We start from the raw sequence: 115,343 nt of genomic DNA, 5'->3' as shown, positions 1-115,343 counted from the left end.
AAATTCTGGTTAAATATTTTGTCAATTCTTCCGCCATACGTTTAGTCAATGTGGTGACTAAAGTTCGTTCATCTTTTTCAACGCGATTTTGAATTTCTTCAATTAAATCATCAATCTGATTTAAACTCGGACGTACTTCAATAATAGGATCTAATAATCCTGTTGGACGAATGACTTGCTCTACATAAACACCATCCGTTTTTTGCATTTCGTAATCAGCAGGAGTTGCAGAGACGTATATGACCTGATTTTGAAGAGCTTCAAATTCCTCAAATTTTAACGGTCTATTATCCATGGCTGCTGGTAATCGGAAACCATAATCAACTAAATTGACTTTTCTACTTCGGTCACCTCCATACATGGCATGGACTTGAGAAATGGTCACGTGACTTTCATCAACCACCATTAAAAAATCATCCGGAAAATAATCTAATAAACAAAATGGGCGCGTTCCTGGAGATCTACCGTCTAAATATCTTGAATAGTTCTCAATACCAGAACAATACCCCAATTCTCGAATCATTTCCAAATCGAATTCGGTACGTTCCTTTAATCGTTTGGCTTCAAGGTGTTTACCTATTTCTTTGAAATAATCAAATTGCTTTACTAAATCATCTTGTATGTCTTTTATGGCACCATTCAACACATCCGGCGATGTTACAAACATGTTTGCAGGATAGATATTTAACCGGTCATAGCGCTCTATAATCTCATTAGACCTGGCATCAAAAGCTTCAATTTCTTCAATTTCATCACCAAAAAAGTGAATTCTAAACGCATGATCGGCATAACCAGGAAACACATCTACGGTGTCACCTTTTATTCTAAAGTTTCCGTTTTTAAATTCAGACTCTGTTCTAGAATATAAACTTTGAACCAATTGATGTAATAGTTTAGTACGCGAAATAACCTGATCACGTTCTATAGAGATAACGTTTTTTTGAAATTCCACAGGATTCCCAATACCATATAGACAAGATACCGAAGCAATCACAATTACATCACGACGACCAGAAAGAAGAGAAGAGGTAGTGCTTAAGCGCATTTTTTCTATTTCCTCGTTGATAGATAAATCTTTCTCAATATAAACTCCTGAAACCGGAATATAGGCTTCGGGTTGGTAGTAGTCATAGTAGGATACAAAATACTCAACAGCATTTTCAGGAAAAAACTGTTTAAATTCTGAGTAGAGTTGCGCGGCCAAAGTTTTATTATGAGCTAAAACTAAAGTTGGTCGTTGCACTTCTTCAATAACATTAGCAACTGTAAAGGTTTTACCAGAACCTGTCACACCCAACAGCGTTTGGTATTTCTCGTTGTCAGTAATGCCTTTTGCTAGTTTTTTTATAGCTTGTGGCTGATCACCAGTAGGTTTAAATTCAGATTCAATTTTAAATCGCATAATGCAAAGTTACAATAAAGCACTTATAATTTAATTGTGAACTGCGTTACAATTGCGTTAAAATAAAACGGACTTCAAGCTTTGTGCCTTGAAGTCCATTATATAGATTATTTGATATAGATATTCTTTATTTGCTAAAAGTATTTATTGCACTAATTAATGTTTTAAAGCAAAATGGCCTCTAAGTTCTTCTCCTGTTTTTAAAGTAATTAAATACCAGAAATCATTTGACTCTAGCATTTTTCCATTATAATAGCCGTCCCATGAATAATTTGAAGGAATCAACTGCTTAATAAGCTTACCATATCTATTGAAAATAAGTATCTCTTTTACAATACGATTTCGATCAATAACGGTCCACGTATCATGAGCATTATCGTTATTTGGAGTGAAGAATACTGGGATAAAAAGATCTACTTCAATTTCAAAATTGAGCGTTTTTAAAATACAACCGTTACTGTCTTGAACATATAATTGATGTAGACCTCGTCCAAGATTATTGAATACATTAGAAGTTTGGAAATTGGATTCATCTATAGCAAATATGTAATCTATAGAGGCATCCGTCATGGTCACAGTAAGTGTGCCATCAGTTATAACAATATTAAATTCATCTAAAGTAAAATCGATAGCCTCATTAATCGTAATGTTAAAATTGCTTTCATTAGAACAGGTGTTTGGTGCTGTTCCTATTTCGTTATAAATGTATAGGGTTTGAGAATTTGTAATAACACTTCCTGCATTTAATTGTGTTCCTGTGCCATTGGTTGCAGTAAAATAATTGCCATTGGTTAATGTAGGTAATGTGTATTCTGAACAAACAGTTTGGTTACTAAGTGTATCTACATTTGGTATGCCGGTTATTGCAACATCAAAACTACTTTCGTTGGTGCATGCGTTTGGTGCTGTGCCTATTTCATCATAGATAAAAATAGTTTGCGACGTCGTTATACTATCACCTGCATTAAGTGCTGTACCTGTACCATTTGTGCCTGTAAAATAATTTCCATTGGTAAGTGTTGGTAATGTGTACGATGTACATTCCGCTTGGTCCGAAAGCGTATCTACATTTGGAGTGCCACTTACTGTAACCTCAAAACTGCTTTCGTTTGAACAACTATTTGGAGCTGTTCCTATTTCATTATAAATGTAGATGGTTTGTGTTGTTGAAATAATGTCGCCAGCATTGAGTTGTGTTCCTGTACCGTTCGTACTTGTAAAATAATTACCATCTGTTAAGGTAGGCAAAGTATAGCTTGAACAAACAGCTTGATTAGAAATTGCATCGACATTTGGGGCACCCGTTATTGTAACCTCAAAACTACTTTCATTTGTACATGTGTCTGGAGCTGTGCCAATTTCAACATAAATATAAATGGTTTGTGTAGTCAAAACACTATAACCAGCATTAAGTGGTGTTCCTGTACCGTTTGTACCTGTAAAATAATTACCGTCTATAAGAGTTGGTAAACTATAGGATCCACATTCCGTTTGGTCAGAAAGTGTATCTACATTAGGAGTGCCACTCACGGTAACTTCAAAATTACTTTCGTTTGAACATGTGTCAGGAGCTGTTCCTATTTCGTTATAAATGTAGATGGTTTGTGTTGTTGAAATAATTTCACCTGCATTGAGCTGTGATCCACTACCATTAGCACTTGTAAAATAATTACCATCTGTTAGTGCAGGCAAGGTATAATCTGAACACACATCTTGGTCCGCAATAGTATCCACGTTCGGTGCACCTGTAATGGTGACATCGAAGCTACTTTCATTAGAGCACGTATTAGGAGCTGTTCCTATTTCGTTATAAATATAAATGGTCTGTGTTGTCGAAATAACAGCACCAGCGTTGAGTAGTGTGCCACTGGCATTAGTTGCGGTATAATAGTCTCCGTCAGTTAAAGCCGGTAAGGTGTAGTCCGAGCATACGCTTTGATTTGAAAAAACATCTACAGTTGGGTTAAAAACTTGAAGTTGAACTGCATTTGATACTAAATCACAATCGGTAGAGGTTATAATACAATGGTATTGATACCCATTGAAACTAGAGGGTGCGTTAGAAATCGTTAAAGTATTAGATGATGCACCAGCGTAATTACTGTTGTTAGTGACATTTACCCAATTTCCAGAACTATTAAGGATCATCCATTGGTAAGTGTATGAGCCCATATCTACTGAAACTGAAAAAGAAGTATTCCCATTTTCACATATGTCTTGCGAAAGTGGATGGGTAATGTTAGGCGAGGTGCTTGATGTATTTACGGTATGAGACCCAATATCGCTGCAGTCTTCACTACCATCATTATACCAATCGTTGGTTTCAAAAGTACTTGAAGGTGCAACAGCATCTGCATTTCTAATTATAGTATAACCTCTCTCATCAATGGCTTGAACATTGTCTATAACAATGCCATTTTTTTTAAGCTTAAATTCATCATTATCATTAAATCCAGCGTCTAAAGTAAAATCTATAGAGAATCCAGTGCACGGATCAGGACCATCACTTTGAATAATAAAAGTGCTTAGTGGCGAGATTGAGCCTGTTAAAGATATAATGGTGGCTGTAGCATCAGGTTCACCAATATTTCCATATCTGAAAATTTCATAAACTCCATCTAAGTTTACAGTTGTATTTGTTGGATTGTAAAGTTCAATAATTCCAAATGCACCACTCTGTGCATCATATAGTTCAGAAAAATAAATTTCACTAACACTACATGACGATTCTAACACGGTAAAATCAGTGGACGAACTTCCTGTACAGCCACCATTACTTACAATCGAAATGCTAGAAGTATCAATTGCACCAGCAGGTATAAGTGCTGTGATTTGAGAATCACTTATTATGGTGAAGCTGGTATTAATTCCATCAACGGATACAGAAGCAGCATCATTAAAGTTACTCCCGTTGATCGTAATTAATGTGTTTTCTGGACCATTAGCAGGTGTAAAGGCATTAATTATTGGAGCAGGACAAAAACTATTACCCTCTATAATATCGGTATTTACTGTGGCATAAGCATTCGTAATAATGATTAAACTTAAGAGGTAGGTAAAGTGAATTAATAAATTAATGCGTTTCATTGCTTCAAAATTAACGGTGAAAAAAATAATTGGTTTTATTTATTAAGATAAACCCAACCCGTAAAAGGTTTAGAATCTGTGTTAGGTTCATTTAAATATAAAACATAAAAGTAAGTTCCTACTGGTAACACTTTATCCGTGTACATTAAGCCTTTATTTGCTATTCCGAACCATTTATTACTATTGTTTCCTTCAAAAATTAAAGTTCCGTAGCGGTTATAGATTTCTAATTTATGATTAGTGTAAACATCATATAAACCTTGAATGTTAAACCAATCGTTCTTAGTATCATTATTCGGTGAAAACCCATTTGGTATAATTAACTCAATGGTTGACGTTGTGGTTTCAAAATCGATAGATTTAATAATACAACCATTAGCATCTTGTACATACAAGGTATGTGTACCTTCAGAAATATTTGTAAACGTATTTTCACTTTGAAAACTAGTCCCATCAATAGCATATTCGTAATCGATAGAAGTATCGGTCATTGTTATCGTTGCAGAACTTCCATTGATTGCAATGTTTGAATCTGATAGTATGAAATCTGTAGAAGGGTAGATGGCAATATCAAAGCTACTTTCGTTACTACAAGTATCTGGATTTGTACCAATTTCATTATAAATAAAGATGGTTTGCGATGTTGAAATACTAGCGCCAGCATTAAGTTGCGTTCCTGCTCCGTTGGTTTCTGTAAAATAATTGCCATCCGTAAGGTTAGGTAAAATAAACTCTGAACAAATTGAAACGTCAGAAAGTATATCCACATTTGGAGTTCCAGTTACACTTACATCAAAACTACTTTCGTTGGTACAAATATTAGGAGCTGTTCCGGCTTCATTATAAATGTAAATCGTTTGTGAGGCAGATATAACATCTCCTGCATTTAAAGGTGAACCACTTCCATTTGCACCTGTAAAATAATTTCCATTAGTGATACTTGGTAACACATATTCAGAACAAACAGTTTGATTGGCTATGACACTTACAAGTGGATTTCCACTAATAGAAATGCTAAAGCTAGATTCATTTTGGCAAGTGTTTGGCGCGGTACCAGAAACATTATAAATATAGATTGTTTGAGACGATGTAATAACATCTCCAGCGTTAAGTTGAGTACCAGTTCCGTTAGTTCCTGTATAATAATCCCCGTTAGTTAAAGCAGGTAAGGTGTAGTTAGAACACACCGTTTGGTTGGATAAGGTATCAACTTCAGGATTTGAAACTTCAAGTTGAGCAGCGTTCGAAACCAGATTACAACCGGCAGATGATATCATACAGTAGTATTGAAAATCATTAAAACTCGCAGGTGTATTTGTAATGGTTAATGTATTTGTTGTCGCTCCAGAATAATTACTGTCGTTAGTGACGTTAACCCAGTTTCCAGCACTATTAAGAACAAGCCATTGGTAAGTATATGATCCGTTATCTACAGACACAGAAAAAGTAGCTGTACCGTTTTCACAAATATCTTGACTGTTAGGATGTGTAATATTTGGAGTAGAACTACCACCATTAGCCGTATGAGCTCCTAAATTAGAGCAATCTTCATCTTCTAACAATAACCACTCGTTAAGGTTAAATGCTGTACTCGGTGCAGATGAATCTGCGTTTCTAATAAAACTGTAACCAATTTCATTATCTGTAAACATTACATCGATGACAACCCCATTTTTCACTAATTTAATTTCATCATCTTCGTTAATACCAGCATTAATCGATACACCAGCCGTTAAGCCACTACAAGTATTACCTGTGTTACCCATTTCAATAATATAGGTGCTAAGAGGCGCAATAGTGCCTTCTAATAGAATCGTAGCGCTTGGGGCAGCATTACCGATATCTCCAAAACGTTGCACTTCGTAAACTGTATCTAAGTTTATAGTAGCATTAGTTGGATTATAGATTTCTATTACACCATAACTTCCTCCATCAGAGTCATAAACTTCTGAGATGTAAATCTCATCTGCAGAATTACAATCAGAATTTAGTAAGGAGAAACTCGAGGGCGTTGTGGTATCACAGCCACCAGAAGTTGTGAGTGTTATGTTAGATGTTGAAGCAATTCCAGAAGGAACATTAATAGCAATTTCAGTATCACTTAGAATTGTAAATACCGCATTAATACCGTTAAAATCGACTGTGGCCAAGGTATTGAAATTACTTCCATTAACTGTAATTTCTGTATTTTCAGGTCCGCTTAAAGGATTAAATGTGTTTATTATCGGCGCCGGACAAGCAATGTTCTCAGTATTATAAGATGCGTAATTGGGAGTGTTAATTAAAAAAAAACTGTTTAAAATTAAGACGAGGGGTAACAGTAAAAGCGAATAATTCTTCATGTAGTTGATGTAAAAATAGTGGGCAAAAATATGTAATATATTACTTCCATTTGTTAAGTAATAGTTACGTTAATTCTTGCTCAAATAAAGGTTGAGTTAGTTATCACAAAAATAGAAGATTAAGTGATAACTCAAAATGTGAAGGATATTATTTCTAGTACAAAAGGAAGCAGATGTTTAACGATTTACACCCAAATTTAGTAGCTCGGTTTATGGTTTTTAATTTTAAGTATGATTTTTATTATCTATAAGTATCTAAAAAATAAGGTATGAACTTAGAGTTAGTAGTAATGGTGTCGTTATAAATCTATAATTATAACTTTTATAAGTCTACCGAAAAAATTAGGGTAAAATAATAAGCTTATGTTTACGCCAATAAGAAAAGGTATTATCTGTAATAAGGTGGGATTTAAAAAAGAGAAGGTTAACAATGATTTACCTACGCAAAGCAAAATGACCAGCATAAGTTTTGCCATCATAGAAATTAGCGATAAACCAATAATCATCACTTGGAAGTAGTTTTCCTTTTAACATGCCATTCCAACTACGATTTGAATTTGTAAGTAGCGTTATCAATTTACCATAACGGTTAAAAATCTGAATAGATTCTATTTGATTGAATTGAGCTGCAGTACCAATAACTTGCCAAGTAGGATTATCGTTATCTCCATTGGGAGTAAAAAACTTTGGGAAACCTAAAACCGAAATTATTTCTTCTTGATTACCACAACCATTTTTATCTCTTATATAAACCGTATGAAAGCCTTTTGAAACATTTGTGAAAACGAAATCATCTTGATAAAATCCATCGATATCATCTATCGCGATTTCATAATTCCCGTCACCTGAAAGTGTAATAGTTACCACATTATTAGGAGCAACACCTACAACGCTAACATTATCTATAGTGGCTAATTCTGAGGCTAAAACTGTAATTGTTCTGCTCGCAGAACAACCATTAGGGTCCGTAACAATCACCGTATAAACCCCAGGTTCTGTAACCTCATAAAACAAAGTGGTGTTTGATGTCGCAATCCCATTAAATTGCCATTCGTAATAATAATTATTCGGTAAATCATTTAGCACACCACCATATATTGTGAGTGGTTCCGGAAAAGTATTTAGACAATATAATACCGTTTCATCAGGTTTTAAAAGCGGAGTATAAAGGACATCGAGGTTAACTGTAGAAATACCATAACACTGATTGTTATTTGTGATTTTTACAAAAATAGTTTGGGTATATGCTTCAGTGTTTTCAAAATTAATAGACAGTTGATTAGTGTTATTCAAAGCATCTTCTTCCGTTTCAAAATAACGAACAACTGCATTTGTCGGAATTTGATTTTGAATAGAGTTCTGAATCTCAGACAAATTAAAAGTAGTGAAGCCGTCTATAAGCTCTCCATCACAACCTTTTAAATTAGGAATGGATATGGTGTTATTTGAGGTTTGTAATTCTAACTCAGCAATCTCTAAACAATCCGCTCTGTTTATGATTCTTACATAAACCGTTTGAAATGGTGTTGTGTTTAGAAACGCATCAGGATTTGTAATTGGATTTATATTTGCTAAAGCCTCAGCTTCTGAGAAGAAAAACTGATCAATATATGAGTCTTGGTTGGCACTGGTTAAATCCGAAGTAGCATCGGATAAATCATAAAGTGTTAACCCATCTTGGTTACTGTCACATTCAATTAAAACAGAATTAGTGGCTATAGGTAAGAGGGCATATTCAATTATAACTTCCCCATAAGAAATACAACCATTAGCTAAGGTAACTTCAACTATATAGGTGCCAGCCTCTGTAACGGTGTAAGTTTCACAAATTGTACAGCCAGAGGCACTTTGAACTAGAACACCATCTTTAAACCATTCATAAGTGTTTTGCTCCTCTTGCAATGCATTAAGTTCTAGTGTTTCACCTTCACAAAGTGCATTGTTTGTTGCGAGAAGTAAGTCTGGTCCTATATTTGTAGAGAGTTCAAAACTACTAGCCTCTAAAAAAACTGCAGAGTCGTATCTGAAATTCTGTTCATCAGCAATAACCAATTTAACATGGTAAGTTGTGTTTGGTATAACGTTAGCTGTAGCGGTTAAAATAGCAGTCTGCCCATTAAAATTTATAGGTGCATTACTAGCGTTATAACTTCCAAAATAGGTTTCGTTTTCTGGTGGACAACTACCTTGAACTCCTGGCATTACCGTAGTCACTTTAACAGGTGTGTCTGTATTTGGTACTAACGCTATATTTTCATAAGCTTGTTGTCCGATTGTAGGTCTAATTAAAAAACCGAATAAATCAGAATACCTACAGGTATTCGAATTATTTTCTTGGTACTCTTCTGAAGCAAAAAGGTATCTAAAACTAATCTGCGATGCAACTGAGGTAAATTCAAATTCTAAAATAGTAGCGTTTATTGTACCAGATTCGTTTAAAGCATTTTCCAGATCACCATCTCCAATCCAATTAGGAGCGTTATCATCACTTAAAGTGTTATTTGGTCCAGGTACATTATTTAATCGTCCTGTGCTTAAAACAACACCACTTTCAAAAGGAAAACTAGTACCTGTAGCGTCAAAATATCCATAGCTTTGATCCGAACCTCCAAAATCACCACCAACAACATTGGTTACTGTAACGTTGTCTATACAGTCACTATCAATTAAAACATTTTCTATAAGTTGTTGAGCCGTATATGTCTGACTATCTACTGAAATATTTTGAGCATAATTCAATAGAGAAAAAAAAAGGGCAATAGCAAGTAGTATTTGCTTCATTTTTGTTTTAAGGGACTGCAAAGATACACTACAAAGAATTATCTAAATTCAAATAAGATGTTAAAAAAGATGATATGTTTTTATTAACGATGAAGCGTAAAGTGACCTTTCGCTTCAGAACCATGAGAACCTTGTTTAATTTCTGCTAAAAACTAATAGTCCTCGGTAGGCAAATTATTGTATATATGATTACTGTTTTATATTAGAGCGTTTTAATTTAATAATGTGTGTAGTTTTCTATAAGAATGAAAAGCCTATTTTTAAATATAAAATATCCCTTTACTAAGACGTGAGGGGATATTTTAAAATTAAGATTGGAAGTTATATTTATTAATGTTTTAAGGTAAAATGACCTTTAACTTCAAAAGCAATAGCACCACGTTTTATTTCAGCTGTAAACCAAAAGTCACTTGTTGGTAGTATTTTACCATTGTAATAACCATCCCAACCCGGAGAGCTAGATGTTAATTGTTTAATGCGTTTGCCATAGCGGTCAAAAATATTAATAACAGTTCCTGGTAATGTCTCAATACCTATAATATGCCATGTGTCAAAATCACCATCATTATTTGGTGTAAAGAACTTAGGAATATCCACAACTAAAACTTCTTTAGTAACATTCGCACAACCATTTAAGTCTACTATTGTCACTGTATGGTAACCCATTGCGACATTCTGAAACACATTAGATTCTTGAGGATCAAAATCATCTAATTGATAAAGGTAATTACCAATGCCACTTATTGTCACTGTGATATTGTTTGGATCTGAGAAATCTACAACTTCTGTGGTTTCTATCGTTGCCGATTCCGATTCCGTGACACCAAAATAATTTGTGTTTTCACAACCAAATTGAGACGTTACAGTTACCCAATAATTACCAACTTCAGTCACCTCTATCTCTGGAGTAGTTTCTCCTGTAGACCATAAATAAGAATCGCTAGCATAATTAGTATTGGCGGATACAAGCAAAGGTGTATTGTTTAAACAAATAACCTGATCTCCTATATCAACTACAGGAATAGGGTTTACAATAGCAGAGAATGACGTTATACTATAACATCCTGTGTTGCTGTTTTCTAAACGAGCATAAATAATTTCACCATCAAAAGCCATATAATCCGTTTCTAAAGCTGAATTATTTTCTTGCGCTTTAAGTTCTGAATCATGATACGTTAGCGTAAATAAATTAGAATTTTGTCCTCCTAATATACTAGCGTTTTGTTGTGCTAAGTCAAATTCTAAAATGCCATCAAAGTCATCATCACACGCTTCTAAATCATTTGGTTGGTTAGCTATTGGTAAGGCATCTACTTTTAAATTAAATTCGTAATATGTAGAACAATGTGTGGTGCTATACTCTGTTCTCAAAAACAACGTATCATAATTACTCTGGTACGTGTAATTAGTGTCTAGCGCATTAATATTTGCTATAGCATCAGCTTCGTTAGAGAAGTAACTATATAAAACGTTATAACTATTATCCGTAGCAATTTCATTAATATCAGTTAAGTCTACAGTGTTGGTATCATTCTCACATATCGAATACTCTTCAAAATCATGAATAACAGGAGGTTGGTTTACTATCAATTCTATTGGAAGCGAGGCGTAGCAATTAGAAATTGTATTGGTCACTTTCATATAAACCGTTTGAGGGTTTGATATATTTGTATAGTTTTCAGGGTTTGAAATTGGATTCATTTCTGCTTCAGAATCTTCAAAAGTGGCATAATATTCAATAAGAATATTTTCTTGTCTAACATCCGTAATGTTCGATTCTGCACCAGTTAAATCAAATTCAAGTGTGCCATCTGTATCATCATCACATTCTATCATTGGTGCTGCAAACGTTACGTCTGGTACTTTAATGACATTAATTACAAATGATGTAATAGACTGGCAGATTGTTCCATTATCAATCTGCACAAAAATCTGTTGTGGATTTACGGTGTTTTCATATTGAAGCGGGATTTCATTTATATTATTTATAGCATCATTTTCTGTAGTAAAGAATTTTACCGATTGAATATCTGGAATACCAGCAGCTACTTCTTCAGCTATACTTGAAAAATCAAAAAGCTCAGAACCATCATTTGAAATATCATCACAAACAAACCAATTTGTCGGTTCGTTGTAGGTTGGGTTGGTACCAACCTCAATTGTAAATGAAGAGGTAGTGTAGCAAGACTCGTCTGTAGTATTGTCAACTCTCACATAGATTTGTTGTGGATTGCTAATGTTTTCATAAGTACTTGTCTTATCAATAGGATTAGTTTTGTTGTCGGCGTCAGTTGAAGTACGGTAATAGCTTACCACTTTACCAGTTTGTCCGTCTAAAGCTTCGCTGTCTTTGTTTTCAAAAATAAACTGACCAATACCATCAGATACATCTTCACAAAAGGTATAGTGTTCTACGTAGTTAGATAAATCACCAACATACGGTAAGGCATTTACAATAATGTCTAATTCTTCAATAGCATAACAGCCTGTAGTGCTATTTTCTACACGCATGTAAACAATTTCTGTTTGTGCGGAATAGTTTGTTAAACCTTGAATTTCATTTTCATCAGAACGCGCATCAGCTAAACTATTATGAAAGCTTACACTTCTGTTAGGAGTTGCTAAAATAGAATTAGGTATGCTATTATTTAAATTTATTAAGGAGAAGCCGTCTCTATCAGCATCGCAAATTATGATATCTAAAGGTTTTTCGCTTTCTGGTGCTGGTAAAACTGTAACTTCAAAAGAGTTGTAATCAAAACAACCGGTTTCAGAAAATGTAATTCTAGGATATAATGTAAATGGGTTACTTACATTTTCATAATTATTAGGTAATACATTAGTATTATCAATAGCATCTTGTTCTGTAGGGAAGTAGGTGACTTCAAAACCTTCTTCGCCATTGGTAATATCACCGTTTAATGCCGATAAGTTTGTCGTGGTAAAACCATCTTGATCTTCATCACAAACTGTTAAACTAACAACAGAATCAAATTGAATAATAGGGTACAATATCAAATCAAATTCTGCAACTTCAGTACAAGTTAGACTTTCTAAAGAAATGTAAATGGTTTGTGGGTTGCTCTGTGAATTATAAGATACAGCAGTATTAATGGCATTATTTCCATTGTCTCTATCTATTTCCGATTCATAAAATACGACTTCAACATCTGGTAATTCATTGATAATACCAACAGCAATATTTTCAAAATCAAACCCTTCTGTGTCATCATCACCAACATCACATGCCGAAATATCTCTAATATTTGTTGCTGTTAATAATAGGTTAGTATGAAGTTCTATAGGTGTTGTTGAGGCACAGCCAGAACCTATGTTTTCCACTCTGATGTATACTAGTTGTTCTTCAGAATTAATATTTGCATAATTCGTTTCGTCTGCAATTGGGTTTGATCCGGAAAGTGCATCATCTGGAGAGGTGTGAAATGTTACTGTTACACCATTTAAGCCTTCTAAAACTTCAGGGATAATTGTAGTTAAATCAAAATTAGCATAACCATCTAAATCCGTATCACAGGCATCAATATAATGCGTTTCCGTGTTGATAGTAGGACTGTCTATGATGTTAACGTTTAAAATTGTTGTACTAATACAGCCAGTTTCTGTGTTTTTAACACTTACATATAAAACTTCTGCAGAGTTTGTGTTGGTATAAGGCATCGGGTAAGCATTGATGCCAGAAGCTGCATCTGATGCAGAACCATGATAACTGACGACAAGGTTTGGTTGCGAAAGTGTTATTTCAGAATCTTTATAGGCATTGATATCCATGGCTACTCTTCCGTTAGCAGAGCCATCATCACAAACCTCTAAAAGAGTTGGGTTAGAAATTACTGGTAAAGAATTTACAACTAAATTGAAGGTTGAAAATGCTAAACAGCCATTCACGGTGTCCTCAATTCTTACGTGAATCGGTTGTGGACTCGATGTATTTTGAATAGGACTTGTAATAGGGTTATTATTATTAATAGCATCTGTATTATTATAGTGGTAAGAAATTGTATATGTTGAAGAAGGAACAGAGGCTATTACTTCGGCATCTTTAGTCGATAAGTCAAATATCTCTAAACCATCACCAATTAGGTCATCACAAAGTGAAAAATCGGTTATAGGATCGGAGGTTTGTGTAGAACTTAAAGTCACGTCAATAGCATCTTCTATTACGCAAGAATTTCCTGCAAGAGGCAATTGTACTTCTACACGGTAGTTACCCGATTGTAATGCTATTAAATTTGATTGATTAGCAGAAGGAATTTGTGTATCATTGAAAAACCAAGAATAGACGGCATTAGGATTGTTTATGTTTCCATCTAACGCAACGCTACTAGCACATGTAGAGAAATCTTCTCCTAAATCTACAGAGGCATTAAAGCTATTTCCTTCAATAAAGACCGCAGAGTCATAATTTTGATCATTTTGATCTGCAATAACAAGTTTTATTTGATATTGCACATTTGGTTGAATCGCGGCAGTAGCAGAAAGAACAGTAGTCCTTCCATTATAATTAGTATCTCCAAGATTATAACCTTCAAAGTATTCTCCGTTTGAAGCTGGACAAAATCCTACAATTTCATCATGAACCGTATTAGTGTTCACCGGAGTTGTGGTTCCAGGTATTAAAGCAATATTGGTATATGAGTCCGTGGTGCCAGCTTCTCTAATTAAAAAAGCAAAACCATCAGAATAATTACACGGGAAATTACCAAAATATTCTTCTGATGCTAAGATGTAATTAAATTGTATCTGATTTGAAATGGATATAAAATCAAATTCTATAGATGTTGCGTTCACCGTACCAGATATACCTAAGGCAGATTCAAGATCGCTATCTGTTAACCATGTTGCATCTCCGTCGTTTAAGATTGCATTGTTTAGATCATTACCAGCAGAAGATGCATTTCCTGTGGTTAAAACAATTCCATTTTCGAAAGGGAAGTTTGAACTAGAACGCTCAAAATAACCAAAACTGCCAATGCCAATTGAAGATCCATTTGAGAGAGAGTTAATGTTTGAAACTTCTACACAACCCTGGATTAATGTGTTTTGAATTAAGTCTTGAGGTGAAACTGAATTATCTACGGTTACTTGTTGTGAAAAGGATATACTAGAAATTAATCCAATAAATAAGCAGAGGGAGCGGTTTAAATAAGTCATTAGTTTCGGTTAAGGTTTACTATATTAGTGTAAGGTAGATTTGGAGTCAACGCACACACATTATTTAATAAGGTCGAAAAGTATATTAAAATAAGATGAAATACAAAAAAATACGTCGAACTACACTAAATGTTAACGTTTAGAGCCGAAAAATGGCCTTTTGAGCTGATAAATTCAGCGAAAAGAGATTATTCTTACACCTATGATTTTTAATAATTCTAACAATTATGTAAGAAATATCTTAATCTGAGTGTCAGTTATTTAGTTTCTTTATAGCTCTAGTCTAAAATATACTTATAGACAGTAATTAGCTATTAAAAGTTTTTGAGGGATTTAATAAAATTGAGGAGGGAATTAGCAAATAAATTTCACTAACAGGTATAAAATTAAAGGAACTAATGCATAATTGCAAAAAAATAAGACGAATGGGCTAAAACTTTAACAATTCGAAAAAATTAAGACATATTTTAATAGTTTATGTATACCCAACCTACAAAGGGTTCATAATTTGGGTCATTTAAATTTAAAATATAATAGTACGTACCCACAGGGGCTTTATTGCCTTTATTGTTAAGTCCTCTGTTTATTTTACCCAACCATGGCATTTCATTATGGCCAATAAAAATCAGCTCTCCATAGCGGTTGTAAATATGTAATTCGTGTTCTGTAAATACATCATATAATCCTTGAATATTGAACCAATCATTTTTTGTGTCATCATTAGGGGAGAATCCTTGAGGAATATAAGGTGGACAGTTTTCAACGGTTAAATCAAATTGAAATATCTCATAACAAGGATCTTGTCTTAATTTAACAAATATGGTTTCAGGATTATGGGTGTTATTATAGTCTGATGGTATAATAATCGCATTATCATCCGTTTTTAAGTCATCTAATGCGTAGTAAAATGTAATATCTTCCTCATTATAATTTATTGAGTTAAGAGCTTCGAATAAGTTAAAACTCGAAATTTCTAAACCCTCATTACAGCCAATTAGGTTAGGGAGTGGTGTAATTTCGGAAACCGTTAGTAATTCAATAGTTTTAAATGCGCTATTATTGTTTTCGTTAGATTCTGTAACTACACCTGTCATAGTGCCATTATCATCTACTATGGCTACAATAGTAATATTAGGGTCTGTACTATTTGGTAATGTGAGGTAAATTGAATTTTCTTCACTGGCGTTTATAGCAATATCATTAACCGTTGCACCAGCATCAATAAAAATACCATCACTATAAAATGCAATTGGTGTATTGGCAGGTAAAACATCGGTGCTATTTAAATTATACACGGTATAAAATAATTGAATGCTAGTATCTCCGCAGCTTACAGTATCATTGTCAACAGTTATGGTGGCATCTGGTAGTTGACTATTTAAAACGGTAATAATATTATTTATCATTACAAAATCTTGGCCAGAGGTAAGTGAGATCGTAGCTGAGGTATCTCCAATATTGATGTTATTCTGAATGCTATAAACATCAATATCCATATTGTATAGATTAAAATCACCAGTAAAAGAATTAGTACCATTAAAGGCATTATTTGCAGGATTTAAGGGTGGGTTGCTAATAACACTTCCGTTAATAGTGAGTTGCTCATTAACGGCTAAAGATTTGTCACCTTCCCAAGCAATAAAACCAATTTTCGCATTTTCATTATCTAATACGTTTAAATTATCGAGTGTAATATCTAGGAAATCAGGGACACTTTGTAAACCATCATAAACATTAAGTTGGTTAAGAGGTAGGTTATTATCTTCATAAATAATAGTTATTGCCCAGCCACCAAAATTGGTGCCTGTAGAACAGTATGGACCAATATCAGTGGTAAGATCAAAATTAGAGACGGTGTAATTAGTGCTGCCTTGATCTAAAATTATTGACGTCACATCCGCAAATGCAGCAAAGAAAACACGGTTAGCATCTAAAGCATCGCTAAATGTACGTTCAGCCGTGATATCTATAGTGTTTAATGAAATATTGAAATCTCCAGTATGCGAACCTGCCCAGTATAAATAAGCAGCAACTACATTTTGATCGCTATTTAACGATAAGTTGGCTGATGATGAGGTTAAAATAGTACAAGGGCCAAAACTACCATTTTCAGTAATATTCATAGTATTACCAATAGCAGTATAATCATATCTGCCATTAAATTGTTGGTATAATGAAACATCTTGAGCAAAAAAAGGTTGAACTATGCTAAATAGGAAGAAACATAATATGTAATGAGGATTTTTCAAATTACGAGATTGGTCAAACGAAAGTACAATTTTTAAAATTACCGTTTTAAGGTAAAATGATTGGTAAATGTTCGTCCATCTTGAAGTTTAACTTTAAACCAATAATCACTATTTGGCATTAGCTCTCCATTAAATGTTCCATCCCAACCCACGCTAAGCGGATCGAGTTCTTTTATTAGTTTTCCATAACGGTCAAATATCAATACGGAAGAATTGGATTGAAAAAGAGAAGAAATCCCCTTTACTTGCCAATAATCATTTTTGTCATCGGCATTTGGCGTAAAGAATTTAGGGAAACCAATCACAGATACTAAGGCGTCTGTGACTCCACAATTATTTTTATCTCTAATGTAAACAGTGTAAAGTCCTGGCGCTACATCTTCAAAAGTCGTAGCATTTTGGTAAGGACCATTAATTTCATCTAGCGCATATTCATAATCTCCTTCGCCACTTACAAAAACAGTGATGGTATTATTTTGAGTGGCATCTACAACTTCAATATTGGTTACTGTAGCAATATTTGACGCAAGAACCGTTACAGATCTATCTTTAAAACATCCATTTGTATTTGTGACTCTTACGTTGTAGGTTCCTGGAGCATTAACTTCAATAGTAGAAGTGTCCTCACCAGTTGACCATTCGTAATAGTAATTGTTTGGGATATCATCGATGAGTCCGCCATTAATGGTTATTGTTTCTGGGAAAAAGTTCAGACAATATTGTGTTTCAAATGTGGTTTCAATATTTGGTAATTTAAAAACAGTAAGTTCTATTTCGCTAATACCATAACATGCGTTAGCGTTTTCTAAACGTCCATATATGGTTTGATTATAGGCGACAGTATTTGTAAATAAGTCTGAAAGTGCATTGCTTTCTAGTAAGGCATCTTCATAAGTTTCATAATACGTTAAAATAAAATCATCAATAGAATTAGGGAAAATAGTGTCATCTACAGTGCTAAGATTAAACTCCATAATACCATCTTCTATGCCATCTGTATCGCATAACTGAATACTAGCATTGTTAGTTGCTGTTGTGCTAACTTCTAGAGAAATTTCACTAAAGTTAATACAGTTACTACTTGTATTAGTGACTCTGGTATATATAATTTGTGGATTGAAAAAATTATCAAAAGAATTACCATCAATAGCATTTTCTTGATTCTCTGCATCAATCTGAGATAGGTAATACTCTATAGTCGAGTTCGGATTTCCTTCTGTAATTTCGTCAGATGCTTGAGTGATGTTGAATGTTGTAAAACCTTCCGGAATACCATCTTCATCACATTGTAAAAGTGCTACATTATTAGCTACTGGTATAGGATCCACATTTATATTAAACGATGTAAAACCAATACATCCTGAATCTAAATCTTCAATCCTAACAAATATTTCATTTGGTGTAGGTGCCGCATTTCTATAGTTTAAAGGTAATGAAGAAGTGGATGTTTCGGCGTCTGCTTGATTTAAGTAATAGCTAATATCATAATTGGTACCTGCAATTCCGTCGATAATTTCTTGTGACTTCACATTAAAATCAAAAGTTGAAATACCGTTTTGATCATCCCCATCTAAATCATCATCGCAAATATTATAATCTGTCGCAGTATTAAAATTGGTAAGTGTCGAGACATTAATTTCAAAATTATTCAAAATATAACAGCCCGATGTTAAGTTTTCTACTCTAACATATATAATTTCATTAGCCGTTGCGTTATTAAAAATATTACCTAAGGCGTTTACATTAATGTTTGCATCACTTTCAGAGTTGTGATAGGTAACCATAACATCTGATTCACCATTGATTATATCTTGAGTTAAAGTGTTGAGGTCAAATTCTGTGATATTATCATCATAAGGGGCAATAGAATCACAAACCTCAATATTAGGTAAACTGATTGATGTTGTGTCATTGATCAAAGGATTTGATGGTGCTTCAGGAAAAGTAGCTGTGCCAGTCCATTCTAATGAAAACGGACTGTTACCAATAGGTCTATCAATAACTATATAATAACTTTCGCCAGCTAAGACATCTATGGCGCTTACAAAACTATCACCGCTGGCACCAGGGCCATCAGCTGTTTCTGTTGACGAGGAGTTTAATCCTGTTCTATTATTTCCTTGATTAGCAGCTGCAGGATTTGTCGTGGAGCATCTAATGGCTTGTCCAATATTACCGCAGCTTACATTAGGTCCAAAAATGAAGAAGTCATAATCTTCACTAATATTATTACTGCTTGGAGTTAGGGTAAATGCGAGTGTTCCGTCGGTAGCTATGTTAACTTCTAACCAAATACTATTGTTTTCTTGGCTTCCACAGGTATTAGAATTATTTAGCTCTTGCGTACCAACACCACTGACATCTAAACTAAAATCGGAATTACCACAAACCGTTACGGCGAATTGGCAATCATTAGGTTGTTGAGCATAAATTAAAGTACTACAAAAAAAGCAACCAATTAATATTAGAGCTTTTTTTATAAAATTAGGGGAATTCGTCATCGTTTTAAGGTAAAGTGATTTGTAAATGTACGTCCGTCTTCTAAGGTAACTTTAAACCAATAGTCGCTTGTTGGCATTTTTTTGCCATTAAAGGTGCCATCCCAACCTGGACTTAAAGGGTCGAGTTCTTTTAAAAGTTTACCATATCTATCAAAAATAAATATAGAAGCATTTGCTTGAAAATTATTAGTAATACCATAAACTTGCCAAAAATCGTTTTTGGTATCATTGTTTGGTGTGAAAAATTTAGGGAAGCCTATGACAGAAACTGAATCTTCTGCAATACCACAATTATTTTTATCACGAACATAAACGGTATAAAATCCTGGTTGAATAGGGTTGAAGGTTTGACTATCTTGGTAAGGACCATCGATATCATCGATAGCATATTCGTAAATTCCTTCGCCATCAACCATTATCGAAATAGAATTGTTTTGAGATGCATCTATCACCTCAATCTGCGTAATGGATGCTATATTAGATGCCAATACAGTAATCGTTCTATCTTTAAAACAGCCATTTGTGTTCGTAACTCTAACACTGTAAGTTCCTGGTGTATTTATTTCAATTGCAGATGTGTTTTCTCCTGTAGACCAACTGTAATAGTAGTTACTGGCAGAGTCATTTACAACACCTCCATCTAGCATAATTGGTTCTGGGAAGAAATTCAAACAATAGAATGTTTCAAATTCAGTTTCAATATGTGGTAATTTTAAAACAGTTAAGGATATTTGACTTATACCATAACAAGCACTGGCATTTTCTACTCGTGCATAAATAGTGTGTTGGTAAGGTATGGTATTGGTATATGTTGTACTGATAGCATTAGTTTCTAATAAGGCATCATCATAGGTTTCATAATACACTACATCTAATCCTACAGGAGAGTTGGCTAAAACTGTAGCGTTAGCATCGGTAAGATTAAATGTCATAAATCCATCTTCGCTACCATCTATATCGCATAACGATAAACTTGCGTTGTTTGAAGAGGTGGTACTAATTTCTAAAGTAATTTCACTAATGTTGGCACAGTCAGAACTTGAGTTTGTGACTCTTGCATATACGGTTTGAGGGCTGAAGTAATTGTAAAAGGCATCCGCATTAATCGAGTTTTCTTCATTTTCAGCATCAGTTCGAGAGGTGTAAAAATCAATACTTGTATTTAAGGCGTTATCTGTAATCTCGCCGATACTTTCTTTCAAATTAAAAATAGTGAAACCTTCAGGGATACCATCTTCATCACATTGAATAATTGTAATATCATTGGCCACAGGGATAGGATTAATTACCACATTAAAAGAAGCTGTATTAAAGCAATCAGTGTTTAACGTGTTTTCAGCTCTAACAAAAATAGTGTCGTTAATTGCGTTTGTGTTCGTGTAATTAAGTGGCAATGCGCTGGTGTTTGTATCTGCATCATCTTGTGAACCATGGAATGTGATATTAAGATCTGTTTCCGGTTGAGCGTCCCTAAGCGTTGGAATGATATCTCCAAGTGCTATTGTGGCAATACCGTCCATAACATTACCGAGATTATCACAAAACTCAATTGTGTTTAATATTGGAATTTGAGGAGTGTTAAATACTTCAATATCAAAAGAATTGACAGCAAAACAATTGGTGTTGCTTGCGTTATCTACACGGACAAATATGGTTTGTGGATTAGACATATTGGTGTAAGGAAATGTTAATTGATTGTCCCCAGAATTGGCATCTTCTAGTGTGTCATAATAACTTACATTGTACTCTAAAGTATTTTGAGTTAATAACGCTTCAGAATTTTTAGTCGTAAAATCGAAGCTTGTAAATCCATCGTTATCCCCAATATCACAAACGTTAACATCTAAAAGAGGATGTGCTACGGGGATTTCAAAAACACCAACAACGGCATTACCAGTTATGGGGCATTCTCCATTATTCTGTTCAATATAAACTTCATAAAAACCAGGAGTGTCTACGCTTAATTGAGATGAAGTTTCAGTTAAAGGTACTCCATCAAAAGACCACACGTAATCTGCACCAATGATATCATCTGCTTGTAATGTGTAGGTGTCGTTAGTACATAATTTTAATTCGGTGGTACTAATACCATTTCTAATAATGTCAGTTTCAGAATTAAATAACGATTGAATAAAAGGCGGTAATCCAATTGTACTAGTATTTTGATTCGAACCATTAACATCCAGTAATATACCGCGCTCGTTATAGTTGGCTGCCGATCCATCAGCTTCAGGATTATTAATGATACCTAAATATTTTGAAATTGTGGGGTTGCCATTATAACTTAGATTTGCTCTATAAATACGTCGATCGATACCTAATTGCAATGCACCAGCAGAGACATCGTTAGAGGAATGGATTATTTGAATTGAATTTGGAATATCACTACTTTCTAGGTCCCATTGTAATATATGGCTAGTGCCATTTCCAGATCCGCCTTCGCTCATCGTAGCGTATACTTTTCTACTTTCAGCAGAGAATTCTACGCCATATGGACTATTTCCGTTTTGCGAGCTGTAAAGTTCTAAAGGGTTGGTTAACGTTCCGGTTTCATTATTAAAATCGTATAAAAAAATGTTGCCAGGTGCATTGCCGCCTGTTATTGTAGCTTCGCCATAGTTGGCGGCAACTAGTTTAGAACCATCCGGGGAGGATTTAATATAACCTAAAGAATTACGCCTGTAGCCTTCGATAGGAATATAAGGACCAATTTCTGAGATAATAGGGGTAGATTGTACACCATCGACACCAATTCTAAAGGAGTAAAATTTATTGCCCAAATGTGTAATTACCCAAAACGAAGTACAGTCTTCAGCACGTACAGCCGTAATTTTTTCTGAACTCTTATATTGTATTTCTAATGGACTAGATGCATCATAGGTTACTAAATGGATGTTTTTTTCTTCGGAATCGACATCGCCTAACCCCGCATTTAAAGTCATATCTATTAATGAATAGTTAAAACCATTATTAAAACCGTCATCTTGGTATGGAACTGATCCACCACCTTCATAAGTTTCTGTATATGGGTTAGGGTATGTACTGGCGTTATTATGATGAGGTTCATCAACAGTAAAAAGATAATACTTGTCTGGATCTTCAGGTTTAGGAACAATAAGGCCAGAGGAAGTGCTAGATGGATCTCCTAAAAGCCCTGTGCCTGCAAAGTAATTTCCATTAGCCATAATTTGGTGATTTCTATTCCAAACGGTTCTTCCGTCGGAATAAAACAATAAATTCCCATCAGAATCAGCAATTGAAGTACAGCCTTCTAAAGTATTTATCTGACCATTGGTTATGGCGGTAACAGCTCCTGTTTCAGCATTAAATTGCAGTCCTGAGTTTTGCCCAAAATACCAAAATGAAGCTTCATTTTGTGCATAAAAATGGGTGCTGGTTAATACTATTAATAAAGTTAAAAAGACTCTTTTCATGGAAGCTTAATGTGGTAAATCACATTAGGCATACAAGATAATAACTAGAACGTAAAAAATCCTAACTTTTAACATTGTATGATTGTAAAGCAATTTTTACAAATCTATTATAAATCTCTCTTTTTTAATAATTGATAAGATAAAAAGACAAATAATGCCGTCCAACCTAAAACGATAGCAATTTCGTACCAATGTACTGCGTAATCGTACATGATATCGGTTTTATCAGGGAATTTAGTCATTATAATCCGTTGCATCGGTTGATTGATAAGGTTGTACATGGATTCTAGAGGTAAAAAACCTTTGACCTTAAATGCTGTTTCTACAGTTCCGGATACATAGACTGTTGCCCAAAATATTAACCACTCCACGATGTAAAGAACCACCAAGAACGCTAAAGCAAATGCAGAACGTTTTACCAACACTCCAAAAAGTAGACATAGACTAAAGAAACCGATAAGTTTTACAAAGTAGGCGAGTAAAAATTCAACTTCTCTGAAAATAATTGTAGTATCAGTATAACTTGAATAGTACATTCCTATTACAAATGTTGCAATTCCAATTAGTAAAGTAGCACATAATGAGAAAAATACAATCGTATAGAATTTAGAAAGCACAAATTCCTTCTTGCTCAAACCATCAATAAGGTTTTGTTTTAGGGTTTTATTGCTGTATTCATTACCGATCATACTAACGACAACAATAGCAAAAAAGAACTTAAAATAGGATGCGAAAAACGTGGTAATATGCCAAATGATTGGGAAGTTAAATATACCTAATTCACTCAATTCGAGTGTAAAAAAGCCGAAGAAATTTATTTTAATGGATGATAAAATAAGTACTGTAAAAGGTAATATAAAGGATATAAATATTAAAACTAAACTTACTTTATTCAGCCACAGTTTTTGAAATTCTATTTTTACAAGACGTAACATATTTGATTGGTTTTGCGCACTCTCAAATGATGAGAATTATGCTGTTTTTTTGATTGATTTATTGGTTGTCTGTTAGTTGCAAGAATTGCTCTTCTAGGCTTTCTTTACGTTTTACCAAGTGTGATAGCAAAATACCTTTTTCAAACATTAATTTATTAAAATCGGAAGCTGACATTGGTTCGTTTAAGAAGGCGGTGATCAATTCTCCTTCAACTTTTATTTTACCAATATTGGAATGTAACTCTAATAGGCCAATAAGTTCTTGATGCTTTTCGGATTTTAATTCGAAAAAACCATAACTATTAATCATCTCATCTACACGACCTGCATATAGTTTTTCTCCTTTACGTAGTACAACCACATGCGAACATACTTTTTCGACTTCATCTAAAAGGTGAGACGCCAAAAGAATAGTGGTACCATTCGCGGCAATATCTTTTATTATTTGTCGTATTTGATGGATGCCTTGTGGATCTAAGCCGTTCGTAGGTTCATCTAGTATTAAAATTTCTGGATCATTAAGTAGGGCAGAAGCGATAGCCAAACGTTGTTTCATCCCTAAAGAATAGGTTCTAAACTTGTGGTCTTTTCTATCGAGCAATCCGACGATAGTAAGCTTTTCGTTAATTTTATTGTGATCCACTCCTTTTATGCGGCAAACTAATTTTAAATTTTGCTCAGCCGTCATATATGGATAAAAGTTTGGGCGCTCAATGATTGCCCCAACTTTTTTTAGGGCATCATGCGTTGTGATGTTACCATCAAACCAATGAAAATCGCCTTGAGTTTTATTCACCACATTTAATACGATACCTAAAGTTGTAGATTTACCACTTCCATTAGGACCTAAAATACCGTAGACATTGCCTTTATTGATTGTAAAGCTTAAGTTTTTAACGGCTGTGAGATAACCGAATTTCTTTGTAAGATTATTGATAGTAAGGATTGGCTCCAAAATGATTGATTTTTGAGATGCTGACACAAGTTCAACAAAAGTTGGTTATATATAAGACGACTGATACGTTTTTTTGTTACACGGATTTTTATTTATAATAAATAAGGAATTAAAATAATTGATTTAATGCGTTTCTAAAACTTTGAAAGATAATTTAATCAAATTTAAAAGTAACTTTTATTTTTCATATTAAAACCCTTAAATTTAGCACATGAGTGAGGATTTAAAAATATCAAAACGAAAACCAACATATCCTATTTCTGAAAAATTAGATACATATTTGTCTAAATATAGAAGAAATATAGACTTACCTATTTTCTATTCTGATTTATTGCGCTTTCAGGGGTCTGTTGTTGTTTATGACAAAGATGATGTGGATACGCTTTGGGTACGTGTATATTATAATGAGTTTGAGCGCGAAGAAATTGATATAAGTTTAAAACAAGTGTACTCAAGTTTAATTTCAGATGGGGGCACAAGCATCTTAAAATACCTAAGTGTAGATGCCATTGATTTCTGTACGTTCGGAAACTCTAAACCTTTCAGAATAAAAGTGAGAAACGTTCTTAATGATAATTTTACGCATTTTTACGTTAAAACAGCTGATGCCTCAAGAGTCTACGGATTAGAATTAGAGCAGATGCTATCCCCATATCAAATAAATTTTTTAATATGTAAAGATACGTTGATTGAAGAGCATATTGCTGGTATTCCTGGCGATGAATTTATAAAGAATATGTTACCAGATTGTAGTTCTTCAGAAAAATCGCAAATAGCTAAAGAGTTTGTGAAATTTAATGAACGCTGTTTAATAAGACTTTTGGGTGATATGCGTTCTTATAATTATGTCATTGTTCCCACGCACGATTTTGATCATGTTGTTTTTAAAATTAGAGCGATTGACTTTGATCAACAATCTTATGAAGGCAATCTAAAGATTTATAGACCGCAGTTTTTTAAAGAAAACTTTAAAATGGTAGAATTGGTACGTGAAAAAATTCAACACGAATCGATAGATCAATATAAAATTGAAGAACGCTCCATTGTTGCTAAACGAATGATTAGTTATCGCTCGCGTTTAAGGGCCTTATTAACTTGTATGGAAGCGGATGAAATATCTACACCTAAACATATTGAAATACTTAAGGAAGATATTTACAACTACACCCATGATATTAACTTTAAGAAAAGTAAAAATATGGGTGAAGTGTTAAAGAATGCGCTCGATTTTGTAAAGCGTAATTACGAGGATGTTAATTTAAAGCGATTTAGTTAATTCCAGTTTTCATCGAAATCTAAATCACTGTAATCATCAATATCTAAGTCGTCTTCAAACTCATTGTAGTCATCATCGTCTTCCTCTGCTTCAAATGTTTTTTCTGGAGCTTCATCAGGAATTTGACCATGGACAAACATTAGGTTTGGATAATCCGTGCCTTCTGCTTCTTCAACGATTTCACCTAGTTCGACATAAAATGTCCACATGTTCATAAAATCATAAAGATAGATGAGACGTGTAGATGCTTCATGAATAATAGAGTTGATAACCGTTTCGTTCATCATCTTTACTTCATTGCCAGCTTCGCTCATGTCCATCATAGCGATTTCTTCACCTTGATTCCACTGTTCATCGCTTATATAAAATGAAGCCATTTCCATACCATCAAACCCAAAAGACTGCGTGATAGTATTGTGTAAATCTTCCATAGTGTCGCTTTCGCGTATTTCTATATCGCGGAACACATCATCTTCGGTGTCGTTATCAAGGATAATTCTAAATCTATAAATCATGCTGCAAAGTTAAATCTTTTTTAATTATTTCGTAAAGCGATGTAAGGTAAATGTCATAGCACTTAACAAAATAAATGCGCCTACCTGATGCAATACACCTAACCATACCGGAACTGCTAATAGCAACGTAAAAACTCCTAATAAAAATTGAACACCGACCATTGCTAATAAGGTGTTAATTCCTTTTTTCTGAAAAATGGTAAGTGTCATTCTGTTAGCCTTATACCAAATGGAGAGTATAAAAATCACCACAATATAAGCTAGAGTTCTGTGCACAAATTGAACTCCACTTTTACCTTCTAAAAAATTTAGGTAGATGGGATTCTTTTCGATATAAACAGTTTCGTGAATCCATTTGCCTTCACTCATTAGTGGCCAATGGTTATGAATCCATCCAGCATCTAAGCCAGCTACAAAAGCTCCATATATAATTTGAAGGATAAGAATGGCTAGTCCAATTCTAATAAAATTTCTGAACTTTTTATCAATGACTTTTTTGTCTGGAAACATTAAATCTAAAGCGACCCAAAAGGTGTAAGCAAAGGTTAGAAAAGCCGTGGTTAAATGTGCTGCTAATCTAAAATGACTCACATTAGGCTCATCCACTAAGCCAGATTTTACCATGTACCAACCTAAAAACCCTTGAAAACCTCCTAAAACAAGTAGCACTACTGATTTTTTTATAATCGATGCAGAAAGGCGTTTTCTGATTAAAAAGTAGATGAAAGGAATTATAAAAACCAAACCAATAAATCGGCCAATAACTCTATGAATCCATTCCCAAAAATAGATGTCTTTAAATTCTTCTAAACCAAAGTGATTATGAAGTTTTTGATACTCAGGATATTGTTTGTAAAGTTCGAACGCTTCAGTCCATTCTACCTCATTCATAGGTGGAATTGTTCCTGAAATTAATTTGTAGTTTGAAATCGATAAGCCAGAATGTGTCAGTCTAGTGATACCACCAACGATGACCATTATAAAAATTAAAGCGCAACCTGTAAGTAGCCAATAGATGACTGCTTTATTTTCTTTTGTTTGATGAGCCATAAATACAAAAATTAAAATTATTTTACTGCTTACTGCTTACTGCTTACTGCTTACTGCTTACTGCTTACTGCTTACTGCTTACTGCTTACTGCTTACTGCTTCAAGTCCTAGTTTTTTGCCTTTCTCCAACATCAACTTAAACGCTGCTTCGTAATCGTTAGGAATTTCACCTTCTAGAATCGCTTCTTTAATTGCTTCCTTTATTATTCCGATTTCTCTTGAAGGTTTTAAGTTGAAAGTTTCCATAATTTCCTCTCCAGAAACTGGCGGTTGAAAATTCCGAACTTGGTCTCGTTCTTCAACTTCAACAATTTTATCTCTTACTTTCTGAAAGTTATTATGATATTTTTTAAACTTTTTTGGATTCTTAGTAGTGATATCGGCTTCACAAAGGGTCATTAAATCTTCAACATAATCGCCAGCATCAAACACCAAACGTCTCACTGCAGCATCTGTAACTTCTGTTGCCAAAACAATTGGTCGTGAACTCATAAAAACCATTTTCTGAACAAATTTCATTTTGTCATTCAATGGCATTTTTAAACGTTTAAAAAGTTTATAAACCATTTTAGAGCCTACAAATTCGTGCGCATGGAAGGTCCACCCAATTTTTTTATGAAATTTTTTAGTGGGTGCTTTACCGATATCATGTAATAATGCGGCCCAACGTAACCAAAGGTTATCAGTAGTTTTGGCAATATTATCAACGACTTCTAAAGTGTGATAAAAATTATCTTTATGGCGTTGACCTTCAATTTCGTCAATACCCTTTAAGGCTGTTAATTCTGGTAAAATATAATCTAACAGTCCTGTTTTTTCTAAATGTATGAACCCGATAGATGGTGTTTTGCTCTCTAAAATTTTGTTGAGTTCAACAACGATGCGCTCTTTAGTAATAATCGTTATACGCTCTTTATTATCTGTAATAGCTTTTAAAGATGCTTCTTCAATGTTAAAATTTAATTGGGTTGCAAAACGAATCGCTCGCATCATGCGCAACGGATCATCACTATACGTAATATTAGGATCTAGAGGAGTACGAATAATCTCTTGGTCTAAATCACTAAGGCCATTAAATGGATCTAAAAGCTCACCGAAATTACTTTTATTCAAGCTTAACGCTAAGGCGTTAATGGTAAAATCGCGACGGTTTTGATCGTCTTCTAATGTACCGTTTTCAACCACCGGATTTCTACTGTCTTCATTGTAGCTTTCTTTTCGAGCACCAACAAATTCAATTTCAATATCATTATATTGCAGCATGGCAGTTCCGTAAGTTTTGAAAACTTGAACTTTAGGCTGGTTTGGTAAGTTTTTTGCCACTTGTTTTGCTAATTCAATACCACTTCCAACAGCAACTACATCAATATCTTTTGCATTTCCGCGTTCTAAAAAATAGTCACGTACAAAGCCGCCAATAACGTAACTTTCTACTTGCAGTTCTTCAGCAGATTGAGTGATATATTTAAAAATAGAGTGTTTTAATCCTTGTTTGTGATTCATAAGATAATTGAAACTACAGATGCTCTATAAATGAATTAAAAAGTAACTGTATTTTTAGCTGTGCAAAGATACGACACGCGACTAATCTTTTAAAATGAATATTGCCCTTTTTAGGGTATAGAAATTAATTTAAGTTTTAGAGACGAAATAGGGTTTCAGAAAAAAGTAATGAACTAAAACTTTAAATGTTTAATGTCTTGTTGTGCTTTTTCAAAATCTTCAGGTTTTCCAATGTCTAACCAATAATTTAAAATAGGGTAATTGACAATTTTTTTCCGCTTAGCCAATAAGATTTCAATTAAATCTGTGGCATCAAAAAAGTTGTTTTCGGGAATAAACTCGAAACATTCCTTTTTAAAGATATAAATACCAGCATTAGAATAATAAGTGTAAGACGGTTTTTCTTTTAAATCGGTAACAAAACCGGCTTTCGTTTCAACAACTCCATGTGGAATATTGACTTTAGAAGGTATTGTTGCAATTAAAGCATCACCTTTTTTTGAAATAAAATCATTAAAAATGGATTCGAAATTTACATTAGTGAGTAAATCTGCATTCATCACTAATATATAATCATTGTTAAAGTGCTCTATAAGTTTTAAAGCACCAATAGTCCCTAAAGACTTTGATTCTTTAATGAAATTAAAATCAATTTGATGCTCGTTGTTTTCTTCAAAATAGGAGACAATTTGATGACTTAAATAATTGGTAGAAATGTTTATATGTTTTATTCCGTAAGATGCTAAACGATCTGTGCTGTATTCAATTATTGGTTTGTTACCTATTTTTAAAAGGGGTTTTGGAGTGTTTTTGGTTAATGGCATTAAGCGTTCACCTTTCCCACCAGCCATGATTACAACATCTATTTTGTTATGCATCAATTACATTTTATGATCTAAATATTTACCAGTCTCTTTGTGGTTAAAGTTCGGTAATATTTTATGAAATAATTGGGTTATATCTGCCTTTGTCCAAGATTTATTTGCTTTAAGTTTATTTAGAGACTCAGAAAAAAGTTTGAGTTTATAGCCACTATCAATGTTTAATTCATTTTTAATTATACCAAGCGTCTTAAAACGATTAAGGTCTAAAGTTTCATGTGCTGTATAGAATTCTTCAGATTCTTTTTCTCCTGTCGTATCACTTTTAGTCAATAAATACGGCCATTTTCCAGATTGAGGAAGGGTTTTTGCTAATTGCCTTGCTTCATTTTCGTTGTCACACAAATAAGGTTCGTAACCAAGTGCTGTAATGTATTTTATAGCAACTTCAGCGAAACTGGTTGAATGTAACTGTTCATTCAGTTGTGGGAAAAATATATCATTATTCTCGCCAAAAACACAGGACATTAAACAGAGTTCTCCAGATTCTTTTGGTGTTATAAAATATCTTTTAATATCGTTTGGAGCCGCAATAGGTTGTTGTTTTTTCATTCGTTGCTCAAAACCATATAATAAAGACCCATCGGAAAATGCTACGTTAGCAAAGCGCGCTGTAGAAATAGTGATGTCTTTACTTTTTTGCATTAAAAAAAGTTCCATAATGCGCTTAGAAGCTCCCATCATATTCACAGGGTCTGCAGCCTTATCTGTAGACACGCAAAAATATTTTTTGACACCATTATCTATAGATTGTTGAATGGTTTTGTTAGTATTAAAAATATTGACATCAATCATTCGCATTAATGTAAAAGCGTCTTCTTCACTTCGTACGTGTTTTAATGCTGAAAGATTTAGTACATAATCATAATTACCGTCTGAAGCAATAAACGCATCATATGCCATAGAGCCAATATCTAAAGCAAACGTTTTAAAATCACCAGCGATATATCCAAAAGAGCTTCTGATATCTCTCACTAATTCGACTAAGTTATTTTCACTTATATCAACGACATGCAGTTTTTTAGGATGACGTTTAAAAATTTCTTTAGTTACGGCTTGGCCAATTGTGCCTGCTCCACCTAAAATTAGAAATCTTGAAGACGCCACGATAGTGTTAAGTTCACCATGATGTGTCTTTAAATCGCGTTCAAACAATTCGTTTTCTCTACCAATGAGATTTAATATATTTTGTTTGTCCATTTTTTTGTGGTTCATAGTGTAATTAGTGCTACTAATGTTCTATCATTCTAAATAAAAAACACGATTCTTAGCTCTGTAAATATAGGGTTTAGCAATTATGTTTTAAAATTGTTGCATTTATTTCTTTACTTTTATTATGATAAAAATATTCACACCAAAGATTATTAAAAATTGTAATTTTGCTAAATGAAAACGTTTAGAATTAGAACTGAATACAAGGATTCGCAAGAGAAATTGGATTATTTTATTCAAAATTTTGAAACTGAAGGCACACCTTTTGGTAATCAAAAGCGGAATTCTCTGAGACTCTTTAAGTTGAAGGATTTTCAGGTGAATATAAAATCGTTCAAGGTTCCTAACGTTGTTAATCAAATAGCATATTCGTTTTTTAGAAAAAGTAAGGCGCAGCGTTCCTATGAATACGGGTTAGAGCTTATTAAACGAGGGATTGGTACACCACAACCGATTGCTTATTACGAGTTTAAATCATTTTTTTTATTTAAAAAAAGCTACTATTTATCAGAACAGGTCGATTGCGATTTGACTTATAGAGAACTTACTCACGATTTTAATTACCCAGATTATGAGGCTATTTTAAGAGCCTTTACACGATTTACATTTCAATTGCATGAGAAAGGAATTAAATTCTTAGATCACTCTCCAGGAAACACTTTAATAAAAAAGGTAGATGATGGTTATGAGTTCTTTTTAGTGGATTTGAATCGTATGGAATTTAAACACATGAACTTTGAAGATCGTATAAAAAACTTCGACAGATTAACCATTCATAAATCTATGGTAGATGTTATGAGTGATGAGTATGCGAAAGTTTCGGGAGAAGATTATGATAAAATTGTAAATTTAATGTGGGAGGCAACAGAAGCTTTTCAGGCTAAGCATCATAAAAAACAACGTTTAAAAAAGAAATTGAGATTTTGGAGAACGTAATTAAGGTCTATTGATTTTTTCTAGTTCTCTTAATTTCGAATATTTTAAAAACGTAATATTTGCCGTTTGTACACAAATTACAAAGCCATTAAGCCCATCTAAAAATCCAAATCTTAAAAAATAGGATTTAAAAAAGGCCCATGTAGGGTTCCAAATAATTTTCAATAGAGAACTTTTTTTTCCCGAATCGAAATACGCTTTTGCCGCAATAGTTGAAAAATATTCTGTCTTTTGATTAAACTCAGAATAGGTTTGGTAGGTTTTATGTAAGATATCACCTTTTAAATGTCCAAACTTTGCTTTAGCATCGTGTAATTGCACATTATCGTGTGGATTAATACCTTTCCATTCTGCACATCGTCTATCAAAAATGCGTAATTTCTTATTTGGATACCAATCGGAATGTTTAATCCATTGCCCACAAAAGTTATTGAAACGATTGGCATAATACCCATCAAATTTCCAATTCGATTTTAGATTGATTATGGATTGCTGCAGGGTTTCAGATAAAGCCTCATCGCCATCTAATGAAACAATATGGTTAAAGCTTGCTTGTGATAATGCAAAATTCTTTTGTTCTATATAACCTAAGAATTCTTGCTCAATAAATGTGACGTTAAATGCTTTACAGATGGCTTTTGTGTTGTCTGTAGAAAAGGAATCTACAACAATAATTTCGTCTACCACATCAACTAAAGATTTCAAACATTGTTCAATGTTGCGTTCTTCATTAAAAGTGATAATGACTCCAGACAGTTTTATCATGTTGTTGATTTCAATGCTGTAAAAATAGTATTTTTGCTAAATGCAATCTAATCTACAAGCAACAATAATTGTAAGCACCTATAATAAATCCGAATGGCTTAAACTGGTGTTGCTCAGTTTTGATATCCAAACCACCAGAGATTTTGAAATTATTATTGCAGATGATGGTTCTGACGAAAAAACCAAAGCTGTTATAGATCAATTTTCTGAGCATTCAGATTTGAAAGTGATACACGTTTGGCAAGAAGATGATGGTTTTCAGAAAACAAAAATTTTAAACAAAGCCATTTTGGCTTCAAACGCTGACTATTTAATATTTACAGATGGAGATTGTATTGCGCGTAATGATTTTGTTGAAACGCATTTAAAATTAAGACGATTACAACATGCGCTTTCTGGAGGATACTTTAAACTAACAGACGAAGTTTCAAATAAAATGAATGCTCAAGTTATCAGTGCACAAAAATGCTTTGAAAAGGATTGGCTTATTGCTGAAGGTCAGCCAAAAACTTTTAAAATGAATAAGCTGACAAAATCAGATGCAAAAGCTAAGTTTTTGAATTTTGTAACACCAACAAAAGCCACTTTTGACGGCATGAATGTATCGTGTTGGAAAAGTGATATTCTAGCCGTTAATGGTTTTGATCAGCGTATGAAATATGGAGGAGAGGATAGGGAAGTAGGTGAGCGAATGATGTATAACGGTGTTGCGTTTTTACAGATTCGTTATAGTGCCATTTGTGTTCATTTGCATCATGAACGACCGTATAAAAACGAGGATATCTTGAAACAAAATAAACAGATTAGACAACATACGAAGCAACAGAAATCCACTTATACCCAGTTCGGTATTAAAAAGGATGAAACTATTTCTTAATAGTAAAAGGCTTAGAGTAACTCTTCAATGTAAAATAGCCCAAACGTTTTCTGATTTTATATTTGCGAATTAAATTGAGAGGTTTATTTTTTAAATGACTTTTGTCTTCGTGTAAATAAGATATAGCTAAATCTACAATACGCTTACTTGATTGACCATCATCATATGGGTGTAACTCATTAATGAAAGGTCCTATTTTTTTAATTAACTCTTCTGGATAAGTTAGAGCATAATCAAAACGTTCTTCAATGTTAGCAGCTTCGTTTACATGAATTAAATAATCATGATTAAATGTATGCTTAAAACTAACTACAGGTTTCTTTTGTAATAAAAACTCTTGAATAGCAGAAGTGGTGTCTGCGAATAAAATATCAGAATGTTGGAATATAGGAATTAGGTTGGTTGTATCATGATACGTGAAATTCTCATTCTCCAGTGATTTCCAATTGTTTATAATGCTATCAGGTATTTTAGGGTGTAATACCAGATCGAATTCGTATTTACCTGTTTGAGATAATTTTTTAATTTCATTAAACACGGTATCATCAAAAGCGAGGCTCAGCCTTTCTGTAAACGTAGAAGCTATTAATATTTTTGGTTTGTTATTTGATTGGTGATTTTTTATTGGGAAAAGAGGATCAACCTTACTCCAGCCTGTTTCAACAACTTTAAAGTGTTTATGCTTTTTCTCTAATTGCTTGAAAATAGATGTGGTACTTGGGCCTTGAGTACAATATAAATCAAAGAAACCGCGAATTCTGAATTCGCTAAAAATATGTTTTTTTGATGGTCTTTTTTGAGCTAAAAAACCATGAAATATTTGGACTTTTAGTCCCGTAATAAAGTCTGGAACATCATTGGTTGCTGTTAAAACAATATCTGGTTTAAAGTCTACAACATCTTGTATAGTGTCTAAAACATTAGTTTTATCTTCTAGCGCTACTTTACCATCGTTAAGATCACTAAACCACATCACAATATCTCCTCTACTTGAGATTTCTTTTTCCAAAGGATTGCCTATAGGTAAAGCATAGCTGTAAGAAATGTATATTAAGAATTTATATGGCATGCTTGAGACTAATTAAATATTTAATTTTATGAGGTTCGTTTTTCTAACCAACCTAAAATATAATCTAAAATGTGTGGCGGACTACGATCTAAACTTTGAAGTCCTAAGAATAATTTTCCTTTTGACTTTATGTTTAATTTGAATCGATACCAATATAACGGTTTTTTATAGGATCTAAAATACATCAGCTGAAGATCATCTTTAAAATGGCACGTTTTATTCTTTATTTCTAGATGATTTGCTAAACCTTGAGGTGTAAACTGACTCGTTTTTCTAAAGCGATGTCTAATGTTTTCTATAAGGACATCTTCGTTGCCATTAAAATAGTTTTCAAATGTCGATTTTCTAAGGGGATGAGGAGTATGCTTAAAGTTATAATATTTATTGAAACCTGCTAACCTAGCCGCGTTTTGCTGAATAGATTTATGTCCAACTCTTGGTTTTTTAAATTTTTTGTAGAAAATATCTTTATCGAATTTTAACCATTTTCCTCTCAAAATAGGAAGGCCATCTTTAAAGAAATCACCCGGTTTTGTGTCGTTTATTAAAAAGAAATCATCATTAAAATAAATGAAATGTTCAGCTAAATCTGGAATTCTATACAAACAGGTTTCAATTGGTCTACAGTTAAACGTAGGTAGAAAGTCTTCATAACCTTTAAAAACAACTTTGTGATCTACAATAGCAACTTTTTTATAAGTCTCATCTTTACTATTCTTTAAGAAATCGGGTGTTTGGTTATCGGTAATAATGTGAATATTTCTAACGTAGGGAGCATATTTTAAAATGGAATTAATAGTAAACTTAATTTCATTGACCTGATCAAAACGCGTTCTAAATTTTTCAGTATTAATTTTAGTTTTATCTTCTAAATACGGTAACATTTTGGCTTTATGCTGTTGGTCATTGCCATCTACCCAAAGAATTACAGCATCAATTTTATGTTGATGAGCAGTGTTATTCGTCATAATTTAAGTTCGAATATGGTAAAAGTTATCTATTAATATTTAACCGAAGTTAATCTATTTTAGTAATAGCTTGTTGTCCGCTTTCTAATTTAGGCAGGATAATGTAATCTCCGATAATTTTATTGTATTCCTCAGGAATAAAATCTTTTCTTCCATCAGATGGATAAAATGTCATTTCTCCAAAAATAGTTTTACCTTCTATAGAATAAAAATCAACACGAACAAACGGGAAATTGGCAGATAAAATTTCAGCAAATTTGATCATTTCTTCTAAGTTGATAGGTCTTTTTATATCTGAAGAAATACTCTTTTCAAGAGAAACATACCTATATGGTAAGGGTTTAAAATCGAAATCATAAAAGCCCCTTTTATGATTATCAGCTCTATCTAAGTGTACTTCTAAAAACTTAGCCGTTCCACTAAAACAATAAAATTTATAATCGATAAGCGAATTCTCTTCATCGTTTTTTAAATATTTCTCAGCGATTAATCTTGGTGGTACATCTTTATAAGCCCATTCCTGTCCAATACGGTAATACTGATTTTTGCTCAACCAATTATGAAATGATTTCACAGCTTTCTTCTTGTTGAGATTTGATTTGTCTGTAACGATTAAATTATGACTACTTGTATGTGTCGCTTTTACTACAAATTTATCCGGAAACGCATCAAAAGGGACATCTTCTGGCTTATCGTAAACACCATAAATTTCATTAAGATATTGTGCTCCAATTTTTTCTTCAACATAACTTCTAACAGCATATTTGTCCACCAGTTGATTTAGGATTTTTGGATGATAAAAAACTTTCATCCATTGCAATTTTGCGTTAAACTCAATTGGATTTTCTAAATCTAATTTTTTGCCAGTGTAATATTCATAAGATATAGGTGTATAAATTTTAGGCGGTAAAGAACGCATTTTCCGCAAGTGCCTTAAAAAAAATCGACGTATTTTACTTGGCATTATTGTGCTATTTTAAGTGTTAAAATTAAGATCCTTGCTTTTGTTTCCAAAGATTTTCCCAATTTAAATCTTTAAAGCAAGGTCCAGTAGTGGCTTCACTAAATTTTATACCATTATTGATTCCATTCACTTCAATGAGTTGTGTTTTATCTAAATTATCAACTGTTAAATCCCAACCTAAACAACCCATAAAAGGAATTACACTATGCAATTCTATGGCTTTATCCACACATTTACTGAAATAAGGAATTGTTTTATCTTGAAATAAAACATTGCTATCGGGATGTTTGTCAATTTCTAACCAATTCATATAACCTTTTGGCTGAAGTTCTCCTGTGTTAATATCTATAGAAACACTTATTGCAGAATTAGACTTAATGTGCGTGTCTTTATTACGACCAAATCTAATATATGCAGCTTTAGCAGATATGTTTCCTAATTGGTCTGATGCGGTTGTAACACGAATTGTAGCAACAGATTTATCAGCGAATTCAGAAAAAAATGGATGTTGTTGAATAAACTTTTGAAAAACACCATTGCCATATCCGTTTGAAAAATAGACGGACGGATCAAAATTGTCTCTATCTAATATAAATACTCCTTTTCCTCGCTTAGAGTTTTCTAGTTTAAAAACTATTTTATCATGCTTTTTAAAAAGATAGTCTTTAATAGTTTTAGCGTCGATAGTTTTGCTGTCTGGACTACAAAATTTACCATTAAGGAAATAGGCGATGTCTAATGTTTCAACGTTAGAAAGTAAAAATGGGATAATAAAGTTTCGGTCAGCCACCTTTCCGTAATCACCATTTAATTTTGGGATAACTTCTTTCGCATAATAGTTATCTGGAATCCAGCCATCCTCAAAACCATCCTGGAATGAAGAATAGACGTAAAGCCAAGGAGCATAAGCCTTATTTCCTAAAATTTCTGTGGCATAATTATCGGATAGTTTACGGAGTTTAGGGTTAAGTTTACCTCTGTAGCGTTCAATAATTTTGAGCGCTTTAAATGCACGACCGTTAGATCGTTTAAGTTTAAAGTGCCAGTATATATCATGCTTAAGTTGCTCCATATTTAATTCGAATTATTTTGCTTTCAGATTTAAGAATCTCATTCTTATTTTAAACTGCAACATCATACTCACGCAAAGCATCATTTAAAGATGTTTTTTTATTTGTACTTTCTTTACGCTTACCAATAATTAATGCACAAGGTACTTGAAATTCACCAGCAGCAAACTTTTTAGTATAGCTACCAGGGATAACAACAGAACGCGCAGGTACAACACCTTTGGTTTCTACAGGTGTGTCTCCTGTAACATCAATAATTTTTGTACTCATGGTTAAAACGACATTAGCACCTAAAACAGCTTCTTTTTCTACGCGTACACCTTCAACAACAATACAACGAGAACCTATAAACGCACCGTCTTCAATAATTACAGGTGCAGCTTGTAATGGTTCTAAAACTCCACCGATACCAACACCTCCAGAAAGATGTACATTTTTACCAATTTGAGCACAACTACCAACAGTAGCCCATGTATCGACCATAGTTCCTTCGTCTACGTATGCACCAATGTTTACATAACTAGGCATTAAAATAGTGCCAGAAGAAATATAAGCTCCATGTCTTGCTACTGCATTTGGTACCACTCTAATCCCTTTAGAAGCATAACCACGCTTTAGTGGAATTTTATCGTGGTATTCGAAAATACCAACTTCAAAAGTTTCCATTTTCTGAATTGGGAAATATAAAACAACTGCTTTCTTTACCCATTCATTTACTTGCCATCCATCAGTTGTTGGTTCCGCGACACGTAATGTTCCAGCGTCAATAAGATCTATAACGCTTCTAATAGCGTCAATAGTGACTTGGTTAGTTAATAAGGAACGGTCGTCCCACGCATTTTCTATTACAGATTGTAGTTGTTTCATGTGTTTTTTATTTTATAATACGAGAGCTATTATCTGCTATTAGTTATTTTTTTAAATACTAATCTGTGATTTCTGCATGCTCATCTTATATATTCGATAGTGTTTAAGCTTCAAAGATACTTTTATAATAACTGAAGCTAAAATACTTTTTAAAAAAAATGTACCTTTTAGTTAATTTGTGTCTTTATAATAATTAGATACTCATGTATTCTTCATAAATATCATAAGAATTTAATTAATAGCTAATTTTGAAAACTCCTCTACCCAAAAAATAAAAAAGAGTTTTTTTTAATACTATGTGACCAACCAAATTATGTGGTGTCTTAAGTATAGTTATCAAAATGATTTATTTTTTAGAGGGAATAATCATATGATTAAATTGGGTTAAATTGATTTTTTTAAAAACGCTTCTTTTTTTAAGAAGCGTTTTTTATTATATTATCTTTGCAGTTATGGGACGAATTTTAGCTATTGATTACGGTACAAAGCGAACGGGATTAGCAGTTACTGACGAAATGCAAATTATTGCATCAGGACTTACAACTGTCGATACAAAGAAGTTAATTGAATACTTAGTACACTATGTCTCGACAGAAAATGTTGAAAAGATTGTAGTTGGTTTGCCAAAACAGATGGATAATACAGCATCTGAAAGTGAAGTTTATATTCAAAAATTTTTAAAAGAATTGTCTAAATCAATTCCACAAATAACTGTAGATCGCATAGATGAACGTTTTACTTCCAAAATGGCTTTTCAGACAATGATAGATAGCGGGTTGAAGAAAAAGCAGCGTCAAAACAAGGCCTTGGTTGATGAGATTAGCGCAACTCTTATTTTACAGAGCTATCTTTCTAGTATTTAGTATTTAGTATTTAGGATAAAATTATAAAATAAACTGAATGCACTTATTAGATTTTAGTTTTTGGATTTAGTTTTTGAAATTTGAAATATTATAATAGAATTTGGTACTTTTGCACCCGAAAATAAATGAATTATGATTTTACCTATTGTAGCCTATGGCGATGTTGTGTTGAAGAAAGAGGCCAAGGAAATAGACAAAGATTACCCGAAATTACAAGAGCTTATCGATAATATGTACGAAACCATGTATGGTGCATATGGTGTTGGTTTAGCGGCTCCTCAAATTGGTTTAGCAATTCGGTTATTTTTAGTGGATGCAAGTCCTTTTGCAGATGATGAAGATCTTTCTGAAAAAGAAAGTGAGCAGATGAAGAACTTCAAGAAAACATTCATCAATGCTCAGATTTTAGAAGAAGAAGGGGAGGAATGGGCTTTTAATGAAGGTTGTTTAAGTATTCCAGATGTTAGAGAAGATGTTTTTAGAAAACCAAAAATAAAAATTCAATATCAAGACGAAAATTTTGAGACTCATGTCGAAGAGTACGATGGGTTAATAGCTCGAGTGATTCAGCATGAATACGATCATATTGAAGGCATTTTATTTACAGATAAACTATCATCATTTAAAAAGCGTTTAATTAAAGGACGATTGACGAATATTTCAAAAGGTAAAATAAAAATTGATTACAGAATGCGATTTCCTGCAATGAGCAAGAAACGTTAATATTATATATATGAGCTTAGATAAAATTTTATCCATTTCTGGAAAACCAGGTCTATACCAAATTGTAACACAGACAAGAACAGGTGCTGTTGTAGAGTCGTTAATCGACCAAAAGCGTATCACAGTTGGTGCACACAGTAACATTAGTATTCTTAGTGAAATCGCTATTTATACTTTAGCAGAAGAAGTGCCACTAAGAGATGTGCTTAAAAAAGTTATGGAAAAAGAAGGAGGCCAACCAACATCTATCAGTCATAAAGATAGTAAAGATGTTTTAGAGGAATTTTTCTTTGAAGTTTTACCAGATTATGATGAAGACCGCGTATATCCTTCAGATATAAAGAAGGTTGTACAGTGGTATAATTTGCTTCAAAAAAATAATCTTTTAGCTTCACTTGAAGAGTCTAAAGATGATAAAAAAGTATCTGAAGAAGAAGAGTAAATAGTACGTTTCTTCAAGTGATTTTTGTTCTGAAAGTACTCCGAACAATAATTGTATTGAGAACCATTTTATACTGAATTTATGTCTGATAAAGCAGCCCAATTAAAAGCCTTTGAACGTTTGTTAATAATCATGGACGAGTTGCGAGAGCAATGTCCTTGGGACAAAAAGCAGACGATGGAATCATTGCGTCATCTTACTATTGAAGAAGTATATGAACTTGGAGATGCCATTCTAGATAAGGATTTAGAGGAGGTGAAAAAGGAATTGGGAGATGTTTTGCTTCACATTGTATTCTATTCTAAGATAGGAAGTGAAACCAATGCTTTTGATATTGCAGATGTATGCAACAGTATTTGTGATAAACTGATTGATCGTCATCCACATATCTATGGAGATGTTGTGGTGAAAGATGAAGAAGAGGTAAAACGTAATTGGGAGCAATTGAAGCTTAAGGAGGGAAAAAGTAGTGTTCTTGAAGGTGTTCCAAAAAGTTTACCTGCTGTTGTAAAAGCAAGTCGCATACAAGAAAAAGTGGCAGGTGTTGGGTTTGACTGGGAAGAACCAGAACAAGTGTTTGAAAAAGTAGAAGAGGAGCTGGCGGAATTAAAAGTTGAAATTCTAAAAGGTGATCAAGATGCTATAGAGAGTGAATTTGGTGATGTTATGTTCTCTATGATTAATTATGCACGTTTCCTAAAAATAAATCCTGAAAACGCCCTAGAACGCACCAATAAGAAATTTATAAAACGCTTTCAATATCTAGAATCCAAGGCCAAAGATCTCGATAAATCTTTAAAGGATATGACACTTTCTGAAATGGATGTTTTTTGGGAAGAAGCGAAATTGCTCTAATATTTTTTTCATTCCGGCGAAAACATAATCCACTTTAATTGGGGCTTTTTATTTAAAAAAAAAGCCTAAGATCAGAATCGTCTATCTAAACTTAGTAAGAAAACTAAATTGAAATCTTTTGTGTTTTCTAACCTTCATTAAAGTTTAAAATTCCTTCTTGTAAAGACAATAAAATTAGGCCATTTGTTAAAGTTTTCTAAAATTTAAAATACAAACATCCAAAAGCATTTTCTGTGCGTAAATACTCTATATAAAAACAAAAGCGTTTTTATAATCTTAGTAGGAGATCTTAATTATTATTTTAAGCGGTTGTAATTAAGGTTAATTTAGTTTAGTTAGGGCAAAACCCACTTGTAAAGCACAAGTGGGTTTTGATATTTTATAAATTGAACAAAAAAAATAGTATTTACAAGAATTAGACAATTCACGCAAATACTATTTTATTAGAATTTTTCTAGTTTTTATTTAACTATACATGCCGCGAACCTTTGTTAACTTAGCTTTCCAAGTGTCTAATTCTTTTTTATGATTAGCAATATTCTTGTGTACATCTTTAACTAAAGGATTATCTGATTTTACGTTAGAGAAAAACTGTAAATTATTTTCTAATTGATTGATTTCAGATTTTATTTCCGTAATTCTTTTTCGGATAAAGTTTTGCTCGTTATCAAGTAATCGTGTGTCGTCAGAATCGGCTAAGTTTTCGAGTTTACTCTCAAATTTAATCATTTCTAATTTCGACTTATCCATTTTAAGCTTATCAAACTTATCATCGATTGCTTTGTAGAATTTACCATCAATGTAACGTTTGTTCTGTGGGACATAACCTATAGTTTTCCACTCTGAAATTTTGTCTTGTAATAGTTTTATGTCAGCTTTAGGATCTTCAGTAAGCTCAAGCGTTTTTAAGTCATCTAAAAGCTTAACTTTTTTATCAAAAGCATCATAGAGGTGCTGGTCTTGCGCTTTACGCTCTGTATGCATTTTATCAAAATAGTGATTACAAGCCGCTTTGAACTGTTTCCAGATTTTATCGCTATCGCGTCTTGGAACATGACCAATTTGTTTCCATTCATTCTGAATTTTCTTCATCAATGGAGTGACCTTGGCAAAATCTTCACTGTCTTTATTATCTTCTGCAATTTGAATTAAATCCTTTTTCTTTTTAAGATTATCGTATTGATCTTTCTTTAAATCTTTGTAAAAACTATTTTTACCACGATTGAAAGTTCTAACTGCTGCTTTAAACTTTGCCCAAGTGCTTTCATTAACTTTTAAAGGCACTTTGCCAGCCTTAAAAAAAGCGTCTCTTAAAACTTCAATTTCTTTTATTTTTTTCTGCCACGCACTATGAGAGTTACCTTTATCTTCAGCGACAGAGACTATTTGTGCAATAATTTCTTCTTTTCGTTCAAGATTTTTTTCATGTGCTTTGTCCATGTCAGCATAGTAGGCTTGGCGCTTATCATGGATTGCTTTTGTCGCGTTACTAAAACGTTCCCAAATCGTTTCTCTATGCTCTTTACCAACAGGTCCAAGTTCTTCTTTCCAAAGTTTGTGTAGTACTTGCAATTCTCTAAACGAACGATTAGTATTTTCATCTTCAGCTAACTCTTCTGCACGCTCTATAATCTTTAATTTCTGATCATAGTTGTGTTTAAAGTCCATATCTCTCAAATCGTTATTGAGATGTAAAAAGTCGTAAAAACGCTCTACATGATGATGGTAAGTATTCCAAGCATTATTGTATTTGTCTCTTGGAATTGGGCCTGCATTGCGCCATTTCTCCTGCAACTCTTTGAAGGTTTTATAGGTTGTACCCATATTTTCTTCAACACTTAGTAAACCTTTAATATCTTCAATTATCTCTAATCTAGTATCAAGGTTTTGCTTAAGGTTTTGCTCACGTTCTTTGTAGTAAGCATTTATAGTTTGCTTGTATTCTTTATAATGGGAATTGAATTGTTTTTTAGTGTCGTTCGTAAAATAGAAGTCTATTTCGTTACCACCGTCTTCAATGAATTCTTCCTTTTTTTCATCTAGAAGTTCAGTGAATTTCGCATTAAATTCGCCTTTAATCTCATTAACATGTTTTGAAATGGTCTGAACTTTATGATTTTTTAATAGTCTACCGATTTCATCAGTTAACTGAACCATTGTCATTGCATGATAATCTTTTTCTTCTACCTCATGGCGTTCAGCGTTAGATTCATCTTCAGCATCCTCAGCATTTGAAGCTTCAATTTCGTCAACCAAATCATCTTTTGGTGTGGCGGTTTCAGGTAAGTCTTCAGTTGTTTTTTTCTCAGCTTTTACAATATCCTCAGATTCGGTTTCATCGGTTTCGATTTCAGAATCCTTTTCTACTTCAGCTGTAGCGGCTTCAGCTTTAACTTCATTCGTTTCATTTTTAGATTCGATTTCAGTATTAACTTCAGCGTGTTGGGTTGGAGTAGTCTCTGTTGATTCTACTTCTTTTTTTCCATCTGCATCTTGCAGGTTATCATTCTCAGACATGTGTCAAATATTTTTTATAGATGTTAAAGATACTAACTAGTAGTATAACTACAAAGGAAATGAGTGTAGAGCTTGTAATTTAGGATCTATTCCAAATCTCCCAAGATTTTTCAGCCTGTAACCTTAGCATTTCTAACCCATTAATGGTAGTTGCTCCCTTAAGTTGACCACAATGTAAGAATTTAGTTTGCTCTGGGTTGTAGATAAGATCATATAAAATATGCTTTGCTGTAATGGCATCATATGGAATATCGGGACATTCGTTGACCTTCGGAAATGTGCCAATTGGAGTGCAATTGATGATAATAGTGTAGTCTGCTATAATTTTATCAGATAAGTCTGAGTACAAAAAGCTAACGTTTTCCTTTTTAGACCGTGAGACAAAATCATATTTGATTCTTAGCTTTTTAAGTGCGTAAGCAATGGCTTTAGAAGCCCCGCCTGTACCTAGAATCAACGCTTTCTTGTGATGTGATTTTAAATGTGGTTTTATAGAGTTTTTAAAGCCATAAAAATCGGTATTATAACCTACGATTTTTTTATTTTTAGTAAATCTAATCGTGTTTACAGCGCCAATATCCTTTGCTTTTTTATTGAGCTTATCAAGAAAAGGAATGACTTGTTCTTTGTAAGGAATAGTGACGTTTAGGCCTTTTAAGTTTGATGTGTTTTGTATAATCTCTGAAAGCTCATCTATAGATTGTAGATCGAAATTGACGTAAGAATTTGGTGAATTTTCAGATTCAAATTTATCTTTAAAATAACCTCTAGAAAAGGAGTAGGAGATGTCTTTACCTACGAGTCCGAATTTAAGCTTTAATTTGTCTTGTGCGTTTTCCATACCATTCCAATCCTAAAACTATAAGGATTCCAAGGGCAATATAAACAATTGCGATGTAAGTTTGAGTGCTTAATTCTGGTAAATACCGTTGGTAATTGGTAATGATTTGTTTTCCAGTAGAATCTAAAGTTGAGATTCCTTCTGTAGTCGTTTTGTATATCGTTTTTTTCCAAGGCCATACCACTCCTAATGATCCGATGATGAATCCCATTATAGTCGCGAGTGTTATAAATTTATAGTTTTTTAGAATATAACTTAGCATATGAGAAAACGTGACTAAGCCTGTTACTGACCCCAATGTAAAGACCGCTAAGACTTTTAGCATTCTTATACGGTATGCATTATAAATAAAATCAAAATTCCCACTAAAAATATCGAATATGGTATCATAAAGCGCATTTACAGAATCGACTAATAATAGGACATAATTGCCTAAAAGAATAAGGATAAAAGAACCAGAGAATCCAGGTAAGGTCATGCCCGACACACTAATAATGCCGCAAAAGAAAACAAAAAAGAGATTATCATTTTCCGTTGCTGGATCTAAAAAACTGATACTAATTCCTGCTATGGCACCAAGAACTAAAGCTATTAATGTAGTTCTGTTCCATTCTTTAAAATCTTTGGATATATAGTAAATAGAACCTAGGATCATCCCAAAGAAAGTGGACCATACATAGAGTTCATAATGTACAATGAGGTAGTCTAATAGTTTGGAAACACTAAAGTAACTGACTATCATACCTAAAAAGAGTAAGCTTAAAAATTTGCCATTTATATAACGATAGAAGCTTTTAAAACGTGCATTAATTAAGAGTTTAAAAGCTGTTTTGTTAACTCTTTGCAATGAATAGATAAATTCCTCGTAAAATCCCGCAACAAAGGCTACAACCCCACCAGATACTCCAGGAACTTTGTTAGCAGCTCCCATGGCCAAACCTTTAATGACCAAAAATAAACGATCCATTAGAGTTCTGGTACTTTGCATTACACCTTATTTTTATGTTTCCCTAGGCTTTCTAATATAAGAATAACAGCAAAACCAATAACAATAAATACAATTGCCATAACTAGTTCGCTATCTCCAGTATAAGTCGTTGGTAAAATACTTTTGTCAAGTAGCGTAACGATTTCACCTTCAGAATTTACGCGTGTTTTTAAAACTTCTTTCCAAGGCCAAATTTTATTTAAAGACCCAATCATAAACCCGGTTAGAATCGCTAAAGTAAGATTTTTATGGTGTTTAAACATCCAATTTAAGGCTTTAGAAAACACTTTAAGTCCGATGATAGCACCAACAGCAAGCAAGACAAATTTTAAAAGAGCGTCTTTAAAAAGTTCCATATTGCCATTTAATAAACCATCTCTTAGATTATTAATGGTATCAATTGCCGTTTGGTAAGCTCCAAGAATTAGTAAAATAAATGCACCAGAAACTCCTGGTAAAATCATAGCAATAATCGCTATAAATCCACAGAATATGAGATAGTATGGGCTATCTGGTGAGGCAAACGGTTCGGCTTTGGTAATATAAAATGATATTATTGATGTTATGATAATCGCAATAACCAATTTTATAGACCAACCTTTAATTTGTTTAGCGATGTACAAGATACTTGCTAATACAAGTCCGAAGAAGAATGACCAAAGTAAAATAGGTTCGTTGTGCAATAACCATTTTATGATTTTGGCCAAAGACAAGATACTGATAGCTATCCCAGAAAATAGAGCTATCAGGAAGTTGCCATTAAACGAGTTCCACGCGGCTTTAAAACCGTCTTGTTTCCATACTTTAAAAACACTGAGGTTAACCTTATCTATACTTTCAATAAGTTCTTCGTAAATACCAGAGATAAATGCAATTGTTCCACCAGAAACACCTGGAACAACATCTGCGGCTCCCATTGCAATACCTTTTAAAGTGATTACTAAATAATCTATAAATCGTCTTTGCATTCTATGATAAAATAAGAATGCTAAGGTATGATTTTTTTTAGTTTGATGTCTTTTTAGCTTCTGAAATTATAGCTTTAATCAAGGGCTTATCTGTAAGTTGGGGAAATAATTCAGAAATAATAAAGTTGTAATCAATATTAAGCCGGGTTCCATTTTTAAGATGAAAACGACCTTCTTCAGGTTGATGAACTGTAAAGTATAAGCCGGCTAATCGGTATTCTACTTCAGCATTCTCTGGATAAAATTCTGATGCCTGAAGTAAATTGAATATAGCTGTGTCATAGTCTCTTAAAGTTATCAAAACGTCAGATCTGTTTAACCAAGTATCTAATTCAAAATTTCCTAATTCTAGAGTTTGTTTGTAGCCTCGCTCTGCTTCTTCAAGAAAATTTAAACGTTTATTTACAGTAGCAAATAATTTCCAATAAGTAGCATTGTCACCGTCTATTATAACCGCTTTATTGATATAATGTAATGCTTTTTGGTAGTTAAGACGTTTCATGTAAAACTTGGTGATTGCAATCCAAGCTTTATCTAGTAAAGCATCTTCATTTATTGCTTTTTTGAAGAATTGAATAGCCAGATCTTCCTGACCCAGTTTAGCATAGCATTGACCAATACGCAAAAGTGCAAAAGAGGTTGGGTCGTCTAAAGCCAAGGTGATTTTATAATTCTCAATCGCTTCGTCGTATTGTTTTAATTTCTCAAGTACTTTACCTTTTTCAAGATATGCGCCAACAAAAGTGTCATCCGAGATTATTGCAAAATCTAGTGCATCGTTTGCTTTGCTGTAATCTTTAATTGTAAAATATTGTCGCCCTAGTTGATGCCAACCAACCTCACAATATGGGTTTGTATTTAGAAATGTATTTAAATAATCAATAGCTTCTGTATGCTGATTTAAAAAATCATAACAATACACAATATTATGAAGCGCAGAATAATCTGAAATATCGCTTTCTAGACATTTTTTAAAATAAATAATTGCATTTTCAAACTGATCCAAAAATAAATACTCCATACCTACCAAGGCATACAAATCAGCATCATCTTCTGGTGTATTGGATAAATCTATGGCAATAAGTAAGGTGTCTATAGCTTGCTGATGTTTATCTTGCTTAGATAATACATTAGCCTTTTGAATAAAAATTTCTTCGTTAGTTGGTTCTATATTGTGAAGCCTATCTAATAGATTATTGGCTTCTTTGAACTTGTTTTCAATAACTAAAATTTCAACTTGAAATAATCTTAAATTGATTGACGAGGGATGTTGCTCTAAACCTAATTTAATAGCACGTTTAGATAGCGCAATTTTACCATTTTCTAAGTAGTGGTGAATAATGTTCTCAAAATCGTTTGAATCAAAGAACAAAATATTGTTGGTCTTTAACATCGATTCAAATCGAGTAATTGGAAAGTTTTCGTCTTCTTGACTATATTGCATAAATGATTTAATAATTCGCTGAAATAAAATTACAGCTATCCTTTAGGATACATCGGATTTAACAGTAATGTTCTTAACAAAATAATTAACATTCAATCCCTTGTTTGTGTATTGTGATGTAATTGCCTGATAATTATTGTTTTGTATTGATTTTTATGGGCTTAAATTTCGTCTAAAATTGAAGTTATAATACGACATCCCTCTACGATTTCGTCGTTAGAAATAGTCATTGGAGGCGTAATTCGGATGGCTTTAGGTTCAAAGAGTAACCAAAACAGAATTAATCCTCTGTCTTGAGCACGTAAAATTAGGGTGCTTGTAAGCTCTGCACTTTGGGTGAAAGCGGCTAGCATTAATCCACGACCTCTAATCTCTTTAATGTGTTTGTGCTTAAGATGTTTTCTGATTAATTGCTCCTTTACTAGAGCTAAAGACATTAAATTAGATTCCGTTATTTCTTTTAATGTTGCTAAAGCTGCGGCTGCAATTACCGGATTGCCGCCAAAGGTGGTGATATGTCCTAATTTTGGGTTATCGCTTAAGCAATCCATCATTGGTTTAGAAGCTGTAAACGCTCCAATAGGTAAGCCCCCTCCTAAGCCTTTACCTGTAACTACGATATCTGGTTGACAATTATAGTTCTCAAATCCGAATAATTTTCCCGTTCGCCCGATTCCTGGTTGAATTTCGTCTAAAATAAAGACAGCTCCAACCGCATTACAGCGCTGTTGTACTTTTGTTAAATAAGAGTTGGTAGGTTCAATGAATCCGGCTCCTCCTTGAATGGTTTCAAGGATAACAGCCGCTGTCTTCTCGGTTATTTTATTTAAATCTTCTTCCGAATTAAATTCAATATGTTTTATATCTGGAATTAAAGGTAAAAAGGGTTGTTTTCGTTCTTCATAATCCATTAGACTTAATGAGCCCATCGTATTGCCATGGTAGGCATGCTTTGCAGCAATAATTTCGGAACGCCCAGTAAAACGCCTTGCTAATTTTAAGCTGCCTTCAATTGCTTCTGTTCCAGAATTGACTAAATATGTTGATTCTAGTGGTTCAGGTAAATGGTGGGCTATTAATTTTGTTAATTCTAATGCTGGTTTTTGAATATATTCTCCATAAACCATGACATGAAGGTATTTATCTAATTGCTCCTTTATAGCATTCACAACTTTTGGATGCGAATGGCCTAAGCTACATGCTGAAACTCCTGCCACAAAATCGAGATATGCTTTACCTTTAATGTCGTAAACATAAGATCCTTTCGCATGGCTTATCTCCATAGCTAAAGGATGTGGAGTGGTCTGGGCTTGATATTTTAAAAACGCATCTTTCAATTATTGACCTTCTTTTTTAATTATCTCCTTAACGGGTTTTGCCGTTGTTGAATCTGCTTTTTTTGTTGTGGACTCTAAAGGTGTTACCATTGTTTTTTTAGGAAGATTCCGGGCGGCTTTATTCTCTTTTTCAGGGGATGCTTTTCCGGCTTCTTCTATACGTTTGGCAATCGCATCATCAATAAAAGCCTCGGGAGGAACGTAGTCGTCTAAACCTTTAATTATTGGTAAGTCTAATGGCGGGTCGTCTTTAAATAAATCTTCAACAGATAATGGTTGTTCTTCTCCACGCCAATCGAAATCTCTTAACCGTCTTCCACTTTTTGGAAAATCAGATTCCGGAAAAATATTACCATCAATTTGATTAATAAAACGGACTTCATCAATAGCTTGGTCTATAATCTGAACATTGATTTTTCCGGATTTTGACTTCTGGATACCTATTAATTCTCCTTCATCATTTCTCAGATAACGAATAGTTTCGGCGTTTTTAATAATATCTACATTATAAAGTTCGTTGTCCTTGAACAAACCAATTAATCGTAACCCTTTTATTTGATTAAATCCATCTTCACTGATGGTATCTTTGCTAATTAAAAAGGCATTTTCAAATACTTTTAAAGAGTCGAGTTGTTCTGTTTTTGGATTAGAAATTAAATGAATGGTATCTCCTGTCATTTGGTTGCCGATATTCCACAGTACGGGTTTTCGCTTGGTAGCAAAAGCATCGGTAGAACTAAACCGATTAAGATTAATCATTTGGGTTAGTCCTTCTTTATGATTAACATGAATGGAGTCTGATTTACCTGCCATATCACTCTTATAGAGTCTAGCATTATAATAAGCGCGAGTAATACGATTTTCGGGTTTCCCCGTAACCATTAAAGTATCTGCATGAATATAAATAGAATCCTTATCTTGAACCGTTATAGCCAAAGCGCGTTTAGTAATATACATGGAGTCTTGGGCACGCCAAACTTCTGCATAATGACCTTTTACAGTACTTTTATTTAAGGTGTCGGTAACGGTTATATTGTTAGTTGCGGAGGCAAAACTTTTAGTCCGGTCAAAATATAAACTGTCACCCTCTACAGTCCGGTTGTCATAATCAATTTTGGCATTGCGTTGAAAATGTCCGATGTTATTATTGGTGTCGTAAAAGCCACGTTCGCTATAAATTTTACTAGTTTCTCCAACAATTGTTGAAGGTCCAAAAAGATAAGCATGCCCATTTTCGGTGAAAAAATCGAGACGTTCAGTATTTAAGGTATATTTCGGATTAACAAGAACAACATCTTGTATAAATTGATATTTACTAGCATTTATGTAATATCTACCAATCTGACTTGTAATGGTCCCTGAGGTGTCTCTGACCACATTGCCTTTTGTGTTGTAATAAGCTTCTTGTTTTACTCTATCAAAATAGAGTGTGTCTGTTTTTAGTATGGATTGGGGTTCGGTTAAAATAACATCTCCTCTGGCTATTGCTAATTGCGATTTACCGCTGTATTCTAAGTATTTAGCGACCATGTTTATAGAGTCTCCTTGTTTCATTACGACGTTACTGAAGGCTTCAATAAAATCTTGATCTTCATAGTAAATAGCTTTATCACAAAAAAGATCAGCTCCATTATGGGTAAAATGCACCTGCTGCGATTTATTTCTAAGAAATACTAACGCACCATCTTTAACGTCAGTTGATTTTGAAGTTCTACCAGAGTATTTAACAATGATTTTTTCTTGATTTTGTCCATAACTGAAAAACGCAGAAAAGAAACAAATGATGAAAAGAAGGCTTTTAAAAGGTTTCAAAGGCATATTTTTTTACAAAATAACACTTATTAGGTTTGCTTTAGTATCTGTTAACGTTTTTTTTAACGTATGCGATATTTGGAACATTATCGGTAATATCAATTTTGACAAGATTATATTAAACCCGAGTAATGATTGCTCTAGAAATATCGTAAGTGACTCCTATATTGCTGAGAACACTATATTCACTCTCGCTTTCAAAATTTGAATTTGGATTTAGGAAGGTTGATTGTTAAAAGGGTTAAAAACAAAAACACTATTACCTACTCCCAAAGAAGAGTAAAACTTTGGGAGGCTAGGTAAGTTTAATTCTGTAAAATTCCGTGGTTGAATGATAAAGAGATTCACATCGAGAGCTTGAATACGATCAGATTTAGAGTTTTTTAAATGCCTCGTATGAAGTAAACCTCCGAGGTAAATGGTATTTAATTCTATAAATCTAAATTGTAATCCGTCATCAATAATTCCATTATAGTTTTCATTAACAAAATTACTATCGATGGTTAGAGGACAGCTCAGTTCAATATTAAATATCGATTCTTGAGAGTTACCATCAATTGAAACAATAGTTAATAAGAATAGTGCAATCTTTTGAAACATCTAATTATACCGACTTACGCGTAATTGTTTGCTTACGATCCGGACCTACAGATACAATTGTAATAGGGAGTTTTAATTCTGTTTCTAAAAATTCAACGTAAGCATTTAGATTATCAGGAAGCTGAGATGCCTCTGTCATTCCTGTTAAATCTGCAGCCCAACCTTTTACTTCAGTGTAAATAGGTGTGATGTTTTCTTCTTCAATATTATAAGGTAAATGGGTAATAGTTTCACCTTTATATTTATAAGCTGTACACACTTTAAGGGTTTTAAAACCAGAAAGGACATCTCCTTTCATCATAATTAATTGCGTAACACCGTTAATCTGACAAGCATAGCGTAATGCGACTAAATCTAACCATCCACAACGTCTTGGGCGACCTGTAGTAGCGCCAAATTCGTTACCAACTTTAGCCATAGTTTCTCCATCAGTATCAAATAACTCTGTTGGAAATGGCCCAGAGCCAACACGTGTCGTATAGGCTTTAAAGATACCAAAGACTTCACCAATTTGATTTGGTGCAACACCTAGACCTGTACATGCTCCTGCAGCTGTTGTGTTAGAAGACGTTACAAAAGGATAAGTTCCGAAATCAATATCTAACAAAGAACCTTGCGCTCCTTCAGCTAAGATCGATTTTCCAGATTGTTGTGCTTGATGAATAAATTCCTCAGAATCAATAAACTTCAAGCTCTTTAACGTTTCGATGGCTTCAAAGAAATCGGTTTCTAATTCTTTTAAATCGTATTGAATATCTACATTATGAAATTCAATCATTGCTTCGTGCTTATCAGCTAAAGCTCTGTATTTATCTTTAAAATCGGCTAATTCAATATCACCAACTCTAATTCCATTTCTACCTGTTTTGTCCATATAAGTTGGACCAATACCTTTTAATGTAGAACCAATTTTTGCTTTTCCTTTTGAAGCCTCACTTGCAGCGTCTAATAAGCGGTGCGTAGGTAAGATAATATGTGCCTTACGTGAAATGCAAAGAGATTTTTTATAATCCACATTTTGCTCTTCTAACTTATCGAGCTCTTTCTTGAAAATAACAGGGTCAATAACAACACCATTACCAACAAGGTTCACCTTATCCTCGTGAAAAATACCTGATGGAATTGTATGTAACACATGTTTCTTGCCGTTAAATACCAAAGTGTGACCTGCATTAGGCCCTCCTTGAAAGCGTGCAATAATATCGTAGTTAGAGGTAAATACATCGACAATTTTTCCTTTGCCTTCATCTCCCCATTGTAATCCAAGTAGTAAATCTACTGCCATTTTAAAATTGAATTAGTCGTCTTTTTTACGATTACCGTAAAAATATAATGAATGATTAGTTATCTGAATATCAAAAACCTCTTCTATGGTTTTTTTTATGGATTGAATACGAGGATCACAAAATTCTATGACTTCACCAGTATCTGTGAGAATCACATGATCGTGGTTTTTATCAAAATACGATTTTTCGTAATGAGCCTGACTTTGGCCAAATTGATGTTTACGGACCAAAGCACATTCTAAAAGTAATTCAATAGTATTATATAGCGTGGCCCTACTTACACGATAGTTTTTGTTTTTCATTTTGATATATAAAGATTCTATATCAAAATGTTCTTTGCTGTCGTAAATTTCTTGAAGTATAGCGTAACGCTCAGGTGTTTTTCTATGACCTTTATCTTCAAGGAATTGTGTAAATACACGTTTTACAATTTCCTGATTACTTTCTTCTGTGGTTGCATTCATAATTAAGAAGCAAATTTAAGGAAATTTTATAGGATATGAATTATAAAGTTGGGTATTAAAATTGAAAGAAATGAACAAGTTTAAAATAATAGTTAATAACATTTATACGCGCGTTACTTTGTCAATTCCATTAATTTTTTTAAGCTTATCGATAAGCTTTTTAAGCATGGCTTGGTTTTTTACTTGAACGGTTATTTTACCAGTAAAAATACCATCATCACTAGAAAAGCTAATACTCTTCATGTTAACGTGCATATTTTCTGAAATGAGTCTGGTAATATCGTTAACAAGCCCCAAATTATCTATACCAGACAAAATAATCTGTGAGGTGTAGACTTGCTGAGAAGAATCTATCCATTTGGCTTGCATAATTCTATAAGCATAATTAGATTGTAGACTTACTGCATTTGGACAGTTTGTTTTATGAACTTTTAAGCCATCGTTTATTGTTAAGAAACCAAAGACTTTATCTCCAGGAATTGGATTACAGCAATTAGCCAAGGTATAATTAAGCTTTTCTTCTTCTTTACCAAACACTAACATGTCATATTTAGAAGTAATCTCTTCTTTATGAATATCTTTTGGGACGTTTGGTTTATAAATTTTGTTTTTAAAATAACTTACAAAGGCATTACTGCGCGAAGACGCAAATGCTTTTAATTTTGTATTATCTATGGTGCCAATACCAACACGATAAAATAAATCTAATGAGGTGCTCAGTTTAAAATAACTCACCAATTCATTAATTGAATTTTCGTTTAGAGTGATTTTAAGTTGCTTTAATTTACGTCTTAAAATTTCCTTTCCTTCTTCAGCTATTTCTTTAGTTCCTTCATTTAAAGCAGATTTGATTTTGCTACGAGCTCTTGCTGTTGTCGCATAATCTAGCCAATTGGCATTTGGTTTAGCACTTTCGGAAGTCATGATTTCTACACGGTCACCACTTTGTAACTCGTGACTCAACGGCATTAATTTACCATTAACTTTAGCGCCGCGTGTTTTCATGCCAATTTCAGTATGGATGCTAAACGCAAAGTCTAGGGGAGTGGCTCCTTTTGGAAGTGATTTTAAATCTCCTTTAGGAGAGAAGACAAAAATTTCCTTTGAATATAAGTTGAGTTTAAACTGCTCAACAAAATCAACAGCATCTGCTTCGTGATTTTCTAAAGCTTCCTGCAAACGGTTAATCCATAAATCTAGGTTATCTTCTTTAGCGTCCGCATTTTTGTATTTGTAATGTGCCGCATAACCTTTTTCAGCAATCTCATTCATCCGTTCACTTCGAATCTGAACTTCGACCCAGCGGCTTTTAGGACCAACAACGGTGATGTGAAGGGCTTCATATCCTGTAGATTTCGGTGATGAAATCCAATCGCGAAGTCTAATAGGATTCGGGGTAAAGTGGTCTGTGACAATAGAATATATTTTCCAAGCTAAAAATTTCTCATTAGCTATATCTGATTTGTAAATAATTCGAACTGCAAATTTATCGTAGACTTCTTCAAAAGAAACACCTTGTTTTACTATTTTTCTACGGATGCTAAAAATAGATTTTGGTCGTCCTTTAATTTCGTAGTTTAAGCCTTCGGTGTTCAGGGAATCTTCAATCACTTTAGAGAATGCTTTTATATAAGCATCTTGATCTTCCTTGCTATCTTGTAATTTTTCTAGAATGTCATTATAGACTTCGGGTTCTGTATATTTTAATCCTAAGTCTTCAAGTTCTGTTTTTATATTATAAAGCCCAATTCTATGAGCTAATGGTGCATAGATATATAATGTTTCTGAAGCAATTTTAACCTGCTTATCGGATCGCATAGAATCCATCGTTTGCATGTTATGTAAACGGTCTGCAATTTTAATAATGATAACTCTAACATCATCATTTAGAGTTAATAGCATTTTTCGGAAATTCTCGGCTTGTAATGACACATCCATGTCTTTTTTTAGCGAAGATATTTTGGTGAGGCCATCTACAATTCTAGCGACTGTCTCTCCAAATAATTGCTCTATATCGTCTATTGTATAATCTGGGTTGTCTTCAACAACATCATGAAGTAACGCTGCCGCAATAGATGTGGCATCCATTCCAATTTCTTGTGCTACAATTCTAGCAACTGCAATTGGATGAAATATATAAGCTTCACCAGATTTACGTCGCTGATCTTTATGCGCATCAACTGCTACCTCAAAAGCATGGCGAATTAATTTTTTATCATCCTCGGTTAAGGTTTGGTAGCTTACTTTTAATAATTCTTTGTAAGCTTTGGCGATAGCCTTATTCTCTTTTTCTATAGCTTCTTCCGTCATAGAACTAAAGTAGTGAAAGGATTTCTAATTGCAATTGTTTTTCTAAATGAAATTTGAATATATTTTAATTTTTAAATAAAATAGTGCCGCTCTTTAGGTAATAATAGAAAAATGAAGAGGACTACTTATTATTGTGTAAGGTTTAAAAAGCTAATCATTGCTATTTGAATTAGAGCTATAATAAATGAAGCCAAATTCATCCTTATTAATTCATTGCTTTTTATGCGATAAACAACCTCAGTATTATCCTTGTTATTCATAACGCCAATTAAGGTTATTGGAAGTATTACAATAAAAAAAGCAATTAATATTTCTCCATCCCTTTCAAAATTAGTATCAATAAAAAAATAAATTATAAGGGTTATTATCAAATAATAAAAGGAAAGCATTAGGACCCAACCCGTTTTTGTTTTTAAGAAGACTCCAATTAGAGGAATAAGCATCAAAAAGGAAGTCCTAAATATTGAAGTCGTAACTATTATTTTCAAATAATCAATAATGGAGTTGCTATTTCCTGATAGTTCAAAATAGTCAATTAAACTATTATAATCACGAAAGAAGATGAGGATTGAAATAATAACAATTGGTATTTTGACAATACTATTTGTTATTGGTGTTTTAATTTTAGTCAACTTTGAATTTTTAAATGTTCAATTAGAACGATTTCGAATTCAATAATACAAATACTTCTAAATAAAAAACAACAAAACCCACATTCAATGCAGGTTTTGTAATTACTTATTTCGAGTTAAAATTTAAGGATTAGTAGACCATAAAGACGCATTTGCCATCATAGCTCTTCTTGGTAATTTTAAGCCAGATACAATTAATTCTGCAAAATCTTCAGGTTGTAGAACGCTATCTTCTGAGTCTTTACTAGCAATACCTAACTCTATGGACATGTCTGAAGCAATAGTACTTGGTGTTAAGGTACAAACTCTAATGTTGTTTTTTCTCACTTCTTTCATTAACGATTGAGACATTCCAATCACAGCGAACTTTGAAGCAGAATATGCAGATGTTGTTGCGTTACCACTTAATCCTGCAGTAGATGATATATTTATAATGTCACCTTCATTTTTAGCTATTAAATGTGGTAAAACTTCTTTAGTAACATAGTACATTCCCATAACATTGGTTTGTATAATTTGGCTCCACTGGTTTACTTCCATATCATTAAGCGATCCAAAAGCAGCAATACCAGCATTGTTTACTAAGATGTCTATAGAGCCTAGAGTGTCAATTAAAGATTTTATACTTTTTTGAACTTCCTCGTAATTGCTAACATCAAAAGCAGCATAAATGGCATTAACACCAAGTGCTTTTAATTCTGCAACAGTTTCTTTTAACACGGCTTCGTTTCTACCCGTAATTGCAACATCAATACCTTCTTTTGCAAAAGCAATTGCAGTAGCTTTACCTAAGCCTCTTCCTCCTCCTGTTATTATTGCTTTTCTATTTTTTAACTCTGTCATGATTTTATATTTTCTTTTATTCAAAGTTATAAAAAATGTAGCTTTATAGTGTTATAAAAATGTGAAGTTACTATCTGAATTTTATCATAAGTTATAATGTTTTGAAATGTAAGTTTTTGGTTTCATGTGCTGTGTTTTTTCCAATACGGTTTACCATAACTGCAAAATATTTCCTCGCCTGGATTTATGTCTTTTGATGCTTTAATACACACATTGTCGTCTTCATCTAAAGTAATAATGGCATTATTTTTAAAAGGACCATGTGATACTCCTTTTGCATCATTGGCATACTTTGCATAACAATCTGTATGCATGCTATCCATAATATTACCATCTAATAAATTAATGAAATACCGATCCTCGTTTTGTTGTGCTCTTTTTTCGGCTTCTTGGTTTGTGATGATTTCTCCTTTGAATATCGAAATTATTTCGTCTTCAAAGATTTCTATAGCTGTAAATAACCCTTTTCCAGCATCTTTAATTTGTGAAGTTTCGGTATATAAGTAATCTGACTCTGGAGATTCAATGATATCCATGTTTATAAAGTCGTCGTCTGTTTTTGAGGTGTTCACGTTTAACGAAGTTTGTTTTATTTCTTCAAATTCCTAACACGTTCTAAAAGCGTAGGATGCGAATAATGCATAAACACATACGCTTTATGAGGTGTTAAATTACTTAAGCTATTTTTAGATAATTTCTTTAATGAAGTAACTAGAGGTTCGGCTTTATAAGTGTTTTTAGCATAATCATCTGCTTGGTATTCAAAAACGCGAGACACATAATTCATTATTAATCCTGTGATTTCTGAAATAGGAGAATAAAGTAACCCAAAAGCAATGAGTCCAACATGGAAACTTGGTTTTTCAACTCCAATGGCTTGTGATAAAAGCGGATTTGAAATAAAAATGGATAAGATAAATAGTGTTAATCCGGTGAGTAGGATAGAGGTTACTAAATTAAATATAATATGCTTTTTTTTATAATGACCAACTTCGTGTGCTAAAACGGCAACAATTTCTTCATCGTCTAAATCGTTGACTAAAGTATCGTAAAGTGTGACGCGTTTTTCGCTTCCAAAGCCCGAAAAATAGGCATTGGCTTTTGTACTTCGTTTTGAACCATCGATAATAAAAATTTTATCGAGATTAAAACCAACCGATTCGGCATAAGCTGAAATTTTAGTTCTTAATTCTCCATCTTCTAAAGGAGTTTGTTTATTGAATAGTGGTACAATAAGCTTAGAGTAGAACATATTCATAAACACGGTGAATACAGTTACAATTCCCCAAGCATATAACCAAAATTGATTTCCTGTAACCTGATAAAACCAAACAATAAGAGCAATGAGACCACCTCCTAAAAGCGCCATCATAACTAATCCTTTCAATTTGTCTAAGATGAATAGTTTCTTGGTGGTTTTATTAAACCCGAATTTTTCTTCAATGACAAAGGTCTTATAATACCCAAATGGTGTGGTAATAATATCGCTAGCAATCATAATAACACCAAAGAAAATTAAGGCGATAATTATAGGGTTGTCAGAATAACTTCGGGCGATGTTATCAACGTATTCAAAACCATCTAAAAGTAAAAAACTTAGAGTTAAGGCAAACGAAAACACGGACGTTCCAAGTCCAAATTTGTAATTGACAGTTTTGTACGCTTGTGATTTTTTATATTCCTCAGTATCATACACATCGTTTAATACTTCAGGAATTGGATCGCTATAATGTTTTGCATTTATAGCATCAAGTACTTTATCAACTATAAAGTTGATGATAATGATGGCTATAGTTATATAGAATAAGGTTTGTGCTGTCATTTTGATGTATTATGTGCGTTTTCGTCACTTCGAGTGAAATTTCCTTTTTGAAATTTTTTATCGAGAATCTTAGTAGTAACAATAGTTCTCGATACAATTTTCTCATGCTTCGAAAATCACTCGAACTGACGTTTTTTATTTATTTAAAATCACGTTGGCGTTTTGCTTCAAAAATTAGGATTCCTGCCGCAACAGATACGTTCATGGAGTCTATAACTCCTTGCATAGGAATACTTATATTTTTTGTTGCAGCAGCTCTCCATTCTTCAGTTAATCCCGTCGCTTCAGTGCCAACCACAATCGCGGTTGGTAATGTGTAATTTTGGGAATGGTAAGGTTCTGATTCTTGTAAAATAGCTGAGAAAATATTGAAATTGTATTTCTTCAGAAAAGCAATAGCTTCTTCGCTGCTGGCCATAGCGATTTCGGTAGTAAAGACACAACCAACACTAGAACGAATAATATTTGGGTTGTATAAATCTGATTTCGGATTCGCAATAATCACAGCATCAACGTTGGCAGCATCAGCCGTACGTAATATGGCACCAATATTCCCTGGTTTCTCAGGGGCTTCTGCCACTAAGATCAGTGGGTTTTTAGATGTGAGTTTTAAATCTTCAAGCGTATGCTTTTTAGTGTTTACAACAGCAATCACTCCTTCAGTAGTATCGCGATGTGCTAACTTTTGAAATACGTCTTTTGAAATTTCAATACATTCAATTTCATATTGCGATAAGGCATTAGCTTCGCTTTCCGAAAATAATTCAGGATAAAATAATAAGGTATCTATTTTATAACCGCCTTTAATAGCTAATGATAATTCGCGTTTTCCTTCAATTAAAAATTGTCCAGACTTTTTACGTTGTCTCGATTTTTCTTTGAGCAGAACAAGTTGTTTTATGAATGAATTTTGAACGCTAGAGATGGATTTACTCATTACTATATTATTTAATCTATATTTGAGAGATACAAATTTAACCTATTATGAAACAAAAACTACTTTCCCTATTTCTATTCTTAACAATCAACACAATTTCATTTGCTCAGGTGGCTAATCAACCCAATGATTACGTGGTTTGCGATGATGACAATGATGGTTTTGCTTTATTCGATTTAACTTATGCAGATGTCCAAGTTTTGGGAAGTCAAAGTGCAATAGATTTTACAGTAACATATCACGAAACACTGTATGATGCTGAAAATGATTTTAGCCCTATTGTAGTTTATTCTTATGTCAATAATACTGATTGGTTACAAATTATATATGTGCGATTAGAAGATAATAATACAGGAAGTTATGATACTGCTGAATTAGCATTGGTTGTAAATCCAACACCTATAGTTACGGCATCAACACCTTTAGAGTTATGTGACGATAATGCAGATGAGACCGCTGTATTCGATTTAACTGTAAAAGATACTGAGATTACAAATGGGAATACAGATTGGTCCGTAACTTATTATGAAACCAATGCTGATGCACAAGCACAGACTAACGTTATTGCAAACCCAACGGCCTATACAAATAGTTCTATAAATGGCTTTCCACCCAACCCTCAAACATTATTTGTAGTCGTTACTGATACTAATACAGGTTGTGTAGGCTTTACCACATTAACCATACGTGTTTTACCAAATCCTTTTGGTGCTATGGGAACTCCAAGTGATATTATGCTTTGCGATGATGATAATGATGGAATTACCGATTTTGATCTAACACTAAACGAGGGTGAAATAAATCCGTCAGGAGAGTCCTTTACGCTATCTTATTTTATAAATGAAGCTGATGCCTTGGGTAATTTTGCTCCATTAGATCCAACTAATTTTACAAACGTAAGTAATCCACAAACTATTTATGTTAGAGTTGAAGGATCAAGTGGCTGCTTTGCGCTTACTAATTTTGATATTTATGTAAATACGTTGCCAGAAATATATATGGAAAGTAATTATAGCTTTTGCACAGGCGGCACTTTGGTATTGGAAACAGGATTGTCTGGTTTTGATAATTATTTTGAATGGGATTTTAATGGGAATACTATACAAGGCGCAAACCTACCTTCACTTACGGTAACAGAACCTGGTGAATATGCAGTTATGTTATATTCTTCAGATTTTGGGTGTTCTAGCATTACTCATATAATTGTAGAGGAATTCAGTTGTACAGATACTGATGACGATGGAGTCATTGATAGTGATGAGGATATAAATGGTAATGGTAATCTAGAAGATGATGATACCGATGGTGATGACATTCCAAATTATTTAGACAGTGATGATGATGGCGATAACGTTGCAACTATAGATGAAATTAATATTGTTTTAGGACGATCTAATAACACAATACACCAGTTTGTTGATACAGATGACGATGAGATAGAGAATTATTTAGATGACGACGATGATGGTGATGGCATTTTAACGATAGACGAAGATTATAATAATAACGGAGATCCAACGGATGATGATACAAATAGCAACACAATTCCAGATTATCTTGAAAGTTCAGTAGCTTTAAGTTTAAATGAATTTAATGTCACTCGCTTTAACATGTTCCCAAATCCAGCAAAAGAAAACGTAACCATTCAATTGGCATCGTCTAATTTTGAAACTGGAAGCGTAAATATCTACAACATTCAAGGAAAAGCAATTTTGAAACCTATTAATTTTGAAGGGAATTCGTCGGTTTTAGATATTTCAAGTTTAAAAAGTGGCTTTTATTTTGTAGAGTTGACCGTTGGAAATACAGCAACGATTCAAAAGCTAATTGTGAATTAAGTTGAAAATAAATTTTATAAATAAAGCTTCAGGTATATTCTGAGGCTTTTTTTATTATCAAAAGAAATTGATATTTTCTTATATCTTTAACCAACCCAAAGTACTTCATTATGAAACAAAAACTACTTTTATTTTTTATTACACTATTTTTTACGATGATTGCTTCAGCGCAATGTGATATCGTTACCACAAATTATTATGAAGACTTTTCTGTAATACCTAATGAATGCTGGGAAGAAGCAGATAATGGAGATGCTGAATCTGGACCTATGGATATAGGATCGGGATCTTGGTTGGCAGAAGGATTTTTAAATAATGGATTAAGTGGTGCATATCGCATAAACCTATATTTAGCTAATAAAAGTGATTGGCTTTTATCTCCAGAGTTTGATTTGTCAGGTGGTCCTTTTCAAGTGGATTTTGATTTTGGCATCATGGCATGGGATAGTAGTACCACTGCAGGTACGTTGGGATCTGATGATACGGTTCAATTGTTATTAACCAATGATGGTGGTACAACATGGATACCGCTATTAACTTATGATGAAAACTCAGAGGTATCTGTTGAAGGTGAACATCCTATTATTGATTTAACGGCCTATAGTGGCGAAACTGTTCAATTTGGAATATTAGCTTCAGAAGGCGAAGTCGATGATATTGAAGATGTAGAAGTATTTGTCGATAATTTTAGAGTGAGGAATTTAATTACTTGTTTCGAACCCATAGCGCTTAATGCTAATAATTTAAACTTTACTTCGGCAGATATTAGCTGGGAAGAACAAGGAACAGCAACCTCATGGAATATAGAATATGGTGTTGCAGGTTTTACACTAGGAACGGGAACCATGATTAATGGAGTTACAGAAACAATGTATAGTGTAACAGACTTAACTAATAACACAGCATATGATTATTATGTTCAATCGGTATGTGGCGAAGAATATTCTAATTTTGCAGGACCATTTACATTTACAACAACACTTCAAACTAATTTTGATATAGATTGCGTTGCGAACGGTTTACTTACTCAAGATTACTGTTACGATAGTGGTGGAGCGACTAATCCAGTTATTTTTACTTATACAAGTGCTGACGGAATTACACCAGTAAATTTAACATTCAATTCTGGATTTATAGAAAATGGTTGGGATGAGTTAGTAGTTATAGATTCTGATGGCTCTACATTTCCTGGTTATGCCGCAGAAGATGAGAATTATGGAAATAGTGGTGATTTAACTGGGCTAACTTTTCAGTCAACAGGAGATTCTATTTCATTCTACATAAATTCAGATGCTTCTGTAAGTTGCCAAAGTAACTCTGGCAACATGAGTCAAGGTATTAATTATACGGTTTCTTGTGCTACATGTATTAATCCAGGAGTGACATTTGAAGCGGTTAATGATTGTGAAAATGGAGAGCAATTTTTAATCGATGTAGATGTGACGAGTTTGGGTGATGCCACTTCACTAACAATTTCAAATAATAATAATGAAGAAACAACGTCTGTAACAGCAACAGGAGTGTATCAAATAGGTCCTTTTCCTTTTTTAGTTGATGTAATTGTTTCCGTGGAGAATGACCAAGATGAAACTTGTAGTGTCAATAGCTCAATCATACAAGTTTTAGGTTGCCCTCCTTCTAATGACGAATGTGATGCGGCGATTGTTGTACCTGTTAATAGTGGAATATCTTGTGATGTTTTAACTTCTGGTACTATAAATTTAGCTTCAGATTCTGGTTTGCCAAATAATAGTTGTGAGGGAATACCAAATGACGATGTTTGGTTTTCTTTTGAAGCTACAAGCGAAGAGCACGCCATCTCAATTGTTAATTTGGCAAATGGAACGTTAAGTATTGACCATACTTTGTATGAAGGTACATGTGGTGCTTTAACAGAAATATATTGTTCTCAAGGTTATTCAAGTATTGTTTCTAATTTAACTATTGGTGAAACCTATTTTATTAGAGTTTATTCACAAGAGGATATTGCAGAGACCACAACTTTTGATTTATGCATTAGAGAAACACCATCAGAATTTATGTGCGAAAATACAAGTATGTTTTGTGCAATAGAAGGTGTGTTGACAATTGATAACACTACGGGTGTTGATAGCTTTGGAAGTATTGGCTGTTTGTATAATGCACCAAACCCAACATGGAGTGCTGTTCAAATAGGTAGTTCTGGTTTAATAAACATGCAAATTGAACAAAGAAATGTTAATGATGTTCTATTAGATGCTGATTATGTAGTTTGGGGACCATTTGATTCTTTGGGTATGGCATGTGAAACTATTGTTTTCTCCGATTGCTCTAATTGTCCTAGTGATTCAGAAAACCCTGATTTTTATCCTTTTGGTAATATTGTAAATTGTAGTTTTTCAGCTAGTTCCATAGAAAATTTTACTATAGATAATGCGCAAGCAGGTGAGTTTTATATCCTTTTAGTGACAAATTATAGTGGCGATCCTGGTACTATTTCAATAACACAAACTAATATAAATGAAGAAGGAGCAGGTGGTCTTACTGCCGATTTTGACATCGCTTTAGGGCCAGATATGAATGTTTGTAATGATGATGCAGAGGATGTAATATTAAATGCTACTTCACCTTTCGCAGATAATTATGAGTGGTTTTATAATGGCGAATTATTATTCTCGGGAATAGATGTTAGCTCAATAGAGGTTAATTTGTCTGGTGTATACAAAGTTATAGCTTATAATAATAACTGTGAAACACTAGCAGAAGATGAAATTGTAGTTTCGTTTTTAGATTGTGATAATACAGGGATTATTGAAGTCAGCGCATTTTATGATGATAATGAAAATATGGTTTTTGATACAACTGAATCCAATTTTACCAATGGTTATTTTACCTATGAGTTAAATAATGACGGCATTATAAATACAGTTACTTCCTCTTCTGGAAGCTTTACAATAGCAAGTTTAGATGAAACAAATAGTTATGATATCAATTACTATTTCTATAGTGAACACGAAGATTGCTTTGATGTTTCGATACTTAGTTTTGAAGATGTAAGTGTACCATTAGGTGAGATTATCACAATTGAATTCCCTATCGTTAATGACCAGTCTTGTGAGGATGTCTCAGTCCATCTTATTAATCAAGAAACACCAAGACCAGGATTCAGTCATACCAACTATTTAATACTTGAAAATCTAGGTGTCTCTGCAACTTCAGGAACTGTAGAATATCTATTAGATGAAGATTTAACAATTAATAGTATAAGTACAGGTAGCAATTATTTAACCACAACATACGCAAATGGTTTTAGTCTCGATTTTGTTAATTTATTACCTCAACAAACGATAATTGTGAATGTAAATTTACAAACAGCAACCTCTGCGAACCTTGGTGATTTAGTTACCACCACGGCAACGTATACAACGTCTTCGAATGATATAGTTTCAGAGAACAATGAATCTTCTGTTACCGAAGAAGTCATCGGTTCTTACGATCCTAACGATAAAATGGAATCTCATGGAAAAGATATTTTGTTTGATGATTTTGCAGCATCAGACGAATATTTATATTACACCATTCGTTTTCAAAATGTGGGTACAGCAGAAGCGATTACCGTTAGAATTGAAGATGTTTTAGATACACAATTAGATGAATCGACTTTTCATATGTTACGTTCAAGTCATAACTATGTGGTTACGAGAACAGATCGTAATCTAGAATGGAATTTTGATAACATCAACTTACCAGCAGAGCAAGATGATGCAGATGGTAGTAATGGTTATGTGTATTTTAAAATAAAACCAAATGTAGGTTATGCTATTGGTGATATCATTGAAAATACAGCAGCTATTTATTTCGATTTTAATGCACCTATTATCACCAATACGTTCCAAACTGAATTTGTAGAAACCTTATCTGTAAATGGTTTTGATAATACTGGTTTTAGTCTCTTTCCTAATCCAGCAAAAGAAAACGTCACCATTCAATTGGCATCGTCTAATTTTGAAACTGGAAGCGTAAATATTTACAACATTCAAGGAAAAGCAATTCTGAAACCTATTGATTTTGAAGGGAATTCTTCGATTATAGATATTTCTAGTTTAGAAAGCGGCTTGTATTTTGTAACGTTGACTGTTGAGGATTCTGTAACGATTCAAAAGTTAATTGTGGATTAGGTTGAAAACTTATTTTAAATGAAAAGCTTCAGGTAATTTCTGAGGCTTTTTTTGTAATGTTTTATATTTTATTTCGTCAAAGCACTCTAACTTAAAATCATATTATGAAAAAAACAATTTACGTATTCCTTTTATCCGTATTTGCGATGGCTTGCAAAAATGAAACAAAACAAGATGTAACAAAATCTGTTGAAGTTGAAGAAATGACAACAGAAGATGTGAGCACAAGTATCTATCCAGAATCTATAACTAAAGTTTTTGATGCACATGGCGGTATTGATACTTGGAACAAAATGGAAACGCTTTCTTTTTCTATAGCAAAACCTACAGGGATAGAAAAGACGACTAAAAATTTAAAAACTAGAGCCGAATTAATTGAGACACCAACATATACCCAAGGATTTGATGGGGAAACGCTTTGGATTAATGAAAAAGATGGAAATGAATATAAAGGAAAACCTCAGTTTTATAAAGGCTTGATGTTTTACTTCTATAGTATGCCTTTTGTCTTTGGAGATGATGGTATTTCTTATGCACAGACAGAGTCTCTAGTTTTTGAAGGAAAAACATATCCAGGAATTCTAATTTCATACGAAGCAGGTGTTGGTGAATCTTCAGACGATCAGTATAAGATTTTTTACGATGCAGAAACAGGACAAATGCAATGGTTAGCTTATACAGTTACTTTTGGTAAAGCAGAAGGAAACCCAGATTTTCATTTTATAAGGTATAATAACTGGCAAACTGTTAATGGTTTGGTAGTACCAAAAAGTGTGGATTGGTATAATTATGAAAATAACGTACCAACAGAAAAGAGAAATACAGTTGAGTTTACTGATGTTTCACTTTCAGAAAAAACACTTGATAAATCAATGGTTACAATGCCAGAAGGAGCAACTGTGATTGATTAATACTTTTGTGAAAACAAAAAAAGCGAACTGTAAGGTTCGCTTTTTTTTTGCTAATCTATTTGACTAGGTTTCTCAGAAAATCGTTTCCAAAGTTTTGTTTGGTGTGTTTCTAGACTTAAACTTCTACCGTCAATAAAGGCGTGCGTTAATTGGTTGGTCCGCATATCTAAAGCATCACCTTCACTAATAAACAGAGTGGCGCTTTTGCCAACTTCAAGAGTACCGTACATAGTGTCTATACCCATAATCTTCGCAGGATTCTGCGTAATTAACTGTAAAGCTTGTGCTTTAGTTAACCCATGTGCGACCGTTGTACCGGCATAAAACGGAAGGTTACGAGAATTCATTCGCTCCATTTGTCCACTAGGCTCTAGGGCGACTAACACGCCTGCATCAACTAGTTTTTTTGCAAGTTTGTAAGAGGTGTCGTAATCGTCATCTTCTAGTTCTGGTCTAGAATGTACACGTCTTAAAAATACAGATACATCATTTTGTTTTAGGAAGCTTGCGATATTTCCGGCTTGATAAGCACCAACAATCGTAATTTTAGAAACTCCTTGTGACTTTGCTAAATTTACAGCATCGGTAATTCCTTTTTCATCATCTACTGTAATATATAAACGTTTAGAGCCATCAAATACACCAGCTAAAGCTTCATATGGTAAGTGACGTTCAGTAGAACTTCCCATACTATAACTTTTAGATTCATTAAAATAATCACCTAATTCTTTAACTTGAGTAGCGTAGTTTTTATTCGGTTTTAATCCCGGATCTTCACCTAGCCACCAACGTCCACGGCTAAAGCTGCTTGGCCAATTGACATGTATACCATTATCAGACTTTATAGCAGCATCTTCCCAATTCCATGCGTCGTATTGTACCACAGATGAGGTTCCTGAGATACGTCCGCCTCTAGGTACAACTTGTCCTAATAATACTCCATTAGGTCGCATAGATTCTGTAATTTTAGATTCTGTATTATAGGCAATAATGCTTCTAATATGTGGGTTAAATGTACCCAATTCTTCAAGATCATCAGAAGCTTTTACTGCGTCTACTTCAACGAGTCCTAAAGTGCCATTTGCAACAATAAATCCAGGATAAACATCTTTGCCTTTACCATCAATGATGTCCATAGTTTGTCTGGTCAATGGAGTAGAAGATTCTGGTCCAATTGTTGTTATTTTTCCATTACTAACAACGATAATACTGTTTTCGATAACAGTTCCATTTCCTATATGAGCTGTAGCTCCAACAATAGCAAAATCTTTGGTTTGCTTTGGAGCTGGAGTTTGTTGTGCAAATCCAATTGAAATGCACAACATAAATAATACACTATTTATTTTATATAAATTTTTCATTTGTTACTGTGTTTTAGTTGTGTAAGTCCATTGAATCACAATGCATTAATTTTTCCTCTTTCTTTTTAACAGGTTGCGTTTTTAATCCTTTGTTTTTATCTTGAAGCATTAAATTGATAAGTTCACTTTTCTCTTTTTTAATCGCTTCTCTCATTTCTTTGTCACGCGATAAATCGAAATAAGTAACACCTTCTATAATAGTTTTTTCTGCTTTTGCATAAATGGATAAGGGATGATCCGTCCACAATACAACATCTGCATCTTTACCCACTTTTAAGCTTCCAACCTGTTTGTCTAAGTGTAATAATTTAGCCGGATTTAAAGTCACAAATTTCCATGCGTCTTCTTCGCTTACACCACCATATTTAACTGATTTAGCAGCTTCTTGGTTTAAACGACGCGACATTTCGGCATCATCACTATTAATTGCAACCGTAATACCTGCGTTATGCATAATGGCCGCATTATAAGGAATAGCATCATTTACTTCATATTTATAACCCCACCAATCGCTAAATGTAGAACCACCTGCGCCATGTATTTTCATTTTATCAGCGACTTTATAACCTTCAAGAATATGAGTAAAAGTGTTGATTTTAAAGTTGAATTGATCTGCAACCTTCATCAACATATTAATTTCGCTTTGCACATAAGAATGACAAGAAATAAAGCGCTCTCCGTTTAGAATTTCAGCAAGTGTCTCCATTTCAGCATCGTGTCTAAATGGTTTGCCGCTTTTCTTTACTTCATCATAAGCTTTTGCTCTAGTAAAATAATCTATAAACACTTGTTCAACTCCCATACGCGATTGTGGGAAACGTGAATTGGTTCTACTTCGCGATTGTTTTACATTTTCACCTAAAGCGAATTTGATAAACTTTGGTGAATTTTCATAAACTAAATCATCTGCAGCTTCCCCCCATTTTAGTTTAATGATAGCAGAACGACCACCAATAGGATTTGCCGAGCCATGTAATATTTGAATAGAAGTCACACCACCTGCTAAATTTCGGTAAATATCTATAGCTTCATCGTTTAAAACGTCTTCAATAGTAACCTCTGCAGAAGAGTTTTGACCTCCTTCATTTATAGAAGATGCTGCAATATGTGAGTGCTCATCAATAATACCAGCTGTAATGTGTTTTCCTGTGGCATCTATCACTTTCGCCTTTTTACTCGTTATATCTTTTCCTATCTTAGAGATTTTGCCATCTTTAATTAAAACATCGGTATGCTCTAATATGCCTTCGTTTTCATTAGTCCAGACCGTTGCATTTTTAAATAATAGCGTTTCGGATTTTGGTTTCTCTCTGAAACCGTATGCTAAATTTGGATATGTAATCGGACTCATAAAAGGAATGTCATCCGTTTTATCAGATTTCATCTTGTCATTATTTTGGTCACTCTGCGAAATTGAAGTGTTTACTTTGGTTGCAACAAAGGATAGCTCATTACCGTTTGGTAAAATAGCTTTTCCATTAAGGCCATTCTTAATTGTGGCATTGGCTACAATTCTAATATATTCTTTTTTAGTGCTGTCTGCCGTTTTAACTGTAAGACTTAACCAATTATCTGCATAACTCGCTTTAGTCCCTAAAATTTTAGCGTTGCTCTCAATTTTAGCATCAGCTTTACTGGTGCTATTTGAGATGGTTAGTTTATAACTGTCATCGGCAAGTTTAAAATCATAGTCGCCATCAATATCTTTGGTAGTCATGTTTTCGATAACATGCGCTGAACCTTGTACCCAATTTTCGTAGAGTTTTGTTTTCTTTTCAAAAATGTCTCCATCGGTGATTAAAAAATTAGCATAGCTTCCTGTTTTTAAAGTCCCTAAAACATCTGATTTTCCTAATAATGCAGCAGGCACTGTAGTTAAGGATTCCAATGCTTTTTGTTTAGATAATCCACTTTCAATTGCCATCATTAAATTAGAAGAAAAGGTTTTATTCGATTTTAAACCATGCGTGGTTAACGCGAATTTAATACCGTTTTCTGCTAATAATCTCGGATTGTGGGGTTGCTGATTCCAAGATCGCATATCACTTAGAGATAGTGTGTTCGCCAAGAATGGATCATCAACATCATATGCTAATTGAAAATCTATAGGCAGAATAATAATGGCGTTTGTTCCTTTTATTTCATCAATACGTTCGTATTCATCCCCGCCACCAACAATGGTATATTGAATGTTAAACGCGTCACCAACTTTATCGGCACGCATGACATCAGCTCTACTTCCAGCTTCAAAAATTTGAAGTAAGTTTTTGTTTTTATTTAAGGCTTCGAGCGATAAATCTTTAGTGTCAATGTTTCCGGCGTCGTACCATTTTGCATCGTCATACATTTGACGTAATAGTGCCATACTTCCCATAATTGAAGATGGGTAGCGTTGTTGAGACGTTACACTTTTACTAAATGACAAATGCTGTGTTGTTTCTCCGTCCACAATGCGCATAGAATTGTCAGCGTTATTGTTAAGTGCAATTAAAGCACCTGTACCACGTACCACACCATCCGGCATATGTGTGTTAACAACTCCAAAACCTAATTTGTGAAGATCAGAAGCGGATTTAGTATCGTATTTAAAACTTGCCATGACGTCTTGCTCAGGCATAATATGGTCGTTCCAATAATAGCCACTGCGACTGGCTCCATATTGGGGTCCATCGCCTCCTCGTTTTGGTTTTTCTACACCAAAAGTGGTATACATATCAATAAATGAAGGATAAATCGTTTTTCCTGAGAGATCAATTTTTGTAGTGTTCTTTGGAATATTAACAGACTTACCAACACTAATAACTTTACCATCCTTAATAAGGAGCGTTGCATTATTTATAACTTCGGTTGGTGTTACATGGATCGTAGCATTTGTAAATGCAGTGTAGTTAGAGTTATTTGCAATGACACCAGAGTTACTTGGAAAGTAATCTTGTGCAAATAATGAAAAACTGCACATAAAAAAGAGCAGTCGTAAGTGTATTTTAATCATAAATTTTGGTGGGTTAGATTGAATTCTAAAGATAGGGATTTAACATTAAAGTCAAATTTAATTTCCTGAATTTAACGTCTGTATTGCTAAAGAAATAAGCTATAACTTACGTCGTTATAATGGTTGCTCTTCATAATAATTAACCAAAAGCGCAACGACATAGCTATAACTTTCCATACCAGCGGATTGATTATTCGCTTTTAAGAAACTGTCAAAAGTTTTTTCAAAAATAGGTTCTATTGGGTTTTCGTAAGCTTCCCAAAATTCGCGAACATCCTGATAATTTTTGAGGATACCTTTATTAACCGTTACAATTATACTGCCGTAATGTTCTGGGTCGCGTTTAAATAGTTCAGCCAAACAATACCGCAGCGCAAATGTATAACCCGAGTATTTAAAAAAAACATCATCATTATGAATAGCGGCTAAACTACCAATAAAGTTTGCTTCATTTTCTGCGGCATAACCTAGTTGATGTGCGGCTTCGTGGCAGGCTGTTGTTGGAAATTTATAGGTTGAAATTAATCCGTTAACCTGTGCTTCATTTGTAAATGGATTTAAATATCCCGAAAATCCCATATAAGTTAAGGGTAAACTATAAATGGACTTTTTAATACTTTTTGGGTGGTATTCAAGATGTGGATATACTTCAGAAAGGGTTTGGTAGCCATCCTTGACCTTTTTTAAAATTTCGGATTTTGTATAAGGCATTTCTACTTTTACCGTATCATTTCCTGTTAATTGAAACTGTAAAGTATTGGATTTGTGAATCAATTGTTCTGTAAATAAAACTAATTGTTCAGTGCTATAATCCGCTTCAAGATTAAGTGATTTATAGAGTGGTTGTCTGTAGTAGTTAAAAGCCCAAAGGAGGTGAAATGCAAAGTATGCGATAGATAACGTTGCCCCGACATCTAATAGCCATTTCACGGTGTCTTTAAAAATCCGTTTCCGGTTTACAATAAGCCACCTAATAAGATAGATTGTAGCTAACGTATAAAGAATATCTCCAACTGAAAATGGAATCCAGCCAAAAGTGTAGCGCATTATTTTTGAGATAAATACGTAAAGCCCGTTGCTATAAAACTGCTCAACAAATTCTGGATAATACTTTAATTGAGATAGCAATAGTAATTGAACTCCAAAGAATATAACAAGGATTAATTTTTTGTTTTTGCGCATAACTCAAAAATAAGGAAAAGAAGGGATTGATATCTCGTTTTTGTTGGAAAGGTAAAAAGTCTTAAGCAGGTATAGAAACATGTGTAGAATGTAAACAGAGAGTTATCCTTATTTTGTAAATTTGTAAATCTAAAAATAAGATTTATGAGTTCAGAAATAAGAGCCTTAGAGCCAAAACAACTATGGAATAAATTCGCAGATTTGAATGCTGTACCGCGCCCATCTAAAAAAGAGGAACGTGTCATTCAATTTATGAAAGATTTCGGAAAAGAATTAGGTTTGGAAACAATAGAAGATGAAGTCGGTAACGTTATTATTCGTAAACCAGCCTCAAAAGGTATGGAAGATCGTAAGCCAATTGTTATGCAGTCGCATTTAGATATGGTACATCAAAAAAATAACGATACTGTTTTTAATTTTGATGAACAAGGTATTGAGATGCATATTGAAGGAGATTGGGTAAAAGCAAAAGGGACTACCCTTGGTGCTGATAATGGATTAGGAGTGGCGACGATTATGGCCATTTTAGAAAGTAATACTATTGCGCATCCTGCATTAGAAGCTTTGTTTACAATTGATGAAGAAACTGGAATGACCGGTGCAAAAGGTTTAAAAGGAGGATTACTGAAAGGAGCTATTCTTTTAAATTTAGATACAGAAGAGGACGATGAAATCGGAGTTGGTTGTGCTGGAGGGGTTGATGTTACGGCAAGACGAACGTATGACGAAGAAGAGACACCTGAGTTTAAAATTGGATATACTATTACTGTAAAAGGTTTACAAGGTGGTCACTCAGGCATGCAAATTCATGAAGGTTTAGGAAATGCAAATAAATTAATGAACCGTTTGTTATTTGATGGTTTTGAGAATTTCGGACTTCGTATTTCTGAAATAGATGGAGGAAGTTTACGAAATGCTATTCCAAGAGAAAGTAATGCAATCGTTGTTATTGATGCGATACATGAAGCAGCTTTTGAAGCAGAAATGAAAGAATTTTCAGAGACTTTAAAAGTTGAATTTAAAACTATGGAACCTGATTTAGAAATTATTGTTTCTAAGACAGAGACTCCAGAGAATATAATGGATTTAGGTGTGCAAGAAGGCTTAACAAGAGCTTTGTACGCTGCCTGGAATGGCGTATATCGTATGAGTCCGGACATTAAGGATTTGGTAGAAACTTCTAATAATATCGCTAGAGTTATTGTTAAAGACGGTCATATAAAAATAGGTTGTTTAACACGTAGTTCGGTTGAAAGTACAAAACTAGATTTAGCTAATACATTGCGTGCTGTTTTTGAGTTAACAGGATGCGAAGTAGAGTTTTCTGGTGATTATCCTGGTTGGGCACCAAATATGGATTCTGCCATATTAAAAGTAATGGTTCCTATTTATGAGCGTTTAAATAATGGAGAGAAACCTCATGTAGCGGCTTGCCATGCAGGTTTAGAATGTGGGATTTTAGGAACTAACTATCCAGATATGGATATGATTAGTTTTGGGCCAAATATAAAAGGAGCACACTCACCAGATGAACGTGCTCAAATTTCTTCCGCTCAGAAGTATTGGAAATTTGTTTTAGAGGTTTTAGAAAACATTCCTAAAGCTTAATCTATATAAAAAAGACCCGTCAGGTTTTTTAAACTTGACAGGTCTTATATTTTAAAAGAAAAAGCAGCTGTTCATAGATTTATGAAGAGCTGCTTTTTTTAGGTCTTATTGTTAGTGTTGTTTACTTCTTAATACTTGCCAATTCAATGTCAAAAATTAAATTAGCACTTGGTGGAATTACAGGAGGGTTTCCTCTTTCACCATATCCTAAATAGTAAGGTATAAATACTCTAGCTTTATCTCCAATTTTCATATGAAGCATAGCTTCTCTAAAACCAGCAATTAAACCAGCCGTTTCATTGTATGGCATATCAAAAGTTGTGTAACGACCTGCTTTATCAGTTCGCTCATCGTACTTGCCATTTTTTTCAGCGACCTCTTTCCATGTCGTCCAAAAAAGCTCTCCGTTTTCTAAATAACCGGCACATTCTATATTTACACGATCTGTAGATTTAGGAGTTACCCCATTACTTTCATGAGTAAAAATCATTGCCATACCTGTTGGTGAGTCAATTTTACGCCCTTTTAATTCTTCGTTCTTTTTTAAGAATTCAGTTTTTGATAAATCAGCTTTTGCTTTCGCCTCTTTTTTCGCTTCCTCTGCTTTTGCAACAGCTTCAAGTTTTGCTGCAGCAGCTCTTTCTTTAATTTTAGGAAGTTCTTCTGTAAATACTTTAGGTGCATCAAATTTCTTTGCAGCTGCACCAATACGAATAATATTTAGTTTTTTAATAATGACATCTTCGAGCGGTTTGTTAGTTCTAGGTGCCACTTTTACATTCGATATAGTATCTAAAATGTTTAATCCTTTTACTAATTCACCAAAAACAGCGTGGCAAGAAACTCTAGGGTTTCCACAATCTCTTAAAACACCGTTTTCATCATAACCATCTAACCATGGAGTAACTTTTTCAGTGATAAAAAATTGACTTCCATTAGAATTTGGTCCTCCATTTGCCATAGATAATACACCTGGCTTATCATGTTTATATTCTGATACTAGTTCGTCTTCAAATTTATAGCCAGGATCACCAGAACCTGTTGCTGTTGGATCGCCTCCTTGAATCATAAAATTATTCATCACACGATGAAACGTTAAACCATCATAGAAAGGCTTTCCTTTAAATTCGTCTTTAACTAAGGGATGATTTCCTTCTGCCAAGGCTACGAAGTTTGCGACTGTCACAGGAGCTTTATCAAAAAAGAGTTTAGCAACCATAGTATCTTTAGAGGTTACAAATTCGGCATAAATTCCCTCTTCTAAATCAGAATAACGTTCTTGGCAAGAAATATTTGCTAATACTAATAGTGCAACGAATGCTGTAAGTGCTTGTTTAATCATTTTTTTGGGTTATAGTGTTTAAAGTTACTTCACAAATTAGTGGAACATTGGTTCCGATTTTATGTTCATCTCCATAATATCCAAATGCTTTTTGGGATGGAAAAATAAACGTTGCTGTTTCGCTAGGTTTTAAAAGTTTTAAGCCTTCACGCAAACCAGTAAACAATTCTTCTTTATCTATAATATAGGTCTTATTAGTGTTTGCATAAATTTCAGTTCCTTCAATATTAGAGACATCGAAAGTGAAATTAACAACATCACCAAATTGAGGTTGAATGGTATCCATTTCAATTTTTGAATTGTAATAGTACCAAAAGCCACTTTCTGAAGCGATATAGTTATTATCAGGGTTACTTTTAATAATATCTAGAATTTGTTGTTGCTCTAACTCATTAAGCTTTTTATTACGCTCTGCAGAGGCTTTTAAAAATGAGCCAGATTGTACGGATTCTGGTAGGCGTGCTTCAGGAGGTTTACAGCTAAAACACAGCAATACTACTGTAGAGACTATGAGTAGGTTTTTCATATTATATTATTTTAATCGGTACCAATTTAGGGGGTCATTGGTTTAAATCTTGTTTATATTGTGGTAATATACTAATAAATTTGTTTAATGTTGTTGCCATATCATCATCGCTACGTCCTCCAGCGGCATTGGTGTGTCCACCTCCATTAAAATGCGCTCTCGAAAATTCGTTCACCGAAAATTCTCCTTTACTTCGTAGAGATATCTTTATAATCTGATCTTGTTGACTTTCTATAAAGATGGCAGCAAAAATAATATCTTTTAATGATAAAGCATAATTAACAAAGCCTTCCGTATCTCCTTTCTTATAGTTAAACTCATCTAATTCGGACTGAGATAAGGTCATATAAGCAGTTCTTAATTCGGGCATGACTTTAAGGTTTTGCATAGCTCTACCTAATAATTGTAAACGACTATAACTATTAGTATCGTATATATTATTGTGTATTTGAGAATTGTCAGCTCCTTTGTCAATTAAATTACCAATTACTTGATGGGTTCGGCTTGTCGTTGCTGGAAAACGGAACGATCCTGTATCTGTCATTATTCCAACATAAATACATGTGGCAATAATGGCATTTATTTTATCATCATCGCCAAGCATTTCAATAAAATTATAAACCATTTCACATGTTGAAGACATGCTTATATCCGAGTACGTATATTTAGCGTAATCGTCTGGCTGCTGATGATGGTCGATCATTATCTTAATCGCTGTGGATGATTCTAAAACTTCAGCCATTTGATTTCCTGCACGATGAAAGGCATTAAAATCTAATGTAAAAATAAGATCTGCATTATTAATGAGTGTTGTGCATTCGTCTTGTTGCATTTCAAATTTTAAGACGGTATCATCTCCTGGTAACCATTTTAAAAAATCAGGATAATCATTTGGTGCAATAACGATTGCATTATGATTGTATAGTTTGAGATAATGATACAATGCTAAAGTCGAACCCATAGCATCTCCATCTGGATTTCTATGTGGGACAATAACAATATCTTTAGGTGTTTTGAGTAAGTTTTTTAATTCTGAAATTTGTGCGTTTATCATTCTTTGACGTTCCGAATAATTTTGAAAATTCGGGCTTTTAATTTTTTTATTTTATTACTAATAAGTCTAGAAATAAAGTATTTTTCATAGTGTGCTAAGATACAATTTAATAACAAATCGTTTAAATACCGATGAATTATTTTGAATTATCTTTGGGGTAAAATATTATTATGACGTATAAACTCTTACCTGTTTTATGTACTGTTTCAGTATTGTTTTTATTAGGCTGTAAATCTTCGGAAAAAAAGGATGCAAAGCTTACTGAGGTTGAAATTAATAAGGCCGATTACACTATTGCTTTTGGTTCTTGTAATAAACAAAACACCTCTAATTTACTTTGGGAGCCTATTTTAGAACACCAACCAAAAGTGTGGATTTGGGGAGGTGATAATGTGTATTCTGACACGGATAATATGACCAAATTAAAGGCTGATTACAACCAACAATTGGCTGATACAAGTTATCAAAAATTAATAGCTTCTTCAAAAATATTAGGAACTTGGGATGATCACGATTATGGTTTAAATGATGGTGGTGTCGAATTTTCAAAGAAAAATGAAAGTCAGCAAGAGTTTTTGGATTTTATTGGTGTTTCTAAAACAGATTCGCGTAGAAATAGAGCCGGAGTTTATCATTCTGAACTTATAAATCTTGAGAAAGGAAGTATTAAAATAATTATTTTAGACACGCGCTATTTTAGAACAGAACTAACTAATGATGGTTCCTCAAACAAGCGTTATCAACCTAATGCTTATGGGGAAGGTACAGTTCTTGGAACAGCACAATGGAGTTGGTTAGAAAACGAATTAAAAATGTCAGAAGCCGATTTTAATATCATTGTAAGCAGCATTCAGTTTCTATCGTATGAGCATGGCTTTGAAAGTTGGGGGAATTTTCCCCATGAGGTTGATCGCTTAAAAACTTTAGTAGTAGACTCTGAGGCCAATGGTGTCCTTTTGCTTTCTGGTGATCGTCATATTTCTGAATTTTCTAGTACTGAATTAGAAGGTTTAGAGTACCCGTTAATAGATTTTACCTCTAGTGGATTAACGCATGCTTATTCAAAATTTTCAGGAGAACCTAATCCTTATAGAGTAGGTGAGGTGGTTGCTGAGATTAGTTTTGGACTTTTGCATTTTAATTTTGAAACCAAAGAAATTGAAATGGAAATGCGTGGTGAAAATAATATGAAACTAAATGAATTGAAGCAAAAGTATTGATGCTTGTTTTTTGCATAAAATATATTACTTTTGCACCCAAATTCGCCCAAGCATATTTAGCGAAGGTGTAACCCATAAAAAAAAATACATGGCGACTAACAGAACATTTACAATGTTAAAGCCTGATGCTGTTGAAAAAGGACACATTGGCGCAATATTAGAAAAAATTTCAGCTTCAGGATTTAGAATCGTAGCATTGAAATTAACACAGATGACTACAGCAGATGCTGAGGATTTTTACGCAATTCATAACGAGCGTCCATTTTTTGGAGAGTTAGTAGAATATATGACTCGTGGTCCTATCGTAGCAGCTGTTTTAGAAAAAGAAAACGCAGTTGAAGATTTTAGAACATTAATTGGTGCAACTAATCCTGCTGATGCAGCTGAAGGTACTATCCGTAAATTATATGCAGCCTCTATTGGTGAAAATGCAGTTCATGGAAGTGATAGCGATGAGAATGCAGCTATTGAAAGTGCTTTCCATTTCGCAGGAAGAGATATGTTTTAAGCTAAAACATTATATAATATTGAAAAGACCATCTGAAAGGATGGTCTTTTTTATTTAAAATTATTTTAAAGGTTGCGTAGTGACCTTATTTCAGTGCTTAAAAATTAAACAAAATCCCGATAACTATCGGGATTTTTAAGTAGGAAAAATAGATAATAGATTATATTGATTTTGCTTTCGGCTATACTAAAGCACCATTTGCTCCGATTACTTGACCCGATATCCATTTTGAGTCATCACTAGCTAGGAACAATACCACTTTAGCAATGTCAATTGGTTCTGCTAATCGGTTAAAGGCGTTCATTGAACTCAATTTATCTATAGTTTCTTGTGATTTTCCGTTTAAAAATAATTCTGTCGCGGTCGCGCCCGGAGCAATAGCGTTCACAGAAATACCTCTTCCTATTTCTTTTGAGAAAACTTTTGTTATTTGCTCTACAGCGGCTTTTGTTGCAGAATATAAAGCGTACTTAGGAAACATTAATTTGGCTGTGCTCGAAGAAAAGTTAATAATAATTCCGTTATCCGCGAGTTTGCTATCCGCTTCCTGAAGTGTATTAAAAATACCTCTAACATTAACATCAAAGAGCTTCGTGAATTCGTCTTGAGTGTTATCCTTTAAAAATTTATTATACATAATGCCGGCATTATTTATAAGGACATCTACTTTGCCAAAAGCTTCTATAGTTTTGTCAAATAGATTGATGACTTCATCTTTTTGACTAACATCTGCCTTAATTGCTAGGGCCGTGCCACCATTTTGAGTGATTTGTTCTACCGTTTTATTTGCTTCACTTTCACTATTAGAATGGTTGACAATGACTTTAGCACCATTTTTTGCTAAAAGGAAAGCAATTTCTTGTCCAATTCCTTTTGATGATCCTGTGACTATAATGACTTTGTTGTTTAATTTCATAGGGTTTATTTTTTTGTTGTGTTTTGTTGTTCATTCATAAAATAGAGCAGTAGAAACAGAAAACCAATATATGTCGATTGTAATCCCACGAGATCCCATTTCTGTGCAAAAGAACTTCCTATGACCAATATATTCATTAGTAGAAAAGTGGCTATTAGGGTTTCTCTAGTAAATTTATTTAATAGTAATAGAATACCAATAATCATTTCTGCAAACGGAATCGTATAGGCTAAAGGGGTAACTAAAACTTCTGGTAATAAGGTGTCTTTGAATGTGTTTTGCATGCCTGTAACAAACTTTTCTAAATTTGGCATCCTTACCAGACCATGAAAAAAGTAATTTATACCAAAGGAAATTCGTAGTAGGTGTATGGCTAGAGTTTTATTGTCTAAAGTATTTAATTTCATAATATTTATTTTTTAGTTAGTATTTAAACATTCTAATTGGTATGTGTTTTATTATGTGAATTATAGTTTTAAATTATTCAAATAAATGGATAAACCAAAGATATAATGGTCTAAAATCACATCATTGTCATACAGCTTTCGCAGTCCTCTAATACCTTCAAAGGCACTAATTAAATAAATGGCTACAGCTTCACTTGGAACCTCCTTTTTTATAGCGTTTTGGATTTTGCCTTTTTCAATAAGTGTAATGAGTGCATCTTTCCAGTTGTCGACGATATTTTTTAAGGCTAATTGATAACTAATTTCATAATTTCCAATTTCATTGATAAAGTTATTCATTGGGCAACCATGCTCTTTATCGTAAAGCGGGAAGGATTTAATTCTATTTAAAAAGGTGTTTTCTAAAATTTCCATGGCATTACCAGACTCACTTAAGGGCAAGATCATACCATCGTAAACCCGTTTTTGAATTTTTAATTTAATGACTTCTAATCCAAGTTGGTGTTTGCTTTTGTAATGATGATAAAATGCTCCTTTGGTCATTTTTGTAGCTTTCATTACATCATTTACGCTCGTAGATTTAAAACCATTTTTATAAAATAGATGAAACGCTTCATGTATAATATGTTGTTTCGTGATTTCGGATTTTAATTCTTGTTGCATATTACAAATATACAAAAAAGTCTACTCGGTATGTTTTTTGTAAAATAAAATATTATTGTTGGTTTTAGATCCATTTTGATTTAACGCCTATTGCATTAAATTATTAACGACGTTTTTCCTTAGTATAATACGTCCTCTTATCCAATTTAACGTTAAGAATAAGAGAACGTTTAAAATCGATTTGTTTATTTCTCCCTTACTGTTGCTAATCTTTAAGTTTTCGTTTAGCAACAAACGTACCATTTGGCTGAATGAATTTGACTTCATTAATACTTTTGTCATCACTTTCTAAAAACTCAATCTTAAAACCTTCGAGCGTTTTAAAATTAAATTTATGCATCGCTGTAGGGATTAAGGCATATTCTGGTTGTCCTGGTACAAACACATAAAGTACGTTTTCGTCTTTAATATAGGCCTTTATTTCTGTTCCCATTAAATCAAAATCACCTACATATTGCTCTAAGGCTTTAGCATCCATGTCAATGATATTTGGTGTACGTTTAAAAGCTATAGGATCTACTAAGGCTTCAATATCCACTCGACCATAATCGATATCACCTGCAATATTAGTGCTAAAGTTAATTTTAATTGAATTACCTATAGCTGCGGTATCTACTATTCCGTTTTTAACTTCAAGAAGCTCAAAGGTGTCATAATGAAAATGATTTAGATACAGTTTGTCTTCGTTTAGTTCAGAAAATAGGGAGTCATTTTCTATTATAATTTTAAACTTACCGTAACCTTTCTGCTCATAAGTACCAGTGTAGTCTAATTTGGTATGTGAGGGTTTTGTGTTTTTTACATTAGAAGTTTCTGTATTGTCTTTAGCTTCTTCCATGACTTCTAACGATTTTTCTAAATCGTTTCTGTGCTTTTCTACCCAATCCGTTTTATTAACTTTTAGCATACAATCTGCAGCAATATTTCTAATAAGTTTAGGAACCTGAGAACCATTTTGATTGGATAAAACCACAATACCTAAACTATCAGATGGATACAAAGCCACGCTAGCAGAAAATCCATCTATGTTACCACCATGTTCTACCATATAATGGCTTTTGTAAGAATGTAAAAACCAACCATAACCATAATTAGCGAATTGTGCATCTGGCAATTCTTTGGAAGGAAATCCTGCAGCGACGACCATCTGAGAGCTCATGGCTTCTTTTATATAATCTTTTGGTATAATTTGCTTGTCTCTATATTTTCCATCATTAATCCAAGTTATTAACCATTTACTCATATCATAAGCGCTACTGTTAATACTTCCTGCAGGAGACATACCCGCAATATCGTAGTAGTCCATTTTGGTTATATTTCTATCGGCATCTAAGTCGTAACCTATAGCGGCATTAGAACTCGATTTCATACCTGCAATAGTCGTTTTAGAACGATCCATTCCCAAGGGTTTAAAGAATTTGTTCTCAATATTTTCTTCCCAAGTTTTACCTGTAATTCTTTCGGTAATTACACCTTGTAACAAAAAGCCAAAATTGTTATAATACCATTTTTGGCGCACTCCGGTAAAAGGTTCGTGATATTTTATCTTAGCAATTAAGCTGTCTTTGCTATGGCTTGGAAAAAAATACCATGAACCATCGTGCCTTGGTAAACCTGTGCTATGACGCATTAGATCCTTTATGAGAATGTTTTTGTCCATATCGTCATTAAAAAATTCTAATTCTGGAATGTGTTTTCTAGGACGATCATCAAATGTTAATTTGTCGACTTCACGATGTAATCCTAAAAGGGCAGATGTGAATGCCTTAGTGCTAGAGCCTATGGCAAAAAGCGTGTTGGCATCTGCAGGGATTTTATTTTCATAATCGGCATAACCAAAACCTTTGGCATAAATAATTTTGTCTCCTTCTACTATAGCTACAGCAAACCCTGGCGCTTTTGTGCTTTCCAAAACGGCATTAAATTGCTTTTCTATGCCTTTAAGACGTTTGTCTGTCTGAGAAAATATTAGAGTAGAAACTAGTGTTAACGCTATAATAAGTAATCGATTTTTCATTTTTAGTTGGTTTTTAAGCGTGATGGTAGCCTATTAGTATGCAAATGCATATGTAAGTTACTGTTTTTTAGGATAATTTTTGAAAGTTTACAATTCGTCATTAAAAAATAACATTTCAGTTATTTCAGTTTTATAAACCAATGCTTGTGTTAGATATTTGTGTCAAACAAAATCATAGACGATGAATTCACTAATAAAAATAGCCAGTATTTTTCTGATTAGTCTTATAAGCTTTCAATTAGAAGCACAAGCAAATTATACCGTTACAGTTAACGTCGTTGAAGCAGATAGCAATAATGGCAAAATGTTTATAGCACTTTATAATTCTGAAATAGGATTTTTAGAGACTACTTATAAAGGTACAATGAATAACATAAAAAATAAATCTTGTACGGTAACTTTTGATGATATTCCTGAAGGTATTTATGCGGTTTCTGTTTTTCATGATGAAAATGATAATGGAAAATTTGACACTAATTTTTTCGGCATTCCTAATGAAGATTATGGCTGCTCTAATAATGCGAAAGGCTTTATGGGACCACCACAATGGAGCGATGCTAAATTTGAGTTGAAAGCAAATAAGACCATAAAAATAAAACTATAACCAAAAAAATAATTGACCATGAGTAAAAATCTAATCTTAATTGTTTTCCTATTTATTATAGGACTGACACAGGCACAAACCAATTTTGAAAACGGCATGACCAAAGCTTTTGAGCTATGGCAAGCTAACAAAACCGATGAAGCCGAAAATATATTTGAGCGTATTGCTAAAGCAGAACCTAAAGAATGGCTACCAAATTATTATATCGCTCAGATTAATAGCCTAAAAAGCTGGACAGAAAAGGACGCTACAGTTTTAAAAGCACAATTAGACAAAGCACAAAAACATTTAGATAAAGCCATGCTAAAAAGTGAAAGCAATACAGAATTACTTGTAATGCAGGCACAAGTGTTTACTAATTGGGTGGCTTTTGATGGCATGACGTATGGAATGAAATATGGTGCCAAAATCGCTGAGTTGTATGAAAAAGCAACAACTATTGATCCTACAAATCCAAGAGCAGCATTAGGAAAAGCAGAATGGGCAATGGGAAGTGCTAAATATTTTGGTAAAGACACGGCTCCTTATTGTAAAGAGATTGATGCATCCATTGAACTTTTTAATACCTTTAAGCCAGAGAGTTCACTACATCCTAATTGGGGAAAAGAACGCGCAAAAGCCGTAGCAAAGGATTGTAAAGCCTAATAAATTATTATGAAGTCATTAAAAAAAATTAGTTTAACATTCGCTATTGGATGTGTGGTATTTGTAATTGGGAACCTTTTATCTGATGGTTTTAATTATGACTCATTTAATGACTTTGCTATTCAGTTTGGGTTTTATCAATTATATGCCTTTGTTTTAGGGTATTCTAACATGGCGTTTTTTGATTATATGGAAAAGCGAACCTGGGCAAAGGGAGATTATGTAAAGCGCATAGTTTTCGGCATCATTGGGAGTACCTTAATTACCTTAGTTGGTCTTTTTCTTTTACGAGCAGGAACGTCTGTGTTTTACTATGATGTTAACTTTGGTGTATTTATACAAAAAGAATCATGGAAAGCCTATTCGTTTGGGGTTTGGATTACATTAAGCATTGTTACGGTTTTTCATTTTGTTTATTTCTATAATAGATATCAAAAAAATAAAATTAAAGAGCAAAAAGTGATTGCTGGTACGGCAAGTGCCAAGTTTGATGCGCTTAAGAATCAGTTAGATCCGCATTTTTTATTCAACAGTTTAAATGTTTTAACTAGCTTAATTGAAGAAAACCCAGTAAATGCACAAAAATTTACCACCTCACTATCTAAAGTTTATCGTTATGTTTTAGAACAAAAAAGTAAAGAATTAGTAACGGTTGATGAAGAGTTGAATTTTGCAAGAACTTATATGTCGCTTTTAAAAATGCGATTTGAAGATAGTATCATTTTTGAAATACCAGATAAAGCATCAAATCCAGAAAGTAAAGTTGTGCCGTTGTCCTTACAATTACTTTTAGAAAATGCTGTAAAGCATAATATGGTAACATCGAGTAAACCGTTGCATGTTAAAATATATGAAGACGACAATTATTTAGTGGTGATGAATAATCTTCAACCCAAACAAATCGTAAAGAAAAGTAGTGGAGTTGGTTTAGAAAATATAAAGCAACGTTACCAAATACTTTCAAATAAAAAAGTACACATCAATCAACGAGAAAAGGATTTTACAGTGGCAATCCCGATGCTCACAAAACAAGTATCAATTATGAGAACAATAGAACCTAAAACACAATTTGACGATAGATATATTAGAGCACGTAAGCGTGTTGAAGAGATGAAAGAATTTTATTATAGTTTAATCTCTTACTGCCTTGTGATACCATTTTTAATTTTTATTTGGTTTCGTTATACACCACATACAATCCAATGGTTTTGGTTTCCAATGTTAGGTTGGGGGATGGGCTTAGCATTTCATGCTTATAAAGTTTATGTTAATGATGGAGTTTTAGGTAATGGATGGGAAAAACGTAAAATTGAAAAGTTTATGCGAGAAGAGGAAGAACAACGTTGGAATTAATTTTTTAATATCATGGAAAATAATATAGAACCCTTCGAGAATAGTAATATTCAAAGTGCTTGGGAAAAAGAAGAAGCTTATTTAAGAGCAAAAAAAAGAGTAAAAGCAATAGTAGGCTTTTATTGGCACTTAGCGTCTTATGTGATTGTGAATGTATTCCTAATCATTTTGATAACTTCAAATGGTGTTAAGTTTTTTAGTTTCGGAACATTCTCAACCGCATTTTTTTGGGGAATAGGACTAGCTTTTCATTTTGTGGGAGTTTTTGGGCCTCGTTTTTTTTTAGGAGACAACTGGGAAGAACGCAAGATTAAAGAGCTAATGGATAAAGAGAATAAACACTGGGAATAATGAACAACACTAATGATTTTTTGCAAAAAGAGCGTTATAAATTTGCAGCAAAAAGAGTAAAACAACTCAAAGGGTTTTATACACATTTAACCATTTATATTATTGTTAATCTCATTTTTGTTTTTATAAATATTGAAAATTTAAGTGATGGCGAAAGCTATTTTCAATGGCGTAACTTTATCACATTTTCATTATGGGGAATTGGTGTATTAGCGCATGCAGGTTCTGTGTTTCTTCCAGGTTTACTATTTGGGAAAAATTGGGAAGAACGCAAGATTAAAGCGTTTATGGAGCAAGAGTCTGAAGAAGTCAATCGTTACGAATAAGTGTCAATCTACCAAAATAAATAGCAATGAATGTAATTATAATAGAAGACGAAAAACCATCTGCAAGACGTTTACAACGTATGTTAAAAGTTTTAGACATTGATGCAGAAACAATGTTGCATTCTGTTGAAGAATCTATTGAATGGTTTAAAAATAACGAGCATCCTGATTTAATTTTTTTAGATATTCAATTAAGTGATGGGTTGTCTTTTGAGATCTTTGAAGCTATTGAAATAAAGTCTGCGGTCATTTTTACAACAGCCTATGATGAATATGCCTTAAAAGCCTTTAAATTAAATAGTATCGATTACCTATTAAAACCTATTGATGATGAAGATTTACAAACGGCAGTAGAAAAATATAAGGGGAGATTACCTCAAAAACAATCGGTAACGCTAGACTTTAATGACATTAAAAATCTTCTTGTTAATCCAATTGAGCGCGAATACAAAAAACGGTTTTCAGTAAAAGTTGGTCAGCACCTTAAGCTCATAAATATTGAAGACATTGAATGTATATACAGTGAGAATAAAGGAACGTATGCCTACACATCCGAAGGTCGAAATTATCTTTTAGATGCTACTTTAGATGAGTTAGAAGCCGAATTAGAACCTGATATATTCTTCAGAGTAAGCAGAAAATTTTATGTGAATATTAACGCTATTAAAGATATGGTGAGTTATACCAATTCACGATTACAAATAAAGCTCAACCGTTTTAATGATCACGATATTATTGTTGCGAGAGAGCGTGTTAAAGACTTTAAAAATTGGTTAGAGTAAAATATCGGTATAATGACTACTATGGTGCCTATGGTTTGAGGGGGTATAGTTATTTTAATTAACCTCACGGTTATTATACAATTCAATGGCTTTCAAATAATCAATAGCGCCTTGCATACTTAAATTATGAATAAATCCATCTAATTCAGGATGGTTTATTTTAACCCAATTAACTAAAATGTCCACTCCTTCTTTCCAGGCTTTCCAATTGGCATCATTACAATCGAGCTCTTCTATTCTTGAAATGTTTCCTGATGTAAATTCAAACTGATATCTACAAGTCATCGGGTTATTATTTAAAAACTGAAGTTTTAAAGAACGTTTAGTAACTGTAGCAATAATTTGATCGTCAATTTGGTGTATAGCTACTAATTCATAAACGGGCTTAAAAATGGAATCCCATTTAAATTGTTCATAGTAACGCTCAGGAGTGAATGTGCTGGTGTAGTCACCATAAACAGTTGTAAGGCTGTCAGCTATTACGTCTTTAATGTGTTCGTATTTTGCATTTTTATAGCCATTGTAATAAGCTTTTATTTGCTCTGATTTTGTAGGTTGTTTTTCAGTACAATTCGCAAATAATAGGACAATTATAAACAATATAATGTGCTTCATGAGTTGAAGTGTTTTAGGTTAGTTCATCGCTAACTCAATCCTTATCATCTATTCGGTTATCATCAAATGCTGAAGGTAATAATTTAGGAATAAACTTAATAAATAAGGGTAAAAGTAACATACCACCAGGCAACATAAAAATAGCCAAACTTGGTATTGATTTAAAAATATCAATAAGTTGTGTTTGAATTTTCTTTTGTTCCTCGTCCGTAAGATTCCGTTGTGTAGATTGCGTTAGGAGGTATAGTGCTTCTTTACTTTCTGATAATTCTTTGATTAAACGCTTACTGTTACGTTTTATTAGTTTTGAAACGACTTTTGTACTATTGTCATAAAAACTTTGGGCTAGATTTTTAGAACTTAAAAATGCAACCTCTTCTTTATGTTCATTATAAAAAAGGTTGATATCATTTACAGATTTTACAATAACGGTATGTTCAACGCTTAAATCTGATTTTAATTGATTTAAAAAATCTTGTTCGTCCCGGTCTATAATTTTATCAGTCCACGATGCCATACAAACTAAGTCAATAACATAGAGCTTTTCTAAAGGTTCATTTATAATGGAAATAGCATCAGTATACGTTAAAAGTTCAGCATTTTTATAGCGAATAGAACTTTCAAATAACTTAATAAGGTTTTCATCATACTCAGATTTTACGGTCTTATTTTCAATAACGGAGAACACAATAGTCTCTAACGCAGATTCAAGGTTTTCAACGTAATCTTTAATCTTATGCTCATCCTTAAGAAAACGCTGATATCCTAAAGCATCAACAAACAAAAGAGCATTGATTAAAAAATAATTAAAACTTTTCGAAATAAAATTATCATCAATATGTATACGTTTATGAATGATCTTTTCTAACAAACTATCTGGAGATTTATCACTAAACAAATCTTCAAAAAATGAACGCTTTTGGTCGGTTATAGACTTGTAATATTTTATAAGACTCTCGGTAAATTGTTCCTTAGAATTTTCTTTATTATAAATGTAATAGAAGGTAAGAAGTAAATTAATCTTACAACGTTCCTCTTCACTAAGTTCAAAGGGTTTAACAATATCTAAAACCACTTTAATATTACTACCATATATAAATCCGGCGCGCTTTAAATTAATATAAAACACCTCCGTATCTGTTTGAGAATACACAGTTTCAGAAACAAGATTAAGTAATTTTTTTATCCAGCCATTAGCTGATGGATTCATAACGTAAAATTTGAAAGGTCAAAGTTAAATTTTTATGCCGAGAAATCATCAATTTATTTCATTAACAAAATTTTAACAAAACCACTATTTATATTTTTTCGTAGGTAGAGCAGAGACAATAAAACTAACAAAATCTCAGAAATTATGAAAAAAACAAAAATTTTAATCGCAGCGGCAATTTTAGGAATTGGAACATTCGTTGCTATTGCAGCGGATCATATCGATGCTCCTGCTGTACAGGGTGGTACAAGTGATATCACAGACTTTTATGCCTTTAGAGGAGAGAATACATCTAATTTAGTATTGGTTGCCAACGTACAAGGGTTATTAACTCCTGGTAATACGGCATCAGCTTCATTTGATGAACGTGTATTATTAGAGTTTAATATTGACACTGATGGGGATAATGTAGAAGATTTAGTTATCCAAGCGACCCCAAGAGATGGTAAGATGTATTTCTTTGGGCCAACAGCACCAACATCAACAGGTTTAAACAGTACAATTGTATCAACATCAGCTAATGCAGGTATTGTAGATATTACGGCATATGGTGAGACAGCAATAGTTGAAGAGTTTGCAGGAATGAAATTATTTGCAGGACCAAGAGATGATCCTTTCTTTTTCGATTTTAACAAGTACACAGAAATTATAGCAGGAGATGCTACTGGATTTGCGAGTCCTGGTGACGATACGTTTGCAGGATCTAATGTGTTATCTGTAGTTGTTGAAGTGCCTAAATCTATGATTGGAGGAACTGGTACAATTAATACTTGGGTAGAATCTAAAAGGAAACAATAATTAAAAAGTAAGAACTCATTTTGATGCCTTACTGTTTTCATCTAAAAAAATGTGTGAAATAAAAAGGTAACTCATGATAATCATTAATAATAAAATTTAAACACTATGAAATTTAATAATATAAAACTATTTGCAGTTGCAATTTTAGCGTCTATGACAGCTATGAACTGTAGTGACGATGACGATAATGTAACAGGTCCAACAGGTCCAACCTTTACAGGGACTTATGTTCAGGAAGACCAAATGGGACGACCAGCAATTAATACTGTATTTGTAAATGACGGTATGAAAGATGCTTTTAATACCACAACACCTTCTGATATGGGAGCGTTATTTCAAAGTGCTTTCCAAACAAAATTAGAAACTTTGAGTCCTGCTTATGATCCTGCAAGTCCAGATGATGCTAACGCTTTAGGTTTTACAGCAGCACAATTTACTGGAGTATTAGCGACAGATGTGCTTACCGTGTCTTTAGATGCACCAACAACGTTTTTTGATGGTACAAATATCTTAACTGGTAGAAACTTAACTGATGATGTTATCGATGTGGAATTGATACTGATTTTTGGTGGAGAAGAGGGCTTAACAAATCCTGAGTTTCCAGGATTGGTAAGTGATAATGTCGCTTCTAATGACAAAGAATTTTTGACGTCTTTCCCTTACTTAGCGTCTCCTTGGTAAGTGATTAATTAGTAAGCTAAAATGAGGTCACAAGATCTCATTTTAGATTATTAATACTTATCTAAATAACAATTAACAAAACTCAAAAAACAAACTATTATGAAACTCAAAAACATACTTCCGATTTTTATAACGTTACTGATACTTAGTTGTAATTCTAATACGGTTACCAACGAAGCTGATTATAATCAATACCTTTCTACCGAAATAGACCAAACCAAACTTTTGGGTGATGTCAATTTTTGGACTACTAGAATTGAAAACAGTACTAGTTCATATTCGTATTTAATTAGTCGTGCTAATGCTAACACAGAAGTATTCAATGTTACAGGTCAAATAGAGTATTTAATTAAGGCAGAAGAGGATCTTCTCGAAGCCAACGAAATCGTAAACAATAGTGATGCAGGACTCTTAAAAAATATAGCTGCAAATTACATTTCACAACACCGTTTTAAAGAAGCTTTAGTCTTACTTAAAAAAGCAGAAGCTAATGGTTCAAAACTTAATGGGACTAAAAAAATGCTATTCGATGTACATTTAGAACTAGGAAATTACATCTATGCAGAAGCCTATTTAAAAGATTTAAAAAACACCTCTAGTTTTGATTATCTGATTCGTTTATCAAAATTAGAAGATCATAAAGGGAATTTAGATGGTGCTATTGAAAACATGGAAAAAGCCATGACAATAGCCGAAGAATCTAAATTAAAAGGGATGAAATTATGGTCTTATACTAATATTGCAGATTTCTATGGTCATGCTGGTGAAATCGATAAGTCTTATTCTTATTTCCTAAAAGCTTTAGAATTGGATCCTAATAATGCTTATGCAAAAAAAGGTATTGCGTGGATTGTGTATTCTCATGAGAAGAATCCGACGGAAGCGTTAAATATCTTAAACCATATTACATCATATCACAATACTCCAGATTACGACTTATTAAAAGCAGAGATTGCAGAATTTAATAATGATTTAAAGTTAAAAGCAGAATCTATAACAAACTACCAAGCAGCTGTTAAGAACGACATGTATGGAGCGATGTATAACAAGTATAATGTAATGGTATTTTCAGAGGATTTATTAATACCAGAACGTGCTTTAGAAATTGCTATGCAAGAAGTTGAGAACAGGCCAACACCACAATCGTATGATTTGTTAGCGTGGAGTTATTTTAAAATGGGAGATATAAAGAGAGCCAATGAAATTACGGAAGAATTTGTAGATGGCAAAACTTACGAACCAGCCGTATTATATCACAGTGCTGAAATTTACAAAGCAGCAGGTAAAACAGAGGAAATTCAACCTCTAAAAGCTGAACTTTTAGCTAGTATTTATGAATTAGGACCAACTATGGTTTCAAAGATAAATCAGCTATAATTCCTACAAATTTACAGCAGAATATTTATGTTTGTTGTAGTGTAATTTTTAAACTAATTCTCAAAAAAAATAGAATGAAACAGATCAACATTTTAACACTTTTCATTAGTTGTTTTGCCTTTACAACATACGGTCAAAACATAAAAGGACGGGTTGTAAATGAATTAAATCAGCCGTTAGAAGCTGCGTATATTTATAACCAAACTTCCGAAAGTCATGCACATACCCTAGAAAATGGTGTGTTTGTCATTGCCGAAACCAAATTGGGAGATTCTTTACGAATTGGTTTATTGGGTTATAAAACTAGAATTATCGCTTTAGAATCAACTGAAAACTTAAATTTTATTTTAGAAGAAAAAGCTTTTCAATTAGATGAAATGGTAATTACTGAAGAATTGAATACGGTAAGTACAATTTCAAGATTAGACTTAAACATCACTCCTGTGAATTCTACACAAGAAGTCTTGCGAAAAGTTCCAGGTTTATTCATTGGGCAGCATGCCGGTGGAGGTAAAGCAGAACAATTATTTTTGCGTGGTTTTGATATAGATCACGGTACAGATGTGTCTATTTCAGTCGATGGTATGCCGGTAAATATGGTATCTCATGCACATGGTCAAGGCTATAGTGATTTACATTTTGTAATTCCAGAAACGGTTAATAAAATTGATTTTGGTAAAGGTGGCTATTATGCCCAAGAAGGAGATTTTAATACCGCAGGTTACGTTAATTTTAAAACAAAAGATTACCTAAAAGAAAGTGAGGTTTCATTTTCTGTGGGACAATTTAATACTATGAGAACTGTTGGTTTATTCAACCTTTTAGAAGATACAAAAAACCAAAATGCTTACGTGGCTTTAGAATATATTAATACGGATGGTCCGTTTGAATCACCACAGAACTTTAACCGTTTAAATTTATTTGGTAAGTATGTGATGTTTTCACCAGAAAATGATAAACTTACGTTGACGGCTTCGCATTTTACAAGCCGTTGGGATGCTTCTGGACAGATTCCACAACGAGAAGTAGATAACGGAAACATCTCTCGCTTTGGAGCCATTGATGATACAGAAGGAGGACAAACAGAACGCACAAACCTTAATGTTACTTTCGATAAATATATAGATGACAATACTAGTTTAACGGCCAATGCCTTTTATTCGCATTATGCTTTTGAATTGTATTCAAATTTCACTTTCTTTTTAGAAGACCCGATTAATGGAGATCAAATTTATCAAAAAGAAGACCGAAATATCTTTGGAGCAAATACAGCCGTTACACATACAACTTTTTTGGGGGATACCGAGTTGACCTTAACCTCTGGTCTAGGTTTAAGACATGATATTTCGGATGATGTAGAATTATCTCGAACATTAAATAGATCGACGACTTTAGAGAATATTCAATTGGGTGATATCAACCAAACTAATATTGACGCTTTTGTAAATGCAGAGTTTGAATTTGGAAAATTTAAAATAGCACCAGCGCTGCGTTTAGACTATTTCAAGTTTATGTATAATGACGCGCTACAAACCGATTATCAAACGTTATCAGAAACTAAAACGATTGTAAGTCCGAAGTTGAATTTCTTTTACAATGCACAAGATAATCTGCAGTTGTATTTAAAATCTGGATTAGGATTTCATTCTAACGATACCAGAGTTGTGGTGGCCAATGGAGGTGAAGATATTTTACCACGTTCTTATGGGGCTGATTTAGGAACTGTATGGAAACCGTTTCCAAGGCTAGTAGTAAACTCTGCATTATGGTATTTGTTTTTAGAACAAGAGTTTGTTTACGTCGGTGATGCAGGTATTGTAGAGCCAAGCGGAAAAACGAGACGTTACGGATTAGATTTAGGCTTGCGTTACCAGTTAACCGATTGGTTATTTTTAGATACAGATGCCACCCTTACTAATGCTAGAAGCGTTGATGATCCGGATGGTGAAAACTATATTCCATTAGCACCAGACTTTACGTTAGTTGGAGGTTTATCGGTAGATGATCTTAATGGATTTTCTGGAGGCTTACGTTTTAGATATTTAGATGACAGAGCAGCAAATGAAGACAATTCCATTGTCGCAGAAGGGTATATGGTTACAGATTTTAACGTGAATTATAGGTTAAACAATATCACATTTGGTTTTGCAATAGAAAACTTATTTGATGTGGATTGGAATGAAACACAATTTGCTACAGAATCGCGATTACAGAACGAAGCGCAGTCTGTTGAAGAAATACATTTTACACCAGGCACACCATTCTTCTTAAAAGGAACGGTAAGTTATAGATTTTAAAAAGCTCTCAACCACTTAATTTGTGGGGAAGCAAATTAAGTTATGTTGATTGATTGCTAGCAAAAGAGATTAATCTTAAGGGATAAAAAAGATTAATCGTTTCATGAGTTGATCATGATGTTTTTTGAGTTTTTTTGTTAGTTAAGGCACCCACTCGAAAGAGTGGGTGTTCTTATTTTGTTATTACAATGCGCAGTTTGCTATAAGCGCATTCTGTTTGAGATGTTATTGAAGTTCTATTAATTTAATTTCATTTGTACTGAGTCGTGTAAAAGTACCCACGACTATATCTTGATTTTCTAATTGTGCATCTAGGGTATCACATAAGGTATTACAATCTATATCAATTTGATTTAATATTTGGTAACCCGAATCGGTAGTCATAAAAACGTAGTCATTAAATTTTAAATTAATGTCAAATTCAGTTTCCGCTGGTACTTCTTGTTTCGCTATAATCTCTAGGAGTGTGTATTTAAATGATCCATCATCAGCCGCTGGATTGCCGAATTGATCAATTCTCACAGAAAGATCATATATATATCCAGGAACATAATCAAAACCTTCAATGGTGGAGTAGAAGTTGTTCCAACTCTCTGTTTCAATGTTATCACCATTTTGCACAAGTAATGTTAAAACTGGCTCTAAGGCTATAGCTGTATTTTTATAATGATTAATGCGCATGGTCGTTGTTTCAGAAAAAGTTACATCATCGTCAGAACAAGTGCATAATAGACCAAAGGTCATTAAAAGTAGAAGGTGTTTTTTCATAGTCGTGTTAATTAAGTGGTTCTTAGGGTAGATGTCGAAATGCTCTAATGGTTGCGTCAAAATCGGAGAGGATTTTTTATGTCGTTTAGAATTAAGCAGTTAATTATATCCATCTTAAGGTCATAGGCTCGAATTACTCATCTGTTTATTAATGTTAATTTTCACTGAATGTCTTCTTATATGCTATAAGCTTGTTTTAAGCACTTTATAAGCATGCTATAACCACGCTATAACCTGTATTGAGGTTTTTTGTATATCATTGTTTTTTAAGTGATTAGCTTAGGTGGCGGTGTTGTGGCACAACAGAGCGAAATTATCCCGTTAATAGGAGCGCTAAATGGTAAGAATTTTTCATTTTCTTCTTCAATTTCTTTAATTGAGGATTGTTTATTCTTTAAGGTAGCGACCACATTATAATCTTGTAAAAGAAGCTTTTTGGTTAGATTTATCCTTAACTTACCGATGCCCTGGTAACACTATTTTTGTATTCATATTTTTTGAAATTAGATTATGATATAAAATTGGTTCACTGAAGATTTTACACTTTTTCAAATCTAAGGAAGCTGCAGTCGAATCTTCTTTTTCTTATACGAACCCATGAATATTAGCAAGTAGGAAAAAACTTAACAATTAATTATACACGGCTTAAGTTTACTTGACTCATGACTAATTTTTGCTATATTAGATTCTAATTGATACAATCCTATGAAGCATTATTTTTTCATCATTATTCTACTTTTAACCTATGTATCTCAAGGTCAGGTTAGTAATTTTAATAAGGCGAAGCTCACCAAAAAAAATGGTGACATACAAGACGTTTTTTATAAAGAAAAGCAGTATATAATTGACCAAAAAGGAAAGCTTAATATTTATTCGAGCCCAAGTAGTTCTAACAGACTAATTATTACGCCAAACAATTTTTCTAAGATTGAGGCTGATGGTAAAAATATTATAGTCGTTAGTGCCTACGTAGAAGAATTGGATAAAAATGAGCCTATTTTATTAAGGAAATTAGTCGATGGTAATCATTCCTTATATAAGTATGTAAATAGTATAGGGGAATCAACTTTTGTAAATAAGTCTAATGGTAATTATTCTAAATTTAGCAATAATGCAAAAAATAAAGATAACACATATTATAAGGAATGGCTCTATAGAAACCTTAACCCTCAAAAAAATGATGTATCCTCATATAATTCATTAAAATATAACCAAGACGATTTAATTAGTTATTATATTAATAATCAAAGTAATTCAGTTCAGTTGACTCAAGAAGAAAAAGTAAAAACATTTAATTTATCTATACATTCAGGTATTTTAATTAATACGATATCAGGTGATCTTTTTGATGCAGAAGAAGCAAAGTCAACAAGCTTAAAAATAGGGGTACAGGGATTAATAAATTTAGACCCCGTGAAAAACAATCATTCTCTATTTGGTGGTCTTACATATTATACAGATATAAGTGGAACAGGATCATATATTGCTAGCCGACAATCTCAATATCAGAGAAGAAATATTGATACTGAGATAGAATTAAGTTTATGGTCTATTCAGTTAGGCTACCAATATAATTTTCATATAAACAAGATATCTATATCTACTTTTTTCTCATTTGAACCTATGTTTTTTTTGTCAGATAATAGTGTAGAGGCGATATCTCAGGAAGATCAAAGCCAAGTGTTTATTACTAATTTATTTGAGGGCAATCCTAAGTCTTATAATTTAGGATTAAAAATATCCACACAGCAAAACTTATTTGTTTCGTTAGAATATAGTACGTTAACAGATATTATTGCATTACAACCAGTAGTATCTTCAGGTGGATTTATTAAGCGTCATATAGATTTATCCTATTTCTCCGTTGGTATAGGATATAAAGTCTTTTAATTATACTTTCATCCAATAATGATGTTGAGAAAAAGGACCAAGACAACATCACTTATATTAGGTGTTTATGAAACCACTTGTGTTAAATATGTCCCAATCATGCAATGGAATTCCAATAAAAGGATTCCGAAGCAATTAATTATGCACGGTGTTGGCACCTGTATTTTTTAATTTTCTGCTAATTATTTTTCGTCGGTTTCTTCTGGTGAGAATCGTGTAATAAGCATTGGTGTTAATATGCAGGCAATTCCAATTATTGATTTATAAATTTTAAAATTGCCAATAAAATTCATTGCAATTAAATACATTCCACAAATCAGAAAAATTATATTAGTCAGTTTTTTATCCCAAATAAAACCACCAACTAAATATGCAATTCCGATTAAAGTAAACATTCCAGCGTTCAGAATTTGATTCGTTTCGTCACTATAATTCAGAAACCAATTTGATATTTTTCCGATTAATATAATTCCAATTAATACTCTAAAAATTGTAAACAATATTTTTTTCATTCCTTTTGCGTTTTGTTCAGATATTGTTGCCAACGCTTTTGTGTATGTTTAGCTGCGTGGTTAAGTAACTAATTTAGCAAATAAAAACGAAATAGAAAATCAGCGAGGATTTTTGCAAGTAGGCTCGTACCCAGCAATTAATTTTATACGGTATTTTATGAAGTTTTATTTTTTCTTTTTTAATTTATTTAAATCTGTTAAACTGGTATAAAGTATTTCATCACTATTTTTATAAACTCTAAGCATCCTACGTTTGGCATTTATAGTTTCTATATTGTTTTCAATAATATAGATATACTCTCCGTTTTTAAATCGATAATCATAACCTAAACCATCTTTGTTTTGTTGTTCAGTTTCTCCGTTATATAGAACAAAACTTGGTTTGTCATCTACGGTTTTTGGTTTGTCCCAAGACATGTATCTTATAGTACCATCTTTTAGTTCATCTACTTTAATTATAAACTTACTATTTTCAGAATGTATACTATTTTCTTTATACTCGTTATGATAAGTAATTCGTTTATCTTGTATTAAAAATTTATAATATTCTTTATCATTATAAGCATAGAAGCAACTATCAGAGACCCAATATACTTTACCGAAAGAACTAAAATTAAATTTATATTTTTCTTCTAGCTCATAATCTGAAATTAAAACTGGTTGTGCTTTTTTGTCTATCATCTGGTGTAAAGCAATACCATCGAAATCAATTCCGTCATTTGCATAACTATATATGAACTTCAGATTAGGGGAAAAAATAAGCTCATCACCAGATATATAAGATGTAGAACCATTTTCTAAATTTATTAATAAATTTGAAATGCTTGATTCAAACCAATTTTCAGAAATAAAACAACTATTTATTTTTTCTATAAATCCCTGATAAGATAGACTTATAAGTTGTTCATCATCTTCTAAACAATTTTTAATAGTCTTAGCTTCTGTAGTGACAGTATAACACGATTCAGATAAATTTACTTGAGAAGGAAATGTGGTTTTATCAAATAATTCGGTTTTTTTTAAAAGTTTAGCTTTTTCGTAAGTTTCTTTCTGTGTTGTGGATATGATTATATCATAATCTTTATGTCCTTTTACCAACAAGTAAAAATTATTGTTTTTTAGTTTATGAGTATTTATAGTCTGTTTAGAATAAAGTGAGTTTTTTAATTTTATTTCGGGTCTATCGGTAGTAAATATGTGATAATCCTTTGCTGGAAGAATGAGAAATAAAATATTAATTATTATTGGATTAAAGTTCATTTTTTAAGGGTTGGTTTTAATTAGATAAAACGATTATTATAAGGATAGTAGCGGATTTTTAAACTCCAACCTTTCTGTTGTGAACCGACTGTAAATATAAAACTACTGACTTCGATTAAAAACCGAAACCGCTAGTATTTTGATACATTATTGTAGGTTGTGTATTATTATTCGAAATTAAATTCTTTCAAAATTCTTTCAAGATTTCTAATATGCACCCCATACAATTTATTTGACCAAGATACTGTAATGAAATATATAAGTATAGCTATTATTATATATCCAAAAATATAAAGAATAAGTGTTGAGACGGGCATATTTAATAAGATTAAATCATTATATATGTTCTCATCAATTTTTACCGAACCAAAAAATATACTCGCCATAGCTAGTGGAAATAATAAGCTCCCTGAAATTATTGCGGTCTTATATACTTCTAGCGTTAATTTAAGGTCATAAATAAAGGCTATTACAGTTTCTTTACTATTATTGCTTAAACTAATATATCTAGTTAAAAACCAACTCATTTTTGCTAAATAACCTAAAGTAATTAGACTGGTTATAAACATAAATATGTAGTAAACAGTTTTTGGTAATCGATGCATTTCCAAAAAACTTGGGACAGCAAAAAAGATTACAATTAAAATGAGTTGTGTGATGATTTCACTCTTCATACGCTTCCTTACTTTTTGGATCGGCATCTTGCTAGTTTCTATGTCTTTTATTCTTGATGGAATTTGACAGCCACCCATACTTTCGGAATCCATTTTTTGTTTAATATTTTCAAAATTCATAACCTTGATATTTTATTATTTCTTGTAATTTAATCTTTGTTCTATTAATTTTTACTCTAACATTAACTTCTGAAAGACCTAAATTATCCGCTATTTCTTTTCCAGATAGACCATCTATAAATTGCAGGATTAATGCTTTTTCAATTTTATTTAATTCTTTAACCGCTTTATAAAAACAAGCTAACTGCTGGTCTTTTTCATTGCTACTGTCTTCATAAGCAATAGGTTCATTTTTTATCAAATTATAATTATCTGGCTTCCTTTTCTCTTTTTTAAAAAACACAATAGCAGTATTTAGTGCAACTCTATACATCCAAGAAGAAAATGCGCTTTTTCCTTTAAAAGAATCTAAAGATTTCCAAAGTTGTAAGATGATTTCCTGAAATAAATCTTGCTGATCTTCAAGTTTATCAAAATACATTCTAGATACTTTATACAGAATACCTTTATGCGTTTCAATTGCTGTTAAAAATTCTTGTTCAGATAATTGCATCGATTAGGACTATTTAAATACAGGTGTTATTGTAAACCCTTTTTGTCTTAGTAAATGTATTATCCCATATTCGTTTGTTATATGAGCAGAACCAACAGCAAACAGGTTACTCCTTTCTTTCATCATTTGAGGCATTTTTTCTACCCAATTATTATTTCGTTCTATTTGCATATATTTAGTAGCATTCTCATCCATATATACATCTTTAGTAATTAAATTTACCGCTGTTGTTATATCTTCATTTTTGTATGCTTGTATAGCATTGTTGAAATCTTTTTTGTAAGAATCGAATAGCATTAATTGTTCAAATATATAATTTGTTGGGGATGCCTTTCTTATATATTCTAATTGGGTCGAAGCTTTTTCTAAACTATGTATTGGTTTTTGGGCATTTGTGGCTAATTGCATTAACTCTGTTTCAAATGATTTTATTTGTGTTGGTTCACAAGGCAACATTTTATAAATCATAGAAAAATGAAGTATCGAGAGTCCATAATCATTATAACTCATTAATGGGGTTTTTAAAACTTTTTGTATTAGTTCGTCCAATTCTTTAAATTGATTTTCAGATAATTCTTCTGAAATTTTCTTTGAATTAGCCACAGATTCCTTAATTATTTTCATTTCTTCAGGGTCTGACAAGTTAACTTCTAAGACCAAGGCATCAATATTATCTAAAGTTGTAAGCACTTTTTTAGGAATGCTAAAGTCTTCTTCACACATAAAATGTAAAGTTCCTAAAATATAGGAAGGTTCTTTGAGTTCTGGATGTTCTATTTTCCATAGAATAGAGTTTTCTAATTTGGCTTTTTCCTGTGCTTGAGAGAAGTTAAAGGATAAAGCAATTAATAATACTGTGATAACCGATTTTAAATGTTTCATTTTTTGTTTTTTTAATTCGCTAGGTAAGTATTGGAAACAAAAATTTGTTACAAAAAAAAATGAATATTGTTTATTAATATATGGAAAGTGTTGAGTTAAGATTTTCATTTTGAATCACTTACAGCGTATCCGCATATCAGAAGTAGCAGAAAAAAATCCGTTAATTTTTAAATTATTAAAAAATATAGCAGAAAAAACAATACATTGGGTTTAGCTCTTAACTGCTATTTTTTATATGCGTTGTAGTAAGCAGTTATTTAAATCGGTTCTTATTCTTTTTAAAATAATTTTCAATGTTCGGTTTTTGTTCAGTCTGTCTAAATTCAAACACTTGGTTTTTGGATGTTATTTCTTTAGTTCTGAATTCCATTTCGCTTTTCATTACAAAACTTGAGTTAGATTTTATTGTTCCATTTAATTCGTATAGATAAGCTGAATTGAAAGAATCTTTGGTTGGGTTTTGCTTCTCAATTCGGTAAAGTTGAATTTTAATTTTATCCTTGTCAATTTGAACTAAACCTTTATTACCAATATCGTCAGGACTATACCCACAAATGCGTTTGGTTCTTTTTTCAGTTGAATTTTGAGATTCGAGCATCAATTCAATTGTCTTATGAGCACTTTCATAGGTGTTTTCGTAATTTTCCTTTTCAGCACAATAATAACGTGAAAGTCCGTTTATTCCTCCAACATTAATTACAAAACCGTCTTCGTATATAAAAAATACAGACAGATATTTTATTTTATTTATTCCAGTCTTTTTTATGTAATCGTCTATAAAAGGTGGTGCGTTTTCTCCATATTCGAGCTCAAATTCTGCAAAATAATATCCGTTTAATTTTAGAGATGCGTTAGTTAACGAATTGTTCTCAAAATCAATCAATTTATCTTTATGATGCGTTTTGAATATTCCACAAGAATTGGAAATCAGAACAATAATAATAAGTAGGAATATTCTATTTTTCACGGGTTTTCCTTTAAATGCATACAACGTGTTTCTTTAGTTTGTATTAAATATCTTTAACTAGAAAAAGAGGAGAGTTATAACGTGTTTTAGATTAGAGATCCCCTACGTGTTTGTATATGGTTTGTTGCGTGGTTAAGCACTTAATTTAGCAAATAAAAACCGAATAGAAAATCTACGAGGATTTTCGTAAGTGGTCTATAACCAAGCAATTAACTTTATACATTGTTACCCAACGTTTTTATTTCCCATTATTATTTCAACTGCTTTTACAGCTTCTTTTTGATATTTAGATTTATTATTCAAAATTTCGTTCAATTCCGTTTCAGATTTTGTTTTAAATTTTTCCACAAACTTTTCCGTTAGATTTTTTTCTTTTTGCCTTTCCAATTCTTGTTTTAAAGTTAAAGCTTCTTTAGAATCGGATTTGTTAATGTATTGAAACATTCTAAATCTATATTTTGTATTCTCCACAATTGGCTCGTCGTGCAGAAAGTCCACAATTAAGTTTGAAATATAGTATCTGTCTCCATTATTAAATTCTAAATCCCAGTATGCAAGGTCAGAGTTTATCATTTTCCAGCGCATTGCGTTGTCAATCCGATTTTTGTAATAAATTCCTAAATGATAAATTGAAGATTTTATTTCCGTTATTTCATATTGTTTTGATACTCCGTTTTTGACAATTCCGATGCTATTGTTTTCTGTGTCAATCTTAATTTTCGTATTCTTATTTTCTTTGTAATAGTTAAAATAAATAATGAAATTCGGTAGATTATAGATTAAGAAAATCACAGACATTATTTTGATAAACAAAAAGTCCAAAACAAATTGCTCTCCTTTTTTCAGATAATAATAAATAGGTATTATAATTATCAAACCAATAACAAAATAAATATTCTCCCTCAAGAGGATTTTTAGAAGTTTGTTGTTATGTTCAAAGGTCTTTTTCAAATGTTGGGTAACGTTTTTGTATATGGTTTGTTGCGTGTTTAAGCAACTAATTTAGCAAACATTTACGAACCTGTGAATATTCCGCAGGAATTTTCGCAAGTAGGCTAGAACCAAGCAATTAAATATACACGGAGTTAGCTGTAGTAATTTTTTTCATTCCGATTATTGTTATAATAATTCCAACTCCAAATGATAGCCAATAATAAATGTCAAAATTATAACCAATCAACCAATTGTCATAAGAGATTCCAATATTGTTTGTCGTAACTATAATTAGGTTTGCAATAAAATGAAGCATTATGCAATAACCAATTTTTTTAATTTTCAAATATAATATTCCGAGTATAATTCCGCTTATGAAAGTCGGTATTAAATGATTAGGGGTTTCAATATGCATTATTGAAAAGCAAATACTTGAAATAATTATTGCTGAAATCGGTTTATTCTTTTCTAATAATTTACCCAACAAAAATTTTCTATAAAATAGTTCCTCGACTATTGGTGCTATTAATAATGTGGAAATTAGACTGTAAATTAAAGCAATATTATTTTTAGAATCAACAAAGGTATCTTTTGTTGAAATTCCTTGATAATATTCCATTATTTTATTGAAATCCCAAAAAGGTTTATTTATAAGAAACAAACCAATTCCAATTATAGGTAAATACAAATATATTCGATGATTATAGTTCTGAACTTTAAGAGCTTTTTTTAAATCAAAATTTGGTTTCCAAAATAAAAAATAAATGAGCAAAAATGCTCCAACAATAGATGCAATTTTAGTTATTCCAAGTATATGAGTAAAATCATCTGGTTTTCCATTTAAATATTTAATTGGAATTTGTATTGCTAATTGGATTATTGTCCAAAATATAAACGCTAAAACTGTATATAAAAATGCTTTAATTATACTCATTAAGTTTTTCTGTATGATTTGTTTTTTATTACAGCCAACGGTCTTGTATATGAAAAGTAGCGTTTAAGTATTCAATACTTTTCTCTTTGCCTAAAGATATTAAAAAAGCGCAAACCATTATGATTTGCGCTTAATTAGCTGTTTTTTATATACGTTGTTAGCAAACGTTTTATTCTATTTAGTTTGTAGCGAAATTAGCTATACTAGTTCCGCCATTTGTTACTGTATTGTCAGCATATTTTACGTATGGCCTAAAATAGTATTGAGTTCCTGACATTAGAGGTTCTGCTACAGCAGAATAACTAGTAATTACAATAGTACCTTCGTTATGTATACCATCAAAATTCTCAATTGCATTTATACTACTGCTAGTGAAATCGCTATTTACACTATATTCAACACCAAATTCTATAGGCATTTCTTTAACAACATTATTAATATTTAATGTTACTGTGATAAAGTCTGTCTGAATTAAAAACGCGTCTGATTCTATATCTAAAGTAACATTTCTACTAGTACTCGCATCAACATCAGTACTTGCTTGTATCTCGTTTCCATAGAAATGAGTGCCATCACTGTATTCAAAATAACCTCTTATAAAATAAGTTTGACCACTTGTTAAATTTTCTATATAACCTGTTGCATCAGAATTATTACCAGATATACCTGAAGTATTATTAGCACCAACTTCAGGGTTAGATGAAGTACCATAAACAAAACCTCTGTCTGTTACTGTCCCAAAACCACTATCTTCTTGAAAAGTTCCCGAAACTATTAGATTTACAGTCCCATCAAAATTTATAAAAAAATCTGTGTTGGAATTAGTTGTAAAGTTACTATTAACTGTTGGTGGATTCATAGAATCATCATCGCTAGAACAACTAAATGTTAAGCTTAAAGTTAATAAGCAAATTACTGTTTTAAATAAATTTTTAATTTTCATTTTTTTTAATTTTTAGCGCACTTTTGCGCAATTATTTATTTTGTTATTTTGGTTTTACTAAATACTTTAATTAATGTATAAATTGTAATAAACTGAAGTAGTGGAAAAATAATAAGTAGGTCTACCCTAAATGCATCTTTGTTTTTTATAAGACTCCATTCTGTTACAAGTAATTCCCAAGAAATGAAAAGAATCCAGATAAAGATTATTACCATCAAAGTCAGTTTATTAGTCTTCATAATTCTAATTCTTGATTTGCTGGTGCAAAGATACGGCCAAGGACTATTTTTTAAGTCTTAAAAAAGGCTTGTTGAGTCTAGAAAACCGTTTTCTAGACTTATTACATAATTATAGACTCGTGTAGTTTTGTGGTAATATGTTGTTTTTAAACAATGTAGGTGTAAGGGAAGTGTGTTTTTTAAAAACACTATAAAATGTTGCTTTTGAGCTAAATCCTGAGTCAAAAGCTATTCCTAACATATTTAAATGATTGTTTGAAGTATCTAATAATAACTTTTTTGCTTCTTCTACTCGATAATGATTTACAAATTGATTAAAGTTTTTGTCAGACTCGTCTCGTATGAGTTCCGATAAATTCCGTTGCGTTATTTTAAGTTTTAAAGACACATCTGCTAAAGATAAATTGGGCTCTAAAAATAATTTTTCATCATCCATTAATGCAATTAACTTTTCATAATGATCTTTATTATTAGTTTTTAATCTATTATTGGTTTCATTAACATCACTTTGTTGATGGTCTATCTTTTTAATACTAGCGATTTTAGTAACAAAAAGCTTAGACTGCTTTATACCGGAAATCCCTATCCAGAAAATAAAAACGACATTAATTATTGAAGTGGCTGGATAGATGTAATCATCATAAAATATTCCTTCTAAAAAAAGTGAAGACAATATAATAATCAGAAAGGTAAACAGAAACATAAGAACACCCTTTGCCCAAGTGAGTAATTTTCCTTCTGTATTTGAGTAAAATTCTTCAACTTTTGTTTTTTGCTTATTAATGAATTTAATAGTTAGAAAGATATAATATATTGAATAAGCAAATGATAATATTTCAATCAGAGACAATACATTAGAAAAACTTTCTGAATTATGCAATTTTACTTTTGTACCCACACTTAGCATAAAAAGTACTGTATAACTTATAAATTCTAGTATTCCAGGCAAAAGGATGAGTACAATTTTCTTTTTAGTTAAATTAATATTAGAAATTCCTTTAACATATATATAGAATAAAGGAAGTATTAAATAAAAAAAGTTAAATGGTAAAAACAGCAACCAAGGTTCAGATTCAAGAATGTTTAAATCGTGAAGGATTGAGTTTAAGAGTTCTGCGCAATATGCAATTAAAAATAAGCCTAAAAAAAGCTTGGGTTTTATGCGTCTGCCCTCGATTATTAATACCAAGCCTAAAAACACACCTTGAACTAACCCGAGTATATCGATTAAACTGACAATGTTATAGTTAATTTCCATTTACGTAATTATGAATAGAATTCTAGGAATGAATAATGTTGATTCTAATGTTTGCTAACGTATTTGTGTATGGTTAGTTGCGTGGTTTAGCAAGTAATTTAGCAAAAATTGAACGAACCTGAGAAAATTCCAGCGGAATTTTCACACGTAATCTAAAAAAAGCAATTAATTATACACGGTGTTATATGCTGTTTAATCAGTAGTTTATTCAATTTCACAGATATCATAACATGATTTTTTCCACAAGTATAATTTTCAATCTAATTTGGCTCTTAAAAATTAATAGAATCTTTTACTATAGTTAGCATAAATTCTATTTTATTACAATTTACCTTGTCTTTCTTTTAAAAGAAAAAATCAGTAAACTTAACAACAGTATTGCACCAACAATTAAATAATATTTTAAATAACTAGCAGTTTCTGTGGTGATATTAAAAGATGAAGCAGTGTTGTCTGTAATTGCTTCTTCCTTTTTTCCGTCCTTGTTTACATACCAATGATAGTTTTTTTGAGAGTTACTCTGTTCAAACATCATGGTATTTGAAACTTTACTAATATCTGAACCCTCGAATATTAATGTGTAACGTGTGGCATGGTTATGTTCTTCATTATTCTTTTCAAGAACAACTTTTAATAAATGTAATTGTCTGTCTTTTGTGTCAAAAACTTTTAACTTCTCTTTGGTGTAACGTAAAAATATGTTATTAATTTCTTCTATTGTTTTAGCATTATTATAATTAGAATCGAATGCAATTAAGGCATTTCGAATACTCCATGAAAATTCAGCATGAATTATAGTTTGAGTACCTTCTGTTGTAATATCAAAATAAGCTATATCAGAATCATGTGCATACGTAAAAGGTATACACATGATAAAGAATAAACATGATAAATATAATTTATACATATTTGATTCGTTTTTTAAGATTTTTTTTAATTCCCTGGCCCTTGTTGGAAGTCATCAGAAGGTGTTCCTCTAAAGTATCTTGGGATACTTGGAAAAGAATCACCATCAGTCAATATATAATAAAATGTACCATTAGGAAACTCAGGGGTTACACCTGTTCTTCCATTCGCCTCATCAAGAGTTCCAAGTCCATCAACATACTCGTAATCTGCAGAATATGCACCATTGTACTCAGAACAAGGTGCCGATTCACCATCTCCAGGTCTATTACCTGATAACAATTCATAACTTGAGGTCATTTCTATAACAGCAGAGCTACTATCATCAGCATCAGTATATGCGTATTTATAATAAATAGGATATCCATCAGCAGCCCATCCAACTTGTACCATTTCAGTTCCGTCTGCATCTGCAACTAAATCATATAATGTTGGTGTACCATGATGATGATATTTACCAGTAGGTTGAACATGTGAGTAGTTACAGTCTAAACCTATAGGAACATTTAATGCTTCTAAATTCCAATCCCAATTTACATCAGGATCCATAACTCCAAGATCACTATGTGGCCAAGGTTCAGCTGCAATAGGGTCTAATTCAACACCATCTAATAAGACACCAAAAATATATTCAGGACCATTATCGCCCTCTAGCGAAATTAAATTTCCTGTAAGTTCAGGATCTGTAGTTATTGTATAAGTTTCATTCTGTTCGGTAATATCTCCATTAATAAAGGTTCCTACTAAATGATCAGGAATACTATTGGTTGTGATAACCCTATCAGTTCCATCAATACTAATTGTTACAGATGAATCAAAAGCTAATTGTGTATCACAAACTCCACTTCCTTCTGCCAATTCTTGTTGAACACAATCAGCAGTGTCAGTTTCCTCATCTGTATCCGAATTATTATCAGAACTACATGATTCTAAACCTAAAGCCATTATAAAAAGTGATAAGGATAAGGCAATAAAGCGCATTGATGTTAGTTTAATTTTCATAACTTTATAAGTTTTAATTTAATATATTCTATTTTAGATGTCTTCTTATTAAAAATACCTTGTGCAAGTTAGTTTTTTTTAAATTTTTTTATGAGGTTTTCTTTTTTTTTAATAGCATATAACGTGTTTGTGTATGATTTCGTTGCGTGTTTAAGCAATAAAATTAGCAAATAATCAGAGATAGAAAATTCCAGCGGAATTTTCGTAAGTAGGCTATAATTAGCAATGAATTATACACATTGTTGGCAGCCGTGCTTTTTCTTTTTTCAGCATCTTTTTGGGTCGTAATCCCGTTTAAATTTCATCTCAAATTATCATTACCAACTTTCTGTTAAATTAATTAAGCAATAAACACCAATAATTAGAGAACAAATACTTGCTCCTAATAGCTGAAAATCATAGTATGATTTCAACTTATATTTATTTAACGTCAGTTTTCCTAGCCAAATTCCAAAAGTGATTAAACTTATACCTAAAAGTAAATTTATTATTATGCTTGTTGTCATTTTTACTTCATTATTTATCCATTAATTACATTACTGAAATAGTGTTTAGCTCTTGCTTTTACATTATAATTACTTCGCTGTGTTTGGAATTCACACATTGTAAAATTCCGACGTTGCTTTTTAAAACCTTAATTCGTCGCAAACATTTCGGTTAAAAATTCATACGTTGTGATTTTTAATTCAAAGTTTTAAAATTCCGAACTTGATTTCCATAATTAGCTCAAAATTCAGTTTGAGATAAGAACGGGTTTTGAACAGGTTTTGGCTTTTCAGGCATTGCTGCCAACGGTTTTGTATATGGTTTGTTGCGTGGTTTAGCACGTAATTTAGCAAATAAAAACCGAATAGAAAATCCGCGAGGATTTTCGCAAGTAGGCTAGAACCAAGCAATTAATTATACACGGTGTTGGCAACTGGCTTTTTATTCTATATGATACCATTTATACTCTTTTCCGTTCCAAAATATAATTCCGCCACCGTGAGACTCCTCAACGCCCATATAAATTCCGTTTCCAATTAGTTTAAAGTTCTGGCTTTCGTCTTGTCCGATTATATCTCCTGTTTCTTTATCAACTAAAGTCGGTGATATAACTTGTCCTTTTGGTAAAGTTTCGATAGTTTCAATCCAATCAAGGTTTTTTATTCCGTTTATTTCATTTCCAGCACCAAAAATAGAATAATCAGTTTTTTCATTATTGTGAATTATCAATACTCCGAAATTACCGTTTTCCAAATTTATTAATGTGGAAGCAAAATCTTCTTTTCCATCTCCATTGAAATCTCCAAATATTATTTCATCATAGACTATTTTTAAACTATCAGGAATTTTGGCGTTTTTAACAAATTCTGGTAAAGTTTTTTGAATATCTAATTCCGTAGGCACATAATCTGTTACTATAGAATTTGAACTATTTTCATTCATAACAGTGTCCATTTTTTCGACTTTTGATTTTTTGGACTTCAATTCAGGATTTGATTGGTTTTTACACGAAATCAAAGTTAAAATCAGAAGCAATATGTACAATGTGTATCTCATTTTTTAGCTTGTTGCCAACGGTTTTGTGTATGGTTAGTTGCGTGGTTAAGCAACTAATTTAGCAAACATTTACGAACCTGTGAATATTCCGCAGGAATATTCGCAAATAGGTAAGAACCAAGCAATTAATTATACACGTTGTTCTATGCAGTTTTTATTCAGATTGTTTAATGTCAAACTCAATATTCCAACGTTTTAAATAATCTTGTAAAGGTTCAAGTCCCATTTCCGTTCTCCTCTTATTTACAGTTTCTGGATTTGCAAGGTCGTATAAAATCCATTCATTCTCATTTTGAATTACTTGAGTTCCGTATACTTGAGGTAAGTCATCGTTCATCATTGTTCTATCTTTCATCAAAGCAATTTGCGATGCTTTTAAATCTCCATTTTTTGCTGATTTTTCTAAAAGTGGTAAGTATTTTTTTCGATTAGCATTGTCTCCATGTTGGAAAACTACCCAAACTGCGCTCATTTGCACATCGCTAACTACTTCTAATGTAGGCATTCCACATTTTTCAATTAAACTAACTACTGTTATCAGATTTTCTTTATCTATTTTAGGGTTAATTTCTCCTCCATTTGTTCTCATTCCTTGGTCACTATCAAAAACATTTTGCAAAATTTCCGGCACTTTATTGCAATTAATATCTATCAATTCTAATGGTTGATAATTTTGATCCTTACAAGATGAAAGGATTATAAATAGGCTAAATATCAAAAGTTTGTAATTCATTCACGGTGTTTTTCAAATTGCATAGAACGGTTTTGTGTATGGTTAGTTGCGTGGTTAAGCAACTAAGTTAGCAAACATTTACGAACCCGTGAATATTCCGCAGGAATATTCGCAAGTAGGCTAGAACAAAGCAATTAATTATACACGGTGTTGTGGTGTCGTACTTTTTATTCATTTATTCTTTCTGTTATTATTCTCCCAAAGTCAGTTCCTAAATTATCTAAAAGTCCAGAATGATGACAATAGTAAACAGTTCCGTTTTTTTCTTCCTCTTTGACAGCTAATATGCCATCATCAAATTCCGCTAAATGTAAGTAATTTCCATCGTCAAGTCCTGTTGAGTGTATTTCGGATATTCCGAGTATGCAACAATCTCCGAAATCAACTCCCTCGGATTGTTTAATAATGTCTAGATATTCTATTGGTAACTTTGAGTCAATTCTCTTAATGTAATTCTCTAAAAATTCAGCTCTAATTGGTTCAAAAACTTGATTTATAGATTGTATATTATTTAGCTTTCCAAGAAGTCCATTAAATTTAGGAATTGATTTAAGTTTTTCTTTTTTGAAAGTGCTTTGAGCAAAACTATTTGGGTCATTATTTATTTTCTTGCTTGTAACGCTTATTGTTGATGTTTTCATAATAGACTTTGGGTTTGGTCTGATTTTCCAGCCCCAAATTCGTCCGTCATAATTGTCAAATTCTATATGATATTTTTCGTTATTGGTTTTAAATCGGATTGTTGCGAGTTTACTTTCATCTTTTCTTTTATATCGTAAGTTGTCCGAAAGTGGGTTTTCGTTGTCTCCGTAAAGTTCCATTGACATACTTTTTTCCCAATACTGTCTCCATTTTTTTTTTGGTTCAAAATATTCAATTTGAGCTTTTAATTTAGTTTGAATCTCGGAATCAAAAAGTTCATAAAGTTCGGTAAGAAGATTTTTTTCCAAAGTCGTAAATCCCTTATTATTAAATTTTGGTCTTCTTCGATACGAAGCAATAAATAGAGCAAGAAAAATCATTCCGATTATTCCAATTAAAACTCCTAATATTATTAAAATGCTCTTCATTCAGGTATGCACCACAACGGTTTTGTGTATGGTTAGTTGCGTGGTTCAGCAACTAAGTTAGCAAATAAATCACAGATAGAATATTCCGCAGGAATGTTCGTAAGTCGGCAGTGACCAAGCAATTAATTATACACGGTGTTGTGCTCTCGCTTTTTTTATTTCAAATATATTTATTAGCATTAATCATCTTTATGCTTTTCTCCATTCCAATGAATTGTATCTTCAATTGTCCAATTTCCGTTCAGTTTGATACTATCTCCAATTTTTACAATGTAAGTTTTTCCATTGTATTCAATTTCTAAGTGAGTTTTCCCAATTTCTATAAGTTCTGGATCAGAATCTGACCTTTCATTAAATACTGTTTTTGAATAGGCAATTTCGGACCAGATTATTCCTTCATTTTCTCCGTCTTTTATAGTTTCTATAAAGCTTAGCGCAATTTTTTCAGAATACATTGAGTATACTTTTTCTATTTCTTTTTCATCAACCTCTTTATTCAATTTCTTCATCATTTTATGAAAAGCAAAACTTAATTCTGATTTGGTTGCTTTAGCTTTCTCAAATAACACAGAATCTTTTTTTACTAAAGCTTCAAAAACAATTTTTCCTAGTTCTTCAGGATTGTCATTTTTTTGCCCAACTACTTGAATGCTAAAAAAAAGATAAAATAGTAATAGAAAAAATTTCGCTAGTTGCATGTTTCTTGATTTTTTTAAGTGGTGCACAACGTGTTTGTGTATGGTTAGTTGCGTGGTTTAGCAACTAAATTAGTAAACTTTCACGAACCTGTGAATATTCCGAAGGAATATTCGCAAGTAGACAAGAACAAAGCAATTAATTATACACGGTGTTGTGCATAGTTTTTTATTTCGTTTTGATATAATAAATTTCTTTTAATTGACCATTATATAGACCTAAATGTCCAGTTTTTCCAGCTTTATAAAGTCCGATTATTTCGACTTTTTTTCCATTTATTCTTTTCCACACGCTATCTAATTCGGTTGCTGGTTTGAATGAATTAATCCAAATTTTTTCTGATTTTGAAAAAATTCCTTTGTTTTCTAAATCGAGATGTAATTCGCCAACGATTTTTAGAGTGTCATTGTCAAATCCCGTTGGATTTTGCATTAAATCACTAATGTTCATCAGTTCAATTTTTTGCGAAAGTTCTGTATTTCCAAATTCGATTTTATTTGAATTACAAGAGATTATTAGTCCAATAAAGATTAAAATTTTGATTTTAATTTTTCCCATAATGAACTTTCTCTAATATTAAGCTTATTAACCGATTCAGCTATTTTTTCTACTTTTCTTGTTTCGTGATTCCAGAAATATAGTTGGTCAGTCAGATTTCCATTTCCGTTATGAGTCAAGATTAATTTATTTCCAAATCCGTCCGCACCAATAGCGATTCCATTTTCAGGAAATCCATTCCATTCACGAGCATTTTTAGTTTCAAGTCCGATGTGATTGCAAGTCCGACTTATTCGTTTTCGGTCAGATTTATCAAAGAAAGGATGTAGTTCAAATTCAAATTCGCTGGAAATCAATAATTCTCCACCATTTAATTTAATCTTTCGATTTTTGAATTCAGTCGGAAATTTTACATTTAATTCCGATTCAGTTTCTTCTATGTATTTTTCGTCAACTGGAAATGGCATTTCGAGGTTTTGTTAAATTATGCACAACGTGTTTGTATATGGTTTGTTGCGTGGTTTAAGCACCTAATTTAGCAAATACAAACCGAATAGAAAATCCGCGAGGATTTTCGTAAGTAGGCTAGAACTAGCAATAAATTATATACGGTGTTGTGCGCAGGCTTTTTCAGCTGTTTAATTGATTTTCTACATTTTTTTCCAACTCACTTTGCTTAAATTCAAACCAACTTTGTCTAAATTCAGAATGGTCTATTTTATGCTTAAAATTCTGAAAAGGCTTTTTGTTTGTCAAAACATTCTCTAATTCCATTTGAAGTTTTTTGTCAGTTATTTGCTCAACAAATCTCTCCATAATTTTAAAAGACTCAAAACTATCCAAAACTTCAATTTTGATAAAATCAGCTTTGTGTTTATCTATCTTTTTTATACTTTCTTTAAAAGACTCTTTAAATTCTTCATCATCGAATATTTGCGAAAAATTCGGTAATGCTAAAATTTCGCTGGTCTTAAAATTATAATAGCAGTCATTTCCACAATCCAATTCTTGCGCAATTTCTTTAATGATATTTGATTGGGAACTTTTCATTATTTAATTAAATCATTTTGTAAATAAACCACTTCTACTTTTTTCCAAAAAGCCAAGTTAATTAAACCAGTTGTACTTCCGTCAATCCAATTCCCGTTTTCGTTAGATTGTACAGTCCATTTTACTGGTTTTCCTCCTTTTTTGGTTGTTTTTAATCGGCAATCTTTGGAAAGTCCGAACGCAAAACAATTCAGAGCATCAATTTCGTTATCAAATTCCTCGTGCCAAATATCAAATGCAACAGTATAATTATCGTTTTCGTTTGAAGTCAACGAAACTGAAAATCCATTCTCATTATTTTCCTTAACGATTATTGAATTTTCATTCAGTTCATATTCGGAATTCGGATACTTTTTTAGTCTTTCAATTATTTCGCTTATTGCTTTGTTCATCGGTTTTTTCAGCTTGCGCACAACGTTTTTGTATATGGTTTGTTGCGTGGTTTAAGCATCTAATTTAGCAAATAAAAACCGAATAGAAAATCCGCGAGGATTTTCGTAAGTAGGCTCGAACTAGCAATAAATTATATACGGTGTTGTGCAACGTATTTTATTTAATTATTTCAAAGTATAAATCATTAATATCTTCTGTTACTTGAATTGGAAAATTATCATTCCCATTTAAATCTGCAATTACAGTCGTCGAGGGATGACCATAAGTATTAGTCAATCCTACTGATATTGGACAGAAATAATTTTTATCAGATATATCAGTCGATTTATAAGTTTTTATATCTCCGTGATGAGGAATTTGAATTGTACCAACTAAATTCCAATATCTTCTATAAATATTGCTTATGTTAACCTTATTAAGGTCTCCATCTCCAGTATATATACAAGAAACTCTATTGTTATGTTTTTTCAAAATTGAAAATGGAAAAGGAATTGGGAAAAACGGTTTTATATATCTTTTAATAGATAAATTAGTCTTTTTTTGTTCCAATGGTCCAGAATATAAAAACATTGAATTTTGGTTTATTTTGCCACTTAATTTGTTGTAAATCGAACGTAATTTTGTTCTATTTGTAATTGAATACGATAAGTCCTTTTTTAATTTTGAAACATCGATTGAATGCTTTTTTAATAGGTCTAATAATTCTTGATTTCTTGTTTTGTATTCATAATTATATGGAATAAAAATCCAGTTAGAACCTTTTCTGATTTTAGTTCCACTTGCTATTGATTGGTTATTTTCAAGTGCTTCTTGTTCTAATATTAAATCATTGTTTATTTCTTCGTTTTCTGAAGGCTCAACATAAATTATTTTAGTTTTTTCTCCAAAAAATTGATTAGGCTCAGTAATTAATGGAACAATACTATTGTCAATATTTTTATAGAAATTCGTTAGCAGAAGTATTTCCTCTGGATTTAAAAGAGGCAAGACAACCATTTCAATGTTTGCGCAATGATTTTTGAGTACTTCAATTCTATTAACGTGGTCGCTATCAAAATGAGAGATAAATAGAATATCTATTACATCTTCCTTCTTAAAACTTTGCTTAACTAACATTTCAGATTGTTTGGTTTTTTTCCAATTTCCACAATCAAAAACTATATTAAAGTTTTCGTGTCTTTCAGAGTAAAATGCTCCTTGTCCAATAGGATGAAATATTCTTTTAATCATTTATTTTGGTTGTTCTGGTATATGTTGCACAACGTGTTTGTGTATGGTTAGTTGCGTGGTTTAGCGACTAAGTTAGCAAAAATTGACCGAACCCGAGAAAATTCCAGCGGAATT

95 protein-coding genes (1 of these 95 running past the window's edge) are annotated in these 115,343 nt (G+C 32.7%); 24 read left to right on the top strand and 71 right to left on the bottom strand.

Annotation, left to right across the window (positions count from 1 at the left end):
• The 10 genes from uvrB to HM986_RS00430 all read right to left on the bottom strand — a co-directional run.
• Positions 1–1,402: the 5' portion of an excinuclease ABC subunit UvrB gene (uvrB, locus tag HM986_RS00475; protein WP_179333124.1), read on the bottom strand. 602 nt of this gene lie to the left of the window's left edge; only the first 1,402 of its 2,004 coding nucleotides appear in the window; the start codon lies at positions 1,400–1,402; its stop codon lies beyond the left edge, outside the window.
• Positions 1,403–1,558: 156 nt separating this feature from the next.
• Positions 1,559–4,489: a T9SS type B sorting domain-containing protein gene (locus HM986_RS00470; protein WP_179333123.1), complete on the bottom strand. Its 2,931-nt coding sequence runs from the start codon at positions 4,487–4,489 to the stop codon at positions 1,559–1,561.
• 35 nt (positions 4,490–4,524) lie between these two features.
• A complete protein-coding gene (locus HM986_RS00465; RefSeq protein WP_179333122.1) occupies positions 4,525–6,831 on the bottom strand; it encodes a T9SS type B sorting domain-containing protein in 2,307 nt (768 codons plus the stop codon).
• A gap of 435 nt (positions 6,832–7,266) precedes the next feature.
• Entirely contained in the window at positions 7,267–9,612 is a 2,346-nt protein-coding gene (locus HM986_RS00460; protein ID WP_179333121.1) for a choice-of-anchor L domain-containing protein, read from the bottom strand.
• A gap of 330 nt (positions 9,613–9,942) precedes the next feature.
• Entirely contained in the window at positions 9,943–14,784 is a 4,842-nt protein-coding gene (locus tag HM986_RS00455) for a T9SS type B sorting domain-containing protein (protein ID WP_179333120.1), read from the bottom strand.
• 467 nt (positions 14,785–15,251) lie between these two features.
• Positions 15,252–17,033: a T9SS type B sorting domain-containing protein gene (locus HM986_RS00450; protein WP_218841372.1), complete on the bottom strand. Its 1,782-nt coding sequence runs from the start codon at positions 17,031–17,033 to the stop codon at positions 15,252–15,254.
• Between the two features lie 38 nt (positions 17,034–17,071).
• Positions 17,072–19,534, bottom strand: coding sequence for a T9SS type B sorting domain-containing protein (locus HM986_RS00445; RefSeq protein WP_179333119.1), 2,463 nt, complete (start codon positions 19,532–19,534; stop codon positions 17,072–17,074).
• Entirely contained in the window at positions 19,531–22,968 is a 3,438-nt protein-coding gene (locus HM986_RS00440; protein WP_179333118.1) for a T9SS type B sorting domain-containing protein, read from the bottom strand. The genes HM986_RS00445 and HM986_RS00440 overlap by 4 nt, the downstream gene beginning before the upstream one ends.
• Before the next feature lie 107 nt (positions 22,969–23,075).
• Positions 23,076–23,903, bottom strand: coding sequence for an ABC transporter permease (locus HM986_RS00435; RefSeq protein WP_179333117.1), 828 nt, complete (start codon positions 23,901–23,903; stop codon positions 23,076–23,078).
• Positions 23,904–23,961: 58 nt separating this feature from the next.
• A complete protein-coding gene (locus HM986_RS00430; protein WP_179333116.1) occupies positions 23,962–24,858 on the bottom strand; it encodes an ABC transporter ATP-binding protein in 897 nt (298 codons plus the stop codon).
• A gap of 211 nt (positions 24,859–25,069) precedes the next feature.
• Between HM986_RS00430 and HM986_RS00425 the strand changes: the two genes are divergently transcribed.
• Positions 25,070–26,134 (top strand): hypothetical protein, encoded by a 1,065-nt coding sequence (locus tag HM986_RS00425; protein ID WP_179333115.1) that lies wholly within the window; start codon positions 25,070–25,072, stop codon positions 26,132–26,134.
• On the opposite strand, the gene HM986_RS00420 is transcribed toward HM986_RS00425, so the two are convergent.
• From HM986_RS00420 to HM986_RS00400, 5 genes are all read right to left on the bottom strand, one after another.
• Positions 26,131–26,649 (bottom strand): IS1096 element passenger TnpR family protein, encoded by a 519-nt coding sequence (locus tag HM986_RS00420; RefSeq protein WP_179333114.1) that lies wholly within the window; start codon positions 26,647–26,649, stop codon positions 26,131–26,133. The two genes, HM986_RS00425 and HM986_RS00420, sit on opposite strands and share 4 nt — an antisense overlap.
• Positions 26,650–26,673: 24 nt before the next feature.
• Positions 26,674–27,699, bottom strand: coding sequence for a COX15/CtaA family protein (locus tag HM986_RS00415; protein ID WP_179333113.1), 1,026 nt, complete (start codon positions 27,697–27,699; stop codon positions 26,674–26,676).
• Between the two features lie 78 nt (positions 27,700–27,777).
• The gene (locus HM986_RS00410) at positions 27,778–29,202 is read right to left on the bottom strand and encodes a CCA tRNA nucleotidyltransferase (RefSeq protein WP_179333112.1); all 1,425 of its coding nucleotides are present in this window, start codon (positions 29,200–29,202) and stop codon (positions 27,778–27,780) included.
• 173 nt (positions 29,203–29,375) lie between these two features.
• On the bottom strand, positions 29,376–30,080 hold the full coding sequence (locus HM986_RS00405; protein ID WP_179333111.1) for a nucleotidyltransferase family protein: 705 nt from the start codon (positions 30,078–30,080) through the stop codon (positions 29,376–29,378).
• Positions 30,081–30,083: 3 nt separating this feature from the next.
• The gene (locus HM986_RS00400; RefSeq protein ID WP_179333110.1) at positions 30,084–31,283 is read right to left on the bottom strand and encodes a UDP-N-acetylglucosamine 4,6-dehydratase; all 1,200 of its coding nucleotides are present in this window, start codon (positions 31,281–31,283) and stop codon (positions 30,084–30,086) included.
• Between the two features lie 186 nt (positions 31,284–31,469).
• Here HM986_RS00400 and HM986_RS00395 point away from each other — a divergent pair, with 186 nt between their 5' ends.
• Complete coding sequence (locus tag HM986_RS00395; RefSeq protein WP_179333109.1) at positions 31,470–32,231, top strand: lipopolysaccharide kinase InaA family protein; 762 nt, start codon at positions 31,470–31,472, stop codon at positions 32,229–32,231.
• Here the strand turns inward: HM986_RS00395 and HM986_RS00390 are convergent, their stop codons facing one another.
• A complete protein-coding gene (locus HM986_RS00390) occupies positions 32,232–32,996 on the bottom strand; it encodes a glycosyltransferase family 2 protein (protein WP_179333108.1) in 765 nt (254 codons plus the stop codon).
• Positions 32,997–33,036: 40 nt separating this feature from the next.
• Here HM986_RS00390 and HM986_RS00385 point away from each other — a divergent pair, with 40 nt between their 5' ends.
• Positions 33,037–33,873, top strand: coding sequence for a glycosyltransferase family 2 protein (locus HM986_RS00385; protein ID WP_179333107.1), 837 nt, complete (start codon positions 33,037–33,039; stop codon positions 33,871–33,873).
• On the opposite strand, the gene HM986_RS00380 is transcribed toward HM986_RS00385, so the two are convergent.
• From HM986_RS00380 to HM986_RS00360, 5 genes are all read right to left on the bottom strand, one after another.
• Positions 33,863–34,942, bottom strand: coding sequence for a CDP-glycerol glycerophosphotransferase family protein (locus HM986_RS00380; protein WP_179333106.1), 1,080 nt, complete (start codon positions 34,940–34,942; stop codon positions 33,863–33,865). The genes HM986_RS00385 and HM986_RS00380 overlap by 11 nt on opposite strands.
• 26 nt (positions 34,943–34,968) lie before the next feature.
• A complete protein-coding gene (locus tag HM986_RS00375) occupies positions 34,969–35,910 on the bottom strand; it encodes a Stealth CR1 domain-containing protein (RefSeq protein WP_179333105.1) in 942 nt (313 codons plus the stop codon).
• A gap of 49 nt (positions 35,911–35,959) precedes the next feature.
• The gene (locus tag HM986_RS00370; RefSeq protein ID WP_179333104.1) at positions 35,960–36,829 is read right to left on the bottom strand and encodes an ATP-grasp fold amidoligase family protein; all 870 of its coding nucleotides are present in this window, start codon (positions 36,827–36,829) and stop codon (positions 35,960–35,962) included.
• Between the two features lie 70 nt (positions 36,830–36,899).
• Complete coding sequence (locus HM986_RS00365) at positions 36,900–37,946, bottom strand: sugar-transfer associated ATP-grasp domain-containing protein (protein WP_179333103.1); 1,047 nt, start codon at positions 37,944–37,946, stop codon at positions 36,900–36,902.
• Positions 37,947–37,995: 49 nt separating this feature from the next.
• Positions 37,996–38,811: a 2,3,4,5-tetrahydropyridine-2,6-dicarboxylate N-succinyltransferase gene (locus HM986_RS00360; RefSeq protein WP_179333102.1), complete on the bottom strand. Its 816-nt coding sequence runs from the start codon at positions 38,809–38,811 to the stop codon at positions 37,996–37,998.
• A 452-nt stretch (positions 38,812–39,263) separates the two neighbouring features.
• Here HM986_RS00360 and ruvX point away from each other — a divergent pair, with 452 nt between their 5' ends.
• The 4 genes from ruvX (at position 39,264) to mazG (ending at position 41,694) form a co-directional block, all read left to right on the top strand.
• The gene (gene ruvX, locus HM986_RS00355; protein WP_179334357.1) at positions 39,264–39,674 is read left to right on the top strand and encodes a Holliday junction resolvase RuvX; all 411 of its coding nucleotides are present in this window, start codon (positions 39,264–39,266) and stop codon (positions 39,672–39,674) included.
• A 132-nt stretch (positions 39,675–39,806) separates the two neighbouring features.
• Positions 39,807–40,397 carry a peptide deformylase gene (def, locus tag HM986_RS00350; RefSeq protein ID WP_179333101.1) on the top strand — a complete coding sequence of 197 codons (591 nt, stop codon included), beginning with the start codon at positions 39,807–39,809 and terminating at the stop codon, positions 40,395–40,397.
• Positions 40,398–40,407: 10 nt separating this feature from the next.
• The gene (locus tag HM986_RS00345; RefSeq protein WP_179333100.1) at positions 40,408–40,839 is read left to right on the top strand and encodes a DUF5606 family protein; all 432 of its coding nucleotides are present in this window, start codon (positions 40,408–40,410) and stop codon (positions 40,837–40,839) included.
• Between the two features lie 81 nt (positions 40,840–40,920).
• Positions 40,921–41,694, top strand: coding sequence for a nucleoside triphosphate pyrophosphohydrolase (mazG, locus tag HM986_RS00340; RefSeq protein WP_179333099.1), 774 nt, complete (start codon positions 40,921–40,923; stop codon positions 41,692–41,694).
• Positions 41,695–42,159: 465 nt separating this feature from the next.
• Here the strand turns inward: mazG and HM986_RS00335 are convergent, their stop codons facing one another.
• From HM986_RS00335 to HM986_RS00260, 16 genes are all read right to left on the bottom strand, one after another.
• Positions 42,160–44,211 (bottom strand): DUF349 domain-containing protein, encoded by a 2,052-nt coding sequence (locus HM986_RS00335; protein ID WP_179333098.1) that lies wholly within the window; start codon positions 44,209–44,211, stop codon positions 42,160–42,162.
• Positions 44,212–44,290: 79 nt separating this feature from the next.
• Positions 44,291–45,052, bottom strand: coding sequence for a shikimate dehydrogenase family protein (locus tag HM986_RS00330; protein ID WP_179333097.1), 762 nt, complete (start codon positions 45,050–45,052; stop codon positions 44,291–44,293).
• Positions 45,021–46,040, bottom strand: a complete 1,020-nt coding sequence (locus HM986_RS00325) for a DUF368 domain-containing protein (protein ID WP_179333096.1) — start codon at positions 46,038–46,040, stop codon at positions 45,021–45,023. Before HM986_RS00325 ends, HM986_RS00330 begins: the two co-directional genes overlap by 32 nt.
• A complete protein-coding gene (locus HM986_RS00320) occupies positions 46,040–47,008 on the bottom strand; it encodes a DUF368 domain-containing protein (protein WP_179333095.1) in 969 nt (322 codons plus the stop codon). The genes HM986_RS00325 and HM986_RS00320 overlap by 1 nt, the downstream gene beginning before the upstream one ends.
• Before the next feature lie 37 nt (positions 47,009–47,045).
• Positions 47,046–48,452, bottom strand: coding sequence for a tetratricopeptide repeat protein (locus HM986_RS00315; protein WP_179333094.1), 1,407 nt, complete (start codon positions 48,450–48,452; stop codon positions 47,046–47,048).
• A gap of 161 nt (positions 48,453–48,613) precedes the next feature.
• Positions 48,614–49,789, bottom strand: coding sequence for an aspartate aminotransferase family protein (locus HM986_RS00310; protein WP_179333093.1), 1,176 nt, complete (start codon positions 49,787–49,789; stop codon positions 48,614–48,616).
• On the bottom strand, positions 49,790–51,601 hold the full coding sequence (locus HM986_RS00305; RefSeq protein WP_394354215.1) for an OstA-like protein: 1,812 nt from the start codon (positions 51,599–51,601) through the stop codon (positions 49,790–49,792).
• Positions 51,602–51,817: 216 nt separating this feature from the next.
• A complete protein-coding gene (locus tag HM986_RS00300; RefSeq protein ID WP_179333091.1) occupies positions 51,818–52,201 on the bottom strand; it encodes a hypothetical protein in 384 nt (127 codons plus the stop codon).
• Between the two features lie 4 nt (positions 52,202–52,205).
• Positions 52,206–53,486 carry an adenylosuccinate synthase gene (locus HM986_RS00295; protein ID WP_179333090.1) on the bottom strand — a complete coding sequence of 427 codons (1,281 nt, stop codon included), beginning with the start codon at positions 53,484–53,486 and terminating at the stop codon, positions 52,206–52,208.
• Between the two features lie 12 nt (positions 53,487–53,498).
• Positions 53,499–53,951 (bottom strand): Fur family transcriptional regulator, encoded by a 453-nt coding sequence (locus HM986_RS00290; protein ID WP_020894917.1) that lies wholly within the window; start codon positions 53,949–53,951, stop codon positions 53,499–53,501.
• A gap of 102 nt (positions 53,952–54,053) precedes the next feature.
• Positions 54,054–56,261 (bottom strand): RelA/SpoT family protein, encoded by a 2,208-nt coding sequence (locus HM986_RS00285; RefSeq protein ID WP_179333089.1) that lies wholly within the window; start codon positions 56,259–56,261, stop codon positions 54,054–54,056.
• Positions 56,262–56,389: 128 nt separating this feature from the next.
• Positions 56,390–56,893, bottom strand: coding sequence for a hypothetical protein (locus HM986_RS00280; protein WP_179333088.1), 504 nt, complete (start codon positions 56,891–56,893; stop codon positions 56,390–56,392).
• Positions 56,894–57,016: 123 nt separating this feature from the next.
• Positions 57,017–57,736: a 3-ketoacyl-ACP reductase gene (locus HM986_RS00275; protein WP_179333087.1), complete on the bottom strand. Its 720-nt coding sequence runs from the start codon at positions 57,734–57,736 to the stop codon at positions 57,017–57,019.
• A gap of 122 nt (positions 57,737–57,858) precedes the next feature.
• On the bottom strand, positions 57,859–58,308 hold the full coding sequence (locus HM986_RS00270) for an SET domain-containing protein (protein WP_317167303.1): 450 nt from the start codon (positions 58,306–58,308) through the stop codon (positions 57,859–57,861).
• Between the two features lie 17 nt (positions 58,309–58,325).
• Positions 58,326–59,558 (bottom strand): M48 family metallopeptidase, encoded by a 1,233-nt coding sequence (locus HM986_RS00265; protein WP_179333086.1) that lies wholly within the window; start codon positions 59,556–59,558, stop codon positions 58,326–58,328.
• 139 nt (positions 59,559–59,697) lie between these two features.
• Positions 59,698–60,495 carry a TrmH family RNA methyltransferase gene (locus tag HM986_RS00260; protein ID WP_179333085.1) on the bottom strand — a complete coding sequence of 266 codons (798 nt, stop codon included), beginning with the start codon at positions 60,493–60,495 and terminating at the stop codon, positions 59,698–59,700.
• A gap of 47 nt (positions 60,496–60,542) precedes the next feature.
• Here HM986_RS00260 and HM986_RS00255 point away from each other — a divergent pair, with 47 nt between their 5' ends.
• From HM986_RS00255 to HM986_RS00245, 3 genes are all read left to right on the top strand, one after another.
• On the top strand, positions 60,543–62,333 hold the full coding sequence (locus HM986_RS00255; protein WP_179333084.1) for a T9SS type A sorting domain-containing protein: 1,791 nt from the start codon (positions 60,543–60,545) through the stop codon (positions 62,331–62,333).
• A 110-nt stretch (positions 62,334–62,443) separates the two neighbouring features.
• Positions 62,444–66,490, top strand: coding sequence for a T9SS type A sorting domain-containing protein (locus tag HM986_RS00250; protein WP_179333083.1), 4,047 nt, complete (start codon positions 62,444–62,446; stop codon positions 66,488–66,490).
• 104 nt (positions 66,491–66,594) lie between these two features.
• The gene (locus tag HM986_RS00245) at positions 66,595–67,401 is read left to right on the top strand and encodes a DUF6503 family protein (protein ID WP_179333082.1); all 807 of its coding nucleotides are present in this window, start codon (positions 66,595–66,597) and stop codon (positions 67,399–67,401) included.
• A gap of 50 nt (positions 67,402–67,451) precedes the next feature.
• Here HM986_RS00245 and HM986_RS00240 read toward each other — a convergent pair whose 3' ends face one another.
• The 3 genes from HM986_RS00240 to HM986_RS00230 all read right to left on the bottom strand — a co-directional run bounded on the left by HM986_RS00240 (position 67,452) and on the right by HM986_RS00230 (position 72,936).
• Positions 67,452–68,762, bottom strand: a complete 1,311-nt coding sequence (locus HM986_RS00240; RefSeq protein WP_179333081.1) for an amidohydrolase family protein — start codon at positions 68,760–68,762, stop codon at positions 67,452–67,454.
• A 13-nt stretch (positions 68,763–68,775) separates the two neighbouring features.
• Positions 68,776–71,754, bottom strand: a complete 2,979-nt coding sequence (locus HM986_RS00235) for an amidohydrolase family protein (RefSeq protein ID WP_246288435.1) — start codon at positions 71,752–71,754, stop codon at positions 68,776–68,778.
• 114 nt (positions 71,755–71,868) lie between these two features.
• Entirely contained in the window at positions 71,869–72,936 is a 1,068-nt protein-coding gene (locus HM986_RS00230) for a DUF3810 domain-containing protein (protein WP_179333080.1), read from the bottom strand.
• Between the two features lie 144 nt (positions 72,937–73,080).
• Between HM986_RS00230 and HM986_RS00225 the strand changes: the two genes are divergently transcribed.
• Positions 73,081–74,544, top strand: a complete 1,464-nt coding sequence (locus HM986_RS00225) for an aminoacyl-histidine dipeptidase (protein ID WP_179333079.1) — start codon at positions 73,081–73,083, stop codon at positions 74,542–74,544.
• Between the two features lie 121 nt (positions 74,545–74,665).
• Here HM986_RS00225 and HM986_RS00220 read toward each other — a convergent pair whose 3' ends face one another.
• From HM986_RS00220 to HM986_RS00210, 3 genes are read right to left on the bottom strand one after another with little or no spacing between them, the layout of a single operon-like run.
• Positions 74,666–75,886 carry a peptidylprolyl isomerase gene (locus HM986_RS00220; protein ID WP_179333078.1) on the bottom strand — a complete coding sequence of 407 codons (1,221 nt, stop codon included), beginning with the start codon at positions 75,884–75,886 and terminating at the stop codon, positions 74,666–74,668.
• Positions 75,879–76,412 carry a gliding motility-associated peptidyl-prolyl isomerase GldI gene (gldI, locus tag HM986_RS00215; RefSeq protein WP_179333077.1) on the bottom strand — a complete coding sequence of 178 codons (534 nt, stop codon included), beginning with the start codon at positions 76,410–76,412 and terminating at the stop codon, positions 75,879–75,881. The genes HM986_RS00220 and gldI overlap by 8 nt, the downstream gene beginning before the upstream one ends.
• A gap of 34 nt (positions 76,413–76,446) precedes the next feature.
• Positions 76,447–77,466, bottom strand: a complete 1,020-nt coding sequence (locus HM986_RS00210) for a DHH family phosphoesterase (RefSeq protein ID WP_179333076.1) — start codon at positions 77,464–77,466, stop codon at positions 76,447–76,449.
• Between the two features lie 170 nt (positions 77,467–77,636).
• Between HM986_RS00210 and HM986_RS00205 the strand changes: the two genes are divergently transcribed.
• Together HM986_RS00205 and HM986_RS00200 are read left to right on the top strand one after the other, a co-directional pair.
• A complete protein-coding gene (locus tag HM986_RS00205; protein ID WP_179333075.1) occupies positions 77,637–78,686 on the top strand; it encodes an alkaline phosphatase D family protein in 1,050 nt (349 codons plus the stop codon).
• Positions 78,687–78,774: 88 nt separating this feature from the next.
• A complete protein-coding gene (locus HM986_RS00200) occupies positions 78,775–79,194 on the top strand; it encodes a nucleoside-diphosphate kinase (protein WP_179333074.1) in 420 nt (139 codons plus the stop codon).
• Between the two features lie 181 nt (positions 79,195–79,375).
• Here the strand turns inward: HM986_RS00200 and HM986_RS00195 are convergent, their stop codons facing one another.
• The 4 genes from HM986_RS00195 to HM986_RS00180 form a co-directional block, all read right to left on the bottom strand.
• Positions 79,376–80,110 (bottom strand): SDR family oxidoreductase, encoded by a 735-nt coding sequence (locus tag HM986_RS00195; RefSeq protein ID WP_179333073.1) that lies wholly within the window; start codon positions 80,108–80,110, stop codon positions 79,376–79,378.
• A gap of 5 nt (positions 80,111–80,115) precedes the next feature.
• Positions 80,116–80,517: a MauE/DoxX family redox-associated membrane protein gene (locus HM986_RS00190; RefSeq protein WP_179333072.1), complete on the bottom strand. Its 402-nt coding sequence runs from the start codon at positions 80,515–80,517 to the stop codon at positions 80,116–80,118.
• 60 nt (positions 80,518–80,577) lie between these two features.
• A complete protein-coding gene (locus HM986_RS00185) occupies positions 80,578–81,180 on the bottom strand; it encodes a TetR/AcrR family transcriptional regulator (RefSeq protein ID WP_179333071.1) in 603 nt (200 codons plus the stop codon).
• A gap of 205 nt (positions 81,181–81,385) precedes the next feature.
• Entirely contained in the window at positions 81,386–83,197 is a 1,812-nt protein-coding gene (locus HM986_RS00180; RefSeq protein ID WP_179333070.1) for a serine hydrolase, read from the bottom strand.
• Positions 83,198–83,378: 181 nt separating this feature from the next.
• Here HM986_RS00180 and HM986_RS00175 point away from each other — a divergent pair, with 181 nt between their 5' ends.
• The 6 genes from HM986_RS00175 to HM986_RS00150 are packed head-to-tail and all read left to right on the top strand — an operon-like array spanning position 83,379 to position 87,258.
• On the top strand, positions 83,379–83,801 hold the full coding sequence (locus tag HM986_RS00175) for a DUF2141 domain-containing protein (protein WP_179333069.1): 423 nt from the start codon (positions 83,379–83,381) through the stop codon (positions 83,799–83,801).
• Positions 83,802–83,819: 18 nt separating this feature from the next.
• Complete coding sequence (locus HM986_RS00170) at positions 83,820–84,446, top strand: tetratricopeptide repeat protein (protein ID WP_179333068.1); 627 nt, start codon at positions 83,820–83,822, stop codon at positions 84,444–84,446.
• A gap of 6 nt (positions 84,447–84,452) precedes the next feature.
• Positions 84,453–85,799 carry a histidine kinase gene (locus HM986_RS00165; RefSeq protein ID WP_317167336.1) on the top strand — a complete coding sequence of 449 codons (1,347 nt, stop codon included), beginning with the start codon at positions 84,453–84,455 and terminating at the stop codon, positions 85,797–85,799.
• 12 nt (positions 85,800–85,811) lie between these two features.
• On the top strand, positions 85,812–86,150 hold the full coding sequence (locus HM986_RS00160) for a 2TM domain-containing protein (protein WP_179333066.1): 339 nt from the start codon (positions 85,812–85,814) through the stop codon (positions 86,148–86,150).
• The gene (locus HM986_RS00155) at positions 86,150–86,476 is read left to right on the top strand and encodes a 2TM domain-containing protein (RefSeq protein WP_179333065.1); all 327 of its coding nucleotides are present in this window, start codon (positions 86,150–86,152) and stop codon (positions 86,474–86,476) included. Before HM986_RS00160 ends, HM986_RS00155 begins: the two co-directional genes overlap by 1 nt.
• Positions 86,477–86,502: 26 nt before the next feature.
• On the top strand, positions 86,503–87,258 hold the full coding sequence (locus HM986_RS00150) for a LytR/AlgR family response regulator transcription factor (protein ID WP_179333064.1): 756 nt from the start codon (positions 86,503–86,505) through the stop codon (positions 87,256–87,258).
• A gap of 54 nt (positions 87,259–87,312) precedes the next feature.
• Here HM986_RS00150 and HM986_RS00145 read toward each other — a convergent pair whose 3' ends face one another.
• Together HM986_RS00145 and HM986_RS00140 are read right to left on the bottom strand one after the other, a co-directional pair.
• Positions 87,313–87,873 (bottom strand): hypothetical protein, encoded by a 561-nt coding sequence (locus tag HM986_RS00145; RefSeq protein WP_179333063.1) that lies wholly within the window; start codon positions 87,871–87,873, stop codon positions 87,313–87,315.
• Positions 87,874–87,907: 34 nt separating this feature from the next.
• Positions 87,908–89,083 carry an LETM1-related biofilm-associated protein gene (locus tag HM986_RS00140; protein ID WP_179333062.1) on the bottom strand — a complete coding sequence of 392 codons (1,176 nt, stop codon included), beginning with the start codon at positions 89,081–89,083 and terminating at the stop codon, positions 87,908–87,910.
• Positions 89,084–89,227: 144 nt separating this feature from the next.
• Between HM986_RS00140 and HM986_RS00135 the strand changes: the two genes are divergently transcribed.
• The 4 genes from HM986_RS00135 (at position 89,228) to HM986_RS00120 (ending at position 94,236) form a co-directional block, all read left to right on the top strand.
• Positions 89,228–89,881 carry a DUF4331 family protein gene (locus HM986_RS00135; protein WP_179333061.1) on the top strand — a complete coding sequence of 218 codons (654 nt, stop codon included), beginning with the start codon at positions 89,228–89,230 and terminating at the stop codon, positions 89,879–89,881.
• Between the two features lie 105 nt (positions 89,882–89,986).
• A complete protein-coding gene (locus HM986_RS00130) occupies positions 89,987–90,562 on the top strand; it encodes a DUF4331 family protein (protein WP_179333060.1) in 576 nt (191 codons plus the stop codon).
• A 99-nt stretch (positions 90,563–90,661) separates the two neighbouring features.
• Positions 90,662–91,939 carry a tetratricopeptide repeat protein gene (locus tag HM986_RS00125; RefSeq protein WP_179333059.1) on the top strand — a complete coding sequence of 426 codons (1,278 nt, stop codon included), beginning with the start codon at positions 90,662–90,664 and terminating at the stop codon, positions 91,937–91,939.
• A 74-nt stretch (positions 91,940–92,013) separates the two neighbouring features.
• The gene (locus tag HM986_RS00120; protein ID WP_179333058.1) at positions 92,014–94,236 is read left to right on the top strand and encodes a TonB-dependent receptor; all 2,223 of its coding nucleotides are present in this window, start codon (positions 92,014–92,016) and stop codon (positions 94,234–94,236) included.
• Positions 94,237–94,461: 225 nt separating this feature from the next.
• On the opposite strand, the gene HM986_RS00115 is transcribed toward HM986_RS00120, so the two are convergent.
• Positions 94,462–95,004 (bottom strand): DUF4377 domain-containing protein, encoded by a 543-nt coding sequence (locus HM986_RS00115; protein ID WP_246288434.1) that lies wholly within the window; start codon positions 95,002–95,004, stop codon positions 94,462–94,464.
• A 705-nt stretch (positions 95,005–95,709) separates the two neighbouring features.
• On the opposite strand from HM986_RS00115, the gene HM986_RS00110 reads away from it, so the two are divergent.
• On the top strand, positions 95,710–96,894 hold the full coding sequence (locus tag HM986_RS00110) for a hypothetical protein (protein ID WP_179333057.1): 1,185 nt from the start codon (positions 95,710–95,712) through the stop codon (positions 96,892–96,894).
• 182 nt (positions 96,895–97,076) lie between these two features.
• Here HM986_RS00110 and HM986_RS00105 read toward each other — a convergent pair whose 3' ends face one another.
• From HM986_RS00105 to HM986_RS00005, 21 genes are all read right to left on the bottom strand, one after another.
• Positions 97,077–97,406, bottom strand: coding sequence for a hypothetical protein (locus HM986_RS00105; RefSeq protein WP_179333056.1), 330 nt, complete (start codon positions 97,404–97,406; stop codon positions 97,077–97,079).
• A gap of 165 nt (positions 97,407–97,571) precedes the next feature.
• A complete protein-coding gene (locus HM986_RS00100) occupies positions 97,572–98,666 on the bottom strand; it encodes a hypothetical protein (RefSeq protein ID WP_179333055.1) in 1,095 nt (364 codons plus the stop codon).
• 167 nt (positions 98,667–98,833) lie between these two features.
• Positions 98,834–99,460: a hypothetical protein gene (locus HM986_RS00095; RefSeq protein WP_179333054.1), complete on the bottom strand. Its 627-nt coding sequence runs from the start codon at positions 99,458–99,460 to the stop codon at positions 98,834–98,836.
• The gene (locus HM986_RS00090; protein ID WP_179333053.1) at positions 99,450–99,953 is read right to left on the bottom strand and encodes an RNA polymerase sigma factor; all 504 of its coding nucleotides are present in this window, start codon (positions 99,951–99,953) and stop codon (positions 99,450–99,452) included. The genes HM986_RS00095 and HM986_RS00090 overlap by 11 nt, the downstream gene beginning before the upstream one ends.
• Positions 99,954–99,962: 9 nt before the next feature.
• Positions 99,963–100,835 carry a TraB/GumN family protein gene (locus HM986_RS00085; RefSeq protein ID WP_179333052.1) on the bottom strand — a complete coding sequence of 291 codons (873 nt, stop codon included), beginning with the start codon at positions 100,833–100,835 and terminating at the stop codon, positions 99,963–99,965.
• A 253-nt stretch (positions 100,836–101,088) separates the two neighbouring features.
• The gene (locus HM986_RS00080) at positions 101,089–101,802 is read right to left on the bottom strand and encodes a hypothetical protein (protein ID WP_179333051.1); all 714 of its coding nucleotides are present in this window, start codon (positions 101,800–101,802) and stop codon (positions 101,089–101,091) included.
• Between the two features lie 225 nt (positions 101,803–102,027).
• On the bottom strand, positions 102,028–102,753 hold the full coding sequence (locus HM986_RS00075) for a hypothetical protein (protein WP_179333050.1): 726 nt from the start codon (positions 102,751–102,753) through the stop codon (positions 102,028–102,030).
• A 118-nt stretch (positions 102,754–102,871) separates the two neighbouring features.
• Positions 102,872–103,669 carry a CPBP family intramembrane glutamic endopeptidase gene (locus tag HM986_RS00070; protein ID WP_179333049.1) on the bottom strand — a complete coding sequence of 266 codons (798 nt, stop codon included), beginning with the start codon at positions 103,667–103,669 and terminating at the stop codon, positions 102,872–102,874.
• 178 nt (positions 103,670–103,847) lie between these two features.
• A complete protein-coding gene (locus tag HM986_RS00065) occupies positions 103,848–104,612 on the bottom strand; it encodes a hypothetical protein (protein ID WP_179318813.1) in 765 nt (254 codons plus the stop codon).
• 348 nt (positions 104,613–104,960) lie between these two features.
• The gene (locus tag HM986_RS00060; RefSeq protein ID WP_179333048.1) at positions 104,961–106,109 is read right to left on the bottom strand and encodes a helix-turn-helix domain-containing protein; all 1,149 of its coding nucleotides are present in this window, start codon (positions 106,107–106,109) and stop codon (positions 104,961–104,963) included.
• Positions 106,110–106,437: 328 nt separating this feature from the next.
• A complete protein-coding gene (locus HM986_RS00055; RefSeq protein ID WP_179333047.1) occupies positions 106,438–106,980 on the bottom strand; it encodes a hypothetical protein in 543 nt (180 codons plus the stop codon).
• 62 nt (positions 106,981–107,042) lie between these two features.
• A complete protein-coding gene (locus HM986_RS00050) occupies positions 107,043–108,017 on the bottom strand; it encodes a YHYH protein (RefSeq protein WP_179314827.1) in 975 nt (324 codons plus the stop codon).
• Positions 108,018–108,944: 927 nt separating this feature from the next.
• Positions 108,945–109,457 carry a hypothetical protein gene (locus HM986_RS00045; RefSeq protein WP_179333046.1) on the bottom strand — a complete coding sequence of 171 codons (513 nt, stop codon included), beginning with the start codon at positions 109,455–109,457 and terminating at the stop codon, positions 108,945–108,947.
• Between the two features lie 256 nt (positions 109,458–109,713).
• On the bottom strand, positions 109,714–110,292 hold the full coding sequence (locus HM986_RS00040; protein WP_179333045.1) for a DUF6624 domain-containing protein: 579 nt from the start codon (positions 110,290–110,292) through the stop codon (positions 109,714–109,716).
• Between the two features lie 167 nt (positions 110,293–110,459).
• On the bottom strand, positions 110,460–111,362 hold the full coding sequence (locus HM986_RS00035) for a hypothetical protein (RefSeq protein WP_179333044.1): 903 nt from the start codon (positions 111,360–111,362) through the stop codon (positions 110,460–110,462).
• 179 nt (positions 111,363–111,541) lie between these two features.
• Positions 111,542–112,060, bottom strand: coding sequence for a hypothetical protein (locus tag HM986_RS00030; RefSeq protein ID WP_179333043.1), 519 nt, complete (start codon positions 112,058–112,060; stop codon positions 111,542–111,544).
• A gap of 166 nt (positions 112,061–112,226) precedes the next feature.
• A complete protein-coding gene (locus HM986_RS00025; protein WP_179333042.1) occupies positions 112,227–112,616 on the bottom strand; it encodes a hypothetical protein in 390 nt (129 codons plus the stop codon).
• Entirely contained in the window at positions 112,589–113,023 is a 435-nt protein-coding gene (locus tag HM986_RS00020) for an SMI1/KNR4 family protein (RefSeq protein WP_179333041.1), read from the bottom strand. Before HM986_RS00020 ends, HM986_RS00025 begins: the two co-directional genes overlap by 28 nt.
• A 163-nt stretch (positions 113,024–113,186) precedes the next feature.
• Complete coding sequence (locus tag HM986_RS00015) at positions 113,187–113,606, bottom strand: UPF0158 family protein (protein ID WP_179333040.1); 420 nt, start codon at positions 113,604–113,606, stop codon at positions 113,187–113,189.
• The gene (locus HM986_RS00010) at positions 113,606–113,998 is read right to left on the bottom strand and encodes a hypothetical protein (protein ID WP_178985155.1); all 393 of its coding nucleotides are present in this window, start codon (positions 113,996–113,998) and stop codon (positions 113,606–113,608) included. Before HM986_RS00010 ends, HM986_RS00015 begins: the two co-directional genes overlap by 1 nt.
• A 157-nt stretch (positions 113,999–114,155) precedes the next feature.
• Positions 114,156–115,229 carry a ComEC/Rec2 family competence protein gene (locus tag HM986_RS00005; RefSeq protein WP_179333039.1) on the bottom strand — a complete coding sequence of 358 codons (1,074 nt, stop codon included), beginning with the start codon at positions 115,227–115,229 and terminating at the stop codon, positions 114,156–114,158.
• Positions 115,230–115,343: the final 114 nt, after the last annotated feature.

The organism is Winogradskyella costae, assembly GCF_013403865.1.
In the GTDB taxonomy this organism is placed as follows: Bacteria; Bacteroidota; Bacteroidia; order Flavobacteriales; family Flavobacteriaceae; genus Winogradskyella; species Winogradskyella costae.
The sequence above is the reverse complement of the archived record's forward strand: the minus strand, read 5'-3'. Positions and strand labels throughout refer to the sequence as shown.

Bases quoted from the DNA above. Each gene is read 5' to 3' on its own strand.
- HM986_RS00290 (WP_020894917.1), bottom strand. From the start codon at position 53,951: ATGAATGCAACCACAGAAGAAAGTAATCAGGAAATTGTAAAACGTGTA.
- HM986_RS00020 (WP_179333041.1), bottom strand. From the start codon at position 113,023: ATGCCATTTCCAGTTGACGAAAAATACATAGAAGAAACTGAATCGGAA.
- HM986_RS00065 (WP_179318813.1), bottom strand. From the start codon at position 104,612: ATGAAAATTAAAAATTTATTTAAAACAGTAATTTGCTTATTAACTTTA.
- HM986_RS00460 (WP_179333121.1), bottom strand. From the start codon at position 9,612: ATGAAGCAAATACTACTTGCTATTGCCCTTTTTTTTTCTCTATTGAAT.
- HM986_RS00465 (WP_179333122.1), bottom strand. From the start codon at position 6,831: ATGAAGAATTATTCGCTTTTACTGTTACCCCTCGTCTTAATTTTAAAC.
- HM986_RS00170 (WP_179333068.1), top strand. From the start codon at position 83,820: ATGAGTAAAAATCTAATCTTAATTGTTTTCCTATTTATTATAGGACTG.
- HM986_RS00140 (WP_179333062.1), bottom strand. From the start codon at position 89,083: ATGAATCCATCAGCTAATGGCTGGATAAAAAAATTACTTAATCTTGTT.
- HM986_RS00375 (WP_179333105.1), bottom strand. From the start codon at position 35,910: ATGACGAATAACACTGCTCATCAACATAAAATTGATGCTGTAATTCTT.
- HM986_RS00380 (WP_179333106.1), bottom strand. From the start codon at position 34,942: ATGCCATATAAATTCTTAATATACATTTCTTACAGCTATGCTTTACCT.
- HM986_RS00040 (WP_179333045.1), bottom strand. From the start codon at position 110,292: ATGAATTACAAACTTTTGATATTTAGCCTATTTATAATCCTTTCATCT.
- HM986_RS00330 (WP_179333097.1), bottom strand. From the start codon at position 45,052: ATGGAAAACGCACAAGACAAATTAAAGCTTAAATTCGGACTCGTAGGT.
- HM986_RS00295 (WP_179333090.1), bottom strand. From the start codon at position 53,486: ATGGCAGTAGATTTACTACTTGGATTACAATGGGGAGATGAAGGCAAA.
- HM986_RS00125 (WP_179333059.1), top strand. From the start codon at position 90,662: ATGAAACTCAAAAACATACTTCCGATTTTTATAACGTTACTGATACTT.
- HM986_RS00045 (WP_179333046.1), bottom strand. From the start codon at position 109,457: ATGGACACTGTTATGAATGAAAATAGTTCAAATTCTATAGTAACAGAT.
- HM986_RS00130 (WP_179333060.1), top strand. From the start codon at position 89,987: ATGAAATTTAATAATATAAAACTATTTGCAGTTGCAATTTTAGCGTCT.
- HM986_RS00245 (WP_179333082.1), top strand. From the start codon at position 66,595: ATGAAAAAAACAATTTACGTATTCCTTTTATCCGTATTTGCGATGGCT.
- HM986_RS00300 (WP_179333091.1), bottom strand. From the start codon at position 52,201: ATGTTTCAAAAGATTGCACTATTCTTATTAACTATTGTTTCAATTGAT.
- HM986_RS00365 (WP_179333103.1), bottom strand. From the start codon at position 37,946: ATGGAGCAACTTAAGCATGATATATACTGGCACTTTAAACTTAAACGA.
- HM986_RS00155 (WP_179333065.1), top strand. From the start codon at position 86,150: ATGAACAACACTAATGATTTTTTGCAAAAAGAGCGTTATAAATTTGCA.
- HM986_RS00285 (WP_179333089.1), bottom strand. From the start codon at position 56,261: ATGACGGAAGAAGCTATAGAAAAAGAGAATAAGGCTATCGCCAAAGCT.
- HM986_RS00335 (WP_179333098.1), bottom strand. From the start codon at position 44,211: ATGTCTGAGAATGATAACCTGCAAGATGCAGATGGAAAAAAAGAAGTA.
- HM986_RS00325 (WP_179333096.1), bottom strand. From the start codon at position 46,040: ATGCAAAGTACCAGAACTCTAATGGATCGTTTATTTTTGGTCATTAAA.
- HM986_RS00455 (WP_179333120.1), bottom strand. From the start codon at position 14,784: ATGACTTATTTAAACCGCTCCCTCTGCTTATTTATTGGATTAATTTCT.
- HM986_RS00345 (WP_179333100.1), top strand. From the start codon at position 40,408: ATGAGCTTAGATAAAATTTTATCCATTTCTGGAAAACCAGGTCTATAC.
- HM986_RS00415 (WP_179333113.1), bottom strand. From the start codon at position 27,699: ATGGCTCATCAAACAAAAGAAAATAAAGCAGTCATCTATTGGCTACTT.
- HM986_RS00435 (WP_179333117.1), bottom strand. From the start codon at position 23,903: ATGTTACGTCTTGTAAAAATAGAATTTCAAAAACTGTGGCTGAATAAA.
- HM986_RS00010 (WP_178985155.1), bottom strand. From the start codon at position 113,998: ATGAACAAAGCAATAAGCGAAATAATTGAAAGACTAAAAAAGTATCCG.
- HM986_RS00370 (WP_179333104.1), bottom strand. From the start codon at position 36,829: ATGCGTTCTTTACCGCCTAAAATTTATACACCTATATCTTATGAATAT.
- HM986_RS00175 (WP_179333069.1), top strand. From the start codon at position 83,379: ATGAATTCACTAATAAAAATAGCCAGTATTTTTCTGATTAGTCTTATA.
- gldI (WP_179333077.1), bottom strand. From the start codon at position 76,412: ATGAAAAACCTACTCATAGTCTCTACAGTAGTATTGCTGTGTTTTAGC.
- HM986_RS00420 (WP_179333114.1), bottom strand. From the start codon at position 26,649: ATGATTTATAGATTTAGAATTATCCTTGATAACGACACCGAAGATGAT.
- mazG (WP_179333099.1), top strand. From the start codon at position 40,921: ATGTCTGATAAAGCAGCCCAATTAAAAGCCTTTGAACGTTTGTTAATA.
- HM986_RS00100 (WP_179333055.1), bottom strand. From the start codon at position 98,666: ATGAACTTTAATCCAATAATAATTAATATTTTATTTCTCATTCTTCCA.
- HM986_RS00110 (WP_179333057.1), top strand. From the start codon at position 95,710: ATGAAGCATTATTTTTTCATCATTATTCTACTTTTAACCTATGTATCT.
- HM986_RS00085 (WP_179333052.1), bottom strand. From the start codon at position 100,835: ATGAAACATTTAAAATCGGTTATCACAGTATTATTAATTGCTTTATCC.
- HM986_RS00360 (WP_179333102.1), bottom strand. From the start codon at position 38,811: ATGAAACAACTACAATCTGTAATAGAAAATGCGTGGGACGACCGTTCC.
- HM986_RS00405 (WP_179333111.1), bottom strand. From the start codon at position 30,080: ATGCATAACAAAATAGATGTTGTAATCATGGCTGGTGGGAAAGGTGAA.
- HM986_RS00115 (WP_246288434.1), bottom strand. From the start codon at position 95,004: ATGAAAAAACACCTTCTACTTTTAATGACCTTTGGTCTATTATGCACT.
- def (WP_179333101.1), top strand. From the start codon at position 39,807: ATGATTTTACCTATTGTAGCCTATGGCGATGTTGTGTTGAAGAAAGAG.
- HM986_RS00145 (WP_179333063.1), bottom strand. From the start codon at position 87,873: ATGAAGCACATTATATTGTTTATAATTGTCCTATTATTTGCGAATTGT.
- HM986_RS00320 (WP_179333095.1), bottom strand. From the start codon at position 47,008: ATGCAAAGACGATTTATAGATTATTTAGTAATCACTTTAAAAGGTATT.
- HM986_RS00260 (WP_179333085.1), bottom strand. From the start codon at position 60,495: ATGAGTAAATCCATCTCTAGCGTTCAAAATTCATTCATAAAACAACTT.
- HM986_RS00035 (WP_179333044.1), bottom strand. From the start codon at position 111,362: ATGAAGAGCATTTTAATAATATTAGGAGTTTTAATTGGAATAATCGGA.
- HM986_RS00180 (WP_179333070.1), bottom strand. From the start codon at position 83,197: ATGAAAAATCGATTACTTATTATAGCGTTAACACTAGTTTCTACTCTA.
- HM986_RS00030 (WP_179333043.1), bottom strand. From the start codon at position 112,060: ATGCAACTAGCGAAATTTTTTCTATTACTATTTTATCTTTTTTTTAGC.
- HM986_RS00205 (WP_179333075.1), top strand. From the start codon at position 77,637: ATGACGTATAAACTCTTACCTGTTTTATGTACTGTTTCAGTATTGTTT.
- HM986_RS00225 (WP_179333079.1), top strand. From the start codon at position 73,081: ATGAGTTCAGAAATAAGAGCCTTAGAGCCAAAACAACTATGGAATAAA.
- HM986_RS00105 (WP_179333056.1), bottom strand. From the start codon at position 97,406: ATGAAAAAAATATTGTTTACAATTTTTAGAGTATTAATTGGAATTATA.
- HM986_RS00315 (WP_179333094.1), bottom strand. From the start codon at position 48,452: ATGCAATATAGTCAAGAAGACGAAAACTTTCCAATTACTCGATTTGAA.
- HM986_RS00385 (WP_179333107.1), top strand. From the start codon at position 33,037: ATGCAATCTAATCTACAAGCAACAATAATTGTAAGCACCTATAATAAA.
- HM986_RS00090 (WP_179333053.1), bottom strand. From the start codon at position 99,953: ATGCAATTATCTGAACAAGAATTTTTAACAGCAATTGAAACGCATAAA.
- HM986_RS00250 (WP_179333083.1), top strand. From the start codon at position 62,444: ATGAAACAAAAACTACTTTTATTTTTTATTACACTATTTTTTACGATG.
- HM986_RS00190 (WP_179333072.1), bottom strand. From the start codon at position 80,517: ATGAAATTAAATACTTTAGACAATAAAACTCTAGCCATACACCTACTA.
- HM986_RS00135 (WP_179333061.1), top strand. From the start codon at position 89,228: ATGAAAAAAACAAAAATTTTAATCGCAGCGGCAATTTTAGGAATTGGA.
- HM986_RS00470 (WP_179333123.1), bottom strand. From the start codon at position 4,489: ATGAAACGCATTAATTTATTAATTCACTTTACCTACCTCTTAAGTTTA.
- HM986_RS00210 (WP_179333076.1), bottom strand. From the start codon at position 77,466: ATGATAAACGCACAAATTTCAGAATTAAAAAACTTACTCAAAACACCT.
- HM986_RS00005 (WP_179333039.1), bottom strand. From the start codon at position 115,229: ATGATTAAAAGAATATTTCATCCTATTGGACAAGGAGCATTTTACTCT.
- HM986_RS00185 (WP_179333071.1), bottom strand. From the start codon at position 81,180: ATGCAACAAGAATTAAAATCCGAAATCACGAAACAACATATTATACAT.
- HM986_RS00240 (WP_179333081.1), bottom strand. From the start codon at position 68,762: ATGAAAAATTTATATAAAATAAATAGTGTATTATTTATGTTGTGCATT.
- HM986_RS00255 (WP_179333084.1), top strand. From the start codon at position 60,543: ATGAAACAAAAACTACTTTCCCTATTTCTATTCTTAACAATCAACACA.
- HM986_RS00055 (WP_179333047.1), bottom strand. From the start codon at position 106,980: ATGTGTATACCTTTTACGTATGCACATGATTCTGATATAGCTTATTTT.
- HM986_RS00410 (WP_179333112.1), bottom strand. From the start codon at position 29,202: ATGAATCACAAACAAGGATTAAAACACTCTATTTTTAAATATATCACT.
- HM986_RS00015 (WP_179333040.1), bottom strand. From the start codon at position 113,606: ATGAAAAGTTCCCAATCAAATATCATTAAAGAAATTGCGCAAGAATTG.
- HM986_RS00400 (WP_179333110.1), bottom strand. From the start codon at position 31,283: ATGGACAAACAAAATATATTAAATCTCATTGGTAGAGAAAACGAATTG.
- HM986_RS00390 (WP_179333108.1), bottom strand. From the start codon at position 32,996: ATGATAAAACTGTCTGGAGTCATTATCACTTTTAATGAAGAACGCAAC.
- HM986_RS00160 (WP_179333066.1), top strand. From the start codon at position 85,812: ATGGAAAATAATATAGAACCCTTCGAGAATAGTAATATTCAAAGTGCT.
- HM986_RS00070 (WP_179333049.1), bottom strand. From the start codon at position 103,669: ATGAGTATAATTAAAGCATTTTTATATACAGTTTTAGCGTTTATATTT.
- HM986_RS00395 (WP_179333109.1), top strand. From the start codon at position 31,470: ATGAAAACGTTTAGAATTAGAACTGAATACAAGGATTCGCAAGAGAAA.
- HM986_RS00120 (WP_179333058.1), top strand. From the start codon at position 92,014: ATGAAACAGATCAACATTTTAACACTTTTCATTAGTTGTTTTGCCTTT.
- HM986_RS00275 (WP_179333087.1), bottom strand. From the start codon at position 57,736: ATGACAGAGTTAAAAAATAGAAAAGCAATAATAACAGGAGGAGGAAGA.
- HM986_RS00445 (WP_179333119.1), bottom strand. From the start codon at position 19,534: ATGACGAATTCCCCTAATTTTATAAAAAAAGCTCTAATATTAATTGGT.
- HM986_RS00025 (WP_179333042.1), bottom strand. From the start codon at position 112,616: ATGGGAAAAATTAAAATCAAAATTTTAATCTTTATTGGACTAATAATC.
- HM986_RS00220 (WP_179333078.1), bottom strand. From the start codon at position 75,886: ATGATTAAACAAGCACTTACAGCATTCGTTGCACTATTAGTATTAGCA.
- HM986_RS00235 (WP_246288435.1), bottom strand. From the start codon at position 71,754: ATGATTAAAATACACTTACGACTGCTCTTTTTTATGTGCAGTTTTTCA.
- HM986_RS00050 (WP_179314827.1), bottom strand. From the start codon at position 108,017: ATGAAAATTAAACTAACATCAATGCGCTTTATTGCCTTATCCTTATCA.
- ruvX (WP_179334357.1), top strand. From the start codon at position 39,264: ATGGGACGAATTTTAGCTATTGATTACGGTACAAAGCGAACGGGATTA.
- HM986_RS00060 (WP_179333048.1), bottom strand. From the start codon at position 106,109: ATGGAAATTAACTATAACATTGTCAGTTTAATCGATATACTCGGGTTA.
- HM986_RS00425 (WP_179333115.1), top strand. From the start codon at position 25,070: ATGAGTGAGGATTTAAAAATATCAAAACGAAAACCAACATATCCTATT.
- HM986_RS00230 (WP_179333080.1), bottom strand. From the start codon at position 72,936: ATGCGCAAAAACAAAAAATTAATCCTTGTTATATTCTTTGGAGTTCAA.
- HM986_RS00195 (WP_179333073.1), bottom strand. From the start codon at position 80,110: ATGAAATTAAACAACAAAGTCATTATAGTCACAGGATCATCAAAAGGA.
- HM986_RS00200 (WP_179333074.1), top strand. From the start codon at position 78,775: ATGGCGACTAACAGAACATTTACAATGTTAAAGCCTGATGCTGTTGAA.
- HM986_RS00150 (WP_179333064.1), top strand. From the start codon at position 86,503: ATGAATGTAATTATAATAGAAGACGAAAAACCATCTGCAAGACGTTTA.
- HM986_RS00440 (WP_179333118.1), bottom strand. From the start codon at position 22,968: ATGAAAAGAGTCTTTTTAACTTTATTAATAGTATTAACCAGCACCCAT.
- HM986_RS00265 (WP_179333086.1), bottom strand. From the start codon at position 59,558: ATGACAGCACAAACCTTATTCTATATAACTATAGCCATCATTATCATC.
- HM986_RS00095 (WP_179333054.1), bottom strand. From the start codon at position 99,460: ATGAATTTTGAAAATATTAAACAAAAAATGGATTCCGAAAGTATGGGT.